Here is a 112,086-nt window from a genome sequence, read left to right as displayed (position 1 = left end):
CGGTCCTCCAGCTCCGCGAAGTACGCCCGCCGCAGCCGCAGGTTCCGGCCCAGCACCCACACCCCGACCACCAGCGCCGCGTCCGTGAACAGCACGACCGGCGACACGTCCACCGGCAGCATCAGCAGCGACACCACGAAGTACACGAACCCCACCGCGCCGCCCAGCGCGCTGTGCGCCAGCCCCCGGTGCGCCGCGACGCTGTACACCGCGATCAGGAACGCCACCACGTCCGGCACCGACGGCGGGTAGTCCTGCACCGCCATCGCCAGCTCGCCCGCCACGATGAACAGCAGCACCGACAGCGGATACCGCTGCCGGAACGTCAACGCCAGCGCCACCACGGACACCAGCACGGCGTTCACCAGATCCGGCGACTGGAAGTTCTCGTATCCCTCCCCGTGCGGGAGGTCCTCCATGAACAGCTGAGGCAGCCCCACCAGCAGCAGCCCGACCGCCAGCAGCAGGTCGGCCGCCAGCGGGCGCGACTTCAGCCAGGCACGGCAGGTACGAAGACCACGGATGCGGGGTGACACGACTCTCACCCTAGGAGGTCATGCCAGGTCGTGACCCCTCCTGTACGCGGATCTGTCGTCCTCCCCAAGGAGGATCCGGAGCACCGTCCACGTTCGCTGAATCGGCTGCGATCCCGGCCCTGGCACCTTCTGAAGGACCGCCCCTGACGGTGCCCGTGCGGCGCGACCTCGCGTGACGGCCTGGACCCGCGCCGGCCGGCAACACACCCTTCGAGGCGAATCAGGCACGGAGCCCGGGTGCCGCGCAGGGCGGGCGCCGTTCCGGCACGTCCCATTGAGGACCGTGCACGTTCCCGGTTGCGGCCATGTCCGATTCCGGGGCCAGGCCATTCGGCGTCATGCCCGGTCGCGGCCTGCCAGGACCCCGCCCCGCCGCCGCGGACGGCGATCAGAGGTCCGCGCGCTCCCGCGTCACCGACTCCAGATCCGCCGGCGACGGACGCCGCACCGGCACCACCGGCAACGGCGGGGGAGTACCCCCGAACTGCGGGCACCGCTCCTTGTGATCACACCAGTCGCACAACCGGCTCACCCGCGGCCGCCACTCCCCGGTGTCCATCGCCCGCCGGATCGCCTCCCACAACGCCTCCACCTTCCGCTGCGTCGCCCGCAGATCCGCCTCATCCGGCTCGTACCGCAGCACCTCACCGTTCCCCAGGTACATCAGCTGCAACAAACGCGGCACACGCCCCTGCAAACGCCACAACACCAGCGCGTAGAACTTCATCTGGAACAACGCCCGCGCCTCGAAATCCGCCCGCGGCGCCGTCCCCGTCTTGTAATCCACGATCCGCACGTCACCACCCGGCGCCACATCCACCCGGTCGATGTAACCCCGCAGCTTCAACCCCGAATCCAGGACCGTCTCCACGAACAGCTCCCGCTCCGCCGGCTCCAGCCGCCGCGGATCCTCCAACGTGAAATACCGCTCCACCATCCGCCGCGCCTGCGCCAGCCACTCCGCCCGCTCCGCCTCACCGCCCTCACCCTCGAACAACCCCGCCAGCTCCGGCTCCGCCTCCAGCAGCCGCTCCCACTGCGGCCCCAGCAGCTCCAGCGCCGCCGCCACCGTCCGCCCGCCCGTCGGAAGATCGAACAACCGCTCCAGCACCGCGTGCACCAGCGTCCCCCGCGCCGCCGCCGCGCTCGGCCGCTCCGGAAGCCTGTCGATCACCCGGAACCGGTACAGCAGCGGGCACGTCATGAAATCCCCCGCCCGCGACGGCGACAGCGACCCGACGACCTCGACGACCCCCTCCCCGGTGGCCTCCCCGACGGACGGGACACTCGCCTCACTACCGGCCTCCGTGGTCGTCATGGCCAGCAGCGTAGGCGACGGCCCCGACGAAATCCCGCAACCACGGCGCACCGCCCGCCGGCCCGCGCCTACGGGGCCGTAGCATCGGTGACGTGACACACAGCGCGCCACCCGCCGAGGGCAAGACGCCCGCCGGAGACCCCGGCCCCGACGACGACCGGCCCGGCCGCCCCGGCCTGCTCATGGGACGCCCCTTCGGCGTCCCCGTCTTCGTCTCGCCCAGCTGGTTCCTGGTCGCCGTCCTCGTCACCGTCATGTTCGAAGGCCAGGCCAACGACGTCATCGCACGTCCCGCCAGCTACGCCGTCGCGTTCGCCTACGCCCTCCTGCTGTACGGCTCGGTCTTCGTCCACGAGCTCAGCCACGCCGTCACCGCCCGCGTCCTCGGCCTCCCCGTGCGCTCCGTCACCCTCCACATCCTCGGCGGCGAGACCTCCATCGGACGCGAGGCCCCCACCCCCGGCCGCGAGTTCCTCATCGCCTTCGCCGGGCCCCTCGTCAACCTCGTCCTGGCCGGACTCGGCCTGTTCGCCCACGCCGTCCTCACCCTCCCCGACGTCGCCCTCCTCCTCCTGGAGGCCCTCACCTTCGCCAACCTCCTCGTCGGCGTGTTCAACCTCCTGCCCGGCCTGCCCCTCGACGGCGGCCGCCTCGTCCGCGCCGCCGTCTGGAAGGCCACCGGCCGCAGCCGCAGCGGCGCCATCTTCGCCGGCTGGGTCGGACGCGGCGTCGCCCTCGCCTGCCTCCTCGCCGGCGCGTTCCTCGCCACCTACGAGACCGGCGACGGCGGCGGCTTCGGCTGGCTCGCCCTCCTGTGGTCCGCGCTCGTCGCGTCCTTCATCTGGGTCGGCGCCACCCAGGCCATCCGCGCCGAACGCGTCCGCGACCGCATCCCCCTGCTGTCGGCCCGCCGCCTCGCCCGCCGCGCCACCCTCGTCACCGCCGACGTCCCCCTCGCCGAGGCCATCCGCCGCGCCCACGAGGAGCACTCCGGCGCCCTCGTCATCGTCGACCACGACGGCATGCCCCGCGGCCTCGTCAGCGAGAAGGCCGTCACCGCCACCCCGCCCCACCGGCGCCCCTGGGTCACCGCGGGCGACCTGTCCCGCGGCATCGAGGACGCCCTCACCCTCCCCGCCGACATCACCGGCGACGACCTCGTCACCGCGCTGCGCCACGCCCCCGCCTCCGAGTACCTCCTCGTCGAACCCGACGGCCGCGTCTACGGCGTCCTCGCCGTCGCCGACGTCGACCGCGCCTTCACCGGGATCTGACCGCCCCGGACGCCCTCCCCGGGCATCGGCGGGCGCTCCTCGGACGCCCCTCGGACGCCCCTCTGCCCGCTGCTCGGACGCCGCCCGAAGGTCCCCGTCCCCGCCCCCGTCCGCGCCGGTCCGGGCCGCTCCCACCCGGCGCTAGCCTTGACGACCATGAGTGAACCCCAGCCGAAGCCCCAGGCCACCGGCCGCATCCCCCACGGCCCGTTCCGCCCCGGCGACCAGGTTCAGCTCACCGACCCCAAAGGCCGCATCAACACCATCACCCTCCAAACCGGCAAGCTCTACCACTCCCACAAGGGCTCCGTCCCCCACGACGACATCATCGGCAGCCCCGAAGGCACCGTCTTCCGCACCACCGGCGGCATCGACTACCTCGCCTTCCGGCCCCTCCTCGCCGACTTCGCCGTCCGCATGCCCCGCGGCGCCGCCGTCGTCTACCCCAAGGACGCCGCCCAGATCATCGCCATGGCCGACATCTTCCCCGGCGCCCGCGTCGTCGAGGCCGGCGCCGGATCCGGCGCCCTCTCCTGCTTCCTCCTGCGCGCCGTCGGCGAACACGGCCGCCTCTCCTCCTACGAACGCCGCCCCGACTTCGCCGACATCGCCCGCGCCAACGTCGAGAAGTTCTTCGGCGGCCCCCACCCCGCCTGGCACCTCACCGTCGGCGCCCTCGAAGACGCCCTCACCGAGACCGAGGCCGACCGCGTCGTCCTCGACATGCTCGCCCCCTGGGAGACCCTCGACGCCGTCGCCAAGGCGCTCATCCCCGGCGGCCTCGTCTGCGCCTACATCGCCACCACCACCCAGATGTCCCGCGTCGTGGAGGACCTGCGCGCGCACGGCGCGTTCGCCGAGCCCTACGCCTTCGAGACCATGCTGCGCTCCTGGCACGTCGACGGCCTCGCCGTCCGCCCCGACCACCGCATGGTCGGCCACACCGGCTTCCTCGTCACCGCCCGCCGCCTCGCCGACGGCGTCACCCCGCCCCAGCGCCGCCGCCGCCCCGCCAAGGGCGCCCACCCCGAACCCGCCCGCGCCGAACCCGCGCAGTCCGAACCAGCCCGCGCGGAACCCGCTCGCACGGAACCAGCCCGCACGGCCGCCACGCCGGACGTTCCCACCGAGTCGTAGATCACATTCCGGAACCGATCGCACCGGAAACCACCACGATCCGTGACATGACGCATTCGCCGTGTCACGACCGCCGTGTCCCGCGTGCCCGGCTCCTCACCCCGCGAAACCGACAAACCGCCCAGCGGCGCCGGGCCGGACCAGCGAAATCCCCACCCCGCCGATCCCACCCCCGCGCCACAACCGCCCAGGCAGCCGCCACCCCCACCCCACCCCCCGCACCCGCCGAACGACACGACTACCGAAAGGGCAGGTTACGGAAGCCCTCCAGATAGGTAGGGTCTCAGTAGGTCGTCGGCTCTCTTCGTGAGGAGGTGACGGGGCGTGGCCGCTCGTGACGATGCTGGGGCGCGCAGGGCGCAGCACGACAAGGAGGTCAGAGACCTCCAAACGCAGGTGTCCTTCCTGGAGGAGGAGATCTCCGTGCTGCGCCGCAAGCTCGCGGAATCCCCGCGCCAAGTACGTGTTCTTGAAGAACGCCTCCATGAGGCACAGGCCAACCTGGCCGCCGTAACCGGACAGAACGAGCGACTCGTAGCGACCCTCAAAGAGGCTCGCGAACAGATCGTGGCGCTCAAGGAGGAGGTCGACAGGCTCGCCCAACCACCCTCCGGATTCGGAGTCTTCCTCGAAGCCCGCGACGATGGAACGGTCGACATCTTCACCGGCGGGCGCAAACTCCGCGTCAACGTCAGCCCCGCCGTCGAAGTCGACGACCTCCAGCGCGGCCAAGAGGTCATGCTCAACGAGGCCCTCAACATCGTCGAAGCACTCGCCTTCGAAGAGCAGGGCGAAGTCGTCATGCTCAAGGAGCTCTTCGACGACGGAGAACGCGCCCTCGTCATCGCACACGCCGACGAGGAACGCGTCATCAAACTCGCCGAGCCGCTACGCGGAGTCCCCCTGCGCGCAGGCGACTCCCTCATGCTCGAATCCCGCTCCGGATACGCCTACGAGAAGATCCACAAGGCGGAGGTCGAGGAACTCGTCCTCGAAGAGGTCCCCGACATCTCCTACAACGAGATCGGCGGCCTCGGCTCACAGATCGAAATGATCCGCGACGCCGTCGAGCTTCCCTACCTGCACGCCGACCTCTTCCGTGAGCACCAGCTCCGGCCCCCCAAGGGCGTCCTCCTGTACGGGCCGCCCGGCTGCGGAAAGACGCTCATCGCCAAGGCCGTCGCCAACTCCCTCGCCAAACAGGTCGCGGAGAAGACCGGCCAGGAAGGCAAGAGCTTCTTCCTCAACATCAAGGGCCCGGAACTGCTCAACAAGTACGTCGGCGAAACCGAACGGCACATCCGGCTCGTCTTCCAACGGGCCCGCGAGAAGGCCTCCGCCGGAACCCCCGTCATCGTGTTCTTCGACGAGATGGACTCCATCTTCCGCACCCGCGGATCCGGAGTCTCCTCCGACGTCGAGAACACCATCGTCCCGCAGCTGCTCAGCGAGATCGACGGGGTCGAGGGCCTGGAGAACGTCATCGTCATCGGCGCCTCCAACCGCGAGGACATGATCGACCCCGCGATCCTGCGCCCGGGCCGCCTCGACGTCAAGATCAAAATCGAGCGCCCCGACGCCGAGGCCGCCAAGGACATCTTCTCCAAGTACATCCTCAGCGGCCTCCCGCTCCACCCCGACGACGTCAAGGAACACGGCGGCTCCGAGGACGTCACCGTCGACGCCATGATCCAGCGCGTCGTCGAACGCATGTACACCGAGACCGACGAGAACCGGTTCCTGGAGGTCACCTACGCCAACGGAGACAAAGAGGTCCTCTACTTCAAGGACTTCAACTCCGGCGCCATGATCCAGAACATCGTCGACCGCGCCAAGAAGATGGCCATCAAGCAGTTCCTCGACACCGGCCAGAAGGGCCTGCGCGTCAGCCACCTCCTCGCCGCCTGCGTCGACGAGTTCAGCGAGAACGAAGACCTCCCCAACACCACCAACCCCGACGACTGGGCCCGCATCTCCGGCAAGAAGGGCGAACGGATCGTCTACATCCGCACCCTCGTCTCCGGAACCAAGGGCGCCGAAGCCGGCCGGTCCATCGACACCGTCGCCAACACCGGCCAATACCTCTGACCCACCACACCGAAACGACACGCGCGGCGGTCCCCCCACCAGGGAGGCCGCCGCGCGATCATTCACCGGAGAGACCCATCACCCAGCCCCGCCGCCACCCACGCCCCCGCCACGCCCCGACACACCCGGAAAACTCACCACGCCGCACACCGCCCACCCCACCCCCCACACCCGTCCACGCCCAGACCAAGAACCATTCCGGCGCCGCACCGCGAACCCCCGCGCGCGCCCCTCAAGACCGGCCCCATGGCTCCACCCCCGCCGCCCCGATAGGCTCGACGATATGAGCGTTCGGCGGGTGATGGGCATCGAGACCGAGTACGGCATCTCCGTACCCGGCCAACCAGGGGCCAACGCGATGGTGACCTCCTCCCAGGTCGTCAACGCCTACCTCGCGGCATCGGCGGCACGCGCCCGCAGGGCCCGATGGGACTTCGAAGAGGAGAACCCCCTCCGCGACGCCCGCGGCTTCGACCTCGCCAGAGAGGTCGCCGACCCCAGCCAGCTCACCGACGAGGACCTCGGCCTCGCCAACGTCATCCTCACCAACGGCGCCCGCCTCTACGTCGACCACGCCCACCCCGAGTACTCCGCACCCGAGTGCACCAACCCCCTCGACGCCGTCACCTGGGACAAAGCAGGCGAACGCGTCATGGCCGACGCCGCCGCACGCGCCGCCCTCGTCCCCGGCACCCACCCCATCCAGCTCTACAAGAACAACACCGACAACAAAGGCGCCTCCTACGGCTGCCATGAGAACTACCTCATGAAGCGCGAGACGCCCTTCGCCGACATCGTCCGCCACCTCACCCCCTTCTTCGTCTCCCGCCAGGTCGTCTGCGGCGCCGGCCGCGTCGGCATCGGCGTCGACGGCCGCGGCGACGGCTTCCAGATCAGCCAGCGCGCCGACTTCTTCGAGGTCGAGGTCGGCCTGGAGACCACCCTCAAACGCCCCATCATCAACACCCGCGACGAGCCCCACGCCGACCCCGAGAAGTACCGGCGCCTGCACGTGATCATCGGCGACGCCAACATGGCCGAGCTGTCCACCTACCTCAAGCTCGGCACCACGGCCCTCGTCCTCGCCATGATCGAGGACGGCTTCCTCACCGTCGACCTCTCCGTCGACATGCCCGTCGCCGCACTCCGCGCCGTCTCCCACGACCCGTCGTGCAAGCACCTGCTCACCCTCCGCGACGGCCGCAAGATGACCGCCGTCCAGCTCCAGATGGAGTACCTGGAGCAGTCCCGCAAATACGTCGAGGACCGATTCGGCTCCGACGTCGACGACATGACGAAGGACGTCCTCGACCGCTGGGAATCCGTCCTGCACCGGCTCGGCGACGACCCGATGCAGCTCTCCCGCGAACTCGACTGGGTCGCCAAACTCGAACTGCTGGAGGGTTACCGCAGCCGCGACGGCCTCGACTGGTCCCACCCGCGCCTCCAGCTCGTCGACCTCCAGTACACCGACATCCGCCCCGACAAGGGCCTCTACAACCGCCTCGTCGCCCGGAACCGCATCGAGCGCGTCGTCACCGAGGCCCAGGTCGAGTCCGCCATCGAGGACCCGCCCGAGGACACCCGCGCCTACTTCCGCGGCCGCTGCCTGCGCCAATACGCGGAATCCGTCGCCGCCGCGTCCTGGGACTCCGTCATCTTCGACGTCCCCGGCCGCGAGTCCCTCCAGCGCGTCCCCACCCTGGAGCCCCTGCGCGGCACCAGACAGCACGTGGGCGCCCTCCTGGACCGCTGCCGCACCGCGGCCGACCTTGTGGCCACCCTGACCGGCCAGAGCTGACACAGCCCCTCACAGGCGCTCACAGCCACCGCAAGCCACCCCGGCGCTCGGGCCGCCGCAGGTGGACGCCCCCGCTGGATAGCGCCACTATCGAAGTCGAACGTACGTGCTGACCTGCACCTTTGTCGGACGTCTCGGTTTTGTGACCGCTATGCCCGTTTCAGTGACCGGCCGGGGGGCGATAACCGGAGCAGGCCCCCCGACGCCGTCGTGGCGGCGCGACGGACCGGCAGATCCGTTCGCCGCAGAAGATCGGAGATAGGGTTGGGGGTACCGGCAGAGCGGAGGTACGGAATGGCCACGAAGGACACCGGCGGTCAGAAGCAGACCACCCGGCGCACGGAAGAGGTCGAGGAGACCGAGGCCACGACGACCGAGGACGTCCAAGAGCGCCAGGACAAGCTCACCGACGACGTCGACGCAATTCTCGATGAAATTGACGAAGTCCTCGAAGAAAATGCAGAGGAATTCATCCGTAGTTACGTCCAAAAAGGCGGACAGTGACACATAAAATTGGACATGTCGGATAGTGCCGATGGAGGTCGGTTCTCCACCAGGTAATCCGACGTCGATTCCCTAAAAGCGCTGCCAGGGCATGGGCGGGACGGTAACGTCCTGCCCATGTCTGATAAGCGGTGTCGAGATTGCGGCCAAGTGAAGAGCGCCGCAGAATTCTCGAAAAGAAAAGCGTCCGCTGACGGCCTGGCGCTCTACTGCAAGGAGTGCTTCGCCCTGCGCAACGCGGCGACCTATAGAAAGCGGCAAGCCCGACTGGGTAAGAAAACGCGCACTTTCCGGCGGCACTCGGCCGTCCCTGAGGGAATGAAGTACTGTGCGCAGTGCCAGGAAACCAAGCCGGTCGGCGAGTTCGGTAAGAACCGTGCCGCTGCATCGGGCCTCACTACCTACTGTCGGCCATGTCATAACAAGGTCATGGCCGAAACGAAGCAACGCCTCTACGGAAGCGACCGCAACTACCTCCTGAAGCTTCGCTACGGCCTCACGGAGGAGCAGGTGGATCAGATGATCGTCCGGCAGGGCGGCGTCTGTGTCATCTGTCTGCGCGCGGAGGCGAAGCAGGTTGACCACAGCCATCTCACGGGCGTCGTCAGGGGAATCCTCTGCTTCCGGTGCAACGGAGCGCTCGGCCAGTTCCACGACGACCCGCGCTGCCTGGGTGACGCCGCGGACTACGTGGAACTTCGTGGGCCGCACGCGAGGAGGATGAGGCTCGAACTCGATGCCGCCGTGATGGGCGGCCCTGAGCGCAAGCGGCGCGATCCTCGATGGTCCGGAAGGTCCGATTCGGTGGGCACGGCACGGCATTACCACCTGCGTCAGAAGTACGGGATCAACGACGAGGACGCGCGGTGGCTGCTCGGTATCCAGGGTGGGCTGTGCGCGGTGTGCTGGGACGTTCCGGCGGAGCATGTCGACCACGATCACATTTCCGGAGCCGTGCGGGGCATGGCGTGCGGGGGCTGCAATACGGGAATGGGACAGCTGGACGATGATCCCGTCTCGCTGCGCCGCGCGGCGGACTACGTCCTGGGGCGGCTGGTGACGGAGGTCCCGGCGGCCGGCGGGGGCACTCGGCTGTCGTTCACCCTGCCTGACGTCGATCCGGGGACGGTGCCGGTGGACGGCTGGGCGGAGTATCGGGAGGCGGACGGACGGCATCGGTCCAGCGTGTGGCGGGTGGATGACGACCATGAGGGTCCGACGTGGCTCACTCGGGGGCTGAGGGACCTCACCGAGTCGTACAGGACGATGGTCGAGGAGTACGCGGGCGCAGGATGAGGGCTCCCAGTGAGGGCTCCGGTGAAGGGCCGCCGGATGCGGTTCGGGTGGGTTCGCCGTGGGCGGACTGGACTGGGGATCACGCGGCATGCGGTGGGCGACGGTGAACAGTAGGGTCGTAGTCGTCCCGCACCGGCGGGGTTGTGGAGGAGCCGGTGCCATGACGGAGGGAAGGGAGTCGCGTGGCGTCCCACGATTCGCACACCGGACGTCTGCCGGGGCTGTTCGCCAGCCCTGGGTCGTCGTCGTTCACGGAGTTCCTGGGGGCGTACTCTCCGGAGCTGCTGCCCGGAAGGCGGACCCTTCCGGCGGGCCCGGTGGGGGATGAGATCCCGCATGGCACGACGATCGTCGCGGTGGGGTTCCCCGGCGGGGTGGTGATGGCGGGGGACCGGCGGGCGACGGCGGGGAACGTGATCGCCCAGCGTGACATCGAGAAGGTGTTCCGAGCGGACGAGTTCTCGGCGATCGCGATCGCGGGGACGGCGGGCATCGGGATCGAGATGGTGCGGCTGTTCCAGGTGGAGCTGGAGCACTACGAGAAGCGTGAGGGCAGGACGCTGTCGGTGGAGGGGAAGGCGAACCGGCTGGCGACGATGGTGCGGCAGAACCTGGGCATGGCGATGCAGGGGCTGGCGGTGGTGCCGTTGTTCGCGGGGTACGACGAGGAGCGCGACGGGGGGCGGATCTTCTCCTACGATCCGGCGGGCGGCCGGTACGAGGAGCGGGACTTCTACTCGATCGGTTCGGGTTCGGTGTTCGCGCGGGGCGCGTTGAAGAAGCTGTACCGGGCGGACCTGTCGGTGGACGACGCGGCGCTGGTGTGCGTGCAGGCGTTGTACGACGCGGCGGACGACGATTCGGCGACGGGGGGCCCGGATCTGACGCGGGGGATCTTCCCCGTGGTGGCGGTGGTGACGTCGGACGGGTATCGCCGGCTCGGTGAGGACGAGGTGGGCGCGGTGGCGCGTTCGGTGGTCGAGGGACGTTACGACTCGCCGGGCGGGCCGTCCGCCCCGCTGCGATAGAAGGGATCCAGTTCGGTGTCCATGCCGTTCTATGTGTCGCCTGAACAGCAGATGAAGGACAAGGCGGACTATGCGCGGAAGGGTATTTCGCGTGGCCGCAGTGTCGTGGTGCTGCAGTACGACGATGGCATCTTGTTCGTGGCGGACAATCCGTCGCGGGCGCTGCACAAGATCAGTGAGATCTACGACCGGATCGCGTTCGCGGCGGTGGGGAAGTACAACGAGTTCGAGAACCTGCGGCTGGGCGGGGTGCGGTACGCGGACATCAACGGGTACCAGTACGACCGTCGTGATGTGACGGCGCGGGGGCTGGCGAACGTGTACGCGCAGTCGCTGGGGACGATCTTCACGGAGACGAACAAGCCGTACGAGGTGGAGCTGGTCGTCGCGGAGGTGGGCGATGACGCGGAGACGGACCAGATCTACCGGTTGACGTTCGACGGGTCGGTGGCCGATGAGCACGGCTACGTGGCGATGGGCGGTCAGGCGGACGCGGTGGCGCAGGCGCTGAAGGACGGGTACCGGGAGGGTTCGTCGTTGGCGGACGCGTTGCGGACGGCGGTCCGGGCGCTGGAGGCGCAGGATTCGGAGCGGCGCCTGGAGGCGACGTCGCTTGAGGTGGCGGTGCTGGACCGCAATCGTGAGCACCGGTTGTTCAAGCGGTTGACGGCGCGGCGGATCGAGGATCTCCTCGGTGAGGACGGTGGCGCGTCCGGGTCCGCGGAGGCCGGGTCGGCGTCGTCGGAGGATGCGGACGAGGACTGACGGGATCTTCGTCTCCGGAGTCCGGGCAGGGGCGGTCTAAGCCTGTAAGTCCCGCCCGGAGCCCGAGCCGGGGGCGGCCCGGGGCCGGGCCGCGCGGGGCCGTCCGGAGCCCGAGCCGGTCCGATCCGGATGGAGATCCAGTCCGGTATCGGCCTGGGTCCGGGGCCGTCGTCGGGCGGCCGGGGGTGGTTGTGGCCCGTCGTGGCGGGGTGGCTGGGGCCGCCCGGCTGCGGCGGGTCCTGTCGTCTGGGGCGTTGTGGAAACGGTGTGCTTCAGAGACTGCCAAGACCGGGCCGGGCCGCATAGGGTCTTGGTGTGGACAGGCGCATTTTCGGGCTTGAGAACGAGTACGGCGTCACCTGTACCTTCCGCGGTCAGCGGCGGCTGTCACCTGATGAGGTGGCGCGCTATCTGTTCCGGCGGGTGGTGTCGTGGGGCCGTAGCAGCAACGTGTTCCTGCGCAATGGCGCGCGGCTCTACCTGGATGTGGGCAGTCACCCGGAGTATGCGACGCCGGAGTGCGACAGTGTCGTGGATCTGGTGACGCATGACAAGGCGGGGGAGCGGATCCTGGAGGGGTTGCTGGTCGATGCCGAGCGGCGGCTCCGGGAGGAGGGCATCGCGGGTGACATCTATCTGTTCAAGAACAACACGGATTCGGCGGGGAACTCGTACGGCTGTCATGAGAACTATCTGGTGGGGCGGCACGGGGAGTTCGGGAGGCTCGCGGACGTCCTGATCCCGTATCTGGTGACGCGTCAGATCATCTGTGGTGCGGGGAAGGTGCTGCAGACGCCGCGGGGTGCGGTGTACTGCGTGTCGCAGCGGGCGGAGCACATTTGGGAGGGCGTGTCGTCGGCGACGACGCGGTCTCGTCCGATCATCAATACGCGTGATGAGCCGCATGCGGACGCGGAGCGGTTCAGAAGGCTGCATGTGATCGTCGGTGACTCGAACATGAGCGAGACGACGATGCTGCTGAAGGTCGGCGCGACCGACCTGGTGCTGCGGATGATCGAGGCGGGCGTGGTGATGCGCGACCTTACGCTGGAGAACCCGATCCGGGCGATCCGGGAGGTCAGTCATGACATGACGGGCCGGCGGAAGGTGCGGCTGGCGAACGGGCGCGAGGCGAGTTCGCTGGAGATCCAGAGGGAGTATTTCGGGAAGGCGCGGGACTTCGTGGACGCGCGGGGCGGGGACGCGACGGCGAAGCGTGTGCTGGAGTTGTGGGAGCGGACGTTGCGGGCGGTGGAGACGGGGGATCTGGATCTGGTGTCCCGTGAGATCGACTGGGTGACGAAGTACAAGCTGATCGAGCGGTACCGGCGCAAGTACGATCTGCCGCTGTCGTCGCCGCGTGTGGCGCAGCTGGATCTGGCGTATCACGATGTGCATCGTGATCGCGGTCTGTACTATCTGCTGGAGAAGCGGGGGTCGGTGGAGCGGGTGTCGCGGGATCTGGACATCTTCGAGGCGAAGTCGGTGCCGCCGCAGACGACGCGGGCGCGGCTGCGGGGTGAGTTCATCCGGAAGGCGCAGGAGAAGCGGCGTGATTTCACGGTGGACTGGGTGCATCTGAAGCTGAACGACCAGGCGCAGCGCACTGTCTTGTGCAAGGACCCGTTCCGGTCGGTCGACGAGCGGGTCGACAAGCTGATCGCGGGGATGTAGCGGCCGCTGTGGTCGCGGGCGCTGGAGCGCCCTGGCGGTGGGGTGTGCCCGGTGTGCCGGTGTGGTGCGTCTGTGGCTATCGGCTGGTCACGCGGGGGTAGGGTGAGCGCGCAGCAGCGCCCGTCACCCCCTGTGAAGGACCGTCCGTATGCGCAGTCGTTCCGCCGTCGTGTCCGTGGCCGTCCTGCTGGCCGTGCCGTCCGTGTTCGCGGCGGGGTGTTCGGACGGCGGTGGTGTGCGGGTGACGGTGAGGGGCGATTTCGGGCGGCTTCCGGAGGTGTCGTTCCCGAAGGGGGCGCCGGGTGGTTCGCTGGCGGTGAAGACGCTGTCGGACGGCCGGGGTGCGGGGGCGCGCAAGGGTGATCTGGTGGTGGCCGATTATGTCGGTTACCGGTGGAGCCGGAGCGGGCGGAAGCTGCTGGCGAGCAGTTTCGCGGCGGGGCGGCCGGAGGCGTTTCCGACGTGGGGTGTGGTGCCGGGGCTGCGGCGGGCGTTCGAGGGTGCGCGGGTGGGGTCGCGGGTGGTGGCGTCGATTCCGCCGAAGGACGGGTTCGGGGAGCAGGGGAACGCCGCGCGGCAGATCGGCGGTGATGACACGCTGGTGTACGTCCTGGACGTGCGGGGGGTGTATTCGGCGTCGGCGGGGCCGCATGGGAGGGCGGAGCCGCCGCTGGGTGATCCGGGGTTGCCGAGGGTGTCGGGGGGCGGGGCGCCGAGTGTGACGGTTCCGCGGGCGGCGCCGCCGAAGGGGTTGGTGGTGCGGACGCTGGTGCTGGGGGACGGCCCGGTGGTGCGGAAGGGCCAGTTGCTGGCGGTGCAGTATGCGGGGTTCTTCTGGAGGGACGGTCGGACGTTCGGTTCGTCGTGGGCGGCGGGGCATCCGAACGGGGTGACGGTGGGTACCGGCCAGGTGATGAAGGGCTGGGATCAGGGGCTGGTGGGGCAGCGGGTGGGGAGCCGGATGCTGCTGGTGGTGCCGCCGTCGCTGGGGTATGGGGCGAAGGGGCTGGCGCAGGCGGGGATCAAGGGGTCGGACACGCTGGTGTTCGTCGTGGACGTTCTCGGCGCGCACTGAGCCGCCTGCCCCGACCGGCGAGGGCTGAACCAGGTCGGTTCTATGTCGTGGCCTGGTTGTTCTTAGAATGGCGGCGTGGACGACATCGACGCGGTGGCGTCGCTGCGGGATCCGGTGCGGCGGCGGTTGTACGAGTTCGTGGCGGCGCAGGGCCGTGAGGTGGGCCGGAACGAGGCGGCGGAGGCGGCGGGCGTCCAGCGGTCTTTGGCGGCGTTCCACCTGGACAGGCTGGTGGAGGTCGGGCTGCTGGAGGTGGGCAGCAGGCGGCTGACGGGGCGGTCGGGGCCGGGTGCGGGGCGTCCGGCGAAGGTGTACCGGCGGTCGGCGGCGGAGCGCGGCGTGTCGGTGCCGCCGCGGGACTACCGGACGGCGGCGGCGCTGATGGCGGAGGCCGCGGAGGCGGCCGGCCTGGACCGGGAGGTGCAGGACGCGGCGCGGCGGCGGGGCAGGGCGCTGCGCGGGCCCGGTGGGTCGTGTGGTGATCTGGGCGGGTTGGCGGAGGTGCTGGCCGCGCGCGGATACGACCCCGTCCTGGAGGAGGCCGTCGGTGAGGCCGACGGCGTGGTCGGCGGCCGGGGCGACGGCGAGGGCGACGGCGAGGGCCACGGCGAGGGCCACGGCGGAACCGGGGCGAGGGAGCGGCGTGCGGTGCTGCGCATGCGCAATTGCCCGTTCCATGTGGTCGCGGAGTTGTTCCCGCCGTTGGTGTGCGGGATGAACCTGGCGTTGCTGGAGGGCCTGGTGGAGGGGTCGGACGGTGTGCGGGTGCGGATGGATCCGCGTCCGGGGTGGTGCTGCGTCGTGGCGGAGACTTCTAAAACTAAAGATCGTTGACATAGAGCCGCCGGGCGTGGTGGGGTGGGCGCATGACCGATGACGCCCCCGCGCCCCCGCATCTGGCCCAGTTGAACGTCGGGACGCTCCGCTTCCCGCTCGGCGATCCGAGGATGGCGGACTTCGTCGCGCTGCTCGATCCGGTGAACGCCCTGGCCGACGCCACGCCCGGCTTCGTGTGGCGCCTGGTGGAGGAGGGCGCGGACGACGCGACCGGCCTGCGCCCCGCCGGCGCCGACGTGATCGTGAACCTCTCGGTGTGGGAGTCGGCGGAGGCGCTGTGGGACTTCGTGTACCGCAGCGCGCACCTGGACACGATGCGGCGCCGCCGCGAGTGGTTCCGGCGGCACGTGGACGCGCATGCCGTCCTGTGGTGGATCCCGGCGGGCCATGTGCCCACCGTGGAGGAGGCCCTGGAACGGCTCGCCCTGCTCCGCGGCGGCGGCCCGTCGCCGCGCGCCTTCACCTTCAATTCCCCTTACACGGCAGACGAGGCGGCGGAGGCGGCGGCGATCGGGCGCGGAGGGGTCGGAGGGGTCGGAGGGGTTGGCCGACCGGGTCTGGAAGGTGTCGGCCGAACCGGGCTTGAAGAGGTCAGCTGAGCAGCGCGGCGGTGTGGCGTCCGGCGGCGGCGGCGGTGAGGAAGTACGGGAGGTCCTCGTCAAGGCGGCGGCCCATGGTGGACAGGCGGACGCCCCAGTCCTTCTCAGCGGTGCGGAGGATGTCGTGCAGTCCGTCCACGGGGACGGGGACGAGGGTGTGGCGGTCGCCGAGGGGCGCGGCGTCGGCGGCGACGCGGGCGCCGAAGGGGCCGCCGAGCTCGGGGACGGGGATGTCTGCGGGGGCGAGGGCGACGCGCCCGTAGGCGGTGAGGGAGTGGTGGGAGACCCCGATGTGGCGTTCGCGGGCGTCGCCCTCGCTGACGCGCAGTGATCCGACCGGGCGGCCGCCGAGGACCGACGCGGCGTTCACGGCCTCCCCGGCGGACACGCCGGAGAACCCCCAGCGGGTGCCGGTGCCGAGGTTGCCGGGGCCCTGCGCGACGATGACGGCGTCGGCGCCGAGGACGAGGCGGGCGGCGAGGAGGCCGGTGTGGACGGTGACGGCCTCCAGGTCGCCGCCGAACGCCTGCCCGGTGGTGACGGTGGCGGCGAGGGCGCCCGCCTCGGTGAGCCGGGCGATGGACATGGAGAACCAGGACGGCAGCGCCCCGCCGTCGGGCATGACGTACACGGCGCGGGTGCCGGGGCGGGCGGCGAGGAGGCCGGCGAGGATCGGCGGGAGCGCCGAGTGCAGGTCGGCGACGATGACGGGCGCGCCGCCGAGGGAGTCGGCGTCGCGGAGGGTGTCGTGGTGGGGGGAGCCCTGCTCGTCGGCGCCGAGGACGGTGGCCTGCAGGGGGGTGTAGCGGGCCTTGACCAGGTGCCCGGGGCCGGCCGGGTCGGGCGGCAGCCGGTCGGGGACGGCGACGACCATCGCGTACCCGCCGGTGCCGAGGCCCATCGCGAGGGCGGTGGTGTTGAGCAGGACGGTGTCGCCGGGTTCGGGCCGTCCGACGAGGGCGGGGTAGGCGAGCGCGCGCCGCTGCCCGTCCCCGGGGATGTCGACGTCCAGTTCGATCGCGCCCGGCCATTCGCGGCGGACGCCCTGCACGGTCCCTCTGCGCCATCGGATCACACCGGAAAAATAGCGTCCTTGCCCGCGCGGTGAGGGGCGGCGGACGTTTCCGCTGCGGGAGAAGCCCGCCATGTCATCCAACTCCGGCAGGAGCCGGGCGTGGGTCCGGTAGCGTGTCCGGCGGGGAAGGGGGTCCGATGTCACGGCGCAAGACCGAGCGTCTGTTGAACCTGGTGGTCTGCCTGCTCGCCACGCGGCGCTACCTGACGGCCGAGCAGATCCGCCGGGCGGTGCCGGGCTATCCCGACTCCGACGAGGCGTTCAAGCGGATGTTCGAGCGCGACAAGGAGGAGCTGCGCGAGCTCGGCGTCCCGCTGGAGGTCGGCAGCGACCAGCAGGGCGGCGGCGGTGAGGAGATCGGGTACCGGATCCCGCCGCAGGCCTACGAGCTTCCCGACATCCACCTGACCCCGGACGAGGCGGCGGTGCTCGGCCTCGCGGCGCGGGTGTGGCAGCGCGCGAGCATGGCGGAGGCGGCGTCGGGCGCGCTGCTGAAGCTGCGTGCGGCCGGGGTGGAGACGGACGTGACGACCGCGGTGGGGATCGAGCCGCGGGTGAACACCGGCGACCCGGCGTTCCCGGCGCTGTGGGAGGCGGTCCGCGACGGCCGTCCCGTGGCGTTCGACTACCAGGGGATCGGGCGGACGTCGGTGGCGCGGCGGCATCTGGAGCCATGGGGCGTGGTCAGCCGGCGGGGCCGCTGGTACGTGGTCGGGTTCGACCGGGACCGTGAGGAGCAGCGGGTGTTCCGGCTGAGCCGCATCGTGGGGGACGTCGCCGGTGACGGCCCGTCCGGGTCGGTGACGGTGCCCGGCGGCGTGGACGTGCGGCGCATCGCGTTCGACTGGGGGGACCCGGTGAGCGAGCCGAGGCCGGCGACGGTGCGGCTGCGCGCGGGCGCGGCGCAGGGCCCGCGGCGGTGGGCGCGCGACGTGCGGCCCGCCCCGGCCCCCGGTGGCGCGGGCGACGACGGCGACTGGGACGAGGCGACGCTGACCTTCCGGGACGTGGAGCGGTTCGCGCCGTATCTGGCGCGGTTCGCCGCGGACGTCGTGGTCCTGGACCCGCCGGATCTGCGGGAGGCCGTGATCCAGCAGCTGAAGTCGGTCCTCGCGGTCGCGTCCCCGGACGTGGCGTCCCAGGACGTGGCGTCCCCGGATCTCAAGGCCGGTGACTCACGGGACGCGAGGGAACTGCGGGACGCGAGGGACGTGCGGGAGGGGACGGTGAACGGGCGATGAGCGCCGGGACGGCACCCGGCGGGCCCGCGGCGGCCCCCCGGCAGGGCGGCAGGCCCGCCTCGACGACCTCCACCGACCGCCTCGCGCGGCTGCTGGCGCTCGTCCCGTACGTGGTGAACCGCGATTCGGTGGCGCTCGGTGAGGCCGCGGCGGCGTTCGGGGTGACCGAGAAGCAGCTGATCGACGATCTGAACCTGCTGTGGTGCGTGGAACTGCGGGCGCCCGACCCGTACTGCCCCATCGACCTGTCCTACGAGGGCGGCGAGATCACCGTCACCGAGGCCGAGTCGATCGCGCGGCCGCTGCGGCTGAAGGTCGACGAGGCCAGCGCGCTGCTGGTGGCGCTGCGGATGCTCGCGGGCATCCCCGACCTGCACGACCGGGACGCGCTCAGCCGGGTGATCGCCAAGCTGGAGACCGCCGCGGGCGCCGCCGCCGCGGTCAGCAGCCAGGTCGCCGTCGAGGTCGGCGCCCCGGGCGGCGCCGCGGGCCCGGACGGGGCGGGCACCGCGCTCGGCCGGCTCCGCGACGCCATCGCCGCGGGCCGCCGCGTGCACCTGATGTACTACGTGCCGGCGCGGGACGAGAACACCGAGCGCGACGTCGACCCGATGCGGTTGCTGGTGGTGGAGGGCAGCACCTACCTGGAGGGCTGGTGCCGGCGCGCGGAGGCCGTCCGGCTGTTCCGGCTGGACCGGATCGCGGGCCTGACCGTGCTGGACGTGGCCGCGGAGGTCCCCGAGGACGCCGAGCCGATCGACGTGGACGCCGGGCTGTTCCGCCCGTCGCCGCAGGACGTGCGGGTCACGCTGGAGCTGACGCCGCGGGGGCGGTGGGTCGCCGACTACTACCCGTGCGAGAGCGTGGAGGAGCTGGGGGAGGGGCGGCTGCGGGTGGTGCTGCGGACCCCCGACACCCGGTGGGTGCGGGGCCTGGCGCTGCGCCTCGGCGACCAGGGCCGGGTGACGGCGCCGGAGTCGCTCGCCTTGGGAATCCGTGACGAGGCGGCCCGGGCCCTGGCACGGTACGGCATGGCGTGAGTTGACCTGGTCGGCTAACGTGGCGGACGTGTCGTGGGTTCCGGTGGCGGTGTCGCTGGGGTTCGCGGGCCTGACCGTCCTGGCCTGCTGCTCCTTCAAGGTGTTCCTGGGCGTCCGGCGCTTCGGGCGTGAACTGGAACGCACCAAGCGGCGGCTCGGCCCCAAACACGCGGCGCTGCGCGATGAACTCCATGATCTCCCGGAACCTCGGGCGGCGCGATCGCCCGGGGACGGCGTACCATCTGTCTAGCATGACACCCGGCTGAAGAGGATTTGCAACGATGCTTCCCAACCTTGGCGGCGGCGAGTGGATGATCATTCTCGTCGTCGTGCTGCTGCTGTTCGGATCGGCGAAGTTGCCGCAGCTCGCCCGGTCCCTGGGCAAGTCCGCGAGGATCTTGAAGGCCGAGACCAAGGGCCTGCACGACGACGATGACGCCGACGGCGGCAAGAAGTCCGAGTCCGCCGAGGCCCGTGACAAGGCCGCGCGGCTCCGCGAGGAGGCGGCGCGGCTGGACCGCGAGGCCGCCGCGGGCGACGGCGCGGTGCAGCGTCCCCGGGGGGCGCTGGCGTCCGGCGAGCCGATCCAGGGCATCCCGGTCTCCGACCCGGGCCAGGTCCGCAAGGGCGGCTGACGCCCCGGACACGCGCATGACCGCGTCCCCGCCCCCGCACGTGACCGTGTCCCCGGCCGTGTGCGCGTCCGCGCACGCGGGCGCCCGGCCGTGCCCGACCCCGCCGCCGGAACCGAGCCCCGAATGCCCACAATGAAGCTGACCAGGCAGAACGCCGCCCCCGACGGCCGCATGCCCCTCATGGACCATCTCCGTGAGCTGCGCAACCGGCTGATCAAGGCGATCCTCGGCCTGGTCGCGGGCGCGATCATCGGCTGGATCTTCTTCGGCCCGATCTGGGACTTCATCAAGCAGCCCTACACGCGGATCCCCCCCGAGCACTGCCTCGGCGGCAAGTGCGACCTCGTCGTGCACGGGATCTTCGACGGGTTCTTCGTCCACCTGAAGGTCGCGCTGATCGTCGGCGCGCTGATCTCCTCGCCGATCTGGCTGTACCAGATCTGGGCGTTCGTCGCGCCCGGGCTGTACAAGCGGGAGCGCCGCTGGACGTACATCTTCCTGTGCGCCGCGGTGCCGCTGTTCCTGCTCGGCGGCGCGCTGGCGTACCTGACGATGGACAAGGGCCTGAAGATCTTCATCGGGCTCGCGCCGGGTGACACGACCGTCCTGGTCGGCGTCCAGGACTACCTCGGCTACGCCCAGGCGATGCTGTTCATCTTCGGGCTGACGTTCGAGCTGCCGCTGTTCGTGGTGATGCTGAACCTCGTCGGCGTCCTCACCCACGAGCGGATCCGCAAGTCCCGGCGGATGCTGATCTTCGGTGTGTTCGTGTTCGCGGCCGTGGCCACTCCCAGCCAGGACCCGTTCACGATGCTGGCGCTGGCCCTGCCCACGATCGTGCTGTTCGAGTTCGCCGAGGTGATCGCGTTCTTCCACGACCGGCGGAACAGGCGCGCCCCCCTCATGGACGACGACGGGCTGTCCGACGACGAGGCGTCGCCGCTGGACCTGGAGGCCATCGACGCCGAGCTGGAGAAGGGCGACCGCGCCCGCTGACGTGCCGCCGCCCCGGTGAAACGGGGCCCGAAGTGGGAATCGGGCCGGTCGAAACCGTAGGCTCGTTGTCATGACCACCCCCGACACCACGTCGGCCGAGCAGACCCCGGCGCAGCGGTACGCCGCGTACCGCAAGCGCACGGCGGGGAACGGCCCGGCCCTGCTGGACTTCCGCACCCTGTACGACTTCGGCCTGGACCCGTTCCAGATCGAGGCGTGCCAGGCCCTGGAGGACGGCAGCGGCGTCCTGGTCGCGGCGCCCACCGGGTCCGGGAAGACCGTGGTGGGGGAGTTCGCCGTCCACCTGGCCCTCACCGGCGGCAGCAAGTGCTTCTACACCACGCCGATCAAGGCGCTGTCGAACCAGAAGTACGCCGATCTCGTCCGCCGGTACGGGCCGGGGAAGGTCGGGCTGCTCACCGGCGACAACAGCGTCAACGGCGAGGCGCCCATCGTGGTCATGACCACCGAGGTGCTGCGGAACATGCTGTACGCCGGTTCCCCGACGCTCGCGGGCCTGGCGTTCGTGGTCATGGACGAGGTGCACTACCTCGCCGACCGGTTCCGCGGCGCCGTCTGGGAAGAAGTGATCATCCACGTGCCGGACTCGGTGCGGATCGTGGCGCTGTCGGCGACGGTGTCCAACGCCGAGGAGTTCGGCGAGTGGCTGCACGCCGTCCGCGGCGACACCGCCGTGATCGTCGACGAGCACCGGCCCGTCCCGCTGTTCCAGCACATGCTCGTCGGCACCCGCCTGTACGACCTGTTCGTCGACACCGGCAAGGGCGGTGACCGGCAGGCCCGCCTGAACCCGCAGCTGACCCGCATGGCCGTCGAGGAGGTCCGCCGCGCCAAGGTCAACCAGGGCCGCCGCACCGGCCGCCGCCGCGCGCCGCGCCCGCAGCGGTTCCGGCCGCCGCCGCGGCCCGACGTGATCGAGCGCCTCGAACGCGCCGGGCTGCTCCCGGCGATCACGTTCATCTTCAGCCGCGCCGGGTGCGACGCGGCGGTGCTGCAGTGCCTGCACGCCGGGATCCGGCTCACCTCCAAGGAGGAGGCGGAGGAGATCCGCGCGCACGCCGGCCTGCGGACCGCCGACATCCCGCCCGAGGACCTGCGGATCCTCGGCTACGACGACTTCCTCGGCGCGCTGGAGCGGGGGGTCGCCGCGCACCACGCGGGGATGCTGCCGACGTTCAAGGAGATCGTGGAGGAGCTGTTCACCCGCGGGCTGATCAAGGCGGTGTTCGCGACGGAGACGCTCGCGCTCGGCATCAACATGCCCGCCCGCACCGTGGTGATCGAGAAGCTCGACAAGTGGAACGGCGAGGCGCACGTCGACCTCACCCCCGGCGAGTACACCCAGCTGACGGGGCGGGCGGGGCGCCGGGGCATCGACGTGGAGGGCCACGCCGTCGTGGTGTGGGGGCCGAACGTCGAGCCCGCGTCCGTCGCCGGGCTCGCCGGCACCCGCACCTACCCGCTCAACTCCAGCTTCCGGCCGTCCTACAACATGGCCGTGAACCTCGTCGGCGCCGTCGGCATCGAACGCGCCCGCACGCTCCTGGAGGAGTCGTTCGCGCAGTTCCAGGCCGACCGCGCCGTGGTGGGCCTGGCCCGGCAGGTGCACAAGAACGAGGAGGCCCTCGCCGGGTACGCCAAGGCCGCCGAATGCCACCTCGGCGACTTCATGGAGTACGCGGCGCTGCGGCGGCGGCTGTCGGACCGCGAGTCGCAGATGTCGCGTGAGCGGTCCACGGCGCGGCGCGCCGAGGCCGCCCGGTCCCTGGAGCATCTGCGGCCCGGCGACGTCATCCACGTGCCGTCGGGGCGCCGCTCCGGCCTCGCCGTCGTCCTGGACCCCGGTGTGGGGCGCCGCTCCGACGGGCCCGCGCCGCTCGTGCTGACGGTCAACCGGTCGGTGCAGCGGCTGTCCATCCAGGACTTCCCCCGCGCCGTCGAGCCCGTCGAGCGGATCCGGATCCCCAAGTCGTTCAGCCCCCGCAACCCGCAGGACCGCCGCGACCTGGCCTCCACGCTGCGCGCCAAGGTCCCCGACGACGCCCGGGAGCGGCGCCGCGGCCGCGGCGACGCGCCCGCCGCCGACGACGCCGAGATCGCGCGGCTGCGCACCGAGCTGCGCCGCCACCCCGTGCACGGCTGCGACAAGCGCGAGGACCACGCCCGGTGGGCCGAGCGCTACCACCGCCTGGACCGCGAGACCGAGCAGCTGCGCCGCCGCGTCGAGGGCCGCTCGCAGGTCATCGCCCGCACCTTCGACCGGGTGTGCGCCGTCCTGCAGCAGCTCGGCTACCTCGAAGGGGACTCCGTCACCGACGAGGGCCGCCGCCTCGGCCGCATCTACAACGAGCTGGACCTGCTGACCGCCGAGAGCCTCCGCGAGGGGCTGTGGGAGCGGCTCGGGCACGCCGAGCTCGCCGCGTGCGTGTCCGCGCTGGTGTACGAGTCGCGGCAGCCCGACGACGCGGCCCCGGCCCGCACGCCGCCCGGCCCGGCGCAGGACGCCCTGGCCGCCATGGTCCGGCTGTGGGGGGAGCTCGACGGCGTCGAACGCGACAACCGGGTCTCGTTCCTGCGTGAGCCCGACCTGGGGTTCGCGTGGACCGCCTACCGGTGGGCCAAGGGCGACGATCTCGACGAGGTGCTGCTGGAGGGCGACCTGACCGCCGGGGACTTCGTCCGGGCCGTCAAGCAGCTCCTGGATTTGCTCGGCCAGGTCGCCGACGCGTCCCCGCAGAACAGCCACATCCGCAAGACCGCCCGCCGCGCGATGGACGCGATGCGCCGCGGCGTCGTCGCCTACTCCTCCGTCACCTGACGGCCCCTCGGCCGCCGGGCCCCCGTGCGGCACCGATTCGTCACCCGGAACCGGCCAATGCCGTGAAAACCACACACAAAACCCCAGCTGGTGGCACAATCGGGACGCCCGACAGCCCTTGAGGGCCGTGGGAACCCCGAGTCGCGCCCGCGTGCCCCCGTGTCGCACGGCCACCGCCCCCGGGGCCGCCCACGCGACACGCGAGAAAGGTCCGGACCGTGGCTATCCGCGACAAGTTGCGCGCCAACGCGGCCCACGTGCTGCAGCCCGGCGAGAACATCCAGGCGGTGTTCTGTGCCCAGACGACCAGCCAGTACTTCGCCCTGATCTCCTACTGGATCATCATCTTCAGCAACGCCTACCGCGTCGTGGTCGTCACCGACCGCCGCATCCTGGTCTGCCGGTCCGGCCGGCTGCGGATGACCCCGGTGAACGAGGTGCTCCGCGAGCTTCCCCGCAACACCCGCATCGGCCCGCCCAGCGGCCTGTGGTGGCGCAGCGACCACCTCGGTGAGCGCCTCTACGTCAACAAGCGGTTCCACAAGGACATCAACGCCGCCGACGGCGTCGCCGCGGCCTGACCCCGCGACCGCCGGGCCGGGGGACACCGCGGCCCGGCGGTGCGCGTAGCCTCCTGCTGTCCGGCCGGCGCGAAGGAGGCGGGTTTGAGGGGTCCGGAGAAGGGGCCGGGACGGCCCGGCCGCGCGGCACGCCGCGCGGTGACGGCGGTGTTCCTGCTCAACGGCGCGGTGTTCGCCGCGTGGGTGCCGCGCATCCCCGAGGTCAAGTCCGCGCTCGGGCTCGGTGACGCCGCGCTCGGCGCCGCCCTCGCCGGCCCCGCCCTCGGGTCGATCGGGGCGATGGCCGTCACCGGCGCGCTCGTCGCCCGGTACGGCAGCCGCCCGGTCACCCGCGCCGCGCTCACCGCCTTCTGCGTCCCGCCCGTGCTGATCGGCCTCGCCGGGTCCTGGGCCGCGCTGTTCGCCGTGCTGACCGCCTGGGGCGCCGCCGTGGGCTGCCTGGACGTCGCGATGAACAGCGCCGGGATGGCCGTCCAGGAACGCTACGGGCGGCCGATCATGTCGGGCCTGCACGCCAGCTTCAGCGGCGGTGCGCTCCTCGGCGCCGCCGGAGGGGCGGCGGCCGCGCACCTCGGCGTGCCCGTCGCGTGGCACCTGGGCGTGACCGCCGCCGCGGCGCTGGCGGCGGGGCTCGCCGCGACGCGGGCGCTGCTGCCCGCGGGCGCCGACGCCCAGGCCGGCGGCCCCGCGTTCGCCCGCCCCACCCGGCCGCTGCTGCTGCTCAGCGCGCTGGCGTTCGCGGCGCTGCTGTCGGAGGGCGCCGCCGGGGACTGGAGCGCCGTCTACCTGCGGGACGTCCTGGACGCCGGGCCCGGCGCGGCGGGCGCGGGGTACATGGCGTTCGCGGTGACGATGACGGCGGGCCGCCTCGCCGGCGACCGCCTGGTCACCCGGTTCGGGCCGGTCCGCGTCGTCCGGGTCCTCGCCGCCGTCGCCGCCGCCGGGTTCGGCGCGGGGCTGCTCGCCGGGCACCCGGTGCCCGCGCTCGCCGGGCTCGCCGCGCTCGGCCTCGGGCTGGCGTGCGTGGTGCCCGTCGTGTTCACCGCGGCGGCGCACGCGGGCGGCGCCCCGGGCCCCGCCATCGCCGCCGTGTCCACCTGCGGCTACCTCGGCTTCATCGCCGGGCCGCCGCTGATCGGCGCGGCCGCCGAGGCCGCCGGGCTCGCCGCCGCGCTCGGGATCGTCGCGGCCCTGGCCGCGCTGGTGGCCGCCGCGGCGGGCGCCGTCGGCCCCGCCGCCGCCGTCACCGCGCCGCCGCGCCCACCGCGTCCGCGACCTGGCGGGGATGGGACACCAGCGACAGATGCCGCGCACCGGGGATGATCACCGGCGGGGGTGCGCCGATCCGCCGCGCCGTCTCGTAGGGGGAGGAGGCGGGGAACACGTCGTCCCCGGCGCCGAACACCACGGCCTTGCGCAGCGGCAGCCGCGCCAGGCCCGCCACCCGCGGGGCGGGCAGCCCCACCACGCCCCGCATCGCCCACAGCGCCCCCTCGGCGCCTTCGACCTGCAGCGGGCGCCGCCACCGGTCCACGCCCTCCCGGTCCAGCCGCGGGCACGACGGCCCGCACTGCGCGCCGTAGATCGCGCGGATCAGCCGGTCGGACCGGACGGCCAGGCGCAGCAGCGTCGTCCGGTACGGGTCGCGCAGCACCACCCGCAGCGCGTCCGCGCCCTCCCCGGCGCCGGTGTCGAGCGCGTCGCCGTCCAGGAACACCACCCCGCTTATCCGGGACGGCGCCCGCAGCGCCGCCTCCGCCGCGACGCCCGCGCCGCTCGAATGCCCGGCGACCAGCGCCCCGTCCAGCCGCAGCGCGCCCAGGAAGCCCAGCAGTTGCGCCGCCTGGTGCCCGGCGTCGTAGGGGCCGCGCCGCTCGCTGTAGCCCCACCCGGTCAGGTCCAGCGCGAACACCCGGTGCCGGGCCGCCAGCAGCGCCGCCACCCCCTCCCAGGTGTCGGCCGACTCCGCCGCCCCGTGTACCAGCACCACCGGCGGCCCCTGTGCGCCCCAGTGCCGGTACCGGGTGCGGATCCCGCCGGCCTCGACGAACTCCATCCCGGCGGGCTCCCGCGCCCGCCCGGACGTCGCCGCGTTGTAGCCGAGCGAGAAGCACGTGCCCGCCAGCAGCAGCGCCAGGAGGCCCGCGGCGAGCCGCCGCGCCCACCTGCGGAGCCCGGGCCGGATCGTCACGGGGCCTCCCTCCGTCCCGCAGAAGCATCCCCGGTGCCCGCCCCGCCCGGCATCGGGCGCCCGGACGAACCGCGCCTGCTCCGCCGGGCGTAGCCCGGCCGCCCCGCGTACGCCCGGAGGATTCCCCTACCCTGGTCGGAGGCGGATCGGCTCCCAGGAGGATCCGCAGCGGGCGATCTTCACGTTAGTGTGATCCCGGTCACCGGACCCGTCATCGACCCCCAGGACGCAGACATGATCGAGGCGGAGAACCTCACCAAACGCTACGGCGACCGGCTCGCCGTGGATGATCTTTCTTTCACCGTGGTGCCCGGCCGGGTGACCGGGTTCCTCGGCCCCAACGGCGCCGGCAAGTCCACCACCATGCGGCTGCTGCTCGGCCTGGACCGCCCCCACCGCGGCGACGCGCGGATCCACGGGCGGCACTACCGCGACCTGCACGAGCCCCTCCGGGTCGTCGGCGCGCTGCTGGAGGCGCGGGCCGTCCACACCGGCCGCAGCGCCTACAACCACCTGCTGTGCCTCGCCCAGACCCAGGGCGTCGGCCGCAGGCGGCTCGACGAGGTGATCGACCTGGTCGGGCTCACCGGCGTCGCCCGCAAACGCGCCGGGGGCTTCTCCCTCGGCATGGGCCAGCGCCTCGGCATCGCCGCCGCGCTGCTCGGCGACCCGTCGGTGCTGATCCTGGACGAGCCCGTCAACGGCCTGGACCCCGAGGGCATCGTCTGGATCCGGACGCTCATGCAGCGCCTCGCCGCCGAGGGCCGCACCGTGTTCGTCTCCAGCCACCTGATGAACGAGATGGCCGTCACCGCCGAGCACCTCATCGTCATCGGCCGCGGCAAGCTGATCGCCGACTGCTCCACCGAGGAGTTCATCGAGCGCAGCACCGAGAAGATGGTCATGGTGCGCACCCCCGACACCGCCAGGCTCACCGAGGTCCTCACCGCCGAGGGCGCCAAGGTCCAGCCCGGCGGCGACCCCGGCGCGCCCCTCACCGTCACCCACATGGAGGCGCCGCGCGTCGGTGAGCTCGCCGCCGCCGAGGGCCTGGTGCTGCACGAGCTGACGCCCCGGCGCGGATCGCTGGAGGCCGCGTTCATGGAGCTCACCCGCGAGAGCGTCGAGTACGGCGCCGACCCCGGCGCACCACCCGGTGCCCCGCCCGGGGCCGCTCCCGGAGCCGTCCCCGCGCAGGAAGGGAAGACCCGATGACCGCCGCCACCGCCGGGCCCGCCACGCCCCCGGCTCCGCCCGCGCCCGCCGCGTCGCGCGGCAAGGGCTTCGGCCGGCTCATGCTCGCCGAATGGACGAAGATCCGCTCGGTGCGGTCCACGTTCTGGTCGCTGATCCTGCTGGTCGTCCTCGACCTCGGGTTCACCGCCCTGTTCGTCGGCCTCACCGTCGGGCAGTGGGACAAGACCGACGAGGCCGACCGCGCCACCATCCTCGCCGACCCCACCAGCATGATCCTCGGGAGCGGGTTCTTCCTCAGCCAGCTGACCGTGTGCGTGCTCGGCGTCCTGGTGATCGCCTCCGAGTACTCCACCGGCATGATCCGCGCGAGCCTCCTCGCCGTGCCCGGGCGGCTGCCGATGCTGTGGGCGAAGTCCGCGGTGTTCGCGCTGGTCGTGCTGGTCCTCGGCGTGGCGGTGTCGTTCGCGTCGTTCTTCATCGGCGCCGCGTTCCTCGGCGACAAGGTGTCGGTGTCGCTCGGCGACCCCGGTGTGCTGCGCGCCGTCATCGGCGGCGGCCTGTACCTGGCGATGCTCGGGCTGTTCGCCCTGGCCGTCGGCGCGATCGTCCGGCACCCCGCCGGCGGCATCACCGGCGTGATCGGGTTCGTGCTGGTCCTCGCGCCGCTCGCCCAGCTGCTGCCCGGCAGCATCGGCGACCACGTCCACGCCTACCTGCCGTCGGAGGCCGGGCACCTCATCGCCCAGGCCCACCAGGGCAAGGACGACCTGCTCACCCCCTGGCAGGGCTACGGGGTCTTCGCCCTGTGGACGGCGCTGCTCCTCGCCGCCGCCGCCGTCCTGCTGAAGCGCCGCGACGCCTGACCCGCCGGAAGCGGCCCGCGCCCGGGCGCCGTCAGACGGGGCGGGCCGCGACCCAGGCGCCGGCGTCGTCCAGGAAACGGTCGAAACGCAGGCCCGCGGCCTCCAGGACCGGCGGCAGCGCGTCGTCGCCGAGCCGCCGCGAGACGAACGAGTGCGTCCAGCGCCGCCCGCCCATCCGGTACTCGATCGTCGCCGCGACGACGCCGGGCCCCCGCGGCTCCACCTCCGTCAGCCGGAAGTCGATGCCGTCGTGCGACCACGCGCGCGGCGCGCCCTCGTCCCACCCGGCGGTCTCACGCTGGAAGATCACCAGCCCGCCCGGTGCGGCGTGCCGGCGGCAGGTGGCCAGCAGCGCCTCCCGGTCGCCGTAGTTGACCAGGTACGACATCATCAGCACGCACCCGAACCGGTCCGGCAGGTCCAGGTCCTCGATCGCCGAGCAGACCGTCCTCGCGCCCTCGATGTGCGCGAGCATCCCCGGCGAGCCGTCCACCGCCGTCACCGGGTGGCCGAGGGCCAGCAGCGGCGCGGTGACCCGGCCCGCGCCCGCGCCCAGCTCCAGGATCGCCGTCCCCGGCGGCACCGCCCCGTGCACCAGCGCGGCGCTGCGCTCGTCGAACGGCATCGCGGCGTAGAACTCCACCGCCGAGCCGTCCGCCGCGATCTCACCCGGACCCGTCCCGCCCGTCCCCGTCCCCGTCACCGGCACCGCCTCCGCTCGCCCCGCCCGACCGCGTAGTCGATCACCCGCATCGTCGGACGCGCCGCCGCCGCCCGTCAAGGCCCGCCTGCGACGCCCCCGGGCCGCCCGCGCGGCGTGCGCGGCTCAGGACCGGCTGAACAGCTCCTGCGCCTTGGTGCGCAGCCCCTTGCGGACGACGCCGCCCGCGTCGGGATCACCCTTCATGATCGCCGCCGCGGCGTCCTTGATCTGGTCGAACTCGGCGTGCGGCGGGATCGGCGGGATGTCGGGATCGCAGTGCACGTCCAGCACCACCGGGCGGTCGGCGGCCAGCGCCCGGTCCCAGGCCGGGCCGACGTCCTCGGGCCGGTCCACCACGATGCCCTCCAGCCCGATGGACCGCGCGAACGCCGCGTAGTCCATGTCCGGCAGGGTCTGCGACTCCTCGAACTTCGGCGACCCGCCCATCGCGCGCAGCTCCCACGTGACCTGGTTGAGGTCGTTGTTGTGCAGCACCGCCACGATCAGGCGCGGGTCGCTCCACCGGTCCCGGTACCGCGCGGCCGTCAGCAGCTCCGCGAGCCCGTTCATCTGCATCGCGCCGTCCCCCACCAGCGCGATCGCCGGACGGGACGGATGCGCGAACTTCGCGCCGATCGCGTAGGGGACGCCCGGCCCCATCGTCGCGAGGGTGCCCGACAGCGACCCGCGCATCCGGCCGCGGAACCGCAGGTCCCGGGCGTACCAGTTGGCGGCCGAGCCGGAGTCGGCGGTGACGATGGCGTCGTCGGGCAGCCGCGACGACAGCTCCCAGAACAGCAGCATCGGATTGACCGGGTCCGCCGGGACGCGCGCCTGCCGCTCGACGGTCTCCCACCACCTGCGCACCCCGGCCTCGACCGTCTCGCGCCACGACCGGTCCTCCCGGCGGCGCAGGCGGGGGATGAGCGAGCGCAGCGTGGCCGCGGCGTCGCCGACGAGGTTGACCTCCGTCGGGTACCGCATGCCGATCATCTTGGCGTCCACGTCGATCTGGACGCCGCGCGCCGACCCGTACTCCGGCAGGAACTGCGAGTACGGGAAACCCGACCCGACGATCAGCAGCGTGTCGCAGTCGCGCATCAGCTCATAGGACGGGCGGGAGCCGAGCAGCCCGATCGCGCCGGTCACGTAGGGCAGGTCGTCGGGCAGGACGTCCTTGCCCAGCAGCGCCTTCGCGACCCCCGCCCCCGTGATCTCGGCGACCTCAGCGACCTCCGCCGCCGCGCCGCGGGCGCCCTGGCCCACCAGGATCGCGGTCCGCGAACCGGCGTTGAGGACCTCGGCGGCGCGGGCGACCTCGTCCTCGGGCGCCCGCGCCACCGGCCGCGTGTGGCCGGGCGCCGACGACGGGACGTGCTTGAACGCGTGCGCGGGCGGCGAGTACTCCGCCTCCTGCAGGTCGGCGGGCACGATCACCGCCGTCGGCGCGCTCTCGGCCAGCGCGATCCGCATCGCCCGGTCGATCAGGTTCGGGAACTGCTCGGGCACCGTCGCCATCTGCACGTAGGCGCCCGCGACGTCCTTGAACAGGGCCGGGAGGTCGATCTCCTGCTGGTAGTGGCCGCCGAGCGCGGTCCGCGCCACCTGCCCCACGATCGCGACGACCGGGACGTGGTCGAGCTTGGCGTCGTACAGGCCGTTGAGCAGGTGGACCGCGCCCGGGCCGCTGGTGGCCATGCAGACGCCGGCGCCGCCGCCGAACTTGGCGTACCCCACGGCCTCGAACGCCGACATCTCCTCGTGCCTGGACTGGACGAACCGGGGACGGTCGCCGGCCGTGCCGAACGCGGCGATCAGCCCGTTGATGCCGTCCCCCGGATAGCCGAACACATGCTCGACCCCCCAGTCGCGGAGCCGTTCAAGGATGTGGTCGGCGACGCTGATCGACATGGGGCCCTTCCCTCGACGACGGTCACCGGGCGGCCCCGCCCGGCAGGGGGTTCACCTGACCGCTTCCCGGCCTGCGGGATCGAAACCACGCCCCGGCCCGCCGCACCGGCCGTCCCAGCACCGCCCCAGCCCTGCCTCGGCCCGCCCGGGCCGGTCCAGGACGCCCGGAGCCCCTCCCCGGGCCCTCTAGAACCCCTGCCCGTGACCGCCGTCCATGTGACCGCCGTCCTCGTGCGGGCCGCCGTGCCCGGCCGGGCGCGGCATGACCAGGGCCCACGACTTGACCGAGCCGTGCCCCTCCCACGGCAGATGATCGCCGATGTGCGCGAAGGAGCCGCTGCTGTCGCCGTTGTGCAGCGTCACCTCCGTCACGGGGCCGTCGGGCATCCGCGCGCAGAAGGTGTACATCCACAGGGGACGGCCGGGCAGCGCGTAACCGCCGAAAAGCTCCTCCACCAGGACCATCGTCGGCGGGCGCTCCGCCGCCGCGGCCCGCAGGCCCGGCGCCAGGCCCCCGAAGTCCCGGAACGCCAGCGGCCCGTAGTACACGTCCGCCGCCCGGTCGCCGCTGGTGATCGGCACGGCGGCGGCGTAGCGGCCGAGGTCCGAGCCCGGCAGCAGCGGCGCCGCGAACACCGGGAAGACGTTGTGCGCCCACCCCTCCAGGGCCTCGGCCACCGGGTGCCGCCCGCCGGCGCCGATCCCCACCGCCTGGTCCCAGGCGAACATCCCGTCCCAGCTCGGATGCCCCACCCCGATCGGCACCCGGACGCTGCGGCCGTCCATGTACGTCTCGGGCTCGGCCACGGCCACGCGCACCCCCGTGCCGGTGACGTCCACCACGGCCCCGTCCCGGGTCACGGGCAGGCCGTGCCCCTCGCCCAGCATCCGGGCCACGTGGTCCGCGACCTCCTGCGCGCCGATCTCCATGCCGATGCCCATGCCGATCCCCTCGTCGCCCGCGAAGTGATCACCGTAGCGGGGACGGCGGCGGGCGATCAGCCCGTTCCGCGGGAACGGCAGGGCCGAGCTCCGCCAGCAGCCCGGTGAGCGCCCGGCCGAGCGGCGCGTCCAGGGTGACGAGCGCGTGCGCGTCACCGCGGGTGGCGCCCCGGTTGACGATCGCGACCGGGATGCCGAGGCCCGCCGCGTGCCGCACGAAACGGTAGCCCGACAGCACCGTCAGCGACGACCCGAGGACCAGCAGCGTCCCGGCCCCGCCGGTCAGCCCGTAGCACTCCCGCACCCGCGCGGGAGGGACGTTCTCGCCGAAGAACACCACGTCGGGCTTCAGCAGCCCGCCGCACCGGTCGCAGTCCACCGTCCGGAACGCCTCCGCCGCCGCGTCGTCCAGGACGGCGTCGCCGTCGGGGTTGACGGTCTCGGCCCGCCCCTCCCAGCCGGGGTTGGCGTCGCGCAGCCGCCGGTGCAGGAGCCCGCGCGGGGTCCGGTCGCCGCAGGCCAGGCACACCACCCGGTCCAGGCCGCCGTGCAGCTCCACCACGTCCCGTGCCCCGGCCGCCTGGTGCAGGCCGTCGACGTTCTGGGTGATGACCCCGCCGACCAGCCCGCGGCGCTGCAGCTCCGCGACCGCGCGGTGCCCGGCGTTCGGGCGGGCGCCGGCGATGTGCCGCCACCCCAGGTGGCTGCGCGCCCAGTACCGGCGCCGCGCCGCCGGGCTGCCGGTGAACCGCTGGAAGGTCATCGGCTCCGCGCGCCGCCGCCGCCCGGTCTCGCCGCGGTAGTCCGGGATCCCCGACTCGGTGGACAGCCCGGCGCCGCTCAGCACGATCACGTCACCGTCCGCCACGAGGTCGGCCAGCACCCGCAGACCCGGCTCCGCCGCGGCCTCCGCCCGCCCGGCCGCTCCCGCCGGCCCGTCCGCCACCTGCGTCATCCCTCCATGGTGCCCGACGCGGGCCGGTGCCCGCCCCGCAGGGCCGTCCCCTGCCCGGACGTACCGGACGCGGGTTTGCGGTCGTCCGAAACGCGGGCGCGGTTTGGCGGGGGCCGTGGGGGAGATCCGGTAGGCACCCCCAGCGGGGCGCCCGGCGCCCCCGACCGACCGGAGGCCCGACATGCTCGCGATCGTCGCCGCGATCGTCTTCGTTCTCGCCCTGCTCTTCGACCTCGCCGACGTCACCTCGGACGCCCTGGACTACCAGACGCTGATCACCCTCGGGCTGCTGCTGCTCGCGCTGCACCTCGCCGGCGTCGGCGCGGGCACCGACTGGCGCGCCCGCCGCTCGGCGCGCCGCCGCCGTTAAAAAATCTACAAGGTAAAGGGCGGTGGCGGCGGGGCCCCGGCCCCGCCGCCGTCGGTCCTGCGTCAGTCCTGCCCCTGGGCGTAGGCGCGCAGGCCCGGGAGGTCCACGACGCTGATCCTGCGCCAGCCGGTGCTGACCAGGCCCCTGCGCCGCAGGCTGTTCAGCGCGCGGGCGACGGTCTCGCGCGAGGCGTCCATCCAGCTGCCGAGCTCCTCCTGCGACAGCGGCGGCGCGATGTCGATCCGGCCGTCCGCGGCGGGCGGGCAGTGCCGGGCCGACAGCTCGGCGAGCTCGGTCAGCAGCAGCGCCAGCCGCCGCGCCCCCCGCGCCGACACGTGCGCCTGCAACCGGCGGCCCGCGTCGTCCAGCCGCCGCACGAACGTGCCGCTGACCAGACGCCACACCGCGGGGTGGGCGTCCAGGAACCCGGTGAACCGCGCCGCGGGCACCACCAGCGCCCGCAGCGGGCTGAGCGCCGTCACGGTCGCCGACCGCCCCCGCCTGCCGAGCACCGCGCTCTCGCACACCAGGTCGCCCGGCCCGCGCACGGCCAGCACCACCTCGTGCCCGTCCTCGGTGGACGAGGTCACCTTCGCCCAGCCGCTCTCGACGATGATGATGTGGTCGGACTCCTCGCCCTGGTAGCACAGCGGCATCCGCGGCTGGTAGTGGCGCGGCCGCGCCACCTGCCGCAGCGCCGCGCGCTGGGGGCCGTCGAGGTCGTCCCAGAAGCCCTCGCCGCGCTGCAGCGTCGCGGCCGGGTCGGTCCTTTCGCTCACGAGGGTCCGCTTTCTGGGCCGGGGCCCGCCGGTCGGTGCGCGGACGTGCCGCCGGGTGAACCGGTACCCGCGGCAGGTGGGGGGAGTGGGGCGGTGAGGCCCAGTGCCGCGGATACCGGTCCGCTCATGCGGCCGCCGCGGCGCCGGTGCTCGTCATGGCCTCTCCCGCGGCGGTGTCCGTGCCGGGTGCATGTCCCCAAGCAAAGCCCCTCATCGAAGACCAGGCTGCACTCGGGGGCCCGCGCCGTCTGCGTCATCTGACACAGTGCGCCAGGTCGGGGTCGTGTCCGCGGGATCCCGGCGCCGCGGCCCGCGGGCGGTGCGGCCCGCGGGCGGCGCGGCGGGCGGTCAGCGGGCGAGGGCGTTGAGGAGGCGGTTCACCGGGCCGTCCAGGTTCCAGCGCTCCGCCAGCTCCACGAGCGCCTCCGGGTCGCGCGGCGCGGCGGGCAGCCGGTCGTCCAGCGCCGCCAGCTCGGGGGCGTCGATGTCGGTGACGACCCGCACCACCGTCTCCGCCGCCGCCAGGTACTCGCGGGCGGCCTCCATCCGGCGCCGCGCGCCCGCGGGGAACCCCTCGTCGGTGCCCGCGTCGAGCGCCGCGAGGATGCCCTCGACGGACCCGAACCGGGACACCAGCGCCGCCGCGGTCTTGTCGCCGACCCCCGGCACGCCGGGCAGGCCGTCGCTGGGGTCGCCGCGCAGCGTCGCGTAGTCGCCGTAGCCGCGGCCGGGGATGCCGTACTTGGCCGCGACCTCCTTCTCGCCCATCACCTGCAGGTTCCTGATGCCGCGCGCGGTGTACAGGACGGCGACCGGGCCGCCGTCGTCGACCAGCTGGAACAGGTCGCGGTCGCCGGTGACGATGTCGACCGGCCCGTCGGCCGCGCCGCGCACCGCGAGGGTCCCGATGACGTCGTCGGCCTCGTACCCGGCGACGCCCGCCCTGGCCAGCCCGAACGCGTCGAGCACCGCGTCGATGACGGGCAGCTGCGCCTCCAGCGCGTCCGGGGTCTGGTCGCCGCCGTCGGCGGCGACCCGGTGCGCCTTGTACGACGGCAGCGCCGCCACCCGGAACTCCGGCCGCCAGTCGGCGTCCATGCAGCACACGAGCCGGCCGGGGGACCGGTCCTGGACGAGCCGCGCGATCATGTCGACGAGGCCGCGCACCGCGTTCACCGGCGTCCCGTCCGGCGCGGTCACCGACTCGGGCACCCCGAAGAAGGCGCGGAAGTACAACGACGGCGTGTCCAGCAGCATCAGCCCGCTCATGCGCCCCATCGTCGCACGCCCCTGCGACGCCCCTAGGCCACCTGGACGGCGAGGACGCAGGTGTCGTCGTCGGGGTTGGCGGCGCCGAGGGAGCGCAGGACGTGGTCGATGACCGCGTCCGGGGGCGCGGCGGCGCGCTCCTCGACGGCCGCGCGCAGCAGCCCGAACCCCTCGGCCAGGTCCCGGTCGCGGCGCTCGATGAGCCCGTCGGTGTAGAACACCAGCAGGTCGCCGTGCTCCAGGCGGGTGATGGCGAGGTCCAGGCAGGGCTTCTCCAGGGCGCCCAGCAGCACCCCCTCGGGCGGCTCCAGCAGCTCGGCGCGCCCGCCGCGCATCAGCAGCGGCGGCGGATGCCCGGCCTGCGCCCACGTCAGGACGCGGGGCCCGGGCTCGTAGCGGGCGGCGATGACGCTGGCGGTGGGGGCCGAGCGCCGGTCCGGGGACGGCCGCTCCAGCAGCAGCCGGTTCAGCCATCCCAGCAGCCGGTCGGGGGCGGCGCCGGTGCAGGTCAGGCCGCTGAGGGCGTTGCGCAGCCGCGCCATCTGCGCCGCGGCGGGCAGGCCGTGGCCCGACACGTCCCCGATGGCCAGGAACACCTCCCCGCCCGGCAGCGCCGCCGCCTCGTACCAGTCGCCGCCGACGCGGGACTCGCTGCGCGCCGGCAGGTACCGGACCGCGGCGCGCAGGCCGGGCAGCGCGCGGGGGCCGCGCGGCAGCGGCAGGATCGCGCGCTGCAGCTCCACGGCGATGTGCCGCTCCTCGGCGATGCGGCGGCGCTGCCGCATCAGCTGGCGGCGGGTCGCGGCGAGCGTCTCGTCGCAGCGGCGGCGCTGGGAGACGTCCTGGAAGACGACGTGCAGGGCCGCAGGCTCCCCGAGCGGATCGAGCGCCGGCTCGGCCGTGACCCGCACGTGCCGGACCTCCGCCCCGGCGCGCAGCCGCAGCTCCGCCCCCGCGGGCTCGCGGCGCACCAGCAGGGTGCGCAGCAGATGCTCGGCCCGCGGCAGGTCCGCGGGGACGACGTGGTCGGCGAGCCGGTCCAGCGGCAGCGGCCCCGCGGCGCGGTCCCGCCCGAAGATCTCATAGACCTGCTCGGACCAGCGGGCGTCGCCGGTGGCCAGGTCGAAGCGCCCCCAGCCGATGCCGCCGAGCCGCTGCGCCTGCGCGAGCTGCGCCGCGAGGTCGGCGTCGTCGTCGTGGAAACACCAGCCGACCAGCACCCCGCCGCCCACCCGGCACGCCCGCACGCTGGGCCCGCCTTCCCCGTGGCCGCGCCGCAGCGGGACGCCGGTCTCCAGCACCCGGGCGTACTCCTCGAACAGCCCCGGCAGCGCGGTCGCGTCCGCGTTGACCGCCTCCACCCGGAACTCCACCACCCGCCCGGACGCGTCGCGCACCGGCGTCATGAACGCGCCGGGCCCCTGCATCACGTCCAGCACCGCCTGCGGCCAGGGCCCCGCCCCCTCACCCGCCGCGCCGTCCATCACCGCGCCGTCCATCACCGCGCCCACGCCGCCGCCCGCGTCCCGTCCGGCGGCGTCGGCGTCGGGCGGTGAGGCGTCCCAGCCCGGGACCTCGTGCCCGCGGTAGGGGGCGTCCGTGCTCCGCGCGAGGCGGGGACGGCGCGGCGGGCCCGGGTCGGTGCCGTGCTCGGCGGCACGCGGCGCGGGCACCGCAGGGGCGGCCGCTGCGGCCGGGTCGGTGCCCAGCAGCAGCGCCGCGGCCGTGGCGGGCTCCACGCCGGTGTCGGCGGCCAGCTCCAGCAGGTGGTCATAGGCGGTGTCGGGCCCGCAGCCCAGCCGCTCGGCCAGCAGGCCCTTGGCCTGCTCGACCGCCGTGCGGGCGCGCCTGCCGCGCCGCTCGGCCTCCAGCTCGCGGCGCAGGCGCTCGACGGTCGTGGCCAGGGCGGCGCTCGCGTCGCTGTCCATCCCGGGCCGCGGGTCAGGCGCCGCGCGGAGCGGCGGCGGGCGGGCCGGGTCGGCGGCCCGCCGGGCTTCTTGGGATCCTGGTGCCGTATCCGAGGCGGACGGTCCTGTGTCGGAGCACGCACAGAATGTAACAGAACCAGGTCACAGGGAGGAGGAAGCGGCGATTCGCGGCGCGGCACGCGCCGCGCGCGGGACGCCGCGACCCGAATGGAGACGGATGTGACAACGGAGTTGTATCCGCGCGAGCGCGTCGGGCTGGTGCGGGAGGCGACGGCGAGGGCCGGCCTCGGCGCGGTGCTCCTCACGCCGGGCCCCGACCTGCGCTACGTCACCGGCTACGACGCGCTGCCGCTGGAGCGGCTGACCTGCCTGGTGGTCCCCGCGGCGGCCGAGCCGTTCCTGGTGGTCCCGCGGCTGGAACTGCCCGCCGCGCAGGAGTCGCCGGCGGGCTCGCTCGGCGTGGAGCTCGTGCCGTGGGACGAGACCGACGACCCCTACGCGCTGGTCGCGGCCCGGCTGCCGCGGGGGATCGCGGAGGTCGGGGTGGCCGACCGCATGTGGGCGGTGATGGCGCTGCGGTTCCGCGCCGCGCTGCCGGGCGCCGGGCAGGTCGCCGCGGGCGGCGTGCTGCGGGCGCTGCGGATGCGCAAGAGCGCCGCCGAGGTGGAGGCGCTGCGGGAGGCGGGCGCGGCGATCGACCGCGTCCACCGGCGGGTGCCGGGCCTGCTCGCGGCGGGACGCACCGAACGGGAGGTCGCACGCGACATCGCCGACGCGATCATCGCCGAGGGGCACGCCCGCGTCGACTTCGTCATCGTCGGGTCGGGGCCGAACGGCGCCAACCCGCACGCCGAGCCGACCGACCGGGTCATCGCGCCGGGCGAGCCCGTCGTCGTCGACATCGGCGGGACGATGCCGAGCGGCTACTGCTCGGACTCCACCCGCAACTACTGCGTCGGCGAGCCCCCCGCCGCCTACCGGGAGTACTTCGGCGTGCTGGAGGAGGCGCAGCGCGCGGCCTGCGAGGCCGTCCGCCCGGGCGTGACGCCCGAGGCGGTGGACGCGGTGGCCCGCGACATCATCGCCGCCGCCGGGTACGGCCCGCAGTTCTTCCACCGCACCGGCCACGGCATCGGGCTGGAGTCGCACGAGGAGCCCTACATCGTCGCCGGCAACCGGGAGCCGCTGGAGCCCGGCATGGCGTTCTCGGTCGAGCCGGGCATCTACCCCGGCCCGCACGGCGCCCGCATCGAGGACATCGTCGTGTGCACCGAGGACGGGCACGACCCGATGAACGTCACCGGGCACGGCCTGGTCGTCACCGGCTGACCGGCGGGGGCCGGGGGCGGACGCCCGCCCCCGCCTCCGCGCGGCCTCTGCGTGCGCGGCCTACTTGCGCAGGCCGTCGGTGACGGTGTCGGCGGGGGCCGCGGCGGCGCCCGCGCCGGGGTGGCCGATGGCCAGGCCGCTGGCGGGGTCGAAGAAGTGCAGCCGCTTGGTGTCCACGGCCAGGTCCACCCGCTGCCCGGGGCGCACGTGCGAGCGGGAGTTGACCCGCGCCGTCCACAGCGCCTTGTTGTCGATCAGCGGGATCGCCTCGCTCTCGCCCTCGGCGGCGTCCTCGGCGAGGTCGGCGGTGTCCTTGTGCTCGACCGGCGGGGCGTCGATGGCGAAGATGACGTTGATCTCGCTGCCCAGCTCCTCGGTGACGCTGCTGCGGGCGGCCAGCGGCGCCCAGTCCGCGTCGGCGTGCGCGGCGTCCTCGAAGTCGGACGGGCGGATCCCGAGGATCACCTTGCGGCCCAGGTAGTCCTGCAGCGCGGGCTTCCCGGTGAGGGTCGCGTCCGGCACCGGCAGCGTGTACCCGGCGAACGCGACGTGCGCGCCGCCGTCGCCGCGGACCAGGTCGGCGGAGACGAAGTTCATCGCGGGGGAGCCGATGAAGCCCGCCACGAACAGGTTCACGGGGTTGTCGAACAGCCGCTGCGGCGTGTCGACCTGCTGGAGCCTGCCCTCGCGCAGCACGCACACCCGCGAGCCGAGCGTCATGGCCTCGACCTGGTCGTGGGTGACGTAGACGGTGGTGACGCCCAGCCGCTCGTGGAGCTGGCTGAGCGAGGCGCGCATGGACACCCGCAGCTTGGCGTCGAGGTTGGACAGCGGCTCGTCCATCAGGAACGCCTGCGGCTCGCGGACGATCGCCCGGCCCATCGCCACGCGCTGGCGCTGCCCGCCCGACAGCGCGGCGGGCTTGCGGCCGAGGAACTGCTCCAGGCCCAGCATCTTGGCCGCCTCCAGCACCTTCTGCCGGATCTCCGCCTTGGGTGTGCCGCGCAGCTTCAGCCCGAACGCCAGGTTCTGCTCGACGGTCATGTGCGGGTACAGCGCGTAGTTCTGGAACACCATCGCGATGTCGCGGTCCTTGGGCGCCAGGTCGTTGACGACCTGCTCGCCGATGGAGATCTTGCCGCCGCTGATCTCCTCCAGGCCCGCGATCATCCGCAGCGCGGTCGACTTGCCGCACCCCGACGGGCCCACCAGCACCATGAACTCGCCGTCGCGGATCTCCAGGTCCAGCCCGTCGACGGCCTTGACGCCCCCGCCGTACACCTTGTCCACGCGGTCCAGCACGATCTTGGCCATCAGCTCCCCTTCCGATGGAAACGTTTCCCATCGACCCTGTCCAGCAGGGCTTTCACGTCGGTGTGAGGAGTAAACAACATGGAATCGTTTCCAGGGGAGGGGCGGGCGTGAGAAGATGATCGCCGGATCCGCGGACCGCGAGGAGGCACGGTGGCGACACGGGCGCGATCGGCAACGATCAAGGACGTGGCCGCCGCCGCGGGCGTCGGCATCGCCACGGTCTCGCGGGCGTTCTCCGGGGCGGGCTCGGTGAGCGCCTCGACCCGCGAGCGGGTGCTGGCCGCCGCCCGCGAGCTGGACTACCGGCCGAGCGCCCTCGGCCGCGGCCTCAAGCTGCGCCGCAGCGGCGGCATCGGGCTGATCGTCCCGGACGTCACCGACCCGTTCTGCGCCGAGCTGGTCGCCGGCGTCCTCGCCTGCGCCCGCACGCTCGGCGAGCACGTCATCGTGGACGCCGCCCACGGCGATCCCGCCCGCGAGGCCGAGATCGTCGACCGGCTCGTCGAGCAGCGCGTGGACGGCGTCATCGCGATGCCCGCCGGCCGGGACGCCGACTGGCGCGCCGCGGCCCGCGTGTGCTCCAGCGTCGTGTTCGCCGACCGCGTCCTGCCCGGGCTGCCGGAGATCCCCGCCGTCCTCGCCGACGACGCCGGCGGCGTCCGCTCCCTGGTGGAGTACCTCGTCGGGCTCGGCCACCGCCGCATCGGCTTCCTCGGCGCCGCACCGCCCGCCCCATCGGCCACCGCAACGGCCGCCGCATCGGCCGCCGCCCCGCCCGGCGGGCCTCCCGGGCCGCCTCCGGGGGTGCGGGAGCGGGCGTTCCGCGACACCCTCGCCCAGCTGCGCGTCCCCGTGGAGGAGGACCTGATCGTCGCGGCCCGCCCGGCGGGCGACGCCGCCTACGCCGCCGCGGCCGGGCTGCTGCAGCGCCGCGCGGACGTCACCGCCGTGCTCGCCGCCGGGCACCTGCTCGGCGAGGCCGCCGTGCTGGTCGCCCGCGGCCTGGACCTGCGCGTGCCCGCCGACGTGTCCATCGCCATGGTCGACGACGTCGCCTGGGCCGAGCTGTGCGACCCGCCGCTGACGGCCGTGGCCCGCCCCGCCCGCGACATCGGCTACCGCGCCTGCGAACTGCTGCTGCGCGACCGGGCCCGGCGCGGCCCGGCCCGGCCCGTGCTGCTGCCGACCGAGCTGGTCGTGCGGGGCAGCTGCGGGCCGCTGCGCACCGCCCGCGCCCCCGGCCGTGGGACGGCCCGGCACGCCTGAAACCCCCTGGACCCGCGTCCGGGCGGCCGCATACCGAGACGATCACCCGCCGGTTCCCGGCCGGCGCGCCGCGGGGGCCCGACCACTGCGCCGGGCGCGCTAGATTTCCTGGGTGGAGGAGATCGATCGTCAGATCCTGGCGCTGCTGGCCGACGATGGGCGCATGAGTTTCACCGACCTGGCCAAGGAGACCGGCCTGTCGGTGTCGGCCGTGCACCAGCGCGTCCGGCGGCTGCAGAAGCGCGGGGTCATCAAGGGGTTCACCGCCCAGCTCGACAACGAGCAGGTCGGCCTGCCGCTCACCGCCTTCGTGTCGATCAAGCCGATCGACCCCGCCGCGCCCGACGACGCGCCCGACCGGCTCGCGCACATCGCCGCCATCGAGGCGTGCCATTCCGTCGCGGGCGACGAGAGCTACATCCTCAAGGTCCGCGTCGCCTCGCCGAACGAGCTGGAGGACCTGCTCCAGCGCATCCGCGCGGCCGCCAACGTCGCCACCCGCACCACGGTCGTCCTCAGCACCCCCTGGGAAGGCCGCCGTCCTTCTTTCTGACAATCCCGGCCCAAGCGGACTCGCCTGGCGGCGGTGTTCACTGCAATCCCGGCCCAGAGTCCTCGCCTGGTGGCTCGGACCCTGACCGTGCTTGTGCGAGCGCGTCATCGCTTCGCGATCAGCCCGCGTGAGGCTCGCCTCCGGCTTTGCCTCCCGCGGGCTGCTATCGCGCTCGCGTGACGGTCGAGGCCGGAGGGCTGGACGGCTAGGGCATCTCTCGTGGATCACGACCCGGACTTCGCGGGCAGGGACGCCCATGGCGAGCCGGTGCGGGACTTCCGCGTGACGGCGTCGATCATCTGCCGGTGCTCACGCCGCCGCCTGCGCCCAAGGTGATGTGGGGATTTGCGGGAACCGCCACTGTCTGCCTTGCCGCCCTTCACGTGGTCGTCGCAGGAGGAGCCGGGTGTGGCCTGCCTGCGGTCAGCGTTTGCCACCCTCGTGCGTCTTAGTGTACAAAAGTACATGTACAAATGTTCTCTAAGGGGGAGGCGGGTATGAGTGCGCACACGGCGGCGGATCCCGGGCCGAGGAAGCGGGACCCCGAGGCGACGCGGCGGGTGATCCTGGAGGCGGCGGCGGAGCTCGTCGTCGAGCAGGGGGCGGCGGCGCTGACGCACCGGATGGTCGCGGCGCGGGCGGGGGTGGCCCTGGGGTCGACCACCCGCTACTTCGAGTCGATCGACGACCTGCGTGAGACGGCGCTGCGGATGCTCGGGGACGAGGTCGACGCCTACCTCGCCCAGATGGAGCGGGACCTGGCGTCCTGCGACGACCTGGCGGAGTGCCTGGCCGCGTCGATGCACGGCTTCCTGACCGACTCCCGGCAGGTGCACTCCGCCATGGCGCTCGTCACCGCGGCGGCCTCCGACGCGAGCCTGCGCTCGCTCGCGGTGCGCTGGACCGACCGCCTGACCGATCTTCTCGCCGTCCATGTCGGCAGGGAGCGGGCCGTTGCGGCCGAGGTCTATCTCGACGGGGCGACGATGCACGCCGCCCTGCACGACACCCCGCTCGGACGGGAGAGCGTCACCCGGGCCCTCCGCGCGATCTTCGCGATGCCCGGGACGGGAGGCCCGGAGTCATGACCGTGCTCACCACCCCGCCCGGTCCCGTCCCCACGCTGTCACGCGGCAGGCGCTGGGCCGCGCTCGCGGTGCTCACCGCGAGCCTGCTCGTCATCACGATGGACATGACGATCCTGAACATCGCGCTGCCCGACATGGCCGCCGAGCTGCATCCCACCGCCGCCCAGCAGCTGTGGATCGTGGACGTCTACTCCCTCGTCCTGGCCGGGCTGCTCGTCTCCGTCGCCGCGATCGCCGACCGCTGGGGACGCAAGCGGATGCTCGTGCTCGGCTACGCCGTCTTCGCGGCCGCCTCCCTGCTGGTCCTGGCCGCCGGCTCGGCCGAGGGCGTGATCGTGGTCAGGGCGCTCCTCGGCATCGGCGGCGCGATGGTCATGCCCACGACCCTCTCCCTGATCCGCGTCATCTTCACCGAGCCCAAGGAACGGGCGACCGCCCTCAGCATCTGGGCGGCGGTCTCCGGGCTCGGCGCGGTCGTCGGCCCGCTGGTCGGCGGATTCCTGCTGGACCACTTCTCCTGGCACGCCGCGTTCCTCGTCAACGTGCCGCTCATGGTCATCGGGGTCATCGCGGCCCTGCTGCTCCTGGCCGAGTCCCGCGCGGCGAAACCCGGCCGGTGGGACGCGCCTGCCGCGCTGCTCTCCCTGGTCGGCACGGTCGCCCTCGTGTGGGCGATCAAGCAGTTCGGTGAGGAGTCCAGCTTCGCCGTGCCGTCGGCCTGGCTCGCCCTCGGGATCGCGGCGGTGACCCTGACCTGGTTCGCGGTGCGCTGCCTGCGCAGCGACCACCCGCTGCTCGACCTGCGGCTCTTCGCGGGACGGCGGTTCTCCGCCGGGATCATCGCCGCGCTCGGCGCGACGTTCTCCATGGTCGCGGCCCTGCTGCTGGTCGCCCAGTGGCTCCAGCTCGTCGAGGGCGTCAGCCCGATCGAATCGGGGGTGCGGCTGATGCCGATCGCGCTCGCCGGTTCCGCCGTCTCCCTCGCCGCCCCGCCGCTCAGCCGCCTCATCGGCTCCCGCGCCGTCCTGGCCGGGGGACTCGCGCTCGCCGGGATCGGCATGCTCTACATCCGGCTCGTGGGCGGTGGCCTGGACCTGACGCACATGACCGTCGCGCTCTGCCTCGTCGGGGCGGGCCTGGGCGCCCTCGCCATCGGCTCGGCCATGATCATGGGCGGCGCCCCGGCGGAGAAGGCGGGCAACGCCGGCGCGCTGGAGGAGACCGCCTACGAGTTCGGCGGCACCCTCGGCGTCACGATCCTCGGCAGCATCGCGGCGCTCGGCTTCCGGGCGCGGTTCACCGGAGGCGCGGAGTTCGACGCCCTGCACCACGCGGACCCGGGCCTCGCCGGGCAGGCGGAGGAGTCCCTCGGCGCAGCCGTCACCATCGCCGGCAGACTGGGGATGCCCGACCTCGCCGCCCACGCGACCGACGCCTTCACCCACTCCCTCCAGACCGCCGGACTCATCGGCGGCGGCCTCATGCTCGCCGTGGCGCTCGTCGTGTCCCTCCTGACCCCGAAGGGCACCGAGGTCTCGGACGCCGCGCACTGACCCGGCGCGAGGACCGGCCCCGGACGCGAACCGCGCCCGGGGCCACTGCCGCGTCTCCCGCGCCTACGGCGCAGGCGGTCCCGGGTCCGGGGCGAAGGCGTCCAGGGCCTCGTGGGCGCGTCGCATCGACCCGGCGGGGTCGGCCCCGGGGGCGGTGATCTCCGGGTCGAAGTTCAGGTCGGCGAACAGCTCGGTGATCCCCTGTTCGGCGATCGCGTCGAAGTCGGCCCTGATCTGCTCGTGGGTGCCGGTGAGCGGCTTGCGGCCGGCGGCGGCGGGGCGGACGCGGACGGCCGCACGGCACACGAACCGCAGCGCGCCGGGGTCGCGGCCCGCCCGCTCCGCGGCGTCGCGGACGATCCCGACGGAGCGGCCGAGCGCGGCCGGGTCGGCGCGGCTCGCGCTGACCCAGCCCGCGGCCAGCCGCCCGGCGCGGCGCAGCGCGCCCTCCGACGCGCCGCCGAGCAGGATCGGCGGCCCGCCCGGCTGCAGCGGCCGCGGGTCCATGGTGACGGGCGGGACGTCGTAGAACTCGCCGTGGTACTCGGCGGCGTCGCCGGGCCCGCCGCCCCACAGTGCGCGCAGCACGCCGAGGAACTCCTCGGCGCGCGGCCCGCGCCGCCGCATCGGCGCGCCGACCGCGGCGAACTCCTCGGGCATCCAGCCGAGCCCGAGGCCGAGGTCGAGCCGCCCGCCGGTGACGTGGTCGAGGGTCGCGGCCTGCTTGGCCAGGATCGGCGGCGGGTAGAAGGGCAGGTTGAGCACGGCGACGCCGAGCCGCGCGCGGCGGGTGAAGCCGGCGAGGTAGGCCAGCGTCACCAGCGGGTCGGGGACGGCGCGGTAGGTGGTGTCGGACGAGCCCGCCGGGTTGAGCAGGCGCTGCAGCGTCCACAGCGAGTGGTAGCCGAGCTCCTCGGCCCGCCGCGCGATCTCCACCTGGCGGGCGGGCGTCGCCCACGCCCCGGTCACCGGCACGGCGAACCCGATCCGCACGGCGCGTTCCTCCTCGTCGTCGCCCTGGCCTCCACCTCGACCTTACAACGTCAAGGTCCGGGGCCGGTGGCGCCCGTGACCGTGAGGCGGCGGAAGCCGGCGCGCAGGGCCGCGTGCGCCTCGGGCGGGGCGCCCAGGTGGTCCAGGCCGAGGAGGGCGGCGCCGAGCAGCGGCGGGTCCTCGGGGACGAGCAGCCGGGCGCGGGGGGCGGCGTCGGCGTAGCGGGCGGCGACGGCGTCCATCAGCAGGGGCCGCCGGGCGCGCAGGACGCCGCCGCCGAGGACGACGTCGGCGGGGGAGTCCAGCAGGCCGAGGCGGCGCAGGGCGACCGAGCCGAGGATCGCGACCTCCTCGGCGAGGCGCTCGACGACGCCGCGGGCCACCTCGTCGCCCGCCTCCGCGGTGTCGATCATGAGGGGGGACAGGTCGGTGAGGCGGTCCAGGCCGAACTCGCCGCGGTGGATGGCCAGGCCGACGTCGATGGCGCGGGGGACGCCGAAGTACGCGGCCACCGCGGCGGTCAGGGCGGTGCGGGGGCCGCGGCCGTCCTCGCCGCGGATGCCGTGCCACAGCGCCGCGCGGCCCAGCTCGCCGCCGCCGCCCCAGTCGCCGGTGTGGGGGCCGAGGGAGGGGAACCGGGAGGTGCGGCCGTCGGGGGCGACGCCGGAGCAGTTGATCCCGGCGCCGCAGACGACGGCGACGCCCCAGCCCGAGGCCGCGGCGCTGCGCAGCAGCGCGAAGGTGTCGTTGCCGACGGTGACGCTCGGCGCCGGGCCGCGGGCGAGCAGCAGTTTCTCCAGCCGCTCCTCCTCTCCGGGCAGGTCCACGTTGGCCATGTAGGCGGCGAGGTGGGCGACCCCGCCGGGCGGGATCCCGGCGCGGCCGAGGGCGGTGCCGATGACCGCGCCGAGCGTGTCCACGGCGGCGTCGAGGCCGTCGGCCTGGGGGCGGAACCCGTCGCCGCGCGCGGTGGCGAGCAGGTCGCCGCCGGGCCCGGCCACCGCCGCGTCGGTCTTGCTGTTGCCGCCGTCCACCGCGACGAGCACCCCGTCCGGACGGGTCATCGCGCGGCCCACGGCAGGTGGGCGCGGTTGGCGGCGACCAGCTCGCGGGCGAGGCGGTCGGCGGTGTCGAGCTGCCCGACGAGCGGGTGGGCCAGCAGCGCCGCGGCGACGCGGCCGACGCCTCCGCGCAGCGCCGCGTCCAGCGCCAGCTCCTCGTAGGCCGACACGTGCGCGACCAGCCCGGCGAACAGCGGTTCCAGGGGCGGGACGGGCAGCGGCCGCGGCCCGTCCCGGGTGATCCGCGCGGGCACCTCGATGACCGCGCGGTCGTCGAGGAAGGGGAACGTGCCGTCGTTGCGGACGTTGACGACCTGCGCGTCGCCGCGGCCGGTGAGCAGGGACGCCGCGAGCTGCACGGCGGCCTCGGAGTAGTAGGCGCCGCCGCGCTCGTCCAGGCGGGCGGGCTTGGTGTCCAGGGCCGGGTCGGCGTACATGGCGAGCAGGTCGCGTTCGAGGGCGGCGACCGTCTCGGCGCGGGTCGGGGCGCCGCGCTGCTCCTCGACCACGCGGTCGTGCTCGTAGTAGTAGCGCAGGTAGTAGGACGGGACGGCGCCGAGGCGCCGCAGGAACGCCGCGGGCAGCCCGGACGCGCCGGACAGCTGCTCGGCGTGCCCGTCGAGCAGCGCGGGCAGGGCGTCCTTGCCGTCCACCTCCACCGAGCGGACCCAGGTGAGGTGGTTGAGGCCGGCGTGCCCGAGGCGCACCCGGTCCGGGGGGACCTCCAGCAGCGCGGCGGCGCGGCGCTGGACGCCGATCGCGACGTTGCACAGCCCGGCGGCGCGGTGCCCGGCGTCCAGCAGGGCGCGGGTGACGATGCCGACGGGGTTGGTGAAGTCGATGATCCAGGCGCCGGGCGCGCGGGCGGTGACGCGATCGGCGATGTCCAGGACGACCGGGACGGTGCGCAGCGCCTTGGCGAGCCCGCCCGCGCCGGTGGTCTCCTGCCCGACGCACCCGCACGACAGCGGCAGCGTCTCGTCGACGTGACGGGCGGCCTGGCCGCCGACGCGCAGTTGCAGCAGCACGACCGAGGCGCCCTCGACCGCGTCGTCGAGGTCGGCGGCGGTGCCGAGCACGGTGGTGCGGACGGTGCCGGGATGCCCGGCGCGGGCGAGCATCCGCGCCGCGAGCCCGCCGACGAGCTCCAGCCGCCCGGCGTCGGGGTCGGCGAGGACGAGCTCGGACACCGGCAGGTCGGCGCGCATCCGCGCGAGCCCGTCCACCAGCTCGGGGGTGTAGGTGGAGCCGCCTCCGACGACCGTCAGCTTCAACCCTTCACTCCCGTCAACGTCACTCCCTGGATGAACACGCGCTGGGCGAGGAAGAACACCACCAGCACCGGCAGGATGGTCAGCAGTGTCGCGGCCATGGTCAGGTTCCATTCCACGTGGTGCGCGGCGCGGAACGTCGCCACGCCGATGGCCAGGGTCCAGTTCTGGGGTTTGGCGTACACGAGCGGCCCGTAGTAGTCGTTCCAGCAGTAGAAGAACTGGAACAGCGCCACCGCGGCCAGCGCCGGCCTGGCCATCGGCAGGACGACCCGCAGCATCGTTCGCAGTTCCCCGCAGCCGTCCACGCGGGCGGCGTCGGCGTACTCGCGGGGGATGGTGACCAGGAACTGGCGGAGCAGGAAGATGGAGAACGCGTCGCCGAACAGCTGCGGGATGATCAGCGGCCAGAGGGTGCCGGTGAGGTGGAACCGGGACCACACGATGTAGAGCGGCACCATCGTCACCTGCGGCGGGAGCATCATCGCCGAGATCACCACGACGAGCGCGGCGTTGCGGCCGCGGAACCGGAAGCGGGCGAGCGCGTAGGCGACGGGGACGCTGGAGACCAGCATGAACGCCGTGGACAGCAGCGCGTACAGGGTGCTGTTGAGCGTCCAGCGGACCATGTCGCCGGAGAAGGCGCGGCGGAAGTTCTCGAAGTGCCACTCGCGCGGCCACAGCGTGGAGCTGAGGGCCTGCTCGTCGCTCATCACCGCGGTGAGGAACATGAACGCCAGCGGCGCCAGGAACATCACCGCGAGCGCGACGGCGACGGCGTGGGTGGCGACCCACAGCAGCATCCGCCGCGACCGCGGCGCGCCCGGCCGGGCCCGTCCCGCCCGCGCCCGCGCGGCGGCGGTCATGACGCCTCCTCACCGGCGAACGCCCGGAACTGCCGGAGCAGCACCAGCGTGAACGCCATCGCCAGCACGAACATCACCAGCGCGAGAACGCAGGCGTAGCCCATGTTGAACTGCCGGAACCCCTCGTCGTAGAGCCACTGGGGGAAGGTCAGCGTGGACCCGCCGGGGTAGCCGGGCGCGAAGTGGGTTCCGGCCAGGTCGGCGCGCCCGGAGGCGACCTTGGCCGCCACCATCGCCTGCGTGAAGTACTGCAGCGTCTGGATGACGCCGGTGACGGCCGCGAACGCTAGGACGGGCGACACGGTCGGCAGGGTGATGTGCCGGAACCGCGCCCACGGGCCGGCGCCGTCGATGGAGGCGGCCTCGTACAGCGACTTCGGGACGTTCAGCAGCGCCGCCAGCAGGATGATCATCACGTCGCCGACGGCCCACAGCCCGAGCAGCCCGAGGCCGGGCTTGGCCCAGGCGGCGTCGTTGAAGAAGTCCGGCAGCGTGAACCCGAGCCGGCGGGTGATCGTCGGGAACGGCCCGGTGCCGGGGTTGAGGACGAACACGAACGCCACGGTCGCCGACACCGGCGGGATGAGGTACGGCAGGTAGAACACCGACCGCAGCAGGTTGCCGCCGCGCCTGATCCTGGTGAGCAGCTGCGCGACGCCGAGGCCGAACAGCACCCGCAGCGGCACCACGATCGCGACCAGCCACAGCGTGTTGCGCATCGCGGTCGCGGCGTCGCCGTCGTTGAGCAGGAACCGGTAGTTGTCCAGGCCGACGTACTCCAGGGTGAACAGGTTGTAGCGGGTGAAGGAGAAGTAGACGGTGGCGGCGAGCGGGTAGGCGAAGAACAGCCCGAACCCGGCCAGCCAGGGGGACAGGAAGGCCAGCACCTGGAGCCGGCGGCGGCGCCGGGCCCGCGGCGCGGCCCACCGCCCGGTCCCGCCGGCCCGGCGGGAGGGGCCTCCCGGGCCGGCGCCGGAGGGGGCGGGCGCGACGGAGGTCACCGGTCAGCCCCCGGCCAGCTTGAGGGCGTCGTCGACCTTGCGGTCGAGGTCGCGCAGCGCGGCGTCGAGGTCCCTGACCTTGCCCGGCTCCCACTCGTCCTGGACGAACTGCTGGAACTTCACCATGTAGTCGTTGCCGTTGGGGGTCGGCGGGGAGGTGGAGGAGTTCGGGTTCTTGAACACGTCGAGGAACGTCCTGAACTGCGGGGGCAGCGTCAGGCCCGGCGAGGACAGCGCCGCGAGGGTGGAGGGGACGTTGCCGAGCGCGTTGGCGAAGGTGACGAGCGAGGCGGTGTCGGTGGTGAGGTACTTGATGAACTCCCACCCGGCCTGGGCGTGCTTGGATCCGCGGGGGATCCCGATGACCGTCCCGGTGACGTAGCCGCCGCCGTAGCGGGCCTCCTGCCCGTCGGGGACGGGGGCGGGCGCCGTGCCGTAGTCGACCTTGGGCGCCTCCTCCTGGAGGAACTTGGTGCGCCATTCCCCGTCGATGGCCATCGCGACCTTCCCCTTGTGGAAGGGGTTGGACGCCTCGAACTCCTGGCCGAGCGAGCGCAGGAACCGCTTGACGTTGTCGTAGCCGTACCAGTCGATCAGGCTCTTGTTCCACTGCAGGTAGGTCTTGAACGCGGGGTCTTTGGAGAACCCGGCCTTGCCGTCGGGGGTCAGCCACTTCACGCCGAACTGCGTGGTGACGTGCTGGGGCATGTGCTCGTAGTACTGGACGGACGGCATGAACCCGGCGACCTTGATCGTCCCGTCGGGGTCGCGGACGGTCAGCTTCTTGGCGAGGTCGGTGAGGCGGGCGATGGTCCGGGGCGGCTCCTCGCCCTTCATCAGGGCCTTGTTGTAGTAGAGGCCGTAGGCGTCGGCCAGCAGCGGCATCGCGCAGCGGCGTCCCTTGAACTGCGTGTACTCCTGGGCGACCTTGGGGAACTGGCCCAGGTCGAGGCCGGACCTGGAGATGTAGGGCACCAGGTCCTGCCAGGCGCCGCTCTGGCACCACTGCCCGACGCTGTCGGTGGTGAAGGAGGAGACCACGTCGGGCGGGTTCCCGCCGCGGATGGCGTTGGAGATCCGCTCGTCGGTCTGGTCCTTGACCAGCTTGACGGTGATGTTGGGGTGGGCCTTGTGGAAGGCGGCGGCGGCGCTCTCGAACGCCTTGACCTCGTGGTCGGCGCTCCAGCCGTGCCAGACCTCGATGGTCTGGGTCTCCCCGGCCTTGGGGCCGCTGTCGGACTGGTCGCCGCTGCCGCCGGCCGTGCAGGCCGCCGTGAGGCCGAGCGCCGCGGCGGCCAGGGCCGCCGCGAGCCGGCGGGGTGTGGTGGTGCGCACTCCGGTTCTCCTTCGGGGGAGGGGACGGCCGCTGCCGCCGTCCGAGGGGCGGGAACTAGGGGGCGGTGCTGGTGAAGACCTCCTCGCGGGTCTCCTGGAGTGCCTGCTGGAGCGCCCCGGCCAGGACGGGGTTGCCCTGGACGGAGCTGAGCCGCACCTTGGGGCGCGGGATCGTCAGGCTGTGCAGGTGCTGTTCGACGCGGGCGCGGAGCGGCTCCCCGCCGGCGTGCAGGACGTTCCCGGTGAGGACGACGAGCGCGGGGTCCAGGACCGCCACGACGGTGGCGAGGGTGGCGCCGAGGCGCGCCGCCAGCTCGGTGAGGGCGCGCTCGGCGCGGGCTCCGGCGCCGGAGGCGGCGCGGTCGGCGGTGCGGGTCGCGGGGCGCGCCGCCCCGACCTCGCGGGCGGCGCCGCCGAGGGCGGCCGCGGCGTCCCGCCCGCGGAACCCGTGCTCGCGCATCAGCCGCAGCACCGCCACCGCGCCGGTGAGGCTGTGCACGCCGCCGGTGTGGGTGCGGCGCACGTCCCGCATGAGCGGCGCGCCGACCGCGGGCATGTAGCCGATCTCCCCGGCGCCGCCGGTCGCGCCGCGGTGCAGCGCCCCGTTCAGCACCACGGCCATGCCGACGCCGTCGGCGACCCACAGCAGCACGAAGTCGCCCGCCCCGGCGGCGCGGCCGCCGGCCAGCTCGGCGAGCGCGGCGAGGTTGACGTCGTTCTCGATGGCGACGCGGACGCCGAGCCCGGCCGAGAGGGTGCCGGTCAGGTCCGGGATGTGCCAGCCGGGGATGTGGGCGGCGTACCCGAGGCGCCCGGTGCCGGGGTCGACCGCGCCCTGGATGCCGATGACGGCGCGGTCGAGGCCCGCGCGGGTCAGGCCCGCCGCGGCGGCGGCGCCGTCCAGCGCCTCGCCCATCCGCGCGACGACGTCGACGCGGGTGCGGCCGGGGGTGCGCAGGGTGTGCTCGCCGACGACGGCCCCGGCGAGGTCGGCGACGGTCGCGCGGATCCGCGCGGGGGTGACGTCGGCGCCGGCGACGTGCGCGGCACCCCCGTTCAGCCGGTACAGCCCGGCGGTCCGTCCGGGCAGGCCCTCGCGGATCCCGTCGCGGACGACGAGCCCGGCCTGCTCCAGCCGCGCCAGCAGCTGCGAGGCGGTGGGCTTGGACAGGCCGGTCAGCTCGGAGATCTGCGGGCGGGTGAGCGGCCCGCGGGCGAGCAGGGCCTCCAGCGCGGCACGGTCGTTGATGGAGCGCAGCAGGCTGGGGGTCCCCGGGACGGGCGAGGGCACGGCACTCCCTCCGAATTAGGAAAGTTTCCTAACTTGGAGGAGAACGTAAGGACTCTTAACGATCACGTCAAGACCCGGGACGGGACGGATCACCCGGGAGCGGCGCGGCGGCGCGGCGCTGTCAGGGGGCGGTGTCAGGGGGCGGTGACGATGAACGCGGCGTTGCCGAAGCCGACCTCGTCGCCGGGACGGACGCGGGCCGGGCCGGTCAGCCGCCAGCCGTTGACGCGGGTGCCGTTCATCGACCCCAGATCGGAGATCATCCAGCCCTCGCCGGACCGGTAGATCTCGGCGTGGAACCGCGAGACCGTCAGGTCGGTGAGGACGAACTGGCAGCCGGGGGCGCGGCCGACGACGATGCGGGTCAGCTCGCGCGGCGGCAGCGCGAAGCGGGGCAGCCGCGGCGCCCGCCAGGCCGCCTCGATCCGCGCGGTGACCTGCGACACCGAGGAGATGAGGCCGGTGAGGCGCCCGACGACGCGTCCGGCGGGCGGCAGGTCGTGCACGATGTCGGCGAGCTCGGCCCGGCTGCGTGCCCGCAGCACCTGGTCGACGCGCCGCTCGAACGTCTCGTGCGACATCCGTCCCTCGGCCACGCGGTCGCCCAGCGCGCGCAGGACCCGGTCGCGTTCCCGGTCGGACGCTCGCACCGGATATGAGGGCCGACCGTCCATGCTGTGAGTATCCAGTTCTCCCCGTCGGCTGTCCAGACGGCCCTTCCCCGCCAGGGCCCGGGGACGGGCGCTCGCCCGCGCCCGCACCCGCCCCGCACCCTCTTCGACGCCGCGCGGCTGGGAAAGGTTCGCGCCGTTCCCGTGGCCGCCGGGTGGCCGGCGCCTAGGCGCCCGGCCCGCCGAGGTCGACGACGTCGGCGACGACACCGCCGCCGGGGGTGAGGCGCGCGGGGGAGGGGCTGTCGTAGACGACCAGGACCCGGGTGCCCGCCGCGCCCGCCTCGTCCAGGACCGCGATGCCCTCGGCGTGGTCGTCGCCCTCGCCGTAGGGCAGGTCGCCGAGCACCTCCAGGTCGTCCGCGGGCACGATCTCGGCGGCGTCGGCCCGGGCCGCGCCGCGCCAGCGCACGACGCGGACCGGCCCGTCCAGGTCCATGCTCGGGCCGGTGAGGACGAGCAGGTCGTCGCCGTGCGGGCACAGGTCGCGGATGCCGAGGCCGCCGAGGTCCAGGAAGTGGGTGCGGTACAGGTCCTTGCCGTCGCCGACCGGGCGCAGCCGCAGCCGGCGCGGGTCGTCCGGGTGCGGCCCGGGGCGGATCTCGATCAGGACGGCCCAGCCGCGCAGCACCGGCCCGCGCAGCCCGATGTAGAGGCGGTCGCCGTGCGCGGCGATGCCCTCCACGTCGATGCCGTTGTCCTTGCTGGGGATCGTCAGGAACGGCGCCAGGTGCGGGTCGTCCTCCAGCAGGTCGGTGAGGGAGTCGCCGTGCCCGCCGAGCACGGCGGCGGTGCGGTCGCCGTCCTCGCGGACGACCTCGGGCAGCCCGTCGTCCCCGGTGACCAGGGGCAGCCGGGCGAGGATGAAGCGGTTGTCCTCGCGGACGACGGTGGCCAGCCGCTTGCGGGCCTTGGACGCCGACTGCCCGGGCTTGATCTTCTTGCGCTTGAGGCTGTGCGAGCCGACCGCCCACAGCCAGCCGTTGGCACGTGCCAGCCCCTCGATGTCGGCCTCCTCGCCGGGCCCGGCCGGCAGCGGCACCAGGTCGGCGAGGGCGATCGTGGCCTGGGCGCCGTAGCCGGTGACGCGCCCGCCGCCGTCCAGGTCGGCGGTGAGCCGCTCGATGGTGGCGGTCTCGTCGCCCGCCACCCACAGGCAGCGGCCGTCCTGGCGCACGGCGGACAGGTTGGTGTGCGTCTCGGCTTCCCGGCTCTCATGCCCGAAGCGCAGCTCGACCCGGCGGTTCACGATCATTGGGAGATGTTCCCACAGAACCCGGGCGTGCGAGCCGGGCGGGCCGGGCCGGGACCGGCCGTCACAGGTCCCACAGGACGTGCAGGTGGGGCGGTTTGCGGAACACCAGCCCGCGGGGCGCCGACGGGCGGGAGGGGTCGGGCCGCAGCCCCGGCAGCCGCTCCAGCAGCGCGGCCAGCGCCGTCCGGGCCTCCAGCCTGGCCAGGTGGGCGCCGAAGCAGAAGTGCGGGCCGTGCGCGAACGCCAGGTGCTCCCCGGCGCCGGGCCTGCGCAGGTCGAACCGGTCGGGGTCGGGGAACACCGCCGGGTCGCGGTTGGCGCCCGCCAGCGACACCCGCACGAGGTCGCCCGCCCGCACCGGCGCCCCGCCGAGGACGGTGTCGGCGGTGGCGTAGCGGTCGACGACCGCCGCCGGGGGCTCCAGCCGCAGCGACTCCTCGACGGCGGCGGGCAGCAGGCCGGGGTCGTCGCGGACGAGGCGGAGCCGCGCGGGGTCGCCGAGCAGGTGCCACGCCAGGTTGGCGATCATCCCCTCGGTGGTGTCGATTCCCCCGAACAGCAGGACGGCGGCGTTGGCGACGACCTCGGCGGTGTCCAGCCCGGCCGGGGGGCGCGCGGCGCCGGCGAGCAGTGACCCGGGCCCGCCCGAGCGGACGGCCCCGGCGACCGCGTCGCGGAGCAGCGCGTACGCCTCGCTGGAACGTTCCGGGGCGGTGCCGCCGGCGGTGATGGCCGACACGGCCTCCACGAACGCCCCGTACCAGGAGCGGACGGTGGCGGCGTCCACGCCGTCCAGGCCGAGCGCCTCGGCGACGACCGCGACGGCCAGCGGCCCGGCCAGGTCGCCGCGCAGCTCGGCCCGGCCCGCGGGGGCGAGGGCGCCGACGAGGCGGCCGGTCTCGCCGCGGACGAACGCGGTGAACCGCTCGCGCGTGCGGGCCGGGCGGAACGGGCGGGCGAAGGGGTCGCGGTGGCGGGTGTGGGCGGGGCCGTCCAGCGACAGCATGCTCGGCCCGACGACCTGGGCGGTGGAGAAGCGCGGGTCGTCCACGGTGAACGCGGCGGCGTCGCGCATGACGCGCAGGGCCAGGGCGTGGGAGGTCACCAGCCAGCCGCCGAGGACGGGCAGCCAGGAGACGGGCTCGCGGGCGCGCAGCCGGGCGAGCAGGGGGTGCGGGTCGTCCTTGAGCGCGGCCAGGGTCGCGGACGCGCCGAGGGGGAAGCGGGCCGCCAGGTCGCCGGGCCGGTCGTCGGGTGTCATCCGCCCGAGGATAGGCGGCCGGCCCGCCCGCGCCGCCATTCGTGATCTACAACGTAAAGGCACCGGGCGGTGCCGCCGGCCTCACGCGGCCCGGGACCGTTCCCGCCACCACGCGCGGCCCTTCTCCGGCAGCGTGTAGATCGGGTCGTGGTACTCGTAGCGCCTGGTCAGGGCGTCGGGGTCGGATGCCTCCAGCCCGGTGCGGTAGTTCTTGGTCCAGTAGGACACGCCGCGCTCGCGGTCGTAGCCGGCGAGCTGGTGCACCCACCGCTTGCCGACGTAGGGGACGTCGCACACGATGCGCGGGGTGGCGAAGCCGGGCAGGTAGCCCATGATCGCGTGCTGCAGGTCCTGGGCCTCCCAGACCGCGAGCCGCCAGTGCTCGCTGTTGGGGATCATGTCGCACATGTACAGGTAGTAGGGCATGATCCCGGCCTCGTCCAGCAGCGCGAAGGACAGGTCGAGCAGCGCGGCGGGGGAGTCGTTGACGCCGCGCAGCAGCACGCCCTGGTTGCGGACGTCGCGGATGCCGGTGTCGAGCATCGCGCGGGCGGCGCGGGCGACCAGCGGGGTCACCGACTGGGCGGCGTTGACGTGGGTGTGGATCGCGATCTGGGCGCCGCGCTCGCGGGCCTTGGCCGCCAGTCGCTCCATGCCCGCGCGGACCTCGTCCTGCAGCCAGTGCTGCGGCAGGCCCATCAGCGCCTTGGTGGCCAGCCGGACGTCGCGGACGCTCTCGACCTCCAGCAGGGAGCCGACGAAGGACTCCAGGCGCGGCCAGGGGAGGTTGGCGACGTCGCCGCCGGACACCACCACGTCCCGGACGCCGGGGGTGCGGCGCAGGTAGTCGAGCATGGCGCCGAGCCGGTCGGCGGGCTTGGCGGTGAAGCGGTGCTTGTCGACGTTGGGGGTGGAGTTGCCGACCAGGTCCATCCGGGTGCAGTGCCCGCAGTACTGCGGGCAGGTCGGCAGCAGCTCGGCCAGGACCTTGGTGGGGTAGCGGTGGGTGAGGCCCTCGACCGCCCACATCTCCGCCTCGTGCAGCGAGTCGCGCTCGGCGTGCGGGTGGGAGGGCCAGTCGGTGCGCCGGTCGCTGAGGACGGGCAGCATGTAGCGGCGCACCGGGTCGGCGTAGAACGCCTCGGTGGAGGAGGCGTCCATGGTGTTGAGCATCTGCGGGGGCAGGAGCATCGACATGGTGGCCCGCTCGCCCCGGTCGCGTTCCAGGTCGTCGTAGAACCGCTCGTCCAGCAGGCCGCCCATGACCTGGCGGAGCTGCCGGGTGTTCTTGACGCAGTGGGCGCGCTGCCACTGCGCGGACTCCCACTCGGCGCGGGTGATGTCCCGCCAGCCGGGCAGGCGCCGCCAGTCCGGCTCCTCCAGCGGCCGGCGGCGGTACACGTACGGCTGGCCGGCGGGGCCGTCCCCGCCGGCGGGGGACCGGACGGCGGCGTCCGGGTCCCGGTGCAGGGCAGTGGTCACGTCGACCGCCTCCTTCGCCACACATCGATCACATAAAACTCTTGTATGAAGCCGACGCTACGGGAAGACTTTCGATGAAACCAGTAGTGCCCGGAATATCTTCCGTGAACCGCCGGGGGTGGTTATGAGCGACGAAGGCGACGCGGCGGGCCTGCGCCGCGTCCTGGAACCCGCCGGGGTGCTGCCCCAGGCCGCGCTGCGGCTGGACACCGACCCGCGGATCCGCCCCGACGAGGTGCGCGTCCGCGTGGAGCGGCTGAACCTGGACGCGGCGTCCTACCGGCAGCTGCACACCGCGCACGGCGGCGACCCGGACGCGATCAGGGCCGAGGTGCTGCGGATCATCGGCGAGCGCGGCAAGATGCACAACCCGGTCACCGGGTCGGGCGGCATGCTCGTCGGGGTCGTCGAGGAGGCGGGGCCCGCCTCGCCGCTCGGGCTGCGGGAGGGCGACCGCGTCGCCACCCTGGTCTCCCTCACCCTCACCCCGCTGGCGGTGACCGACGGGCTGGCGCGCTGGGACGGGCTGTCCGAGCAGGTCCCCGCCGAGGGCCACGCGATCCTGTTCGCCCGCTCGATCGCCGCGGTCCTGCCCGGCGACCTGCCCGTGCCGCTCGCGCTGTCGGTGATGGACGTGTGCGGCGCGCCCGCCCTCACCCACCGCGTCGTCGCCTCCCACGCCCGCGCGGCGCCGCCGGTGGTGGCGGTGCTGGGCGCCGCGGGCAAGAGCGGATCGCTGTCGCTGGCCGCCGCCCGCCGCGCCGGCGCGTCCCGCGTGGTCGGCCTGGTCCCCACCGCCGCGGAGGAGGCGCGGCTGGCGGCCTCGGGCCTCGCCGACGCGGTCGTGCGCGCCGACGCCCGCGACCCCGTCGCGGTCGCCGCGGCGCTCGGCGCCCCCGCCGACGTCACGATCGTCTGCGTGGACGTGCCCGGCTGCGAGCACGGCGCGATCCTCGCGACCGCGCCCGGCGGCACCGTGGTGTTCTTCTCGATGGCCACCTCGTTCTCCGCGGCCGCGCTCGGCGCGGAGGGGCTCGCAGCGGACGTCACGATGCTCATCGGCAACGGGTACGTGCCCGGCCATGCCGCGATGGCGCTGGATCTGCTGAGGTCGGAACCCGCGGTTCGCGCGCTGTTCACCGCCCGCGCCGCCGCCGATTAGGCACAATGACCGGAAACGGCCCGGCGGGGCCGTCCGATCATCGAGGAGAGAGCCTGATGGCGAGCATCACCGAGGACCTGCGCGGGCGCGACCCGAAGGAACGCCAGGCGCAGATCGTGGACGTCCTGGTCGACGCGTTCTCGGACCTGATGGAGCGAAGCCCCGCCGAGTTCCGCCGCCGGTTCCGCAAGATGGCCTCCGACCCGTTCGCCTTCTACCGCGGCAGCGCCTGCCTGTTCTACGCCGACATCGTCGGCGACGAGGACCCGTGGGCCGACGAGCGCACGGCCCGCGTCTGGATCCAGGGCGACCTGCACGCGCAGAACTTCGGCACCTACATGAACGACGACGGCGTGTTCGTGTTCGACGTCAACGACTTCGACGAGGCCTACGTCGGCCACTTCACCTGGGACGTCAAGCGGCTGGTGGCCAGCCTGGCGCTGCTGGCGTGGCAGAAGGCGATCTCCGACGAGGACATCCGCCGCCTCATCGAGACCTACGTGCGCGCCTACGTCGACCAGGTCCGCCGGTTCGCCGCCCACGAGGGCGACCACCGGTTCGCGCTGACCCTCGACACCGCCGACGGCTACGTCCGCGACGTGCTCGTCGCAGCGATGTCGGGCACCCGGATCGGGCTGCTGGAGGGCATGACGGTGGTCGACGGGGCCGGGCGCCGGTTCCGCGACCGTCCCGGAGTCCGCCGCCTGGACGGCGCCGAGCGCGCCGAGGTCGAGGCCGCCTACCAGGAGTACCTGGGCACCATCCCGGCCGAGAAGCGCTTCGGCAGCCTCACCTACGAGGTCAAGGACATCGTCGGCGCGTCGGGGTTCGGGATCGGCTCGGCGGGCCTGTCGGCCTACAACATCCTGGTGGAGGGCAGCACCCAGGCGCTGGAGAACGACGTGGTGCTGTCGATGAAGCAGGGCAACGTCGCCGCCCCGAGCCGTGTCGTCGACGACGCCCGCATCCGCGAGTACTTCCGCCACCACGGCCACCGCACCGCGGTGTCGCGCCGCGCGCTGCAGGCCAACACCGACCCGTGGCTCGGGTACACCCAGATCGGCGGCGTCGGCTACGTCGTCCAGGAACTGTCCCCCTACGAGGAGGACCTGGACTGGGGCGGCCTGACCGAGCCCGAGGAGATGCTGTCGGTCCTGGACGACCTCGGCCGCGCCACCGCCAAGGTCCACTGCGTGTCCGACACCGACTCCGACCACACCCTGGTCGGCTTCCAGGTCGAGGACGCCATCGGATCGGTGATCGGCGCGGACGACTCGGCGTTCGTGGAGGCGATGGTGGCGTTCGGCACCCAGTACGCCGAGGTGGTGCGCGCCGACCACGCCCTGTTCGTCGACGCCTTCCGCAACCACCAGATCCCCGGCCTCTGACCTGATCGGTGGATGGGGGAGGGCCGCGTCCGTACCCTCCCCCACCGCCTTAGATGCCCCACCCGGAGGAAAGGTTCGCCTCCTCACCCAGGAGCCGCCGCGCCACGGTCGACATCATGAGGACTCACGATGCCTCGCGCGCGGCGGCCCCGGGCGATCCCTCCTCCCGGGGCCGCGGCGCAGCCGCCTTGCCCGGCTGGGCGGAGCCCGCCGGCTTCTCGCCGGGCATGCGCCCCGCCACGGCTCCGATGGAGACCAGCAGGATGAGGAGCGGCGAGACCAGCCCACCCCACGCCACGCTCTGGACGACCCACGTGGCGGTGTGGACCCAGTGCCGGGAAGGGGTCGACAGGAACACGCCGACACTGACCGATGCCACCGCCAGGTAAGCCAGCGTGCCCCCCGCGAGCACGCTGACGAACCGGCCCTGGGCCTTCTCCGACAGAGGACGCCTCCGGACGGCCACGCCGAGGGCGACGCCCGCGAGCACGAAGACCGCCGTGACGGAGACCATCGCCAGCTCCACGCCGCCGAAGCCGAAATCCTCCGTGATCAGGCGGACGTAGCCGGTCGAGGACACCACGAGCATCACGGCACTGAGCACCTGGGCGGCATGGATCAGATGACAGGCGAACGAGAGCGCTTCCTGCCCGAACCTGGTGAACGCGACGATGATCCACGACAGGCCGGCGCACATCGAGACGAGCGACAGCGCCAGGATGCCGCCGATGATCGCGTGAGAGGTGTGGGCCCGGGCGCACACCCGCTCACCCGAGATCGCGACGGTCACGAACGTCAGCGAGATGAATCCGAAGAACGCCGTCAGGAGCATCGTGAACCCGCGGGCGGCCTCCCGCTGCCGGGCCGGCCTGGTGCTCAGCAGGAACATCAGCCCGGCGAAGATGAACCCGGCGATGCCGCCGGTGACCGGCACCCAGTTGCCCGCCGCGATGATCGGATTCCAGCTGCTGTCCTCGCAGAGATCGACCCCGGGCGGCGGAGACGTGACAGGCGAGATCATGGCGCCCCCATCCGCGGCTGCGTTCCTGCCGTCCTACTACTATCCGCAACCGCCGGACGATGTTCCGTGATGGCCAGCGGTGGACACAACGAGGAGCGAGGCCGGGCGGTATGGGTGACCCTTCAGAGTTCTTCGGCGAGAACGCCTAGGGAGATGGGCGAACTAGGAATCGCCGAGATCTGGCCGGGGTGCGTAGGAAGGCGGGTCGGCGTCCCAAATGCTTCTCACGTTCACCTCGTCGTACCAAAGCTCTTGCAGATGGCCTGAGGGCCCTGGGTCCTCGGATATCCGTGCAGTCTCTCGTGGGGCATGTGTCGCCCGTGCCGCCGCTGCCTTCCCTTTTCTGGTACCGGTGCGCCGCGCTCGTGCTTTCCGGAGCCTTCGGACGGCTGCGCGTGTGCTTGCGGCGAGTGCTGGGAGGAGGAAGGTGAGGGCGGTACCGAGCTTGGCAAGGTTGCTGGTCCGGCCTGCGATGCAGGCGGCCCACTCTTCCGCGTATTCCTCGGCGGCTGCGGGATCGTGGGCGTAGGAGCGCCGCGCGGACCAGCCGACGATCCTCCGTGCGAGTACCGCCACGAACGCGCTGAGCTCGGTGACGGCCAGCCCGGCTGCGATCCCGCAGGTGATGGCGACCATCGTGGTGCTCATGTGCCCTCCCCGGCGGGGAAGATCGCACTGCCGGGTGCCCGCTCGGGCCGCCGCTGAAGTGCCTTGGGGCGACGTTCCCGCAGCACGTGCCTCGCCTGGGCGGCGCCAGTGGGGGAGAGGGAGTAGAAGCGGCGTCGCGGGCGGCCGTCGGGGTGGCCGGTCTCCCATTCGCGTTCGACCCAGCCTGCGTCGAGGAAGCGGTCGAGGGCGCGGTAGACGGTGGGCCCATGCCGCCGGGTCATCTTCATGATCTCCCAGCCGTGGAGCCGGACGTGCCGGGAGTGCGCGTTCAGGAGCACCTCAAGGATGTCGAGTTGCGCTCCGGTCACTCGTTGCATGGGTACTAATGTATCTATAAGGGCGAGGGCCGGGAACCATCGGCCCGGCGCGGCCCGCCGATGCACGTCACCGGTGGGCGGAGGATGCGGGCGATCGCGGCTTCGGCGCCGGAGACGGTGCCGCCCCGGCCGGTCGGGCCGGGGCGACATGTCGGTCATCGGGGTCAGCGGGCGAACACGAGGGCCGTTCCGGCGCTGATCACGACGGCGATGACCACCAGCACCAGGGGGGTGTCGAGCGGCTTGCGGCGCGGCGGCCGCCGTTTGCCGAGGCGCGGGTCGGTGCTTCGCATCGTCATCTCCGCCGGGCGGTGCGGCCGGGGCGTCGCCGAGGCGGGTGGCGCCTGCGGGGTGCGCGCCGGGGGCCGGGCGGCCGGTGACGCGGCCGGTGGGAGCGCGATGGCGACGGGTGGATTCGGCCGCGCCGCGGGCGGTGGTTGTGGTGCGGGGACCGAGGGTCTGGGGGGCGTCGGCTTGGGAGGCGTCGGCTGGGGTGGGGTCGGTTCCGGTGGAGTCGGTTCGGGCGGCTGTGGCGGCTGCGGTGGTTCAGGGGGTTGTGGCGGTTCAGGGGGTTGAGGGGGCTGGGGTGGTTGCGGTGGTCGCTTCCCGCGGCAGCCGGGGGAGCCGATGCTCACCCTGATGTGGACGATCACGTGCACGTCGATGCACAGGCTGATCCATATGCCCGGGATCCGCGGTCTCGCCGCCTGCTTCGGCTCTGCCTGCCTCGCTCGTGCTTGCTTCAGTAATGCCGGTTCCGAGGGCGCCCGCTTCGGAGATTTCTGCGTCAGCGGTATCTGTTTCAGCGGTGCCGGTTTCGACGGTGCCGGGTCGGAGTGAGTCGGCTCTGACCGTGGGTGGGGCTCTGGCCGCGGGGCGGGCTCTGGAAGTGGCGCCGGGTTCTGGGCTTCCCCGGGTGCGGGTGCCGGGTCGGGGGCGGCGGCGAGCGCGCATTGCGGGAGCGCCAGTGTGCCCGCGACGGCGGCGGGCAGGATCACCGCGGCGCGCAGGGCGGAGGGCCGGGAGGAGGGGGCGCGGCGCATGATCATCCGCCTCCGGAGATCCGCTGCAGGTCGCCCTGCAGGTCGTCGAAGGCTTCCGGGGACACGGCCAGGGCACCGCTGAACGGGTGGGAGATGTCGATGGTGAGGTAGACGGCGGTGGCGAGCAGCGCCGCCATCAGGCCCAGGGGGAGGAGCGCCGTGCCGCGCGGCCTGCTGCCCGCCATGAACGGCAGCAGGATGACGGTGGTCCCGGTGATCAGGGTGAGGATCAGCAGGCCCACGGGCGGGGTGGTGCGGGCGTCCATCTCCCGCTGGCGCCGGGCGGCGGAGATCTCGGCGATGTAGCCGAGGAGCGCGCCGCGGGCCTCCCGGGCCTGGTCGTTGCGGGGACGCAGGGCGACGGCGTCGCGGCGCAGCCGGTCCAGGCGGGTCCAGCCGTCGGGGCTGAGCCGGCCCTTGTCGCGCATGAGGCGCCATTCGGGGCCGCGGACGAGGTCGGAGTAGCCGCGCAGGGCGATGCGGGTCCGCATCGCGTCGGCGGCCGGGAGCTGCCCGGCGACCCAGTACGCCTCGGTGATGGACTGGGTCTCGGCGAAGGTGTTGCCGCGGGCGGCGTCGGCGGTGGTCCAGGGCACGACGATGGCGATGGCGAGGGCGATGAGGAACAGCGCCGACAGCATCCCGCCGGCGTGGGAGATGCTGGGGCCGTCGGGGGCGGAGTCGTCGAGGCCGTGCCGCAGCCGCCGGAAGAGGCCGCTGGCGATCAGCACCACGGTGATGGCGCAGGCCGACGCCAGGATATATACGATCATGACCCTCCCTGGATCGGGTCTCGGGAGGCCGCTTGCCGGCCGCCGTCACGTCAAGTGATTATAGATTCACTTTGCGTGTCTACTAGCGTGGCGTGAGCAGGTCATCACCTTTCGGTGAGGGAATTGGACGGCAGGGGGAGGGGGCTCTGGCGGGACGTCCCGGCCGGTCGTGTTTGGCGACCGGCGCGGCGGTGTAAGGGCGGGAGGTGGCCGATCACCGTGCCCTTGAGGTGAAGTGAGAGTTCTTGTGTATTCCGGGGCGAATGCCGGAAGATCTCTTGTAGGAGAGTCGCCGACAAGGACGATTGCCAGTGACCGGCCTGAGAGGGCGGCCGCATGAGGGGAGACGGCATGGCGCCGGAGGGCAAGCTCGATCTCGACCCGGAGGTGGTCCGCGCCGCGCGGCGGATGGCTGCCCGCGCCGCCGAGCCGATCATCGCGATGGCGCGCTCGCACACGACGGTGTCGGTCGAGCGGGCCCTGCTGCGGCTGGCGGGGCTGGCGGGCGCCGACGACGAGGGCCGTCCGTGGGCCAACCATCTGGCCGACGCCGTCGCCGGCCAGGTGGGGCTGGAGCACGGCCTGGCGCTGCCGGTGTGGGACGCACTGCTCAACGGCCCCTACGGCTCGCTCGCCGACCTCGCCCGGGACGCCGCGCTCGGGCGGGCGTCGTTCCGGCTCCCCGCCGGCGCCGCGGGCGCCGAGGCCCGTGAGGCGGCGCGCCGGGCGGCCAGGGACGGCATCGCCCGCGTCGACCGCCGCCGCGCCGAGCGCGACCGCCTGCTCGCCGAGCTGCCCCCCGGCGACGCCGCCGACCCGCCGCGTCCGCTGATCTATCTGATCGTGGCGACCGGTGACATCTACGAGGACATCCCGCAGGCGCAGGCCGCCGCGCGTGAGGGCGCCGACGTCGTCGCGGTGATCCGCTCGACCGGGCAGTCGCTGCTGGACTTCGTGCCCGAGGGCGCCACCCGCGAGGGCTACGCCGGGACGTATGCCACGCAGGAGAACTTCCGGCTGATGCGCGCGGCGCTGGACGAGGTGTCGCGCGAGCTCGGCCGCTACGTCCGGCTGACGAACTACGCCTCGGGGCTGTGCATGCCCGAGATCGCGGCCCTGGCGGGGCTGGAGCGGCTGGACATGATGCTCAACGACTGCATGTACGGGATCATCTTCCGTGACATCAACCCCCGCCGGACCTTCATCGACCAGCGGTTCTCCCGGCAGGTCCACGCCCGCGCCGGCATCGTGATCAACACCGGGGAGGACAACTACCTCACCACCGCCGACGCCGTCGACGCCGCGCACACGGTGATCGTCAGCCAGCTGCTCAACGAGCGGTTCGGGCACGAGGCGGGCCTGTCGGACGCCCAGCTCGGCCTCGGCCACGCCTTCGAGATCAGCCCCGCGGTCCCCGAGTCGTTCCGGCTGGAGCTGGCGCACGCGCAGCTGGTGCGGGAGCTGTTCCCGGACGCGCCGCTGAAGTACATGCCGCCGACCAAGCACATGACCGGCAACATCTTCGCCGGGTACCTGCTGGACGCCTTCTTCAACCTCGCCGGAGTGATGACCGGGCAGTCGATCATCCTGATCGGGATGATGACCGAGGGCATCCACACCCCGTGGCTGTCGGACCGCGACCTGGCGCTGGAGAACGTCCGCTACGTCCGCGACGCGTGCGGGGGCCTGGCCGAGGACTTCGTGCCCCGCCCGGACGGGATGATCACCCGGCGCGCCCGGCGGGTGCTGTCGGAGTCGGTGGAGCTGCTGGAGCGCGTCGCCGGGGACGGGCTGCTGACCGCCATCGCCGAGGGGACGTTCGGCGTGACCCGCCGCCCGCCCGACGGCGGCAAGGGCCTGGAGGGCGTGGTCCCGCACGCCGAGGGCTATTTCAATCCCGCGATCGAGATCCTCGACAGCGAGGATCCGCACGGAGCCCGTCCCGGGCAGGAGGTGCACGCATGACCGTCCAGACCCCTGGCACGCACACCCCGGCGGAGCCCGCGGATACCCGGCAGGTCATCCGCCCCTACGGGGACACGACCGGCGACGGGCTGGTGCAGATGTCGTTCACCCTGCCGGTCCCGGCCGGGCCCCGCGCCGACGCGGCCGCCTTGCAGCTGGCCGGGAAGATGGGCCTGGATCCGGCCAGCGTGGTGCACGCCAAGCCGATGGGCCCCCATTTCACCTTCTTCATCGTGTACGGGAGGGTGGGCCACCTCATCGACTACGCGTCCATCCCAGTCCCGGAGGAGCGCGCGTACCCGCTGCTGTCCGCGCAGGAGGTTAACCAGGCGATCCGCCGGACGCTGAACCGGCGGCTGGTCGTGGTCGGCGCCTGCATCGGCACCGACGCCCACACCGTCGGGATCGACGCGATCCTCAACGTCAAGGGCTTCGCGGGGGAGAAGGGCCTGGAGTACTACCGGGAGATCCAGGTGGTGAACATGGGCGCGCAGGTCACCGTCCCCGAGCTGGTGGAGCGCGCCAAGGCCGAGGACGCCGACGCGGTGCTGGTGTCGCAGGTCGTCACGCAGCGCAACGCGCACGTGCACAACACCAAGCAGATGGCCGCCGCGTTCCACGCCGAGTACCCGACGGCGGTGGCCGCGGGGATCGGGCGGCCGCTGCTGGTGGCGGGCGGCCCCCGGTTCGACACCGTCACCGAGGCGGACCTGGGCGTCGACCGGATCTTCGGCAGGGGCACCACGCCCGCCGAGGTCGCCAGCTACCTCGTCCACGCCCTGCTGCCCGGCGACGGCCCGCCCGGTGGTGCGGACGATCCGGCTGCCGATCCGGGCGGCGGTCCGGGCGGCGGCCAGGCCGGGCGGGGCGGCGCGGACGCCGAGGGGGAGGGGCGGTGAGCGGCGGCGCGCGCGAGGGCCTGACCGTCACGCACCGCCGCTACGTGCCCTACTCCCATGCGCACTACGCGGGCGACCTGGTCGACGGCGCGTACGTGCTGGGGCTGTTCGGGGACGTGGCGACGGAGGTGTGCATCCGCGCCGACGGTGACGAGGGGCTGTTCGCCTCCTATTCGGACGTCCAGTTCCGCGCCCCCGTCCGGGCGGGCGACGTGGTGGAGGCCACCGCGGTGGTCGCCCGGGTCGGCACCCGCAGCCGGGTGCTGGAGTTCGAGGCGCGGGTGGTGTGCCGGGGGCGCCCGGACCGGGGCGCGTCCGCGGCGGGGGTGCTCGACGACCCGATCGTCGCGGTCACCGCGACCGGAACGGTCGTGGTGCCCGGCCCCGGCGTCTGACCCGTCGCCGGAACGGGCCGGGGCCCTCCGCCCCGCCTCCCGGCGGGGGCCCGCCGCGACCGAAATGTCGGCGTACCCCGATCATGGCTCTGAACTGGGGAAACAGTGAGTCGCCGCAGAACATGCGGCGGTTGACAAGGACGGGGAAGCCGGTAGTTTTGCAGCAGTCCAGCACGGGACTCACCGATCGGCCGCCCGGGGCGCCACGGGGCACCGCGCCGCGACGGGACGGACGCGGATGGCGCACCGCCCGTCCGAGCCAGTGCGGTGACCCGCAAGCCGTGTCCGAGCGGAGTCGCCCGATCGCGCGGGGGCTTGGACCCGGGAAGGGCCCGGACATCCAGTAGAAAACGGAGTGACCGTTCCCACAGCCTGTGGGGCGGCTCCGGCCCGACGGATGTCGCGGGCCCTCTTCCGTGTCCCGGTCCCGGGAAGGGCCCCTGCCCGGCTCCGGCCCGGTCCCGAAACCGGACCGTTCCGGGGGTGTGGGGGGTCGTCCTCCACAAGAGACCGGCCCGGTCCCGGAACCGGTTCCCGGGCCGGTTCGACCGGTCCCGATCCGCGCGCGGGACCGTTCCGGGGGCCGCGTCGCCTTCCGTCCCGCCCGTTCGGCCCGCCCTGTTCTTCCCGGCCCGTTCCGGGGCCCTTCTGGGGGCTTCTCCTCGTTTCGGTTGGATGTCGCTCACTTCCGGATGGAGCGGATCCGGTCCGGGCGCGCGATGATGGTGCCGGCGGCCGGGTCGTGGTCGCCGTGGTGCCCGCGGGCCGGTAGCGTTCCCGCCAGCAGACCGAGCGAACGAGGTGTGGAGTTGGCCCAGGAGACCCTCCCGGAACGCCCGCCGGCCGCCGGCCCGGCCCGGGGCGAGGGCCCGGGACGGCTGGCGCGCCTGCGCCGCGGCGGCCGGGCCGGCTGGCCGCGGACGCTGCTGGCGGCCGCCGGGGGCCTGGTGATGTGGCCGGCGTTCCCGCCCGCCGACCTCACCCCGCTCGCGCCGCTGGGGGTCGCGCTGCTCACCCTGGCGATCCGCGGGCGGGCCGCCCGCACCGGGGCATGGCTCGCTTTCGTGGGCGGCGCCGCGTTCTTCCTGCCCGTCCTGGACGGCATCATCAAGATCGGGCCGGACGGCTGGGTGCTGCTGAGCCTGGTCCAGGCCGCCTACTTCCTGCCGCTCGGCGCCGGGATCGCGCTGGTGACGCGGCTGCCCGGCTGGCCGGTGTGGACCGCGGGACTGTGGGTCGGCGAGGAACTCCTGCGCGGCCGGGTCCCGTTCGGCGGGTTCCCGTGGGCGCGGCTGGCCTTCAGCCAGACCGCGACGCCGCTGACGCCCTACGCCTCGTGGGGCGGCGCGCCCCTGGTGTCGTTCCTGACCGCCCTGATCGGCGGGCTCCTGGCGTACGCCGTCGTGGCCGCGCTGCGCGCGCGCACGGCGGCACGCTCCGCCCCCGATGCGGAGACCGGCGGTGGTGGCGCGCCGGCGGGCAGGACGCGGCGGGCCGCGGCGGCGTCGGCGGTCCCGGCGTGCGCGGCCCTCGCCGTGGGCGCGGCGATCGTCGGCGGCGGGACGCTGATCCCCACGCCGACGTCGGGGCGCCCGGTCACGGTGGCGGTGGTCCAGGGGAACGTGCCGCGCCTCGGGCTGGATTTTCTGGGGCAGCGGAAGGCCGTGCTGAACAACCACGTCCAGCGCACCCACGAGCTGGCCGCGCGGGTCCGCGCGGGGAAGGCCGCCAGGCCCGAGCTGGTGGTGTGGCCCGAGAACGCCAGCGACCTGGACCCCTACACCGAGCCCGAGGCGTACGCCGCGATCGACGGCGCCGTCCGCGACATCGGGGTGCCGGTGCTGGTCGGCGCGCTCACCGATACCCCCGACGGGAAGAAGGTCGAGAACCGCGGGATCGTGTGGGACCCGCGGAGCGGCCCCGGCGACTACTACGTCAAGCGGCATCCGGTGCCGTTCGGTGAGTACCTGCCGTTCCGCGACGTCCTCACCAAGCTGATCACGCGCTTCGAGCGGATCCCCCGCGACTTCGCCCGGGGCACCCGGTCGGGGGTGATGCGGCTCGGGCCGGTCGACATCGGCGACGTGATCTGTTTCGAGGTGGCCTACGACAAGGAGGTCCGGGACGTCTCGCGCGGGAACGTCCTGGTCGTCCAGACCAACAACGCCACCTACGGCCGCACCAGCCTGCCCCCGCAGCAGATCGCTATGTCGCGGCTGCGGGCGGTGGAGCACGGCCGTGCCATGCTGGTCGCCGCGACGAGCGGCATCAGCGCGATCGTCGCGCCGGACGGCCGGATGGTCGGCCGGTCGCGCGAGTTCGTCCCCGACGTCCAGGTCGCCCGCGTGCCGGCGCGCACGTCGCGCACGCTGTCGGACCGGCTGGGGGAGGCGCCCGAATGGGTGCTCGCGGCGCTGGGCCTGGGGGCGGTCTGCGCGGCGGCGTGGTCAACGTCCAGAAAGAACGAGGGGAATTGACACCGATGGAGATCCCAGCCGACCTCGGCCGGGTGCTCGTGATCATCCCGACGTACAACGAGCGGGACAACATCGAGGACATCGTCGGGCGGGTGCGGGCGGCGGTGCCGCCGGTGGACGTGCTGGTCGTCGACGACGCCAGCCCCGACGGGACGGGCGAGGCCGCCGACGCGCTGGCCGCGGCGGACGCGCAGGTGAAGGTCCTGCACCGCACCGGCAAGGACGGCCTGGGCGCCGCCTACATCGCCGGGTTCGGGTGGGCGGCCGAGCACGGCTACGACGTGATGGTGGAGATGGACGCCGACGGCTCCCACCAGCCCGAGGAGCTGCCGCGGCTGCTGGCGGCGCTGGAGGACGCCGACCTGGTGATCGGCGCCCGCTGGGTGCCGGGTGGGAAGGTGCTGAACTGGCCCAAGCGGCGCGAGGCGCTGTCGCGGGGCGCCAACACCTACGCGCGGCTGATGCTGGGCTTCCACCTGCACGACGCCACCGGCGGCTTCCGGGCGTTCCGCGCCGCGACGCTGGAGAAGATCGGGCTGGAGGGGGTGGAGTCGCGCGGCTACTGCTTCCAGATCGACCTGGCGCTGCGGGCGCTGCACCGGGGCCTGCGGGTGGTGGAGGTCCCGATCACGTTCGTGGAGCGGGTGCACGGCACGAGCAAGATGAGCCGGGACGTCATGGCCGAGGCGGCGCTGCGGATCACCCAGTGGGGGGTGTCGGACCGGGTCGGCCGGATCCGCGGGCGGCGCCCGCCCGGCGGCGGCTCCCTGCGCTGACCGGCGCCGACCGGCGCTGCGGGAAACGTTCGGGGCCCGTCCGGCGTTGGACAGGGGGAGGACGTTCCGCAACCCGAAGATGGAGCCATGCTGCCGTTCGCACTGGTCCTGGCGTTCCTGCTGCTGCCGGTCGTGGAGATCTACGTGATCGTCCAGGTCGGGCAGGAGATCGGGGCGTGGCCCACGGCCGGGCTGCTGGCCGCCGAAACGCTGCTGGGCGCGTGGATCGTGCGCCGTGAGGGGCGCCGCGCCTGGCGGGCGCTGCAGGAGACGTTCGGCCGCGGGGTGATGCCCGACCGGGAGCTGGCGGACGCGGCGCTGGTGATGGCCGGCGGGGTGCTGCTTCTGACGCCCGGGTTCGTGACCGACGCGCTGGGCCTGCTGTTCGTGCTGCCGTTCACCCGGCCGCTGGTGCGGCGGGCCCTGGGCCGGTACGCGGCGCGGCGGGTCCGGCTGGCCGAGGCGCGCGCCGGGGCGTTCCCGCCCGGGCTCGGCGGGCTCGGCGGCCTGGGGGGCGGCCCTTTCGGCGTGCCCGGGTCGCCGGAGGCGGGGCGCGGCGGCGACGGGACCCCGCAGGGGCCGGTGGTGCGCGGTGAGGTGATCGACGACGACGCCGGGCCGTCCGGCGGCGCGGGGGGACGGGCCGGGGGCGGCGGCAGCAGCCCGTCCCGCGCCTGACGGACGTTCTCCCCGGGCGACGTCCCTCGCCAGTCGGGGGCCACGGGTGCTCAGGCGTCGCGGGCCGTGAACAGCGCACCCCCGATCGCCAGGGCCGCGGCGGCGTAGGCGGCGAGCAGGCCGAGGCCCGCCCACGGGCCGATCGGCAGCGTGTCCAGGGCCCGGGTCGACCGGGCGGCGAGGCCGGCCGACATCGGCGCGTACCTGTCCAGCCGGTCGCGCCAGGCGGGGTCGCCGACGAACGGGGTGACGGCCGGGACGATCCACAGCACCGTCAGCACGCCGGTGATCGCTCCGGCGGAGTCGCGCAGCGCGGCGGCGGCGCCCAGGGACAGCAGCGCGACCAGGACGAGGTAGAGGACCGTCCCGAGCGCGGCGCGGGCGGTGGGCCCGTCGGCGGGCGACAGCGGCGGGTAGCCGTGCGCGGCGGTGAACCCGCCGCGCGGCAGGAGCAGCCGGGCGGCGGCGAGCGAGGCCAGCACCGCGGCGGTCCCGGCGGCGGCGACGGCCGCGCCGACCACGGCGGCCTTGGCGAGCAGCACCGTGGCCCGGCGGGGCACCGCCGCCAGTGTCGCGGCGATCGTCCCGGTCGCGTACTCCCCGCCGACGGCCAGGGCCCCGAGGACGACCGCGGCGACCTGCCCGGCCTGGACGCCCGACAGCGCCAGCCTCGGGGTGTCCTCCGCGCACCCGGCGGGGGTGTCGCAGTGGGAGGTGTCGACGGAGCCGGTGACCGCCGCGCCCACCGCGACGGTCGCCGCGGTCAGGGCGAGCAGCAGCCACGCGGTGCTCGGCAGCGTCCGCAGCTTCGTCCACTCGGCGCGCAGCGCGGAGGCGGGCGCGCTCACGCGTCCCGCCGTTTCAGCAGCCACGCCGCCGCGGCCAGCGCGCACGCGGTGTAGGCGCACAGCACCCCGAAGCCGGCCCAGGGGCCGATGGCGGTGTCGTAGCGGTGCAGGGTCCGCTGGATCGCGAACCCGGCGGCGGGCGTGAGCCGCTCCACCCACCGCGCCGCCGGAACCGGCAGGCCGGTCGCGACGATCTGCGGGACGAGGAGCAGCAGCAGGACCACGGTGATCGCGGGCGCGCTGCGCCGCATGATCGTGGCCATCGCCAGGCTGAACACCGCGATGACGGCGAGCAGCGCGGCGGTGCCGGCCGCCGCGCGCAGCACCGGGCCGTCGGTGAGAGGCGGCGGCGCCATCCCGTGCGAGCGCAGCACCGGCGCGGCCAGCAGCAGCGACGCGGAGACGGCGGCGAGCCCGGCGGCGAACGCCGCGGACCCGGCGACCACCGCCTTGGCGGCCAGGACCCGGCCGCGGCGGGGACTGGCCGCGAAGGTGGTGCGGATCGTCCCGCGCCGGTACTCGGCGGTGACGAACAGCACGGCGAGCGCGACGACGGCGGTCTGCCCGATCAGCACGCCGGTGAGGGTGGTCTGGGTGATGTCGTCGGCGAACAGGTCGGGGCCGACGTCCCCGGACCCGGCCAGGGTGAACGCGCCGCCGTCCCGCCGGGACCCGTCCGGCCGCCCGCCCGCCGTCCCGCCGGGGCCGCCGCGGTCGTGCCACGGCCCCGCGGCGGCGCCGGAGGAGGGGGTGAGGGCGACACCGTCGAAGGTGGCGCGGGTGTCGGCGGGTTCCCCGGAGACGGTCTCGCCGCCGAAGCTCCGCCGGACCCGGACGGTGTCGGGGACGGCCACGAACAGGCCCGCGGCGGCCGTGGCGGGCAGCCCGGCGAGGCGGACCGCGCCGACGCGCCGCCAGGCCCGGCCGTCGGCGGACTCGTAGCCGGTCACGGTCGTCCCGGCGCGGGTCAGCCTGAGCCAGCGGGGGGCGGCGCCGCCGGACGCGGCGCCCGCGCCGCCGGGCCGGTAGCCGGTCTGCATCCGCACGCCGTGCCCGGGGGTCACCGCGATGGCCGCGTAGGGCGCGCCGCGCCGCACGTCCCCGCGGATCATGAGGCCGGCCTTGGCCCAGGCGTGGCCGCCGTCCTGGGAGGCGACGCGGGCGACCAGCGTCCCGTCGCCGGTCATCGTCCGGTAGGTCAGGTGCCCCTGGTCGGTGATGCCCGCGGCGGGCGGCCTCTCCCCGCCGCCGCTGCCGGAGGTCCGTGCCCCGGCCGCGATCAGCAGCGCGACCAGGACGGTCACCAGAACCGACGCCGCGAGGGTGAGCATCCAGCGCGGCACCGACCGCAGCTTGGTCCACTCGGCCCGCAGCAGCCGCCCGAACCCGTCGCGGGCCTGCGCCTGGACGGTGCTGCGGTAGGGCGCGGCGGTGGTCATGCCTCCTCCCCGCAGTCCCCGCCGTCCGCACCGTCCGCGCCGTCCCGGGCGGGGACGGTGCGGCCGGTGACGGCGCGGAACTCCACCGCGTCGCGGGTCAGCTCCATGTACGCCTCCTCCAGCGTCGCGCGGTGCTCGGAGACGCCGGTGAAGGGCACTCCGGCGCCGGTGAGCGCCGCGATGACCTGCTCGGAGGACAGCCCGGAGACGGTGACGGCCCCGCCGCCCCCCGCGGCGACCTCGGCGCCCGCGCGGGCCAGCACCGTCATCGCCTCCTGGCGGCCGGTGGTGCGCAGCTCGACCCGCCCGCCGGACGCGGCGGCCAGCAGTTCCCCGACGGCGACGTCGGCGATGACGCGGCCCCGGCCGATCACCACCAGGTGGTCGGCGCCGCCCTCCAGCTCGCTCATCAGGTGGCTGGACACCAGCACCGCGCGGCCCTCGGCGGCCAGCGAGCGCAGCAGCCCCCGGATCCAGACGATCCCCTCGGGGTCCAGGCCGTTGACGGGCTCGTCGAACATCAGGACGGGCGGGTCGCCCAGCAGCGCGGCGGCGATGCCGAGCCGCTGGCGCATGCCGAGGGAGAACCGGCCGGCGGCGCGCCCGGCGGCGCGGGTCAGCCCGGCCATCTCGATCACCTCGTCCACCCGGCGGGCGGGCAGCCCGTTGGCGTGGGCCAGCCACAGCAGGTGGTCGCGGGCGCGCCGGGCCGGGTGCACGGCCGCCGCGTCCAGCATCGCGCCGAGGGCGCACAGCGGGGTCCGCAGCGACCGGTAGGGCCGCCCGCCGACCAGCGCCGTCCCCGCGTCGGGCCGGTCCAGCCCGAGGATGATCCGCATGGTGGTGGACTTGCCGGCGCCGTTGGGGCCGACGAACCCGGTGACGCGGCCCGGGGCGGCGGTGAACGTCAGGCCGTCCACGGCGACGGCGGGCCCGTACCGCTTGCGCAGGCCCCGCACTTCGATGGTTGCCTCCATGCCACCGGAGGCTACGGACCGGCGCCCCGCCGGGTCATCACGCCGCGGTGGCGTCCCGCGCGGCGCGGGCCGGGGGAGGCGCGTCCCCCGCGGGAGGGACGCCGCGGCGGCGCCGCGCACGCCACAATGGCGTGCGTGGGGGACGGCGGCGGATGCGCGCGGCCCGGACCGGCGGTCCGGCCGGGGACACGGCACGACCCGGGGACACGGCACCGCACGCGATCGCGGGTGCGGTGGCGGGCGGAGCGGGGGCCGTGGCCCGGGTGGTGGCCGGTGGCGGGGGTGTGCCTGGCGGTGGCGGGGGTGGCCGAGGCGGTGCTGCGCACCGGCGGCGCGGGCGCGGTGCTGCCGCTGGCGATCCTGCTGGACCTGTGCGCCACGCTGCCGCTGGTCCTGGCCGGTGAGCACGCCGTGGCCGCCGCCGCCGCGGTCACCGCCGCGGTGGGCCCGGCGACGGCGCTGCACCGCGGGCCCGCGGTGGCCGGGCTGGCCGCGCTGGCGGTGGCATGGGCGGCGGTGGCCCGCCGCCGGATCGGGCGCCGCCGCGCCGAGGCCGCCGCCCTCGCCGCCTCCCGCCGCGCGTTCGAGGACACGCTGCTGGAGCACACCGCCCGCGGTGAGCGCGCCCGCATCGCCCGGGAGCTGCACGACGTCGTCGCCCACCACATCTCGATGATCTCCGTGCAGGCCGAGACGGCGAGGCTGGCCACGCCCGGGATGCCCGAGGAGGGCGCCAGGCGGCTGCTGGCGATCGGCGACACCGCGCGGACGGCGCTGACGGAGATGCGGCGGCTGCTGGGCGTCCTGCGCGAGGACGCCGGGGCCGCCGGCGCCGCGCCGACACGGCGTCCGCAGCCGGGCCTGCAGCAGCTGCTGGACCTGGTCGACGAGACCCGCGGCTCCGGCGCGGCGGGCACCCGGCTGATCGTGCGGGGGCGGGTCGCGGCGCTGGACCCCGGCGTGGAGCTGACCGCGTACCGGATCGTCCAGGAGGCGCTGACGAACGCGCGGCGGCACGCGCCCGGCGCCGCCGTCGACGTGGAGCTGGACTACACCGGGGAGACGCTGGTGGTCAGCGTCCGCGACAACGGGCCCGGCCCCCCGCAGGGCGCCGGGCCGGGCGCCTCGCCCGGCGGGGTGGGGCACGGGCTGCTGGGGATGCGCGAGCGCGCGGCGGCCGTGGGCGGTGACCTGCGGACGGGGCCGGGGCCGGTCGGCGGGTTCCTGGTGCGGGCGACGCTGCCGGCGGGGTCCGGCGGGGCGGGGGCGCCGTGACCGCGGTGGTGCGGGTCGTGGTGGCCGATGACCAGGAGGTGGTCCGCGCGGGGTTCGGCGCGCTGCTGGGGACCCAGCCGGACCTGGCGGTCGTGGGGACCGCCGCCGACGGCGCGGCGGCGGTGTCGGCGTGCCGCCGGCACGCCCCGGACGTGGTGCTGATGGACGTGCGGATGCCGTTGATGGACGGCATCGAGGCCACCCGCCGGATCGCCGCCGCCGAGGGCGCGCCGCGGGTGCTGATGCTGACCACGTTCGACCTGGACGAGCACGTCTACGACGCGCTGGTGGCGGGCGCGAGCGGGTTCCTGCTCAAGGACGTGACGGCCGAGCGGCTGTTCGACGCGGTGCGGGTGGTCGCGGCGGGGGAGGCGCTGCTGGCGCCGGCGGTGACGCGGCGGCTGATCGGGGAGTTCGCGCGGCTGCGGCCCCGCCCCCCGTCGGCGTCGCTGGAGGGGCTGACGCCCCGCGAGACCGACGTGCTGCGGCTGGTCGCCGAGGGCCTGACCAACGCCGAGATCGCCGCGCGGCTGGTGGTGGGGGAGAGCAGACCGTCAAGACCCACGTCAGCCGCGTCCTGCGCAAGCTGGGGCTGCGCGACCGGGTCCAGGCGGTGGTGACGGCGTACGAGACCGGGCTGGTGCTGCCCCGCCTGGGCCGCTGACACGGCCCCGCCCTGGCCCGTTGATCCTGGCCCTGTGGACGCGGGGTCCAAGGGGAAGGGCCCGCACCGCCCCTGCCGGCGGTGCGGGCCCGTCCTCGGATGCCCGGTCGGTGCGGGGTCAGCCGGTCAGGCGGACTTCCTGCGTCCCGCGCGCAGGATCTCCAGGCGCTCGGCGAGGACCTCTTCCAGGTCCTCGACGGTGCGCCGTTCCATGAGCATGTCCCAGTGGGTGCGCGGCGGCTTTCCCTTCTTGGCTTGGGGCAGCTCACCGTCCACCCGCAGGGCCGCGGCGCCGCAGCTGCGGCATTCCCAGGTCATCGGCACCTCGGCCTCGGCTGCGAGCGTCACGGTGAACCGGTGTCCCTTGGTGCAGGTGTAGTCCACCTCTTGCCGAGGGGCCAGATCGGTGTTGCGATCGTTCTCGTAGCTCGTCGCTCCGAGTCGGGTGCCGCGAAGTGCGCGCTCGGCCATCGTCACGTGCCTCCCAGACGGCTTGCGGTCTTGCCCTGACCAACGCTGATAACCCCGACAAGATTCCCTGTCCCGGCGGGATCCAACCCTGTCGTTTCCGGCCGCACCGGGCCGCCCGGGGGAGACCTTCCGGACGGGGCGCTATCCGCGGGTGGTGAGCACCTCGTCGATCAGGCCGTACTCCCTGGCCTCCTCGGCGGTGAAATAGCGGTCGCGGTCCAGGTCACGGCGGACGGCCGCGGCGTCCCTCCCGGTCGCCGCGGCCACGATCGCCTCCATCTGCCCGCGCAGCCGCAGCAGCTCGCGCGCCTGGATCTCCAGATCGCTGGACTGGCCGCGGGAGACCTCGATCGTCGGCTCGTGCAGCAGGATCCGGGAGCGGACGAGCGCGGCGCGCCTGCCGGGGGCGCCGGCCGCCAGCAGGATCGCCGCCGCCGAACCGGCCTGCCCGACGCAGGTGGTCTCGACCTCGGGGCGGATGAACTGCATGGTGTCGTGGATCGCCATCATCGCGGTCAGCGACCCGCCGGGCGAGTTGATGTACAGGGCGATGGGCCGGTCGGGGTCCATGCCCTCCAGGGCGATCAGCTGCGCGGTGACGTCGTTGGCGCTGGTGTCGTCGACGGGCGTGCCGAGGAAGACGATGCGGTCCTCGAACAGCTTGTTGTAGGGCGTCATCTCCTTGAGCCCGTACGACGTCCGCTCCACGAAGGAGGGGACGACGTAGCGGCCCTTGGCGCGCATCAGGAGCCCACCCGGTCGGTGGTGTCGATGACGTGGTCGACCATGCCGTACTCGCGGGCCTGCTCGGCGGTGAACCAGCGGTCGCGGTCGCCGTCGGCCTCGATCCGCTCCAGCGGCTGCCCGGTGTGGAACGCCGTCCGCTCGGCGAGGATCCGCTTGAGGTACCGCGACTGCTCGGCCTGGATCTTGATGTCGGAGGCGGTGCCGCCGATGCCGCCGTGCGGCTGGTGCATCATCACCCGGGCGTGCCGCAGCGCGTACCGCTTGCCGGCGGTGCCGGCGCACAGCAGCGTCTGCGCCATCGAGGCGGCCATGCCCATCGCGACCGTGGAGACGTCGTTGGGCACGAACTGCATCATGTCGTAGATCGCCATGCCCGCGTCGACGACGCCGCCGGGGGAGTTGACGTAGAGGGTGATGTCGCGGCGGGCGTCCTGCGCGGCGAGCAGCAGCAGCTGCGCGTTCACCCGGTTGGCGACCTGGTCGTCGATCTCCGAGCCGAGGAACACGATCCGCTGCGCGAGCAGCCGCTCGAACAGCTGCGCGTCGGCGATCGGGGGGGCGTCGGCGACCTTGGCCCAAGACCTGCCCGCGTAGGTCCGCGGCCGCGCCGGGTGCGGGAACTCCCCGGGTTCGTCGGACCAGGGCGTGCCGGGCCACGGCGTGCTTGGTCCCCGTCGGTCGAACATGGCGCCTCCTCGTTTTCGATCTGTACAGAGCGTACGCTTTGTACATGTGCGGAGAGTACAACCGCCGCGCGAGGGGCACCAGGGAAGTTCGCTATACGATGAACAGCGTGGAAAAGCCGGTGACCGAGGCACGCAAGGAGTTCGCCGACCTGGTGAACCGGGTGGCCTACACGGGGGAGCGGGTGGCGCTGACCCGCCGCGGCAAGATCATGGCCGCATTGGTGTCGGCGGAGGACCTGGAACTGCTGGAGAGCCTGCGCGCCGGGCGGCTGGACCTGACCCAGGCGGGCCAGGTGGCCCCGCCCGCCGACCGTCCCCAGCACAGCCCGCTGCGGATCGCGGCCGAGTACCGTCCCGGCGGCCCGCCGCGCCCGCCCGGCTTCGGCCGCTGACCGTCCCGCCCGTCCCGCCCGTCCTGTCCCGCCGTCCCGTCCGCTGAGCTGTGTCTTTGCTGCCTCAGGCTTCGGTGGCCGCTCGCTTCGGCTTTCTTCTTACTTTGTAAAGGCCCGCGGCTGGTGGGCTACCCGGACCTGGGCGGTGAAGGTCTCGATACCGTCCACGACAGCCGCGAAGCGTGTGGAGCGGAACAGGTCGAACACGTGCTGGGCGCCGGGCAGCTCGGCGTAGACGACCGGGGCGCGGGAGGTCTCCCGCAGCCGCCGGGCGAACCGGCGGGCGGCCTCGACGGGGACGCAGGTGTCGCGGTCACCGTGGGCGATGAGGAACGGCGGCGCGCCGGGGTGCAGGTGGTGCTCGGGTGAGGTGGCGGCTCCGTCGTCGTAGACCTCGCCGTAGTAGCCGTACAGGCAGATCGCGGCGGTGACGGTGGTGTCGGCGTCCTCGAAACCGGGCTGGCAGGACGGGTCGCCGGCGGTGAGCGCGGCCATCGCCGCCAGATGGGCTCCGGCGGAGCTGCCCGCGACGAACACCTGGGAGGGGTCGGCGCCGTACTCGGCGGCGTGGGCGCGCGCCCAGGCGATGGCCTTCTTGGCGTCGACGAGCGGGTCGGGGAACCGGGAGCCGGGCCGCAGCCGGTAGTCGGCGCTGACGCACAGCCACCCCCGGCCCGCCAGGCGGTTCAGCAGGGGGCGCGCCTCCCGGTTCCTGTGCCCGCCGGTGAAGCCGCCGCCGTGCAGGTAGACCAGGACGGGCCCGCCGGGCGGGCGGGAGCGGTGGTGGCGGACGTCGAGGAGGTTGCGGCGTCCGGCGTCCCGGTAGGGGATGCCTGCCACGTGGCGGACACCGCGTCCGCGCAGCGGCAGCGGCGCGATGAGCGCCGCCGCCCGGGCCCGGCGCCGCGGCGCGGCGGCGCGGCGGTCACGGGCGTGGCCGCGGGCGTGGCCGCGGGGCGTGGTCGCGGTCATGGGAGGGGGAGTGGACGCGGGGTCGAACGCGGCGGCCAGGGCGCGGCCGATCGCGGGCCGGGTGCGGGCGGCGCGGGCGGCGATGACGGTGAGCGCCGCGGCGGTCAGGGCCGCGAGGGCGACCGCGGCCCAGGCGGCGGGCGAGCCGATGTCGTCCTGCGCGAAGGCCACGGCCGTCCAGGCCGCGAGCCAGAGCAGGGCCGGGACGGGCAGCTCGTTGATCACCAGTCCCGAGCGGAAGGCGATCCGGCCGAGGACGCGCGGGCGGCGCGGCGGGGCCAGGGCGAGCAGGGCGCACCAGGCGGTGACGGCGACGGTGATCAGGTAGCCGATGGGCGCGGGTCCTCCGGTCGGGCGGTGACGGGCGGGGTGGTCATGCCTGTGAGCGTCGCGGGCCCGGCCGTGGCGCGCATCGGGCGCGGGTCGGCGGCGGGTCCGCCCGGGGACGGGGGCGGGTTCGACTTTGGTAGGTGCCGCCGCCGGGCGGGCCGCGGCTACCGTGTGCCCGTGGACGGTGCGATCGACGACGGCGGGACCTGCGCGGACGCGCAGGCGGAACCGCGGTGCCCGCGGGGCGCCGCGATGGCGGGCGTGATCGCCGCGGTGGGCGCGCTGGCCGCGCTGACGGTCTGGGGGCGGTTCGAGGCGCAGGGGGCGGGACCGCCGCTCGCGGCCGACGCGGCGGCGGGCGCGGCCGGGTGCGCGCTGCTGCCCGTCCTGCGCCGCCATCCGGTCGGCGCCGCGCTGGCGCTGGCGGTGCTGGCGGCGCTGTCACCGGCGGCGACGCCTCCGGCGACGCTGGGGGCGCTGTGGGTGGCCGGGCGGCGCCGGTTCCCGGTGGCCGCCGCGGTGGCCGCGGCCGGGGTCGCGGCGCACGCGGTGCAGGGGCTGTGGCGTCCCAACGGGGGGATCTCCTACGGCTGGTGGCTGGCGCTGATGGCCGTCGCCTACGGCGCGCTGGTCGGGTGGGGGGCGCTGCTGCGGGCGCGGCGGGCGCTGCTGGCGTCGCTGCGGGAGCGGGCGGCGCGGGCCGAGGCCGAGCAGGGCCGCCGGGTGGCCGAGGCGCGGGCGCTGGAGCGGGCGCGGATCGCGCGGGAGATGCACGACGTGCTGGCGCACCGCCTGTCGCTGCTGGCGACGTACGCGGGCGCGCTGGAGTACCGCCCGGACGCGCCGCCGGAGCGGCTGGCGCGGGCGGCCGGCGTGGTCCGGGACGGCGCGCACCAGGCGCTGGAGGAACTGCGCGAGGTGATCTTGCTGCTGCGCGCCGACGACGGCGACGAGGACGGGACCGGGGACGGCGGCGAGGTGGCGGGCGGGCGGCCGCAGCCGGTGCTGGCGGACCTGCCGCGGCTGGTGGAGGAGTCCCGGGACGCCGGGGGGCGGGTGCGGCTCAGCGACCGGGTGGTGGATCCGGGGGCGCTGCCCCCGGCGGCGGGGCGGACGGCGTACCGGGTGGTGCAGGAGGGGCTGACCAACGCCCGCAAGCACGCGGCGGGGCTGCCGGTGCGGGTGGCGCTGGAGGGCCGTCCCGGCGCCCGGCTGGTGATCGACATCAGCAACCCGCTGCCCGGCGGCGGGCCCGGTGCCCGGGGGCCGGCGGTGCCGGGGTCGGGGACGGGGCTGGTGGGGCTGACCGAGCGGGTGCGGCTGGCCGGGGGGAGCCTGGACCACGGCGCGGCCGCCGGGGAGTTCCGGCTGCGCGCCTGGCTACCATGGCCGGCGTGAGCCGCCCCCTGCGCGTCCTGGTCGTCGACGACGACGCGCTGGTGCGGGCGGGCCTGGTGATGATGCTGGACGGCGTCCACGGCCTCCGGGTGGTGGGCGAGGCCGCCGACGGCGCCGAGGTCGCGGCGGCCGCGGACGCGCTGGCCCCGGACGTGGTGCTGATGGACCTGCGGATGCCGCGGGTGGACGGGATCACCGCGACCGGCCGGCTGCGGCGCCGCGCGGACCCGCCGGAGGTGATCGTGCTGACGACCTTCGACGCCGACGAGGACATCCTGGGGGCGCTGCGGGCGGGCGCGAGCGGGTTCCTGCTGAAGGACACCCCTCCGGCGCGGATCGTGGAGGCGGTGCGCAAGGTCGCGGCGGGTGAGCCGATCCTGTCGCCGCGGGTGACGAGGCGGCTGATGGAGCGGTCGGCGGTGCAGGCGGGCTCGCTGGAGCGGGCGCGTGCGGCGCTGGCGGTGCTGAGCCCCCGCGAGGGCGAGGTGGTGGCCGCGGTGGCGCGCGGCGGGAGCAACGCCGAGATCGCCGCGGAGCTGTTCATGACGGTGGCGACGGTGAAGGCGCACGTGTCGAACGTCCTGGACAAGCTGGGCCTGGACAACCGCACGCAGATCGCTTTGCTCGCCCACGACGCCGGGCTGGCCTGACCGGGCGTCTTCCCGGGGACCCGATTCCGGGGCTGGGCCTGTGGCGGGACGTGTCCGCGGCGGGAGGCTACGCCTCGCGCCGCCCGTTCTCCCGCGCGCCGCCCTGGCCGCCTTCCGGGACGTCTGTGATGTCTGGGGCGGTGCCCGGGGCGTCGTGCCGGGTGGCGGTGCCGTGGCCGGGGGCGGGGCGGGGCCACTGGCCGCGGGAGGCCATGACGTGGCGGAGGGTGACCAGCTCGTCGGTCATGATGCCGTCGATGCCGAGGTCGAGCAGGCGCCGCATGGCGGCGGCGTCGTTGACGGTCCAGGCGTGGACCTTCAGGCCGAGCTCGTGGGCCTGGGCGATGAACGCCCCGGTGACGAACGGGACGGGCCCGAGGCCGTAGGGGACCTGGGCGCAGGCGACGCCGGTGGCGGCGAGGCGGACGAGCTTGGCGGCGGGGCCGCCGTAGGACTTGGCGCGCAGGGCCATCAGCCCGCGGGGGCCGAGGGAAGTGCACACGTCCCGGTCGGTGAACAGCGGGAGCCGGGCGCGCATCTGCGCCAGGCGGCGGGTGGAGAAGGAGGTGATGCACACCCGGTGCCAGGCGTTGGTGCGGTGCAGCGCCTCGGCGAGGGGCCCGATGACGGGGGCGTCCTTGAGGTCGATGTTGACGCGGGCGCCGGGGAAGGAGCCGAGGACGTCCTCCAGCCGGGGGATGGGCTCGGTGCCGCCGATGCGGGCCCGGGCGACCTCGGCGTAGGGGAGGCGGGCGATGACGCCGGTGCGGTCGGTGACGCGGTCCAGGGTGCGGTCGTGGAAGGCGACGACGACGCCGTCGGCGGTGGCGTGCGCGTCGGTCTCCAGGTAGCGGTAGCCGAGGTCGGTGGCGCGCTGGAAGGCGGCCATGGAGTTCTCGGGCCGGCCGCCGGCGCCGCCGCGGTGGGCGAAGGGGATGGGGCCGGGATGGTCGAGGAACTCGTACGAGCGGCGCACCCCCCCGATTATGGCGGACCCACCCCGCCACCCCTGCCTTACTACGTAAAGCACCGGGGCGGTGTTACCGTCGAGCCCCGACGATCACCAGGAGGACCCAGCGATGGCCACAGCCGACGACTACAGTGCGACGTTCGATCTCGTGGACGTCGACGGTGACGGCTACATCACCACGGCCGAGCTGAGGAACCTGATGGGGGCGCTGGGCGAGCCGATCAGCGGGACCCGCGCGGTGGAGGTGGTCGTGGCGGCCGACGCCGACCACGACGGGAAGGTCTCGCTGGAGGAGTTCGCGGCGCTGATGCGGCGCACGGCCGTCCGGTAGCCCCGGCTCGGACGGGCCCCGCGGCGGGCCGGTGGCCGCGCGTGCGGGGTGCCCGCCGCGCGGAGACCGGCGGCGGGCAGGGCGCGGGCGGGGGCCTGGGCGAGCACGGGTCCGGGTGCGGTCCGGGTGGTCAGGGTGCGGGCCGCCGCCGCAGTTTCAGGGCGTTGTCGGTGCGGGTGCCGGGCTGCCCGTCGGGCTTGTTCTGGACGCGCTCGTGCTCCTCGCTGAGCTGGAGCTCCCACTGCCCCTCGGGCAGGCCGAGGGAGGCGTGGACCTCGTCCGGGGTCGGGAAGTGGACGTCCTGGTCGTGGCCGTGGTCGTGCTCCCAGGACGGCCATCCGGCGTGCCCGACGATGAGGAGGGTCCCGCCGGGCGCGACCGCCGCGGCGGCGGCCCGCAGGACCTCCTCGCGGGGGAGGTGCCCGCCGGGTGAGTGCAGGAAGTGCGCGGAGACCAGGTCGAAGGTGCCGGCGGGGAACGACACGGCGAAGTCGTGGCGCTGGAAGTCGATGCGCCCGGCGACCCCGGCGTCGGCGGCGTGCCGGGCGGCGCGCTCAAGGGCGACGCGGGAGATGTCGGCGGCGGTGACGCGCCAGCCCCGCCGGGCGAGCCAGACCGCGTCGGCGCCCTCGCCGCAGCCGAGGTCCAGGGCGGTGCCGGGAGCCAGGCCGGTGGCCTCGCGCACCAGGACGGCGTTGGGGTCGCCGCTCCAGATCCTCTCGCTCTCGGCGTAGCGGGCGTCCCAGAACCCGGCGCCGGAATCGGTGCCGGCGTGCCCGGCGGTGTCATGCCCGGCGGTGTCATGCCCGGGGGTGCCGTGGTGCGCGGGCGTGTCGTGGTGCTCGGTCATGGTGCCTCCTCGCTGCCGTGACCGGAATCATCGGCGGCGCCGTCCCGCCGTGGCGAATCCTGTTGCCGTTCCCGCAAATCCCGGGGCGGAGGCCGCCGCGCCGCCGACGCGCTAGGTTGCTAGCATGCTAGCAACGGTGCTAGCGTCGGGGACGTGGGCGACGAGGACGTCAAGCAGTTCAACGTGTACCTGCCGATCAGTCTGATCAAGCAGGTCAAGCACCACTCCATCGAGTCGGGGCTGTCGCTGTCGGCGCTGGTCGCCGAGGCTCTGCGCGCCTACCTCGCGGGGGTCCAGGAGCAGCGCCGCCCGCCGGAGCGACCATCGGGACGAGACAAGGGGAGATGACATGCCGACCGAGGGAATCGAGGCCGTGTTCCTGGAGACCCACAACTGGGGGAAGGCGGCCGGGTTCTTCCAGGCGCTGGGGTTCGAGCTGGAGTTCTCGACCGGCCACGGCTCGGGGCAGCTCCGCAACGGGGACGGCCCGTATGTGTTCATCGCCGAGATCCCCGAGGACCGCGAGCCCCAGGTCCGGCTCGCGCTGAGGGTGCCCGACCCGGAGGCGTTCCACGCCGGTCCGCAGGTCGAGGTGGTGACGCCGTTCACCGACACCCACTACGGGACCCGGGAGATGACCGTCCGCGATCCCGACGGGCGGCTGTGGAGCCTGCAGGCCCCGGCGAAGCCTGACGGAACCGAGCAGGGCTGACAGGGCTGGGCGGGAAGGGCGGACGCGGTGGCGAGGGCCGCGGTGAGGGGGGCTGGGATGCGCAGGTGGCGCGGTGATCCCTGGGCGGTGCTGGTGACGCTCAGCCTGGGGTTCTTCCTGACCCTGCTGGACCTGACGGCCGTGAACGTCGCCCTCCCCAGCATGATCGGCGGGCTGGGCGCCTCGCTCGACGAGGCGCTGTGGGTGATCAACGTGTACGTGCTCGTCCTGGCGGCGCTGCTCATCACCGCCGGCAGGCTGGGCGACGTGCACGGGCCGCGCGCCCTGTTCGCCGGGGGCGTGGCGCTGTTCACCCTCGCGTCGGTGCTGTGCGCCCTGGCGCAGGGCCCGGCGCAGCTGATCGCGGCGCGTGCCGTGCAGGGGCTGGGCGCGGCGGCGCTGCTGCCGCAGACGATGACGCTCATAATCGCGGCGTTCCCGCCCGAGCGGCGGGGTGCGGCGCTCGGCGTGTGGGGCGGGGTCGCGGGCCTGGCGACGATCGCCGGGCCGACGCTCGGCGGGTTCCTGGTCGCCGCCGCCGGCTGGCGGTGGATCTTCGTGGTGAACGTCCCGGTCGGCGTGGCGGTGCTCGTGCTGGCCGCCGTGCTGGTGCCCGACGTGCGGCAGGGTGCGCGGCACCGGCTGGACGTGCCGGGTGTCGTGCTGGCCACGGCGGCGCTGCTGTGCCTGACGTTCGGGCTCACCGAGGGCCAGCGGTACGGCTGGAACGCGGGGATCTGGGCGCTGCTGGCGGGGTCGGTGGTGCTGCTGGCGGTGTTCCTGGTCCATCAGGCGTCGCGGCAGGACCGCGAGCCGCTGCTGCCGTTCGCGCTGTTCCGCGATCGCGGGTTCGCGGTGATGAGCGGGGTGGCGGCGGCGGTCCAGGTCGGGATGATCGGGTTGTTCCTGCCGGTGATGCTGTACCTGCAGTCGGTGCTGGCCTTCGGCGCGCTGGAGGCGGGCCTGGTGATGGCCCCGGCGATGGTGGTGTCGGCGCTGGTGTCGCCGGTCGCGGGCCGGATGGCCGACCGGTCCGGCGGCACGTCGGTCCTGGTGGGCGGGCTCGTGTCGTTCGGGACGGGGATGGCGTGGCTGGCGCTGGCCGCCGGAGTGGAAAGCACCTGGTACGGGCTCCAGGCGCCGCTGCTGGTGGCCGGGGCCGGGACCGGCTGCGTGTTCGGCCCGATGGTGAGCGTCGCGATGCGCGGCGTGGAGCCCGCGATGGCCGGGGCCGCCTCCGGGGTGCTGAACACGATCCGGCAGATCGGCACGATCGCCGGCAGCGCCGCGGTCGGCGCGGTGCTGCAGAACCGCCTGGCGGCCGCGGTCCGGGACGAGGCGTCCCGGCGGGCCGGGGCGCTTCCGGCGGACGTCCGCGGCGGGTTCGTCGCCGGGTTCGGCGATGTGCCGGGACGGGGCCTGGGGGCCGGTGCGGGGCGGGCCGGCGGGGCTCTGGATCCGCCGCCGGGCACGCCGCCGGGCGTGGCCGAGCAGATCCGGCAGGCGGCGGCGTCGGCCTATGAGCACGGGTTCGTCCACGCGATGCGGCCGGCGCTGGCCCTGCCCGTCGCGGTGATCGCGGCCGGTGCCGTCGCGTGCGCGCTGGTGAGGGGCGGGCCGGTGCGGCGGCGGCCGCCGTCCGGTGGTGCCCGTATCGTGCCTGATGCCGGGGCCGGTGGCAGGGGGCGGCGCGCCGGGCGTGCGGGCGCTCCCGAGGCGTGAGGCGGGGGAGGGGTCAGTCGGCCCATTCGCGGCGGCGGGCCTCGGCGAGGGCGATGGCGGTGGCGACGGCGACGTTGAGGGAGCCGACGCGCCCGACCTGGGGGATGTAGGCGACGGTGTCGGCGGCGGCGAGCAGGGCGGGGGAGCAGCCGTGGTCCTCGCCGCCGACGGCCAGGCAGATGTCGCCGGCCAGGGGCGCCTCGTGCAGGGGGACGGCGTCGGTGGTCAGCTCGATCGCGATGATCCGCAGGCCCGCCTTGCGGACGGCGGCGGCGGCCTCGGCGGCGGTGCCGGCGTGCTCCCAGGGCAGGAGCCGTTCGGTGCCGAGGGCGGTCTTGGCGACGTTGCGGTGGGTGGGGGGCGTGGCGTTCCCGGCGAGCCAGAGGTGCTCGACGCCGAACGCGGCGGCGCTGCGGATGATGGAGCCGGTGTTGAAGGGCTGGGTGACCGATTCGACGAGCAGCCCGAGGCGGCCGCCGGTGCGGCGGCGCCAGTCGCGGTTGAGGCGCTTGACGTCGGTGGGCCGCAGCTGCCGGCGTCCCTGCGCGGGGTCGGGGGTGCTCATCGGGGTGCTCCTTGCACGGGACTGCCGGGACCGCCGGGGTCCTCGGGATCGCCGGTGGCGGCGGGGGTGACGCGCAGGACGCGATAGGCGGACCGGGACGCGATCCGCTCGGCGGGCAGGCCCTGGGCGTTCAGCCAGCGTTGCAGGGAGTCCGAGCCGAGGTGCTTCTGGACGACGAGGTGGGCGGCGCCGCCGGGGGAGAGGCGGGGCAACCAGGCGAGCAGGAGGTCGTGCAGGACGGCCTTGCCGATGCGGATCGGGGGGTTGGACCAGATCGCCGCGAATCGCAGGCTGGGGTCGATCCCGTCCGCCACCGTGAACCTTACATTGTCAAGCCCGGCGGCAGTGGCATTACCCTCCGCCAGCTCCAATGCACGCCGGTTCACATCCACACCCCATACGCTCGCCTGCGGCGAGCGGCGGGCCATGGTGAGGGCGATGGGGCCGTATCCGCAGCCGAGGTCGAGGAGGTCCCCGCCGGGTGGGGGAGGGGGGACGGTCTCCAGCAGGACGCGGGTGCCGGGGTCGACGCGGTCGGGGGAGAACATGCCGCTGTCGGTCTGCAGGCGCAGGTGGAGGTCGGGCAGGACGAGATCGACGGTGCGGCGGCGTCCGGCGGCGGCGGGACGTTCGGCGAAGTAGTGTTCCCCCACGTCGGCCGACCGTATCAGCGTCCGGGTCGTACCCGCGCCGCATGCGGGCGGCCCAGGGGATCCCCGGGGGTCCCCGGGGCAGGGCGGGGGGTGTCAGGGCAGGCGGGAGAACCAGGCGAGGGACGCGCCTCCGGCGGCGAGCGCGAACAGCAGCGCCAGGCCGGTGTAGCGGGCGGCGACGTCGCGGTGCTCGGTCTTGAAGCCCAGGGAGCTGCCGATGTTGGCGTAGACCTCGTCGAGCTGGCCGGCGTCGGCGGCCTCGTACGCCTTGCCCTGGGTGCTGTCGGCGAGGGTCTTGAGGGTCTCCTTGTTCACCGAGACGCTGGTGGTCTCGCCCTCGATGTCGACGGTGCCGTAGGGGGTCCCGAACGCGATGGTGGACACCGGGACGTGCGCGGCGCGGCTGGCGTCGATGGCCTCCTGGACGGTGCGCCCGGTGGTGTTGTCGCCGTCGGACAGCAGCACGATGTGGGCGGGCGGGGGGTCCTGGCTGGCCTGGGCGTCGAAGCTGCGGACGCCCTGCAGGGAGGTGAAGACGGCCTCGCCGATCGCGGTGCGCTTGGCCAGGACGAGCTGGTCGAGGGAGGCGATGGCGGCGTCGCGGTCGGCGGTCGGCGCGGCGACGAGGTTGGCGCTGCCGGCGAAGGACACCACGCCGACGTTGAAGCGGGAGGGCAGCTCGCGGATGAAGGTCTTGGCGGCGCTCTTGGCGGCGTCGAAGCGGGAGGGGGCGACGTCGCGGGCCATCATCGACAGGGACACGTCGACGGCGACCATGATGGTGGCGCGGTCGCGGGGGACCTTCACCGACGTCGCGGGGCGCGCGAACCCGATCATCATCAGCACGATCATGATGAGGAACAGGGCGGCGGCGACGTGGCGGCGCCAGCCGGGGCGCCGGGGGGCGACCTGGGACAGCAGCGCGAGGTTGGTGAAGCGGACGGCGTACTTGCGGCGGCGCATCTGCAGCAGCAGGTAGGCGGCGGCCAGCAGCGGGGCCAGTGCCAGCAGCCAGAGGCGCTCGGGTGACAGGAAGGTCATGGTCGCGCTCCGGCGGTGGTGACGGGTCGTCCGGCGGCGCGGCGCTGGCGGAGGGCGAAGCGGGCGATGTCGGTGATCCAGTCGCGGTCGGTGCGCAGGACGAGGTGGTGGGCGCCGCTGCGGCGCAGCGCGGCGCGGGTGCGTTCGCGCTGGGCGGCGGCCGCGGCGGCGTAGCGTTCGCGGACGCGGCGGCTGAGGACGATCTCGTGGACGGCGCCGGTCTCGGGGTCGCTCATCTCGATGAGGCCGACGTCGGGGAGGTCGAGTTCGCGCGGGTCGATGATCTCGATGGCGAGGACCTGGTGGCGGGCGGACAGGCGGCGCAGGGGCCGTTCCCAGGGCGGCTGGACGTGCCCTGCCGCCGCGGGACCGCCGCCGGTGCCGGTGCCGCCGGGGTCGTCGAGGGGCGCGAGGAAGTCGGAGATGATCACGCGGAGGCCGCGGCGGGTCTGGCCGCGGTCCAGGGAGGTGATGGCGGCGGCGAGGTCGCCGTGGGGGGCGGTGCCGCGTGACAGGCCGGCGCGGGCGCCGGTCATGGTGGTCTCGCCGGGGGCGGCGCCGGTGGCGGGGGCGTCCAGGACGGCCTGCAGGAGGGCGTACATGGCGGCCTTGCCGGTGCGGGCGGGGCGGCGGCGCAGCCCGTCGCGGTGCAGCAGGTAGGCGCCGGCGCGGTCGCCGAGGCGGACGGTGAGGAACCCGACGGCGGCGAGGGCGGCGGCGGCGAGGTCGCGTTTGACGAGGGTGCCGGTGCCGAAGTCCATGCTGGGCGTGAGATCGACCAGGGACCACGCCTCGAGTTCGTGGTCGGCGATGAGGTCGCGGACGTGGGGGGTGGTGGTGCGGGCGGTGACGGCCCAGTCCATGTGGCGGACGTCGTCCTCGCCGGGCTGGTAGAGGCGGGCCTCGGCGCTTTCGGTGCCGGGGCCGGGGAGCAGGCCGAGGTGCTCGCCGTTGAGCAGGCCGTCGAGGCGGCGGGTGACCTGCAGTTCCAGGCGCCGCAGGGTGCGTTCGGGTGCGAGCTGGGCGACCCGGGCGCTCATGGGGTGGTCACCGCCGCGGCGCCGTGGTTCCAGACGACGCGGGGCGGGGGGACGGCGGTGAGGATCTGGGCGACGACGTCGCCGGGGTCGATGCCGTCGGCGAGGGCGTCGAAGGTCAGGACGAGGCGGTGGGCGATGACGTCGCGGGCGACGGCGCGGACGTCGTCGGGCAGGACGTAGTCGCGGCCCGACAGCAGGGCCAGGGCGCGGGCGGCGGAGACCAGGCCGAGGGTGGCGCGGGGGCTGGCGCCGATCTCGATGACGGTGCGCAGGTCGGGCAGGCGGTACTGGTCGGGTTCGCGGGTGGCCATGACGAGCCGGACGATGTAGTCGGCGATGAGCTCGTGGACGGAGACCTCCTCGGTGGCGCGCTGGAGGCCGGCGAGGCGGGCGGTGTCCAGGACGGGGGCGGCCTCGGGGGGGTCGACGCTCATCCGCTGGAGGATCTGCAGTTCCTCGTGGGCGGCGGGGTGGTGGACGTCGATCTTCATCAGGAACCGGTCGCGCTGGGCCTCGGGGAGGGGGTAGACGCCCTCGGATTCGATGGGGTTCTGGGTGGCCAGGACGATGAAGGGGCGGGGGAGGGGGTAGGTGTTGCCGCCCAGGGAGACCTGGCGTTCGGCCATGACCTCCAGGAGGGCGGACTGGACCTTGGCGGGGGCGCGGTTGATCTCGTCGGCGAGGATGAAGTTGACGAAGACGGGGCCGAGCTCGACGTCGAACTGCTCGGTGGAGGGGTGGTAGATGCGGGTGCCGACGATGTCGGAGGGGACGAGGTCGGGGGTGAACTGCAGGCGGGCGAAGGTGCCGCCGACGACGCGGGCGAGGGTGCCGACGGCGAGGGTCTTGGCGACGCCGGGGACGCCCTCGATGAGGCAGTGGCCGCGGGCGAGGAGCGCGACGACCATCCGCTCGACCATGTGCTCCTGGCCGACGATGACCTTCTTGACCTCGGTGACGGTGCTCTGGAGCTGGGCCGCGGCCTCGTCGACATCGTGGGCGGCGATGGTCATCTGGTGTCCCTCGGTGTCCTCGGGTGTGCGGGCGGGCGCCTTCTGACCCTACGCGATCACTTGTACCCGTTCGTGCCGGATACCTGCGTGTCGGAGGTGATCGGTTCGGGGGTGTGTCCAGGGGGTGGTACGGGGCCGGGCCGCGGTCCGGTTCCGGGCCGGTGCCCGGCCTGCGGCGAGCCCGGGCTGGGTCCGGGGTCCGGGGGCGGGGTCCGGGTCGTTCGCGTGTCGGGTCCGCGTTGTGCCCGCGTCGTCTCGGGGGCGGCCGTGGCGGGGGCGGGATTGTTAGTGTGGCGGCATGTCGAGGCCGTTGCCGCCGGGTGATCCCGCGCAGCTGGGACCGTTCCGCCTGTCGGCGCGGTTGTCGGAGACGCCGGCGGGGATCGTGTTCCTGGGGGTGGACGGGGAGGGGCGCCGCGCGAGCGTGGCGGTGCTGAACCGGGGCGCGGCGGGCGACGCGGCGGCGCGCGGCCGGTTCCGGGCGGCGATCAACGCGGCGGTCCCCGGTCCGGGCGGCCCGCCGGGACCCCCGGGGCCTCCTGGGCGCCCGGGGCCGGTGGGAGGCCGGGCGGCGGGGGGAGCGGCGCCGGTGGTGGCGGCGCAGCCGGACGGCCCGGCGCCGTGGGTGGCCACGGCGTACGAGGCGGAGCGGGCGGGCGCGGAGCGGTTCTTGGAGCCGGTGCTCTTGGAGGGGTCGTTCCGGGGGCGGTGGGGGCGGCGCGGGCCGGGGTTCCAGCCGTACTGGCTGGGGTCGGGTGAGCCGGCGCTGGATCGTCCGCAGGAGCGGCCGGCGGCGCAGCCGGGGCTGGCAGGGGAGCGGCCGCCGGAGCGGAACATGGTGGCGGCGGTGCTGTCGCTGGCGGCGGCGCTGCTGGTGCTGGCGTTGCTGATGGGGGTGTTGTTCGCGTGTCAGCCGGAGGTGAAGGAGCCGCCGCCGCTTCCGCCGGAGCCGACGCCGACGGCGCAGGTGCCGTCTCCGTCGCAGGGGCCGTCGTCGCCGCGGCCGTCGCCGTCTCCGCCGCCGGTGACCCCGTCTGACCCGGTGTCGCCGGGGCCGACGCCGCCGGGCGGCGGCGGGGACGACGGAGGCCCCGTCTGACCGGTGGGTCCGGACGTGGCAGGCGCTCTGTAGCGGCGTATCCCGCATTGGGGCCTTTTGGCTGGTTTCAAGGGTTTTCTCCGTTGCGTGGCGGGCCGGGCGTGGGCAGCATGAGGGGATGCCGGAGACTCTGATCGCCTTCACGGGCGCGGCGGTGCTGATCGCGGTCGCGCCGGGCCCGAGCACGGTCGTGATCATGCGTCAGTCGCTGCGGGCGGGACGCCGCGGCGGGCTGGCGACGGTGCTGGGCAACGAGGCCGGTGTGCTGGCGTGGGGGCTGGCGGCGGCCGCCGGCCTGTCGGCGCTGCTGGTGGCGTCGCGGCTGGCCTACGACGGGCTGCGGGTCCTCGGCGCGGGCGTGCTGGTGTGGTTCGGGGCGCGGGCGTTGTGGCAGGCCCGCCGGGGTGCGCCGGCCGCCGGCGTGGACCACGCCGCTGTGGACCACACCCCCGGCACCGTGGGGGACGGCGGGGGAGCGGTGACGGGGTGGCGGTGCTTCCGGCTCGGGCTGGCCACCAACGCCGCGAACCCCAAGGCCGGGGTGTTCGCGGTGTCGTTCCTGCCGCAGTTCGTCCCCGGAGGGTGGCCGGTGCCGGTGGCGCTGGCGGTCCTCTCGGTGCTGTGGGCGCTGATCGACCTGGCCTGGTACACGGCGGTGGTGTGGCTGGTGGGCGCGGCACGGCGGGCGCTGGGCCGCCCGGTGGTGCGGCGGCGCCTGGAGCAGGTGTCGGGCGTGGTGCTGGTGGGCCTGGGGGTGCGGCTGGCGGCCGAGACCCGCTGACGCATCCGCCCCCGCACCGGCGGGGGCGGGCGCCCCCGCGCCTGCCGCCCGGCCCGGCGAGGTCCGCCGCCGCGCCGCTCCGCCCGGCGAGGGGATTCCGGCCACGGACGCGCGGCATTATGCGACGGTTCAGAACACGGTGTCCGCGGGTCTGTCCCGGACGCGCCGAACACCGGCGGCCGGACGCGCGCCCGGCGCCCGCATCACCCCGCCGCCGGCGGACGCGGCGGCGCGGCCCCCGCCGGCCCAGCGGCGCCGCCGCCGGAATCCGCCCAGGTCACGGCCGCCTCCGCACCGCCGCCCGGGACGGGCGGAGACCAGGCGGACGGGTGTGACGCGGGCGCCACCATGACACCCAGGTGACGGGCGGGTGACGCCACGCCCCCCGGCCGACACGCGGCCGCGCCGCAGGCCCCTCTGAACACATGATCGCCCTACAGGGGCGGCGCGCCGTAGCCTTGGGCGATGACCGCACTGGATGACCTCGTCGACCGTTACATGGACGAGCTCGCCGCCCTGGACCCGTGCCAGGCGGCGATCATGGGGATCGCCGGGCAGGACTCCCGTCTGACCGACTACGGCCCCGACGGGCTCGCGGCCCGCGCCGATCTGGCCCGCGCCACCCTGGCCCGCCTGAACGCCGTCGCCCCCGCCGCTCCCCCCGCATCCGCTCCCGCCGCCACCGGCGGCACCCGCCCCGGCGCCCAGAACGGCGCCACCCCCACCCCCACCCCCACCCCCACCGCCGGTGCCGCTCCCAGCACCGTCCCCGGAACCGCCGCCGACGCCGACCGCATCGCCGCGGCCGTCCTCCGCGAACGGCTGGAGACCGACCTGGCCCTGCACGACGCCCACGTCCACGACACGGCCCTGAACACCCTGGAAGGACCACTGCAGCGGCTCCGCATCGCGATCGAGCTCCTGGACCGCGGCGACGACACCGACTGGGACGCCGTCCGCGGACGCCTGCGGGCCCTGCCCGGCGCGCTGCGGGACCTGCGCACCGGGCTGCTCCGCGCCTGCCAGAACGGGCGGATCGTCGCCCGCCGCCAGATCGCCCGCAACGTCCAGAGCTGCCTGGAGACCCCCGGCTGCCTGGCCGAGATCACCGCCCGGCACGGCGGCGGCCCCCTGCGCGGCGAACTCGACGACGCCGTCGCCGCCGCGTCACGCGCCCTGGCCGAGTTCGCCGAGTTCCTGTCGGGCGAGCTGGCCCCCCGCGCCCCCGAACGCGACGCGCTGGGCGCCGACCGGTACCGGCTCGGCGTCCGCGACCTGCTGGGCACCACCCTGGACCTGGAGGAGACCTACGCGTGGGGCTGGGAGGAACTGGCCCGGATCGAGACCGAGATGGACGAGGCGGGGGAGCGGATCCTGCCGGGCGAGCCGCTGCCGGCGGTCCGCGCCGCGCTGGACAACGACCCCGCCTACCGCATCCACGGCGCGGACGCGTTCCGGGCGTGGATCCAGGAACTGGCCGACCGGGCGATCGGCGACCTGGACGGCGTCCACTTCGACATCCCCGCGCCGCTGCGGCGGATCGAGTGCCGCATCCCGCCGGTGGAGTCGGGGATCTACTACCTGGCGCCGTCGGAGGACCTGTCGCGCCCCGGGCGGGTGTGGTGGACGGTCAAGGACCGCGACCAGGACATCGTCACCTGGACGGTGCCGGGCATCATGTTCCACGAGGGCGTCCCCGGCCACCACCTGCAACTCGGCGTGACCATCCTCAACACCGGCCTCAACCGGTTCCAGCGGCTGTCCAGCGAGCTGTACCCCGGGTACTGCGAGGGCTGGGGCCTGTACGCCGAACGGCTCATGGGCGAGCTGGGCTACTACCACGACCCGGCGCACCTGCTGGGCATGCTGGCGGGCGGCCAGCAGTTCCGCGCCGCCCGCGTGATCCTCGACATCGGGATGCACCTGGAACTGCCGATCCCCGCCGGGACGGGCTTCCACGAGGGCGAACGGTGGACCCCGCAGCTGGCCCTGGAGTTCCTGCGCGCCCACGCGGGCCCGCAGCCGGAGGCGGCGATCACCTTCGAGGTCGACCGGTACCTGGGGCTCCCCGCCCAGGCCATCGCCTACAAGGTGGGGGAGAAGGTGTGGCTGGAGGCGCGGGAGGCGGCACGCGCCCGCGCGGGCACGGCGTTCGACCTCAAGGAGTTCCACCGCCGCGCGCTCGACCTGGGGCCGATGGGCCTGGACCGGATGCGCGCCGAGCTGACCCGCGCCTGACCCGCGCGCCCCGCACCGGCGCCTGCCGCACCGGCTCGCCCCGCAACGGGCCGGTTCGCTGCGGGGGGACGACCCCCCGCACCCCACGGAACGCCCCGGTGCCGCGGCGCCCCCGGCCGTCCTGCGGCCCGGGGGCGCCGCGGAGCCCGGCGCGGATCCGCTCGGCGTCCCGGTCACGGACGTCACCGCGGCCCTCGCCCCCGCCGTCGCCATAGCCGCCGACCCCGCCGCCACCTGCGCCGTCCCGGGCGCCGTGGCCGCTCAGCCGGCCGCCCCCGTACAGCCGCGGCCGGGGATACGGGCGGCGGCGGTGCGCCCGCTCCAGCAGCCACACCACCGGCCCGCCCACCGCCGTGAGCAGCACGGCCGCCTCCACGGCGGACCCCAGCGAGGACGCCACGGCGGTCACCGCGCGCCGCCGTGGGGGAGCGGGGCGGGGTTGACCGCGGCACCCTTGGCGAACGTGTAGCCGCCCAGACGCCGCGACTCGCCCCCCGAGCAGCCGTGGATGTAGCGCCGCGCCGCGGGCCCGCCCGGCCCGCCCCTGTTCGTGCCGGTACGTGTTCCCATGCGTCCACCTTGACGCCACAATGGCCTGATGGACAGGTCCAATGACACCGCCGGCGACCGGGCCATAACGGGGTCCGGCGCGGACTTCCTGCAACTGGACGCCGCCGACGCCCCGCCGGGCGGCCTGTCGGACTGGCTCGCCGGGCGCCTGCGCGACGCGATCGGCGACGGCCGCCTCCCGGTCGGCGGGCGCCTGCCCGCCAGCCGCGTCCTGGCGGCCGACCTCGGCGTGTCACGCGGCGTGGTCACCGAGGCCTACCAGCGGCTCGTCGACGACGGCCACGTCGCCGGCCGCGGCCGCGGCGGCACCGTCGTCGTCGCCGCACCCTTCGTGCCGGCCCCGGCCCCCGTCCCGCCGCACCCTCCGCGCGCCGACCCCGCCGACACACCACCAGACTTCGCCCTCACCGCTGTCCCCGGCGGCTCGCTCGACGGCAGCCCCGCCACGCCGCCGGGCGTGTTCTCCGGCGCCCCCGGCAGCGGCGTGTTCGACGCCCTGCGCGCCGCGCCCGCCCGCGTCGACCTGTCACCCGGCGTCCCCGACCTGGCCGCCTTCCCCCGCGCCGCGTGGCTGCGCGCCGAAAGGTCCGTCCTGGCGGAACTGTCGGCACCCGCCCTCGGCTACGGCGACCCCCGCGGCACCCCCGCCCTGCGCGCCGCCGTCGCCGCGTGGCTGGCCCGCAACCGGGGCGTCCGCGCCGACCCCGCCGACATCATCATCGTCGCCGGGACCGCGCAGGGCCTCGGGCTCATGGTCCGCGTCCTGTCCGGCCAGGGCGTCCGGGACATCGCCGTCGAGGACCCCGGATCCCTCGGCACCCGCCAGCACCTGGCGCACTGGGGGATGGGCACGCCCCCCGTCCCCGTCGACGCCGGCGGCGTCCGCGTCGACCGGCTCCGCGCGTCCGGCGCACCCGCCGTGCTGCTCACCCCCGCCCACCAGTTCCCCACCGGGGTCGTCCTGGACGGCCCCCGCCGCCGGGACCTGATGCGCTGGAGCGCCGACGGCGGCCTCGTCATCGAGGACGACTACGACGCCGAACACCGCTACGACCGCCCGCCCGTCGCCGCCCTGCGGTCCATGCTCACCGAACGCCTCTTCTACGCGGGCAGCGTCTCCAAACTCCTCGCCCCGGCCCTGCGGATCGGGTGGATCCTCGCGCCGCCCGGCCACCGCGACGCGCTCGTGGACGCCAAACGCTTCGCCGACCTCGGCAACGCCGCCCTCCCGCAGCTGGTCCTGGCCCGCCTCATGGACTCCGGTGAGATGGAACGGCAAATGCGGGCCCTGCGCCGACGCCACCGCCGCCGCCGCGACGCGATGATCACCGCGATCCGGGCGCGGCTGCCCGGCGCGGTCGTCCACGGCGCCGCCGCCGGCCTGCACCTGACGGTGACCTTCCCCGGTTCCTTCCCCGACACCGCCCTGGCCGCCGCCGCGCTGGACCGCGGCGTGAAGACCCACCCGCTGTCCTGGCACGGGCAGCGCCGCCACAGCCCCGGCCTGGTCCTCGGCTACGCCGCCGCCACCCCCACGGCCATCGCCGAAGGGGTCGCGTGCATCGGTGACGCCTTCCGCCACCTGCCCTGACCAGCGGGGACGGGGGAGAGGGCGCCCCCGGCCCGCCCGCCCGGCCGTCCCCAGGGGCGCCGTCAGCCGCCGTCGCCGTCCGAGGGGCCGTCCGAGGGGCCGCGGCCGAACACCGCCAGCAGCCGCGCCTGGTCGTCGGCGCCGCCGGGCACCGCACGCTCGGGCCCGATCATCCCCGCCGCGCGCCCCTGCGGCGCGAAACGCCTCGCCGTCTCCAGGGCGGCGGCCGCCAGATCCGGGGGGAACACCACCGGACGGCCGGTGGCCTGCCCCAGGTCCCACGCGTGCACCAGCAACTCCAGGGGATAGCGGTCGAGCCATTCGCCCACCGTCGTCTCCACGCCCACCGCGAGCTCCACCCGGCGCTCCAGCGTCCCGGGTCCCAGCGCGGCCATCAGGTCCGCGCGCACCGACCGCCATGTGGCCACCGGATCCGCGCCGGCCACCTCCCGCACGTCGGGATCGGTGCCCGGGAACGGGCGCCCGGCGGCCACCTCCCGCACCGCCAGCAACCCCGCCATGACATGCCCCGCCACGTCGACGGCGCACCAGCCCTCACACGGAGAGGGGGACTCCCAGCGGCCCGCGGGCACCCCGGCCAGTACCGCCTCGAAGACCTCCAGCGCGCGGACGAATCGTCCAGGAACCACGACGGCCACCCCGCCCCGCACAGATCACCGGCAAACCGGACCTACCCCCGCACCCTAGCCGGGGCAGGGTACGCCGCAAGCCCTCTACTTAACATAATGTTCATTATCGACCAGCGATCGGGCCGTGGTGAAGAGGGGGCGGATCGGGTGTTTCCGGGCGCGGCGCCGCGGTTCCGGGTCCGCGTGGCGCGTCCGCGGGCGGAGCGGCCCGTGAACCGTCCGGGCGGTTCTCGTGCAGCGTCCGGTCCGGCGCGTCCGGTGACCGGAATGCCGCGCGGTGCCGCCGGCCGCTTTGAAGATCATCTTGAACGGCGGGCGTCCGGACCCGGCAAGCCGGACAAGATCGCCCGGTTGCCGGTCGCGCCACCCCGGTTCCGGTGAGCTGGGTGATCGTCAGGCGTCGGCGGGTGCGCGTCCCGGCCGGTCTCGGCGGCGAGGGCCGGGCTCGTCGTGCGGGACGGCCCGCGGCGCGGCCGCCGAGGCCCCTGCCGCGGCCCGGGATGAGGATTCTGATACCGAACAGAATTCAGCTTCTGTCTGCTTTACGTAGTTTGTTGCTGTTTGTCGGGTTGGGTGAGGACGGTGAAACGGCGGGCGTTGCGGACGGCGGCGCCGCCCGGGTCGTTGTTGAAGTAGACGTAGGCGTCCCCGCCCGGAGCGATCCGCTCCGCCCAGCTGCGCAGGGCGCGGTCCCCGTAGGAGGGCCTGGGGGACGCTGCCCCCTCGTGCAGGCGCACGTACAGCCAGTCCGCCGTCCGCCACAGCGGCGTGACCGGCCTGCCGAGCCGGTCGGCCCAGCACAGGGCCGCGCCGTGCCGTTCCAGGACGCCGCGGACCTCCGCCGTCCACCACGAGGGATGCCGGGGCTCCACCGCGACGCGGACGCCGCTGGGGAAGCAGCGCAGGCACGCCTGGAGCCGCGCGGGCTCGCACCGCAGCGTGGGCGGCAGCTGCAGCAGGACGGGGCCGAGCTTGCTGCCCAGTCCCCCGGCGGCGTCCATGAGCCGCGCGACGGGCTCCCCGGGGTCGCGCAGCCGCTTCATGTGGGTGAGGAACCGGCTGGCCTTGACGGCCATGACGAACCCCGGCGGGGTCGCTTCGCGCCACTGCTCGAAGGTGCCGCGCGCGGGCAGGCGGTAGAAGGCGTTGTTGTTCTCCACGGTGCCGAACACCTCGGCGTAGCGGTGCAGCCAGCGGCGCTGCGGCAGGCCGGGCGGGTAGAGCACGCCGCGCCAGTCGCCGTACTGCCATCCGGACGTCCCGACCGCCGTCACCGCTCCCCCGTCCTTCGTCCGCCTCCCCGGGGTGCCCCGCCCGCCCGGACAGAAACCGGTGCGGCATGTGCCGTCCCGGGGCGGCGGGGCGGTCAGCGGTGGGGTTCCAGGGCGCGCATGTACTCCACGAGGCGGACGCCGATCTCGAAGGGGACGTCGGCGGCGTCCAGGTCGGGGTCGGGCCAGGTCTCCGAGACGCGCCGCCAGGTGCCGCGGCCGAGGAAGGCGCCTCCGGCGGGGTCGTCGCCGAGGAGGGGCCGCCAGGCGGGTTCGGCGGCCAGGAGGCGCGCGAGGACGGCCTGGTTGTCGGGTTCGGCGGGGTGCTCGGCGTGGAAGCCGACCTCCAGGGCGCGGGTGCGGGCGCCGGGCGCGATGTCGGCGGGGATGATCTGCGCCTCGTAGTGCTCGCGCTGCGGCCCGGGGTCGCCGAACCAGGCTTTGACGCCGTTGTGGCGCACGTGCAGGTGCAGGCGGCCCAGGGCGGGCGGGGCCGCTCCCCTGACGACCTCGCCGACCTGGTCGAACAGATGCCGGTCGGTCACGATTCGGATCTTATGGGGTGGCGCCGGCGGGCGGCGTGCCGATTGTCGGTGCGGCGCGGTAGCGTCCGGCGGGTGCGTCCCAGTGATGTCCAGCGGCTGACGGTGGCCGAGACGGCCGACCGGTATGTGGAGATGGTCCGGGCGAAGACGTCGACGGGCGCGCTGGCGCCCGGCACGGCGGAGGTGTATGCGCGTGATGTGGTGACGTTCGCGGCGCTGGCGGGCCCGGAGCGGGTCCTGGACGACCTGTCGGGTGAGGACGTCGATGAGGTGCTGCTGCGGTTCGCGCGCAAGCCCGACGGGCGCCGTTCCCGGCGGGCCGCCGGAGGGGCGGCCGCTCCCCCGGCGCCGCCCGGGGCGCCTTCAGGTGCGGCTTCCGGGGGGCCTCCGGAGGCGGGGGCGGGCGGGGGTGCGCCGTCGCAGAGCGCGTCGTCGCAGGCGCGGTTCCGCCGTTCGGTGTCGGCGTTCTTCCAGTACGCGCTGGTCGCGGGGTGGGTGCAGCTGAACCCGATGCAGGCGGTGACGCTGCGGCCGCGGCACCGGGGCGGGCTGCGGGCCGAGCGGCGGGCGCTGACCGCCGAGCAGGCGGAGGGGCTGCTGGGGGCGGCGCGGGGGCTGGTGGACGCGGCGCCGGCGGCGGGCGGGCGGCCCGACCAGCGCACCGAGCTGCGCGACGGGCTGATCGTGCTGCTGCTGGCGGCGGTGGGCCCGCGGGTGTCGGAGCTGACGCGGGCGAACGCCGAGGACTTCTTCGTCAACGCCGGGACGCGGTACTGGCGGATCTTCGGCAAGGGCGGGCGGACGCGGGACGTGCCGCTGCCCCGCCCGGTGGCCGAGGTGCTGGACGCCTACCTGGGCGAGGGGCGGCGGCTGCTGGACCGGGGACGCGAGCCGAGGGCGCTGCTGCTGTCGTGGCGGGGGCGGCGGCTGGCGCGCGGTGATGTGCAGGCGGTGATCGACCGGGTGCTGGCGCGGGTGGAGCCGGGACGGCGGCGGGGGGTGACGCCGCACGGGCTGCGGCACACGACGGCGACGCACCTGCTGGCGGCGGCGACGGACATGGACGCGGTGCGGCGGGTGCTGGGGCACGCGGACCTGTCGACGCTGGGCCGCTACCGCGACGAGCTCCCCGGTGAGCTGGAGGCGGCGATGCGGGTGCATCCGCTGCTGGGGCCGGTGGAGGGCCGCCCGCGCCGCGGGTGAGCGCCGCCGGGCATGGGACCCGGCCGGTCGTGCAGGGCCCGGCCGGGGTGTCCGTGTCCGGCCGGGGTGTGAGGGGCGGCCTCCGGGGGTGGTCAGTCGCCGTCCGAGGGCCACAGGGCGCAGGCGAGGAGGATCGCGGCCCACACGCCCAGGGGGAACACCGGCCAGAAGAACCGCCACTCCCCTTCGCTCAGGGACGTGACACCCCAGATCACCGTCATGATCGCGGCGGCGCCCGCCCAGTGGGCCCACTCGTTCCACCACTCGCGCTCGTCGGCCTCGGCGCGCGCTGCGCGGCGGGCGGCGGCGGCGCGGTCGTGGGCGGCGCGGGAGGCAGGCAGGTCCGCGGTGAGGGCGTCGAGGTCGGCGCGGGTGACGGCGGCGAGGGCCCGTCCGAGGCGGCGGCCGTACTCGGCGGTGTCCAGGGCGCCCTCGGCGAGGGCTTCGCCGAGGGCCTGGACGGCGCCGTCGCGGTCGCCGTCGGACGCGCGGACCGCCCCCGCCGTGACGGGCGCCGCCGGGACGGCCGCCGGCAGGGCCGGGGGGCCGCCGGCCGGGGCGGGCTCCGGGGCGGCGGGCGTGGTGATGTCGGGATGCGGTTGCAAGACGGGCCTCCCCCGGGATGCGGGTCGCGTTGGTTCCAGGGTCGCGCGGGGTGAGGGCGGAAATCGTCCTGCGGGGTGAGGAACCGCCCGTACATCGTTCGCAGGACCCGTGCCGGCCCCCGGCGGTGCACTGCCGAAAGTAGGGGCCGGCCCTGGCCTTCCGCCCGATGCGCCCCGGGTGACCGTTTTCCTAGCGTCGGGGACATGGACGGTGTTGTGGACTTCCTGCACACGGCGGTGACCTCGCCCTGGTTCTACCTGGCGTTGTTCGCGGTGGCCGCGATCGACGGGTTCTTCCCGGTGGTGCCGAGCGAGAGCATGGTGATCACCGCGGGGGTCTACGCGGCGTCGGGGCGGCCCGAGCCGGTGCTGGTGGTGGTGCTGGCGGCGCTCGGCGCGTTCGCCGGGGACCACGTGGCGTACCTGATCGGGCGGGGCTCGGGCGGGAGGCTGACGCGGGGGCTGCGGCCGGGGACCAGGCGGCACGCCGCGTTCGGGTGGGCGCGGCGCACGATGGGCGAGCGCGGCGGGATGATCCTGGTCGTCGCGCGGTACGTGCCGGGCGGGCGGACCGCGGTGACCATGACGATGGGGGTGGTGGCGTACCCGCTGCGGTCGTTCTCGCCGTTCGCGGGGATCGCGGCGGTGACGTGGGCGGTGTACGGGACGGCGCTGGGCTACCTCGGCGGGGTCGCGTTCGAGGACGACCCGCTCAAGGGCGTCGCGGTGGGCCTGGGGCTGGCGCTGTCGGTGACGGCGGTGGTGGAGGCCGCCCGTTTCGTGGTGCACCGCCGCCGCGCCGCGGCGTCCCCGGGGGCCGCTCCCCCGCTCGGCACCACCCTCGACACCACCGAGGGCGCCCTGCCCGGCGCGGCGGAGGGCACCTCGGGCGGCACCTCGGACGAGCCGGGCGCGGTGAGCACGGGCGCCCGGTAGCAGACCCGGTTCGCGTGGCGGTGCCCCCTCGGTCCCGGACCGAGGGGGCACCGCCGTCTGAGGCCGGTGACGCCCTTGCCGCGGGAGGCGCGGGCCGTTTCCGGGGCGGCCCGGAAACAGCCGGGCGGTGGGCCGGATCCCCGGCGCGCGAACCCTGATACGTGACAGGATTTGCGTATTCGTGAACGCAGGGTGAACTTCGGCGGTCTGTCTGGGATCTCATCTCCTGGACAGGCCGCCTCGAGCGTGAGGGAGAGCATGCGAGCGCCGGACTTCAGCGCCGAGTTGTACCGGGACATCACCGGGTTCGCGCACGGCACGCCGCCGTGGGTGCATTCGCTGGCCGAGATCGGCACGGACGCGGGGCTGCTGCTGTTCGCCGTGCTGTTCGCGGCCGGGTGGTGGCGGGCGCGCGGAGGGGACGCGCGGGCGATGGGGCTGGCGCTGTCGGCGCCGGCGGCGATGGTCGCGGCGTATCTGGTGAGCGAGGTCTCCAAGAGCCGGATCCAGGAGGAGCGCCCGTGCCGGGCGGTGGCGGGCGCGATGAACATCGTGGCGTGCCCGTCGCCCGGCGACTGGTCGTTCCCCAGCAACCACGCCACGATCGCGGCGGGCTCGGCGGCGGCGATCGTGGTGGCGTGGCGGGCGCTGGCGCCGCTGGTGCTGCCGCTGGCGGCGCTGATGGCGTTCTCCAGGGTGTTCGTGGGCGTGCACTACCCGCATGACGTGGCGGCGGGGTTCGCGGTGGGGGCCGTGGTCGCTCCGGTCGTGGCGCTGGTGCTGGCCCGGGCGGCGACGCCGCTGGTGCAGACGCTGCGGGGCGTACCGGCGGGGGCGGTGCTGCTGGGAACACGCCTCCCGGTCCCACCGGCACCGGCACCGGTCCCGCCCGCGCCGGTGCGGGCCGTGCCGGTGCCCGCTGTGCCGGTACCGTCGGGCGCGGCGGCCCCCGGCACCGTCCCCGGGACGGCCGGCGGCGCGGGTTACGGACCCGGCGGGCGTGCCGCCGGTGCCGGGGATGCGGCGATCACGATGCCGGACGTCATGGGCGGCGTCGGCGGGCGGCGCCCGCTCCCCTAGCACCCGGCCCGCCCGCCCCCTGACGAAAGTGGGGGGCCGGCGGCGACGTTCGCGCACTGCGCGCCCCTCCCCCGCTCCCTAGCCTCGGATCCGTGACGCCACCACGGACGGAGGGCTTGATGATCACTTTGCGGGGCCTGACGAAACGGTACGGGGACACGACCGCGGTGCGGGACCTGACCGTGGACATCGCGCCGGGCCGGGTCACCGGGTTCCTGGGGCCCAACGGGGCCGGGAAGTCCACGACCATGCGGATGATCCTCGGCCTAGACCGCCCCTCCGCCGGGGAGGCGCTGGTCGGCGGGCTGCCCTACGCGCGGCTGCGGCACCCGCTGCGGGAGGTCGGGGCGCTGCTGGACGCCAAGGCCGTGCACCCGGGGCGGTCGGCGCGCCGGCACCTGCTGGCGATGGCCCGCAGCAACGGCATCGGCGGGCGCCGCGTGGAGGAGGTCCTCGCCGCCGTCGGGCTCCAGTCCGTCGCCGCGAGACGCGCCGGGTCGTTCTCGCTGGGCATGGGGCAGCGGCTGGGGATCGCCGGGGCGCTGCTGGGCGACCCGGCGGTGCTGATGTTCGACGAGCCGGTGAACGGCCTGGACCCCGACGGGGTGCTGTGGGTGCGGCGGCTGATGCGGTCGCTGGCCGCCGAGGGCCGCACCGTGTTCGTCTCCAGCCACCTGATGAGCGAGATGCAGCTGACCGCCGACCGGCTCGTGGTCATCGGGAAGGGGCGGCTGATCGCCGACGCGCCGGTCGCGGACGTCATCGCGGGCAGTTCCCGCAACGCGGTGCGGGTCCGCAGCCCGCGGTGCCGGGAGCTGGCCGCGGCGCTGGAGGCCGAGCACGCCGGGGTCGCGGCGGCGGGTGCGGACGCGCTGACGGTGACGGGGCTGCCGATGGAGCGGGTCGGGCTGATCGCCCACGCGGCCGGGGCGCCGCTGCTGGAGCTGAGCGCGGTGGCCGCGTCGCTGGAGGAGGCGTACATGGAGCTGACGGGCGCCAGCGTGGAGTACGCCGCGCCCGCCCCCCGCGCGGGGGGCGCCCCGGCGGCCGGGACGCAGGAGCGGCGGTGACCACCGGGACCACCGGGACCTCCGGAACCGGCGGGGAGTCTCAGCCGCCGCGGCCGCGCCGCGTCCCGCAGGAGAGGCCGGAGGGCGGGCCGGGCGGGGGCGGGATGCGGGGGGCCGTGGCCGCCGAATGGACGAAGATGTGGTCGGTGCGCTCCACCGGGTGGGTGCTGGCCGCCGCGGCCGCGGTGATGGCGCTGGTCAGCGCGATCGAGGCGTCCGCGACGGCCGCCGTGAACTCCCATCCCGGCGTGGGCGACCGTCCCGCGGGGGTGGTGCAGGCCAGCGGGATCGCGGCCGGGGCGGTGGACATGGTGCAGTTCGTGGTGCTGGCCCTGGCGATCCTGACGCTCACCGGCGAGTACGCCACCGGGAGCATCCGCACGACGCTGCAGTGCGTGCCGGTGCGGCGGCGGATGATGCTCGCCAAGGCGGCCGTGGTAGCGGCGGTGGTGTTCCCCGCCGGGATCGTGCTGAACCTGGCGGGGACGGCGGCCGCTTACCCGGCGCTGGGCAGGTGGGGGCGGCTGGGCGCGGGCGCGCTGGCGCGTGACGCGGCGGCGATGGGGGTGTACCTGGTGCTGGCGGGCCTGCTGATCCTGGGGGCCGCGGCGGCGCTGCGCAGCACCGCCGCGACCCTGACCTCGGCGGTGCTGTTCCTGCTGGTGCTGCCGGTGACGCTGGCCAACAGCCGGTCGCGGCTGCTGGCCGACGTGGGGGACGCCCTGCCCAGCAGCGCCGGCCGCTACCTGCTGGGCGGCGGCGGCCCCTACCCGGCGTGGGCGGCGCTGCTGGTCCTGGTGGCGTGGACGGCCGCGGGGCTGTGGGGCGGTGCCGCGGTCCTGCGCCGCCGCGACGCGTGACGGCCGCCTGACCGGCGCCTGCCTGGCGCGTCCGGGCGCTCAGGTGGCGCGGGGGGTCTCGTCGATGCCCTCGACGAGACCCGCCTCGTAGGCGATCACCGCGGCCTGGACGCGGTTGCGGACGTCCAGGCGGGTCAGGATGGCGCTCACGTACGCCTTGACGGTCCCCTCCACCACGTGCAGGCGCCCGGCGATCTCGGCGTTGGACAGCCCCGCTCCCAGCAGCGCCAGCACCTGCCGCTCACGGGGGGTCAGGCCGTCGGTCCGCTCCCGGGCGCGGGCGCCGCCGGCCATGCGGCCGCCGCTCAGCTCCGTGATCACCCGGTGGGCGACCTTCGGGGACAGGTACGCCGCGCCCTCGGCGACGGCGCGGACACCGGCGATGAGCTCGCGGGGGTCGCCGGACTTGAGCAGGAACCCGCTGGCGCCGCCCGACAGGGCCTGGGCGATGTACTCGTCCTCCCCGAACGTCGTCAGCATGATCACGCCGGTGGCGGGGGCGACGCGGCGCAGCTCGGCCGCGGCGGCCAGGCCGTCCAGCCGCGGCATGCGGATGTCCAGCAGCGTCACGTCCGGGCGGTGCCCGAGGGTCAGCTCGACCGCCTGGTGCCCGTCGGCGGCCTCGGCGACCACCTCGATGCCCGCGTCGGCCGACAGGATCGCCCGGACCCCCGCGCGGATCATCGCCTCGTCGTCGGCGAGCAGCACCCGGATCACTGGCCGTCCTTTCCGCCCGTCCCGGTGGGATAGGTGTTCTTGCTGGTCAGTGTGCCGCCGGTGAAGCACAGCCGGTAGATGCGGCTCAGGCCCAGCAGGCTGGCGTCGGGCCGGTAGTAGCGGCAGTCCGCGCCCGCCGGCTCGGGTTCGCGGAGCTTGATGTCGCCGACGCCCATCGCCTCCCGGGACGGCAGGACCCGCTCCACCCGCGCCTGCGGGTCCCCGACGCGCAGCGCGTCGTAGTCGCCGGGCGGCAGCACCGCGTCGAAGGTGGCGGAGACGAAGTAGGCGACCATCACCGCCACCAGCACCGTGATCAGCCCGGCCGGGACGGCGATCGCCACGATCAGCCCGCGGCGGACCTGGCGGCGTTCGCGTTCCAGGTACCGCGCCGACTCCGACGCCCACTCCCCTCCCGGCGGCACGCCACCGGCACCGGCGGGGACGCCGGCCGTGCCGTCTGCGGTGCCGTGTCCGGCGCGGGCGGCGGGGCCGGGGTGGGCGCCGGCCGCGGTGAGGGCGGGCGCGGCGCGCGGGGGCGCGTCGCCCGCCGCGCCGGGCTGCCCGGCGGGCGGCGGCGCCGCGGGAAGGTCGGCGACGATCTCGAAGCCGCCGCCGGTGACCGGGCCCGCGCGCAGCGTCCCGCCGGCGAGGCGGACGCGTTCGGCCAGGCCCGTCAGGCCGCTGCCCCCTCCGGAGGGCATCAGCGGCGGCGCCTCCGGCGGCTGGTTGGCCACCCGCACCCGGACCGTGTCCTGCCCGCCGCCGTCACCGCCGCCGTCACCGCCGCCGCGGGGGCCCACGGTGACGGTGACGGCGGCGCCCGGGGCGTGCTTGGCGGCGTTGGTGATGCCCTCCTGCACGACCCGGTGCGCGGCCAGCCCCACCAGCCCCGGCAGATCCGGCATCCGCGGGGCCGCGGCGCCCGCGCCGGTGAGCTGCAGGCGGACCGGGACCCCCGAGGCGTGGGCGCGCTCCACCAGGTCCGCGATGCCCTCCCCGGCCGGGCGCGTGCGGGGCCCGCCCCGCCCGCCGCCCGCCGCGCCGGCGTCACCGGCGGTGTCCACCCGGAGCACCCCGATGATCTCCCGCAGGTGCTCGGTCGCCTCGGCCGCGCCCGCGCGCAGTTCCGCCGCCGCGCGCCGGTGCCGCTCGTCCAGCCCGGACGCCACCTGCAGCGCCCCCGCCCGCACCGCGATCAGCGCCAGCTCGTGGCCGAGGGAGTCGTGCATGTCCTGGGCGATCCGCGCGCGCTCGCGCAGCCGCTCCCGGTCGGCGATGATCAGCTGCTCGCGCTCGAGCCGGTCCGCGCGCTCCCACCCGGCCCGCAGCAGCTCCTGGTACTGCCGCCAGTAGCGGCCCACCAGCCACGGCAGGACGCCCAGCAGCACCAGCCAGATCGTCAGCGGGAACCACGTCGTCACGTCGACGCCGCGCGCCAGGTTCAGCAGCGACCCGCCGGCGAACACCCCGGTGAACACCCACAGCACCGGACGCGCCCGCGGCGACCGCCGTCCGGTCAGGTAGGACAGCACGGGCACCGCGAACCCGTAGTTGCCGTTCAGCAGCACCAGCGCCAGGACCGCCACCAGCGCCGCCAGCGGCCACGCCCGCGACACCGCGATCGCCGCGGACAGCAGCACCAGCCCGGCGACCTGCGCCCACCACGCCCCGTCCGCCACGGGCGGGGTGAACAGGCCCGCCGCGACCGGGAACGCCAGCACAGCGAGCAGCACGATGTCCTTGACCAGCGCCGAGCGTGCCGGGCGCCGCAGCCGTTCCCGCAGTGCGCCCGTGCGGGCGTCCCGGGCGAACGTCAGCGCCGCCGCGCGGGCCGCGGGACCGGCCGTCCGCAGGCCCGCGCGCACGGCCGCGGCCCGCCCGGCCCGCCGCGGCCGGGTCCGCGGGGAGGGGGTCGCCGAATGGTTCACCCGCCCCACGCTACAAGCCGGTGATCTGCGCTGATACTGCCGAAAGTCAACAACCCCGGCACCGGCCCCGATCCGCGGCGCCCACCCCCGGGCGGGCCGGAACGGTGCAAAGCAGGACGGGAACGGCCGCGGGCGACGCTACGCTGGTCAACGGTGCGGCGCCGCCCGGCGCGCGGCACGCCGGCCGCCGGCCGGGGGCGCGGACACCGACCCGGACGCGGGCCCCGGGGGGGCCGAAGGAGGAGATCACGTGATCCGGGTGGTGCTGGCCGACGACCAGACACTGGTGCGGGCGGGGTTCCGGTCGATCCTGGAGGGCGAGGACGACATCGAGATCATCGCAGAGGCCGGGGACGGTGAGCAGGCCGCGCGGCTGGCCGCCGGCCTGCGCCCCGACGTCGTGCTGATGGACATCCGCATGCCCGTCCTGGACGGCCTGGAGGCCACCCGCCGCATCACGGCCGACCCGCGGCTGGAGGCCGTCCGCGTCGTCATCCTCACCACCTTCGACCTCGACGACTACGTGTACGGGGCGATCAAGGCCGGGGCCAGCGGGTTCCTGGTCAAGGACACCGAGCCGACCGAGCTGATCCACGGCGTGCGGGTCGTGGCGCGCGGCGACGCGCTGCTGGCCCCGGCCGTCACCCGCCGCCTCATCGCCGAGTTCGCCTCCCGGATCACCGCCCCGCCGCCCGCCGCCGAGCTGTCGGCGCTCACCGACCGCGAGCGCGAGGTCCTGGAACTGGTCGCCGCCGGGCTGTCCAACGAGGAGATCGCCGGGCGGCTCGTCCTCAGCCCCGCCACCGCCAAGACCCACGTCAGCCGTATCCTGGCCAAGGTGGGCGCGCGGGACCGGGCCCAGCTCGTCGTCCTGGCCTACGAGACCGGCATGATCCGCCCCGGCTGGCTCGGCTGACCCGCCACACCCACCCGCCCGCGCAGGGCACGAGACGGGGCGGGGGCGGGACGGGGGTGCAACCGGGCCGGTCACCGCGGTGTTGAACGGATGTGACGGTCACGGACAAGGCACTCCCCCACACGCCCGCACCCGGCCCCTGCGCCGGGCCCCCGGCAGGCGGCGCCCCCGGCGGCGGCCCAGGCGGCGGCCCCGGTGAGACCGCGGGCGACATCACGCGGGACGGGCCGGGCGAGATGCCGCCGGACACGGCGCCGGACACGACAGCGGACATGCCGGGAGACGGCGCGGCCGGAGTGGCCGGCGAGGTCACCGCGGCGCTGGCCCGCGACCTGGACGCCGGGTTCGCCGCCCTCTACCACGCCTACCGCGGCGCGGTGTTCTCCACCGCCCTGCGCCTCAGCGGCCGGTGGGCCGAGGCCGAGGACCTGGCCGCCGAGGCGTTCCTGCGCGCCTACCGGGCGCTGTGCGGGTACCCGCCCGAGCGGATCGCCGCGCTGCGCCCCCGCGCGTGGCTGCTGACGATCCTGACGAACCTGTGGCGCAACGGGCTGCGCTCGGCGGCGCGGCGGCCGCGGCCCGCGCCGCTGGAGGACGCCCCCGACCCGCCCGACCCCGCCGAGCCCGTCGAGGACGCCGCCGCCCGCCACGAGACCGGCCGCGAGCTCGCCGGGCTCCTGGACGCCCTGCCGCCCGCGCAGCGCGCCGCCGTCGTCCTGCGGCACGTCACCGACCTGCCCGTCGCCGAGATCGCCGCCGTCCTGGACCTGCCGGAGGGCACCGTCAAATCCCACATCTCCCGGGGCCTGGCCCGGCTCCGCACGCTCCACCCCACGCTCCACGACACGCAAGGGGGCACCCCATGAACCGCACCGACCCCACCCCCCCGGCACCCGGCCGCCCCACCGGCCCGCCGCCCGGCCCGCGCGCCGACCGGCCGGTCGACCCACCGGACGATCCGCTGGCCGATCCGCTGGCCGAGGGGCTGGCCGGGCTGGCCGCCGACGCGCCCGCCGGGCTGCTGGACCGCATCGCCGCGCGCCGCGTCCACGTCCCCGGGCCCCTGGAGGACCTCCAGGTCGCCTTCACCGACCACGGCATCGCCTACCTGCGCGCCGGCATGGACGAACCCGCCTTCACCGCCGCGTTCCGCGCCCGGTTCGGCCGCCCGCTGCTGCCCGCCGACCGGCCGCCCGCCGGGCTCGTCCCCGCCCTGCGCACCGGCCGCCCGGCCGGGCTGCGCCTGGACCTGCGCGGCCTGTCGGAGTTCGAGGCCGCCGTGCTGCGCGCCGCCGCCGCCATCCCCCGCGGGCAGACCCGCCCCTACGCCTGGGTCGCCCGGCAGGCCGGGCGGCCCAGGGCGGTCCGCGCCGTCGGGTCCGCGCTCGGCCGCAACCCCGTCCCGCTGCTGATCCCCTGCCACCGCGTCACCCGGTCCGACGGCGCCGTCGGCGGCTACGTGTTCGGCGCCGCCGCCAAGGAACGGCTCCTGCGCGCCGAGGACGTCGACCTCGACGAGGTCGCCGGGCTCGCCGCCCGCGGCGTCCACCTGGTCGGCAGCGGCACCACCGGCGTCGTCTGCTACCCCACCTGCGCCGACGCCCGCCGCATCAGCCCCGCCCACCGGCGCGGGTTCCGCGACCTGGCCGCCGCGCGCGCCGCCGGGTACCGGCCCTGCCGGCACTGCCGCCCCGGCCCGCCCGACCCCGCCTGACCCGGAACCGCCGGGCTTCGCAGGGACCGCCGGGCTTCGCAGAGACCCGCCGGACCGTCCCCGAGGCGCCCGGCGCGGGCCCGGATCGCCGTCCCGCGCGCCGTCCCCCGCACCGTCCGCGCCGGTCAGCCGGTCACCGGCGCATAGAACGACGCCGAGCGGGAATGGGGCGGGCCCGCCCACCAGATCGGCGGGCGGAGGAGAAGGGGGAGCCCACCATGCGGGTCGTCGTCATCGGCGCCACCGGCAACATCGGCACCAGCACCCTGCGCGCGCTCGCCGCCGACCCGCGCGTCACCGAGATCACCGGGCTGGCCCGGCGCAAGCCCCGCCGCGCAGCCCCCAAGACCACCTGGGTGCAGGCCGATGTCACCGACACCGACCTGGTCCCGCTGATGCGCGGCGCCGACGCCGTGGTGCACCTGGCCTGGCTGTTCCAGCCCACCCACCGCCCCGCCGTCACCTGGGACGCCAACGCCGTCGGCAGCGCCCGCGTGTTCGCCGCCGCCGCCGAGGCCGACGTCCCCGCCCTGGTGTACTCCTCCTCGGTCGGCGCCTACTCCCCCGGCCCCAAGGACCGCGCCGTCGACGAGTCCTGGCCCACCCACGGCTGGCCCGGCGCCGCCTACAGCCGCGAGAAGGCCTACGTCGAACGGCTCCTGGACGCCCACGAGGCCCGCCACCCCGGCCGCCGCGTCGTGCGGATCCGCCCCGCGTTCATCTTCGAGCGCCAGACCGCCGCCCAGCAGCGGCGCCTGTTCGCCGGGCCGCTGCTGCCCGGCGGCCTGGCCCGCCCCGGGCTGATCCCCATCGTCCCCGACGTGCCCGGCCTGCGCCTGCAGGCCCTGCACTCCGAGGACGCCGGCCGCGCCTTCGCGCTCGCCGCGCTCGGCGACGCCCGCGGCGCGTTCAACATCGCCGCCGACCCCGTCCTGGACGCCGCCGAGCTCGCCGGGCTCCTGGACGCCCGGACCGTCCGCCTGCCCGCCCGCGGCCTCCGCGCCGCCCTCGCCGCCGCCTGGGCCCTGCACCTGGTCCCCGCCTCCCCCGGCCTGTTCGAGCTGGCCCTGCGGGTGCCCCTCATGGACGCCTCCCGCGCCCGCGACGAACTCGGCTGGACGCCCCGGCACACCTCCCGCGAGGCGATCCGGGAGTTCCTGGACGGCCTGCGCACCGGAGCCGGCCGCGACACCCCGCCGCTGTCCCCCGACACCAGCGGCCGCGCCCGCTCCCGCGAGTTCACCACCGGCATCGGCCGCGAACCCTGACCACACCGACCCGTCCACCACCCGAGCCCGGCACGACCGCAGCAGACCCGCACCGCCACGCACGACCGCCACGCGCAACCACGCACCAGGAGGCCGCCCATGCCGACGATCACACCCGCGCACCTGCACGCCCTGCTGGCCTCCGCCGACCGCGACGCCACACTCGTCATCGTCGCCGGGGAGGCCGCCGTCGTCCCCGGCAGCGGGCACGGCGGATCCGGTGACCCCGAGGACATGCTGGTCATCACCACCCGCGACGCCGTCATCGCCGAACTGGACACCGGCGCCAACGAGGAGCAGATCGAAACCCTCGCCCAGCGCCTCGACGTCGCCCTCGACAGCCTCGGCGGCTGACCCGGACCGTCCCCGGCGCCCGTCCGCAGGCATTCACCGCCGGCGGCCACCGCCGGCGGCCACCGCCGGCGTCCGGGCGGGCCGGTCAGGGGCCCCGCCGGGCGTCCGTCCACCGCTGAGTGGCCCCGCCGCGCCGCCGCAGGGCTAGGACGGGCGGCCTTCCTGGGCGCCCTCCGCGGCCGTGCCGTCGGCGGGCCGCGCCCGCCGACGGTGACTGGTATCGCAGAACGGGTAGGAGCGGCTGCGCCGGCACGCGCACAGGGCCACCATGAAACGGTCCGACACCGCCGTGCTCCCGTCCTCCAGGACGATCTCCACCGGCCCCTCCACCAGGACCGGCC

General features: G+C 74.7%; 108 protein-coding genes and 1 pseudogene (2 of these 109 running past the window's edge). 59 read left to right on the top strand and 50 right to left on the bottom strand.

The annotated features are described in order from the left end of the window. Together AGRA3207_RS02510 and AGRA3207_RS02505 are read right to left on the bottom strand one after the other, a co-directional pair. Positions 1–536, bottom strand: partial view of a sensor histidine kinase gene (locus AGRA3207_RS02510; RefSeq protein ID WP_231332927.1) — the 5' portion only. 688 nt of this gene lie to the left of the window's left edge; the window shows 536 of its 1,224 coding nt (coding positions 1–536); its start codon is at positions 534–536; its stop codon lies off the left edge, out of view. 388 nt (positions 537–924) lie between these two features. Further along, positions 925–1,740 carry a RecB family exonuclease gene (locus tag AGRA3207_RS02505; RefSeq protein ID WP_231336208.1) on the bottom strand — a complete coding sequence of 272 codons (816 nt, stop codon included), beginning with the start codon at positions 1,738–1,740 and terminating at the stop codon, positions 925–927. A 206-nt stretch (positions 1,741–1,946) separates the two neighbouring features. Here AGRA3207_RS02505 and AGRA3207_RS02500 point away from each other — a divergent pair, with 206 nt between their 5' ends. The 12 genes from AGRA3207_RS02500 (at position 1,947) to AGRA3207_RS02445 (ending at position 15,932) form a co-directional block, all read left to right on the top strand. After that, positions 1,947–3,128: a site-2 protease family protein gene (locus AGRA3207_RS02500; protein WP_231332926.1), complete on the top strand. Its 1,182-nt coding sequence runs from the start codon at positions 1,947–1,949 to the stop codon at positions 3,126–3,128. Between the two features lie 156 nt (positions 3,129–3,284). After that, a complete protein-coding gene (locus AGRA3207_RS02495; RefSeq protein WP_231332925.1) occupies positions 3,285–4,265 on the top strand; it encodes a tRNA (adenine-N1)-methyltransferase in 981 nt (326 codons plus the stop codon). A 324-nt stretch (positions 4,266–4,589) separates the two neighbouring features. Continuing rightward, positions 4,590–6,353 (top strand): proteasome ATPase, encoded by a 1,764-nt coding sequence (arc, locus tag AGRA3207_RS02490; RefSeq protein ID WP_231332924.1) that lies wholly within the window; start codon positions 4,590–4,592, stop codon positions 6,351–6,353. Between the two features lie 283 nt (positions 6,354–6,636). Continuing rightward, complete coding sequence (gene dop, locus AGRA3207_RS02485; protein WP_231332923.1) at positions 6,637–8,154, top strand: depupylase/deamidase Dop; 1,518 nt, start codon at positions 6,637–6,639, stop codon at positions 8,152–8,154. A 294-nt stretch (positions 8,155–8,448) separates the two neighbouring features. Next, on the top strand, positions 8,449–8,658 hold the full coding sequence (locus AGRA3207_RS02480; RefSeq protein ID WP_231332922.1) for a ubiquitin-like protein Pup: 210 nt from the start codon (positions 8,449–8,451) through the stop codon (positions 8,656–8,658). A gap of 150 nt (positions 8,659–8,808) precedes the next feature. Then, the gene (locus tag AGRA3207_RS02475; protein ID WP_231332921.1) at positions 8,809–9,954 is read left to right on the top strand and encodes an endonuclease VII domain-containing protein; all 1,146 of its coding nucleotides are present in this window, start codon (positions 8,809–8,811) and stop codon (positions 9,952–9,954) included. A gap of 182 nt (positions 9,955–10,136) precedes the next feature. Continuing rightward, a complete protein-coding gene (gene prcB / locus AGRA3207_RS02470; protein ID WP_231332920.1) occupies positions 10,137–10,982 on the top strand; it encodes a proteasome subunit beta in 846 nt (281 codons plus the stop codon). A 21-nt stretch (positions 10,983–11,003) separates the two neighbouring features. Beyond that, a complete protein-coding gene (gene prcA, locus AGRA3207_RS02465; protein WP_231336207.1) occupies positions 11,004–11,747 on the top strand; it encodes a proteasome subunit alpha in 744 nt (247 codons plus the stop codon). A 315-nt stretch (positions 11,748–12,062) separates the two neighbouring features. Next, a complete protein-coding gene (pafA, locus tag AGRA3207_RS02460) occupies positions 12,063–13,421 on the top strand; it encodes a Pup--protein ligase (RefSeq protein ID WP_231332919.1) in 1,359 nt (452 codons plus the stop codon). A 148-nt stretch (positions 13,422–13,569) separates the two neighbouring features. Then, on the top strand, positions 13,570–14,496 hold the full coding sequence (locus AGRA3207_RS02455; protein WP_231332918.1) for an FKBP-type peptidyl-prolyl cis-trans isomerase: 927 nt from the start codon (positions 13,570–13,572) through the stop codon (positions 14,494–14,496). Between the two features lie 75 nt (positions 14,497–14,571). Further along, positions 14,572–15,330: a helix-turn-helix transcriptional regulator gene (locus AGRA3207_RS02450; protein ID WP_231332917.1), complete on the top strand. Its 759-nt coding sequence runs from the start codon at positions 14,572–14,574 to the stop codon at positions 15,328–15,330. 32 nt (positions 15,331–15,362) lie between these two features. Continuing rightward, positions 15,363–15,932 carry a DUF3291 domain-containing protein gene (locus AGRA3207_RS02445; protein ID WP_231332916.1) on the top strand — a complete coding sequence of 190 codons (570 nt, stop codon included), beginning with the start codon at positions 15,363–15,365 and terminating at the stop codon, positions 15,930–15,932. On the opposite strand, the gene AGRA3207_RS02440 is transcribed toward AGRA3207_RS02445, so the two are convergent. Continuing rightward, the gene (locus tag AGRA3207_RS02440; protein WP_231332915.1) at positions 15,925–17,007 is read right to left on the bottom strand and encodes a DUF3866 family protein; all 1,083 of its coding nucleotides are present in this window, start codon (positions 17,005–17,007) and stop codon (positions 15,925–15,927) included. The genes AGRA3207_RS02445 and AGRA3207_RS02440 overlap by 8 nt on opposite strands. Positions 17,008–17,144: 137 nt before the next feature. Between AGRA3207_RS02440 and AGRA3207_RS02435 the strand changes: the two genes are divergently transcribed. The 8 genes from AGRA3207_RS02435 to AGRA3207_RS02400 all read left to right on the top strand — a co-directional run bounded on the left by AGRA3207_RS02435 (position 17,145) and on the right by AGRA3207_RS02400 (position 25,662). Then, complete coding sequence (locus AGRA3207_RS02435) at positions 17,145–18,248, top strand: helix-turn-helix transcriptional regulator (protein ID WP_231332914.1); 1,104 nt, start codon at positions 17,145–17,147, stop codon at positions 18,246–18,248. Next, positions 18,245–19,288, top strand: a complete 1,044-nt coding sequence (locus AGRA3207_RS02430; RefSeq protein ID WP_231332913.1) for a helix-turn-helix transcriptional regulator — start codon at positions 18,245–18,247, stop codon at positions 19,286–19,288. The genes AGRA3207_RS02435 and AGRA3207_RS02430 overlap by 4 nt, the downstream gene beginning before the upstream one ends. 28 nt (positions 19,289–19,316) lie before the next feature. Then, a complete protein-coding gene (locus AGRA3207_RS02425; protein ID WP_231332912.1) occupies positions 19,317–19,538 on the top strand; it encodes a hypothetical protein in 222 nt (73 codons plus the stop codon). A gap of 31 nt (positions 19,539–19,569) precedes the next feature. Next, on the top strand, positions 19,570–19,923 hold the full coding sequence (tatA, locus tag AGRA3207_RS02420; RefSeq protein WP_231332911.1) for a Sec-independent protein translocase subunit TatA: 354 nt from the start codon (positions 19,570–19,572) through the stop codon (positions 19,921–19,923). Positions 19,924–20,055: 132 nt separating this feature from the next. Then, entirely contained in the window at positions 20,056–20,919 is an 864-nt protein-coding gene (tatC, locus tag AGRA3207_RS02415) for a twin-arginine translocase subunit TatC (RefSeq protein ID WP_231332910.1), read from the top strand. Between the two features lie 70 nt (positions 20,920–20,989). Continuing rightward, a complete protein-coding gene (locus tag AGRA3207_RS02410) occupies positions 20,990–23,758 on the top strand; it encodes a DEAD/DEAH box helicase (protein WP_231332909.1) in 2,769 nt (922 codons plus the stop codon). Between the two features lie 218 nt (positions 23,759–23,976). Next, a complete protein-coding gene (locus AGRA3207_RS02405; protein ID WP_231332908.1) occupies positions 23,977–24,339 on the top strand; it encodes a hypothetical protein in 363 nt (120 codons plus the stop codon). A gap of 84 nt (positions 24,340–24,423) precedes the next feature. Next, entirely contained in the window at positions 24,424–25,662 is a 1,239-nt protein-coding gene (locus AGRA3207_RS02400; protein ID WP_231332907.1) for an MFS transporter, read from the top strand. On the opposite strand, the gene AGRA3207_RS02395 is transcribed toward AGRA3207_RS02400, so the two are convergent. Next, complete coding sequence (locus AGRA3207_RS02395) at positions 25,583–26,530, bottom strand: alpha/beta fold hydrolase (RefSeq protein ID WP_231332906.1); 948 nt, start codon at positions 26,528–26,530, stop codon at positions 25,583–25,585. The two genes, AGRA3207_RS02400 and AGRA3207_RS02395, sit on opposite strands and share 80 nt — an antisense overlap. A 234-nt stretch (positions 26,531–26,764) precedes the next feature. On the opposite strand from AGRA3207_RS02395, the gene AGRA3207_RS02390 reads away from it, so the two are divergent. Continuing rightward, a complete protein-coding gene (locus AGRA3207_RS02390; protein ID WP_231332905.1) occupies positions 26,765–27,745 on the top strand; it encodes an ABC transporter ATP-binding protein in 981 nt (326 codons plus the stop codon). Next, on the top strand, positions 27,742–28,590 hold the full coding sequence (locus AGRA3207_RS02385; RefSeq protein ID WP_231332904.1) for an ABC transporter permease: 849 nt from the start codon (positions 27,742–27,744) through the stop codon (positions 28,588–28,590). The genes AGRA3207_RS02390 and AGRA3207_RS02385 overlap by 4 nt, the downstream gene beginning before the upstream one ends. Before the next feature lie 31 nt (positions 28,591–28,621). Here AGRA3207_RS02385 and AGRA3207_RS02380 read toward each other — a convergent pair whose 3' ends face one another. From AGRA3207_RS02380 to AGRA3207_RS02365, 4 genes are all read right to left on the bottom strand, one after another. Continuing rightward, a complete protein-coding gene (locus AGRA3207_RS02380; RefSeq protein WP_231332903.1) occupies positions 28,622–29,293 on the bottom strand; it encodes a class I SAM-dependent methyltransferase in 672 nt (223 codons plus the stop codon). Between the two features lie 123 nt (positions 29,294–29,416). Further along, positions 29,417–31,204 (bottom strand): thiamine pyrophosphate-requiring protein, encoded by a 1,788-nt coding sequence (locus tag AGRA3207_RS02375; protein WP_231332902.1) that lies wholly within the window; start codon positions 31,202–31,204, stop codon positions 29,417–29,419. Positions 31,205–31,390: 186 nt separating this feature from the next. Beyond that, a complete protein-coding gene (locus AGRA3207_RS02370) occupies positions 31,391–32,146 on the bottom strand; it encodes a hypothetical protein (RefSeq protein WP_231332901.1) in 756 nt (251 codons plus the stop codon). 28 nt (positions 32,147–32,174) lie between these two features. After that, positions 32,175–33,101: an NAD-dependent protein deacetylase gene (locus tag AGRA3207_RS02365; protein WP_231332900.1), complete on the bottom strand. Its 927-nt coding sequence runs from the start codon at positions 33,099–33,101 to the stop codon at positions 32,175–32,177. 181 nt (positions 33,102–33,282) lie between these two features. Here AGRA3207_RS02365 and AGRA3207_RS02360 point away from each other — a divergent pair, with 181 nt between their 5' ends. After that, complete coding sequence (locus tag AGRA3207_RS02360; RefSeq protein WP_231332899.1) at positions 33,283–33,471, top strand: hypothetical protein; 189 nt, start codon at positions 33,283–33,285, stop codon at positions 33,469–33,471. Positions 33,472–33,533: 62 nt separating this feature from the next. Here AGRA3207_RS02360 and AGRA3207_RS02355 read toward each other — a convergent pair whose 3' ends face one another. From AGRA3207_RS02355 to AGRA3207_RS02345, 3 genes are all read right to left on the bottom strand, one after another. Further along, positions 33,534–34,250, bottom strand: a complete 717-nt coding sequence (locus AGRA3207_RS02355) for a Crp/Fnr family transcriptional regulator (RefSeq protein WP_231332898.1) — start codon at positions 34,248–34,250, stop codon at positions 33,534–33,536. 348 nt (positions 34,251–34,598) lie between these two features. Continuing rightward, entirely contained in the window at positions 34,599–35,519 is a 921-nt protein-coding gene (locus tag AGRA3207_RS02350; protein WP_231332897.1) for a 5'-3' exonuclease, read from the bottom strand. A 32-nt stretch (positions 35,520–35,551) separates the two neighbouring features. After that, positions 35,552–37,447 (bottom strand): SpoIIE family protein phosphatase, encoded by a 1,896-nt coding sequence (locus tag AGRA3207_RS02345; RefSeq protein WP_231332896.1) that lies wholly within the window; start codon positions 37,445–37,447, stop codon positions 35,552–35,554. A 219-nt stretch (positions 37,448–37,666) separates the two neighbouring features. Here AGRA3207_RS02345 and AGRA3207_RS02340 point away from each other — a divergent pair, with 219 nt between their 5' ends. Continuing rightward, a complete protein-coding gene (locus AGRA3207_RS02340) occupies positions 37,667–38,776 on the top strand; it encodes a M24 family metallopeptidase (RefSeq protein ID WP_231332895.1) in 1,110 nt (369 codons plus the stop codon). Between the two features lie 60 nt (positions 38,777–38,836). Here AGRA3207_RS02340 and AGRA3207_RS02335 read toward each other — a convergent pair whose 3' ends face one another. Further along, positions 38,837–40,090, bottom strand: coding sequence for an ABC transporter ATP-binding protein (locus AGRA3207_RS02335; protein ID WP_231332894.1), 1,254 nt, complete (start codon positions 40,088–40,090; stop codon positions 38,837–38,839). A 150-nt stretch (positions 40,091–40,240) separates the two neighbouring features. Here AGRA3207_RS02335 and AGRA3207_RS02330 point away from each other — a divergent pair, with 150 nt between their 5' ends. The 4 genes from AGRA3207_RS02330 (at position 40,241) to AGRA3207_RS02315 (ending at position 44,550) form a co-directional block, all read left to right on the top strand. After that, a complete protein-coding gene (locus tag AGRA3207_RS02330; RefSeq protein WP_231332893.1) occupies positions 40,241–41,356 on the top strand; it encodes a LacI family DNA-binding transcriptional regulator in 1,116 nt (371 codons plus the stop codon). A gap of 112 nt (positions 41,357–41,468) precedes the next feature. Further along, positions 41,469–41,909, top strand: coding sequence for an Lrp/AsnC family transcriptional regulator (locus AGRA3207_RS02325; RefSeq protein ID WP_231332892.1), 441 nt, complete (start codon positions 41,469–41,471; stop codon positions 41,907–41,909). 497 nt (positions 41,910–42,406) lie between these two features. Next, positions 42,407–42,997 carry a TetR/AcrR family transcriptional regulator gene (locus AGRA3207_RS02320; RefSeq protein ID WP_231332891.1) on the top strand — a complete coding sequence of 197 codons (591 nt, stop codon included), beginning with the start codon at positions 42,407–42,409 and terminating at the stop codon, positions 42,995–42,997. Further along, positions 42,994–44,550: an MFS transporter gene (locus AGRA3207_RS02315; protein WP_231332890.1), complete on the top strand. Its 1,557-nt coding sequence runs from the start codon at positions 42,994–42,996 to the stop codon at positions 44,548–44,550. Before AGRA3207_RS02320 ends, AGRA3207_RS02315 begins: the two co-directional genes overlap by 4 nt. Positions 44,551–44,613: 63 nt before the next feature. Here AGRA3207_RS02315 and AGRA3207_RS02310 read toward each other — a convergent pair whose 3' ends face one another. From AGRA3207_RS02310 to AGRA3207_RS02260, 11 genes are all read right to left on the bottom strand, one after another. Then, positions 44,614–45,543, bottom strand: coding sequence for a TIGR03619 family F420-dependent LLM class oxidoreductase (locus AGRA3207_RS02310; RefSeq protein WP_231332889.1), 930 nt, complete (start codon positions 45,541–45,543; stop codon positions 44,614–44,616). Positions 45,544–45,593: 50 nt separating this feature from the next. Next, positions 45,594–46,607: an N-acetylglucosamine kinase gene (locus AGRA3207_RS02305; protein ID WP_231332888.1), complete on the bottom strand. Its 1,014-nt coding sequence runs from the start codon at positions 46,605–46,607 to the stop codon at positions 45,594–45,596. Continuing rightward, positions 46,604–47,878 (bottom strand): 6-phospho-beta-glucosidase, encoded by a 1,275-nt coding sequence (locus AGRA3207_RS02300; protein WP_231332887.1) that lies wholly within the window; start codon positions 47,876–47,878, stop codon positions 46,604–46,606. Before AGRA3207_RS02300 ends, AGRA3207_RS02305 begins: the two co-directional genes overlap by 4 nt. Beyond that, positions 47,875–48,741, bottom strand: a complete 867-nt coding sequence (locus AGRA3207_RS02295; RefSeq protein ID WP_231332886.1) for a carbohydrate ABC transporter permease — start codon at positions 48,739–48,741, stop codon at positions 47,875–47,877. Before AGRA3207_RS02295 ends, AGRA3207_RS02300 begins: the two co-directional genes overlap by 4 nt. Beyond that, positions 48,738–49,742 (bottom strand): carbohydrate ABC transporter permease, encoded by a 1,005-nt coding sequence (locus AGRA3207_RS02290; RefSeq protein ID WP_231332885.1) that lies wholly within the window; start codon positions 49,740–49,742, stop codon positions 48,738–48,740. Before AGRA3207_RS02290 ends, AGRA3207_RS02295 begins: the two co-directional genes overlap by 4 nt. Positions 49,743–49,745: 3 nt before the next feature. After that, on the bottom strand, positions 49,746–51,077 hold the full coding sequence (locus AGRA3207_RS02285) for an ABC transporter substrate-binding protein (protein WP_231332884.1): 1,332 nt from the start codon (positions 51,075–51,077) through the stop codon (positions 49,746–49,748). 55 nt (positions 51,078–51,132) lie between these two features. Beyond that, positions 51,133–52,368: an ROK family transcriptional regulator gene (locus AGRA3207_RS02280; RefSeq protein WP_231332883.1), complete on the bottom strand. Its 1,236-nt coding sequence runs from the start codon at positions 52,366–52,368 to the stop codon at positions 51,133–51,135. Between the two features lie 134 nt (positions 52,369–52,502). Continuing rightward, entirely contained in the window at positions 52,503–53,042 is a 540-nt protein-coding gene (locus tag AGRA3207_RS02275) for a DUF1707 and FHA domain-containing protein (protein WP_231332882.1), read from the bottom strand. Positions 53,043–53,205: 163 nt separating this feature from the next. After that, the gene (locus AGRA3207_RS02270) at positions 53,206–54,294 is read right to left on the bottom strand and encodes a DUF3616 domain-containing protein (RefSeq protein ID WP_231332881.1); all 1,089 of its coding nucleotides are present in this window, start codon (positions 54,292–54,294) and stop codon (positions 53,206–53,208) included. Between the two features lie 61 nt (positions 54,295–54,355). After that, positions 54,356–55,555: a cytochrome P450 gene (locus AGRA3207_RS02265; RefSeq protein ID WP_231332880.1), complete on the bottom strand. Its 1,200-nt coding sequence runs from the start codon at positions 55,553–55,555 to the stop codon at positions 54,356–54,358. 81 nt (positions 55,556–55,636) lie between these two features. Beyond that, positions 55,637–57,037, bottom strand: a complete 1,401-nt coding sequence (locus AGRA3207_RS02260; protein ID WP_231332879.1) for a KamA family radical SAM protein — start codon at positions 57,035–57,037, stop codon at positions 55,637–55,639. Between the two features lie 124 nt (positions 57,038–57,161). On the opposite strand from AGRA3207_RS02260, the gene kdd reads away from it, so the two are divergent. Both kdd and AGRA3207_RS02250 read left to right on the top strand, forming a co-directional pair. Further along, positions 57,162–58,199, top strand: coding sequence for an L-erythro-3,5-diaminohexanoate dehydrogenase (gene kdd, locus AGRA3207_RS02255; RefSeq protein ID WP_231332878.1), 1,038 nt, complete (start codon positions 57,162–57,164; stop codon positions 58,197–58,199). Positions 58,200–58,255: 56 nt separating this feature from the next. Then, complete coding sequence (locus AGRA3207_RS02250; RefSeq protein ID WP_231332877.1) at positions 58,256–59,587, top strand: DUF2252 domain-containing protein; 1,332 nt, start codon at positions 58,256–58,258, stop codon at positions 59,585–59,587. 124 nt (positions 59,588–59,711) lie between these two features. Here the strand turns inward: AGRA3207_RS02250 and AGRA3207_RS02245 are convergent, their stop codons facing one another. From AGRA3207_RS02245 to AGRA3207_RS02230, 5 genes are all read right to left on the bottom strand, one after another. Continuing rightward, on the bottom strand, positions 59,712–60,608 hold the full coding sequence (locus tag AGRA3207_RS02245; RefSeq protein WP_231332876.1) for a hypothetical protein: 897 nt from the start codon (positions 60,606–60,608) through the stop codon (positions 59,712–59,714). Positions 60,609–60,770: 162 nt separating this feature from the next. Then, positions 60,771–61,256 (bottom strand): hypothetical protein, encoded by a 486-nt coding sequence (locus tag AGRA3207_RS02240; RefSeq protein WP_231332875.1) that lies wholly within the window; start codon positions 61,254–61,256, stop codon positions 60,771–60,773. After that, complete coding sequence (locus tag AGRA3207_RS02235; RefSeq protein WP_231332874.1) at positions 61,253–61,594, bottom strand: PadR family transcriptional regulator; 342 nt, start codon at positions 61,592–61,594, stop codon at positions 61,253–61,255. Before AGRA3207_RS02235 ends, AGRA3207_RS02240 begins: the two co-directional genes overlap by 4 nt. Before the next feature lie 164 nt (positions 61,595–61,758). Continuing rightward, positions 61,759–61,887, bottom strand: coding sequence for a hypothetical protein (locus AGRA3207_RS39720; protein ID WP_273699995.1), 129 nt, complete (start codon positions 61,885–61,887; stop codon positions 61,759–61,761). Between the two features lie 752 nt (positions 61,888–62,639). After that, entirely contained in the window at positions 62,640–63,410 is a 771-nt protein-coding gene (locus tag AGRA3207_RS02230) for a bestrophin-like domain (RefSeq protein ID WP_231332873.1), read from the bottom strand. 336 nt (positions 63,411–63,746) lie between these two features. On the opposite strand from AGRA3207_RS02230, the gene kamD reads away from it, so the two are divergent. The 6 genes from kamD to AGRA3207_RS02200 all read left to right on the top strand — a co-directional run bounded on the left by kamD (position 63,747) and on the right by AGRA3207_RS02200 (position 70,600). Continuing rightward, complete coding sequence (gene kamD / locus AGRA3207_RS02225; RefSeq protein WP_231332872.1) at positions 63,747–65,375, top strand: lysine 5,6-aminomutase subunit alpha; 1,629 nt, start codon at positions 63,747–63,749, stop codon at positions 65,373–65,375. Continuing rightward, on the top strand, positions 65,372–66,274 hold the full coding sequence (gene kamE / locus AGRA3207_RS02220; protein WP_231332871.1) for a lysine 5,6-aminomutase subunit beta: 903 nt from the start codon (positions 65,372–65,374) through the stop codon (positions 66,272–66,274). The genes kamD and kamE overlap by 4 nt, the downstream gene beginning before the upstream one ends. Further along, positions 66,271–66,669, top strand: coding sequence for a 3-aminobutyryl-CoA ammonia lyase (kal, locus tag AGRA3207_RS02215; RefSeq protein ID WP_231332870.1), 399 nt, complete (start codon positions 66,271–66,273; stop codon positions 66,667–66,669). Before kamE ends, kal begins: the two co-directional genes overlap by 4 nt. A gap of 809 nt (positions 66,670–67,478) precedes the next feature. Then, positions 67,479–69,146 (top strand): apolipoprotein N-acyltransferase, encoded by a 1,668-nt coding sequence (gene lnt / locus AGRA3207_RS02210; protein WP_231332869.1) that lies wholly within the window; start codon positions 67,479–67,481, stop codon positions 69,144–69,146. A gap of 5 nt (positions 69,147–69,151) precedes the next feature. Continuing rightward, positions 69,152–69,922 carry a polyprenol monophosphomannose synthase gene (locus AGRA3207_RS02205; protein WP_231332868.1) on the top strand — a complete coding sequence of 257 codons (771 nt, stop codon included), beginning with the start codon at positions 69,152–69,154 and terminating at the stop codon, positions 69,920–69,922. 87 nt (positions 69,923–70,009) lie between these two features. Then, on the top strand, positions 70,010–70,600 hold the full coding sequence (locus tag AGRA3207_RS02200; protein ID WP_231332867.1) for an FxsA family protein: 591 nt from the start codon (positions 70,010–70,012) through the stop codon (positions 70,598–70,600). Between the two features lie 50 nt (positions 70,601–70,650). On the opposite strand, the gene AGRA3207_RS02195 is transcribed toward AGRA3207_RS02200, so the two are convergent. The 3 genes from AGRA3207_RS02195 to AGRA3207_RS02185 are packed head-to-tail and all read right to left on the bottom strand — an operon-like array spanning position 70,651 to position 73,864. After that, complete coding sequence (locus AGRA3207_RS02195) at positions 70,651–71,448, bottom strand: ABC transporter permease subunit (protein ID WP_231332866.1); 798 nt, start codon at positions 71,446–71,448, stop codon at positions 70,651–70,653. Next, positions 71,445–72,887: a DUF1349 domain-containing protein gene (locus tag AGRA3207_RS02190; RefSeq protein WP_231332865.1), complete on the bottom strand. Its 1,443-nt coding sequence runs from the start codon at positions 72,885–72,887 to the stop codon at positions 71,445–71,447. Before AGRA3207_RS02190 ends, AGRA3207_RS02195 begins: the two co-directional genes overlap by 4 nt. Continuing rightward, positions 72,884–73,864, bottom strand: a complete 981-nt coding sequence (locus AGRA3207_RS02185) for an ABC transporter ATP-binding protein (protein ID WP_231332864.1) — start codon at positions 73,862–73,864, stop codon at positions 72,884–72,886. Before AGRA3207_RS02185 ends, AGRA3207_RS02190 begins: the two co-directional genes overlap by 4 nt. Positions 73,865–74,137: 273 nt before the next feature. On the opposite strand from AGRA3207_RS02185, the gene AGRA3207_RS39715 reads away from it, so the two are divergent. Both AGRA3207_RS39715 and AGRA3207_RS02175 read left to right on the top strand, forming a co-directional pair. Next, positions 74,138–75,139, top strand: a complete 1,002-nt coding sequence (locus AGRA3207_RS39715; RefSeq protein ID WP_273699994.1) for a sensor histidine kinase — start codon at positions 74,138–74,140, stop codon at positions 75,137–75,139. Between the two features lie 5 nt (positions 75,140–75,144). Next, positions 75,145–75,803: pseudogene (locus AGRA3207_RS02175) on the top strand (response regulator). A gap of 126 nt (positions 75,804–75,929) precedes the next feature. Here the strand turns inward: AGRA3207_RS02175 and AGRA3207_RS02170 are convergent. From AGRA3207_RS02170 to AGRA3207_RS02160, 3 genes are all read right to left on the bottom strand, one after another. Next, entirely contained in the window at positions 75,930–76,274 is a 345-nt protein-coding gene (locus AGRA3207_RS02170) for an RNA polymerase-binding protein RbpA (RefSeq protein WP_231336205.1), read from the bottom strand. Positions 76,275–76,415: 141 nt separating this feature from the next. Next, a complete protein-coding gene (locus tag AGRA3207_RS02165) occupies positions 76,416–77,018 on the bottom strand; it encodes an ATP-dependent Clp protease proteolytic subunit (RefSeq protein ID WP_231332863.1) in 603 nt (200 codons plus the stop codon). Further along, the gene (locus AGRA3207_RS02160) at positions 77,018–77,707 is read right to left on the bottom strand and encodes a ClpP family protease (protein WP_231332862.1); all 690 of its coding nucleotides are present in this window, start codon (positions 77,705–77,707) and stop codon (positions 77,018–77,020) included. The genes AGRA3207_RS02165 and AGRA3207_RS02160 overlap by 1 nt, the downstream gene beginning before the upstream one ends. Positions 77,708–77,814: 107 nt before the next feature. On the opposite strand from AGRA3207_RS02160, the gene AGRA3207_RS02155 reads away from it, so the two are divergent. Beyond that, positions 77,815–78,099 (top strand): type II toxin-antitoxin system Phd/YefM family antitoxin, encoded by a 285-nt coding sequence (locus AGRA3207_RS02155; protein ID WP_231332861.1) that lies wholly within the window; start codon positions 77,815–77,817, stop codon positions 78,097–78,099. A gap of 99 nt (positions 78,100–78,198) precedes the next feature. On the opposite strand, the gene AGRA3207_RS02150 is transcribed toward AGRA3207_RS02155, so the two are convergent. Continuing rightward, entirely contained in the window at positions 78,199–79,296 is a 1,098-nt protein-coding gene (locus AGRA3207_RS02150; protein WP_231332860.1) for an alpha/beta hydrolase, read from the bottom strand. A gap of 282 nt (positions 79,297–79,578) precedes the next feature. Here AGRA3207_RS02150 and AGRA3207_RS02145 point away from each other — a divergent pair, with 282 nt between their 5' ends. Further along, positions 79,579–80,799: a sensor histidine kinase gene (locus tag AGRA3207_RS02145; protein ID WP_231332859.1), complete on the top strand. Its 1,221-nt coding sequence runs from the start codon at positions 79,579–79,581 to the stop codon at positions 80,797–80,799. Continuing rightward, complete coding sequence (locus AGRA3207_RS02140) at positions 80,787–81,449, top strand: response regulator (RefSeq protein ID WP_231332858.1); 663 nt, start codon at positions 80,787–80,789, stop codon at positions 81,447–81,449. The genes AGRA3207_RS02145 and AGRA3207_RS02140 overlap by 13 nt, the downstream gene beginning before the upstream one ends. Before the next feature lie 67 nt (positions 81,450–81,516). Here AGRA3207_RS02140 and AGRA3207_RS02135 read toward each other — a convergent pair whose 3' ends face one another. Next, positions 81,517–82,425, bottom strand: a complete 909-nt coding sequence (locus AGRA3207_RS02135) for a glycerophosphodiester phosphodiesterase family protein (protein WP_231332857.1) — start codon at positions 82,423–82,425, stop codon at positions 81,517–81,519. A 103-nt stretch (positions 82,426–82,528) separates the two neighbouring features. Here AGRA3207_RS02135 and AGRA3207_RS02130 point away from each other — a divergent pair, with 103 nt between their 5' ends. Further along, positions 82,529–82,750 carry an EF-hand domain-containing protein gene (locus AGRA3207_RS02130; protein WP_231332856.1) on the top strand — a complete coding sequence of 74 codons (222 nt, stop codon included), beginning with the start codon at positions 82,529–82,531 and terminating at the stop codon, positions 82,748–82,750. A 130-nt stretch (positions 82,751–82,880) separates the two neighbouring features. Here the strand turns inward: AGRA3207_RS02130 and AGRA3207_RS02125 are convergent, their stop codons facing one another. Then, positions 82,881–83,600, bottom strand: coding sequence for a class I SAM-dependent methyltransferase (locus tag AGRA3207_RS02125; RefSeq protein ID WP_231332855.1), 720 nt, complete (start codon positions 83,598–83,600; stop codon positions 82,881–82,883). Positions 83,601–83,753: 153 nt separating this feature from the next. Here AGRA3207_RS02125 and AGRA3207_RS02120 point away from each other — a divergent pair, with 153 nt between their 5' ends. From AGRA3207_RS02120 to AGRA3207_RS02110, 3 genes are read left to right on the top strand one after another with little or no spacing between them, the layout of a single operon-like run. After that, the gene (locus tag AGRA3207_RS02120) at positions 83,754–83,948 is read left to right on the top strand and encodes a ribbon-helix-helix domain-containing protein (protein WP_231332854.1); all 195 of its coding nucleotides are present in this window, start codon (positions 83,754–83,756) and stop codon (positions 83,946–83,948) included. A gap of 1 nt (position 83,949) precedes the next feature. Further along, complete coding sequence (locus tag AGRA3207_RS02115; RefSeq protein ID WP_231332853.1) at positions 83,950–84,312, top strand: VOC family protein; 363 nt, start codon at positions 83,950–83,952, stop codon at positions 84,310–84,312. 57 nt (positions 84,313–84,369) lie between these two features. Then, positions 84,370–86,034 (top strand): DHA2 family efflux MFS transporter permease subunit, encoded by a 1,665-nt coding sequence (locus AGRA3207_RS02110; protein WP_273699993.1) that lies wholly within the window; start codon positions 84,370–84,372, stop codon positions 86,032–86,034. Between the two features lie 13 nt (positions 86,035–86,047). Here AGRA3207_RS02110 and AGRA3207_RS02100 read toward each other — a convergent pair whose 3' ends face one another. The 5 genes from AGRA3207_RS02100 to AGRA3207_RS02080 all read right to left on the bottom strand — a co-directional run bounded on the left by AGRA3207_RS02100 (position 86,048) and on the right by AGRA3207_RS02080 (position 90,346). Continuing rightward, entirely contained in the window at positions 86,048–86,599 is a 552-nt protein-coding gene (locus AGRA3207_RS02100) for a TrmH family RNA methyltransferase (RefSeq protein ID WP_231332852.1), read from the bottom strand. Then, positions 86,596–87,252: a class I SAM-dependent methyltransferase gene (locus AGRA3207_RS02095; protein ID WP_231332851.1), complete on the bottom strand. Its 657-nt coding sequence runs from the start codon at positions 87,250–87,252 to the stop codon at positions 86,596–86,598. The genes AGRA3207_RS02100 and AGRA3207_RS02095 overlap by 4 nt, the downstream gene beginning before the upstream one ends. A 93-nt stretch (positions 87,253–87,345) precedes the next feature. After that, positions 87,346–88,293, bottom strand: a complete 948-nt coding sequence (locus tag AGRA3207_RS02090) for a VWA domain-containing protein (protein WP_231332850.1) — start codon at positions 88,291–88,293, stop codon at positions 87,346–87,348. Then, complete coding sequence (locus tag AGRA3207_RS02085) at positions 88,290–89,333, bottom strand: DUF58 domain-containing protein (RefSeq protein WP_231332849.1); 1,044 nt, start codon at positions 89,331–89,333, stop codon at positions 88,290–88,292. Before AGRA3207_RS02085 ends, AGRA3207_RS02090 begins: the two co-directional genes overlap by 4 nt. Then, complete coding sequence (locus AGRA3207_RS02080) at positions 89,330–90,346, bottom strand: AAA family ATPase (RefSeq protein WP_231332848.1); 1,017 nt, start codon at positions 90,344–90,346, stop codon at positions 89,330–89,332. The genes AGRA3207_RS02085 and AGRA3207_RS02080 overlap by 4 nt, the downstream gene beginning before the upstream one ends. A 298-nt stretch (positions 90,347–90,644) precedes the next feature. On the opposite strand from AGRA3207_RS02080, the gene AGRA3207_RS02075 reads away from it, so the two are divergent. The 3 genes from AGRA3207_RS02075 (at position 90,645) to AGRA3207_RS02065 (ending at position 94,464) form a co-directional block, all read left to right on the top strand. Then, complete coding sequence (locus tag AGRA3207_RS02075; protein WP_231332847.1) at positions 90,645–91,445, top strand: hypothetical protein; 801 nt, start codon at positions 90,645–90,647, stop codon at positions 91,443–91,445. Positions 91,446–91,563: 118 nt separating this feature from the next. Further along, the gene (locus AGRA3207_RS02070) at positions 91,564–92,226 is read left to right on the top strand and encodes a LysE family translocator (RefSeq protein WP_231332846.1); all 663 of its coding nucleotides are present in this window, start codon (positions 91,564–91,566) and stop codon (positions 92,224–92,226) included. 465 nt (positions 92,227–92,691) lie between these two features. Continuing rightward, positions 92,692–94,464 carry a DUF885 domain-containing protein gene (locus tag AGRA3207_RS02065; protein WP_231332845.1) on the top strand — a complete coding sequence of 591 codons (1,773 nt, stop codon included), beginning with the start codon at positions 92,692–92,694 and terminating at the stop codon, positions 94,462–94,464. A gap of 405 nt (positions 94,465–94,869) precedes the next feature. Here AGRA3207_RS02065 and AGRA3207_RS02060 read toward each other — a convergent pair whose 3' ends face one another. Further along, a complete protein-coding gene (locus tag AGRA3207_RS02060) occupies positions 94,870–95,034 on the bottom strand; it encodes a hypothetical protein (protein WP_231332844.1) in 165 nt (54 codons plus the stop codon). 28 nt (positions 95,035–95,062) lie between these two features. On the opposite strand from AGRA3207_RS02060, the gene pdxR reads away from it, so the two are divergent. Further along, complete coding sequence (gene pdxR / locus AGRA3207_RS02055; protein ID WP_231332843.1) at positions 95,063–96,625, top strand: MocR-like pyridoxine biosynthesis transcription factor PdxR; 1,563 nt, start codon at positions 95,063–95,065, stop codon at positions 96,623–96,625. 62 nt (positions 96,626–96,687) lie between these two features. Here the strand turns inward: pdxR and AGRA3207_RS02050 are convergent, their stop codons facing one another. The 3 genes from AGRA3207_RS02050 to AGRA3207_RS02040 form a co-directional block, all read right to left on the bottom strand. After that, on the bottom strand, positions 96,688–97,275 hold the full coding sequence (locus tag AGRA3207_RS02050) for a TIGR03086 family metal-binding protein (RefSeq protein ID WP_231332842.1): 588 nt from the start codon (positions 97,273–97,275) through the stop codon (positions 96,688–96,690). Between the two features lie 542 nt (positions 97,276–97,817). Beyond that, positions 97,818–98,549 carry a DUF72 domain-containing protein gene (locus AGRA3207_RS02045; protein ID WP_231332841.1) on the bottom strand — a complete coding sequence of 244 codons (732 nt, stop codon included), beginning with the start codon at positions 98,547–98,549 and terminating at the stop codon, positions 97,818–97,820. Positions 98,550–98,641: 92 nt separating this feature from the next. Beyond that, positions 98,642–99,091, bottom strand: coding sequence for a hypothetical protein (locus AGRA3207_RS02040; protein WP_231332840.1), 450 nt, complete (start codon positions 99,089–99,091; stop codon positions 98,642–98,644). A gap of 72 nt (positions 99,092–99,163) precedes the next feature. Between AGRA3207_RS02040 and AGRA3207_RS02035 the strand changes: the two genes are divergently transcribed. Next, positions 99,164–100,294 carry a tyrosine-type recombinase/integrase gene (locus tag AGRA3207_RS02035; RefSeq protein ID WP_231332839.1) on the top strand — a complete coding sequence of 377 codons (1,131 nt, stop codon included), beginning with the start codon at positions 99,164–99,166 and terminating at the stop codon, positions 100,292–100,294. A 92-nt stretch (positions 100,295–100,386) separates the two neighbouring features. Here the strand turns inward: AGRA3207_RS02035 and AGRA3207_RS02030 are convergent, their stop codons facing one another. Next, entirely contained in the window at positions 100,387–100,899 is a 513-nt protein-coding gene (locus tag AGRA3207_RS02030) for a DUF1707 SHOCT-like domain-containing protein (protein WP_231332838.1), read from the bottom strand. Positions 100,900–101,103: 204 nt separating this feature from the next. On the opposite strand from AGRA3207_RS02030, the gene AGRA3207_RS02025 reads away from it, so the two are divergent. The 4 genes from AGRA3207_RS02025 (at position 101,104) to AGRA3207_RS02010 (ending at position 104,845) form a co-directional block, all read left to right on the top strand. Continuing rightward, the gene (locus AGRA3207_RS02025; RefSeq protein ID WP_231332837.1) at positions 101,104–101,835 is read left to right on the top strand and encodes a DedA family protein; all 732 of its coding nucleotides are present in this window, start codon (positions 101,104–101,106) and stop codon (positions 101,833–101,835) included. Between the two features lie 258 nt (positions 101,836–102,093). Further along, complete coding sequence (locus AGRA3207_RS39710; RefSeq protein WP_273699992.1) at positions 102,094–102,915, top strand: phosphatase PAP2 family protein; 822 nt, start codon at positions 102,094–102,096, stop codon at positions 102,913–102,915. Between the two features lie 119 nt (positions 102,916–103,034). Then, positions 103,035–103,985: an ABC transporter ATP-binding protein gene (locus AGRA3207_RS02015; RefSeq protein ID WP_231332836.1), complete on the top strand. Its 951-nt coding sequence runs from the start codon at positions 103,035–103,037 to the stop codon at positions 103,983–103,985. Beyond that, the gene (locus AGRA3207_RS02010; RefSeq protein WP_231332835.1) at positions 103,982–104,845 is read left to right on the top strand and encodes a hypothetical protein; all 864 of its coding nucleotides are present in this window, start codon (positions 103,982–103,984) and stop codon (positions 104,843–104,845) included. The genes AGRA3207_RS02015 and AGRA3207_RS02010 overlap by 4 nt, the downstream gene beginning before the upstream one ends. A gap of 39 nt (positions 104,846–104,884) precedes the next feature. Here the strand turns inward: AGRA3207_RS02010 and AGRA3207_RS02005 are convergent, their stop codons facing one another. Together AGRA3207_RS02005 and AGRA3207_RS02000 are read right to left on the bottom strand one after the other, a co-directional pair. Continuing rightward, a complete protein-coding gene (locus tag AGRA3207_RS02005) occupies positions 104,885–105,562 on the bottom strand; it encodes a response regulator (protein WP_231332834.1) in 678 nt (225 codons plus the stop codon). Beyond that, positions 105,559–107,493, bottom strand: a complete 1,935-nt coding sequence (locus AGRA3207_RS02000; protein ID WP_231332833.1) for a sensor histidine kinase — start codon at positions 107,491–107,493, stop codon at positions 105,559–105,561. Before AGRA3207_RS02000 ends, AGRA3207_RS02005 begins: the two co-directional genes overlap by 4 nt. 250 nt (positions 107,494–107,743) lie before the next feature. Between AGRA3207_RS02000 and AGRA3207_RS01995 the strand changes: the two genes are divergently transcribed. The 5 genes from AGRA3207_RS01995 (at position 107,744) to AGRA3207_RS01975 (ending at position 111,745) form a co-directional block, all read left to right on the top strand. Next, positions 107,744–108,409, top strand: a complete 666-nt coding sequence (locus AGRA3207_RS01995; RefSeq protein ID WP_231332832.1) for a response regulator — start codon at positions 107,744–107,746, stop codon at positions 108,407–108,409. A gap of 92 nt (positions 108,410–108,501) precedes the next feature. Next, positions 108,502–109,275, top strand: a complete 774-nt coding sequence (locus AGRA3207_RS01990) for an RNA polymerase sigma factor (protein ID WP_231332831.1) — start codon at positions 108,502–108,504, stop codon at positions 109,273–109,275. Continuing rightward, positions 109,272–110,123, top strand: coding sequence for a methylated-DNA--[protein]-cysteine S-methyltransferase (locus AGRA3207_RS01985; RefSeq protein WP_231332830.1), 852 nt, complete (start codon positions 109,272–109,274; stop codon positions 110,121–110,123). Before AGRA3207_RS01990 ends, AGRA3207_RS01985 begins: the two co-directional genes overlap by 4 nt. Positions 110,124–110,341: 218 nt before the next feature. Further along, entirely contained in the window at positions 110,342–111,391 is a 1,050-nt protein-coding gene (locus AGRA3207_RS01980) for an NAD-dependent epimerase/dehydratase family protein (protein WP_231332829.1), read from the top strand. Between the two features lie 99 nt (positions 111,392–111,490). Continuing rightward, entirely contained in the window at positions 111,491–111,745 is a 255-nt protein-coding gene (locus AGRA3207_RS01975; RefSeq protein WP_231332828.1) for a hypothetical protein, read from the top strand. A 144-nt stretch (positions 111,746–111,889) separates the two neighbouring features. On the opposite strand, the gene AGRA3207_RS40175 is transcribed toward AGRA3207_RS01975, so the two are convergent. Further along, positions 111,890–112,086, bottom strand: partial view of a CDGSH iron-sulfur domain-containing protein gene (locus AGRA3207_RS40175; RefSeq protein WP_420830857.1) — the 3' portion only. 193 nt of this gene lie beyond the right edge of the window; the window shows 197 of its 390 coding nt (coding positions 194–390); its start codon lies beyond the right edge, outside the window — the gene reads right to left on this strand; the stop codon is at positions 111,890–111,892.

This window comes from Actinomadura graeca, assembly GCF_019175365.1.
GTDB classification, from domain to species: Bacteria; Actinomycetota; Actinomycetes; order Streptosporangiales; family Streptosporangiaceae; genus Spirillospora; species Spirillospora graeca.
This window is presented reverse-complemented; position numbering and strand designations above follow the sequence as displayed.

Bases quoted from the DNA above. Each gene is read 5' to 3' on its own strand.
- AGRA3207_RS02505 (WP_231336208.1), bottom strand. From the start codon at position 1,740: ATGACGTGCCCGCTGCTGTACCGGTTCCGGGTGATCGACAGGCTTCCG.
- AGRA3207_RS02495 (WP_231332925.1), top strand. From the start codon at position 3,285: ATGAGTGAACCCCAGCCGAAGCCCCAGGCCACCGGCCGCATCCCCCAC.
- dop (WP_231332923.1), top strand. From the start codon at position 6,637: ATGAGCGTTCGGCGGGTGATGGGCATCGAGACCGAGTACGGCATCTCC.
- AGRA3207_RS02480 (WP_231332922.1), top strand. From the start codon at position 8,449: ATGGCCACGAAGGACACCGGCGGTCAGAAGCAGACCACCCGGCGCACG.
- prcA (WP_231336207.1), top strand. From the start codon at position 11,004: ATGCCGTTCTATGTGTCGCCTGAACAGCAGATGAAGGACAAGGCGGAC.
- AGRA3207_RS02455 (WP_231332918.1), top strand. From the start codon at position 13,570: ATGCGCAGTCGTTCCGCCGTCGTGTCCGTGGCCGTCCTGCTGGCCGTG.
- AGRA3207_RS02445 (WP_231332916.1), top strand. From the start codon at position 15,363: ATGACCGATGACGCCCCCGCGCCCCCGCATCTGGCCCAGTTGAACGTC.
- AGRA3207_RS02435 (WP_231332914.1), top strand. From the start codon at position 17,145: ATGTCACGGCGCAAGACCGAGCGTCTGTTGAACCTGGTGGTCTGCCTG.
- AGRA3207_RS02430 (WP_231332913.1), top strand. From the start codon at position 18,245: ATGAGCGCCGGGACGGCACCCGGCGGGCCCGCGGCGGCCCCCCGGCAG.
- tatA (WP_231332911.1), top strand. From the start codon at position 19,570: ATGCTTCCCAACCTTGGCGGCGGCGAGTGGATGATCATTCTCGTCGTC.
- tatC (WP_231332910.1), top strand. From the start codon at position 20,056: ATGAAGCTGACCAGGCAGAACGCCGCCCCCGACGGCCGCATGCCCCTC.
- AGRA3207_RS02410 (WP_231332909.1), top strand. From the start codon at position 20,990: ATGACCACCCCCGACACCACGTCGGCCGAGCAGACCCCGGCGCAGCGG.
- AGRA3207_RS02390 (WP_231332905.1), top strand. From the start codon at position 26,765: ATGATCGAGGCGGAGAACCTCACCAAACGCTACGGCGACCGGCTCGCC.
- AGRA3207_RS02385 (WP_231332904.1), top strand. From the start codon at position 27,742: ATGACCGCCGCCACCGCCGGGCCCGCCACGCCCCCGGCTCCGCCCGCG.
- AGRA3207_RS02375 (WP_231332902.1), bottom strand. From the start codon at position 31,204: ATGTCGATCAGCGTCGCCGACCACATCCTTGAACGGCTCCGCGACTGG.
- AGRA3207_RS02370 (WP_231332901.1), bottom strand. From the start codon at position 32,146: ATGGGCATCGGCATGGAGATCGGCGCGCAGGAGGTCGCGGACCACGTG.
- AGRA3207_RS02365 (WP_231332900.1), bottom strand. From the start codon at position 33,101: ATGACGCAGGTGGCGGACGGGCCGGCGGGAGCGGCCGGGCGGGCGGAG.
- AGRA3207_RS02360 (WP_231332899.1), top strand. From the start codon at position 33,283: ATGCTCGCGATCGTCGCCGCGATCGTCTTCGTTCTCGCCCTGCTCTTC.
- AGRA3207_RS02350 (WP_231332897.1), bottom strand. From the start codon at position 35,519: ATGAGCGGGCTGATGCTGCTGGACACGCCGTCGTTGTACTTCCGCGCC.
- AGRA3207_RS02345 (WP_231332896.1), bottom strand. From the start codon at position 37,447: ATGGACAGCGACGCGAGCGCCGCCCTGGCCACGACCGTCGAGCGCCTG.
- AGRA3207_RS02335 (WP_231332894.1), bottom strand. From the start codon at position 40,090: ATGGCCAAGATCGTGCTGGACCGCGTGGACAAGGTGTACGGCGGGGGC.
- AGRA3207_RS02320 (WP_231332891.1), top strand. From the start codon at position 42,407: ATGAGTGCGCACACGGCGGCGGATCCCGGGCCGAGGAAGCGGGACCCC.
- AGRA3207_RS02315 (WP_231332890.1), top strand. From the start codon at position 42,994: ATGACCGTGCTCACCACCCCGCCCGGTCCCGTCCCCACGCTGTCACGC.
- AGRA3207_RS02305 (WP_231332888.1), bottom strand. From the start codon at position 46,607: ATGACCCGTCCGGACGGGGTGCTCGTCGCGGTGGACGGCGGCAACAGC.
- AGRA3207_RS02295 (WP_231332886.1), bottom strand. From the start codon at position 48,741: ATGACCGCCGCCGCGCGGGCGCGGGCGGGACGGGCCCGGCCGGGCGCG.
- AGRA3207_RS02275 (WP_231332882.1), bottom strand. From the start codon at position 53,042: ATGGACGGTCGGCCCTCATATCCGGTGCGAGCGTCCGACCGGGAACGC.
- AGRA3207_RS02270 (WP_231332881.1), bottom strand. From the start codon at position 54,294: ATGATCGTGAACCGCCGGGTCGAGCTGCGCTTCGGGCATGAGAGCCGG.
- AGRA3207_RS02265 (WP_231332880.1), bottom strand. From the start codon at position 55,555: ATGACACCCGACGACCGGCCCGGCGACCTGGCGGCCCGCTTCCCCCTC.
- kdd (WP_231332878.1), top strand. From the start codon at position 57,162: ATGAGCGACGAAGGCGACGCGGCGGGCCTGCGCCGCGTCCTGGAACCC.
- AGRA3207_RS02250 (WP_231332877.1), top strand. From the start codon at position 58,256: ATGGCGAGCATCACCGAGGACCTGCGCGGGCGCGACCCGAAGGAACGC.
- AGRA3207_RS02245 (WP_231332876.1), bottom strand. From the start codon at position 60,608: ATGATCTCGCCTGTCACGTCTCCGCCGCCCGGGGTCGATCTCTGCGAG.
- AGRA3207_RS02240 (WP_231332875.1), bottom strand. From the start codon at position 61,256: ATGAGCACCACGATGGTCGCCATCACCTGCGGGATCGCAGCCGGGCTG.
- AGRA3207_RS02235 (WP_231332874.1), bottom strand. From the start codon at position 61,594: ATGCAACGAGTGACCGGAGCGCAACTCGACATCCTTGAGGTGCTCCTG.
- AGRA3207_RS39720 (WP_273699995.1), bottom strand. From the start codon at position 61,887: ATGCGAAGCACCGACCCGCGCCTCGGCAAACGGCGGCCGCCGCGCCGC.
- AGRA3207_RS02230 (WP_231332873.1), bottom strand. From the start codon at position 63,410: ATGATCGTATATATCCTGGCGTCGGCCTGCGCCATCACCGTGGTGCTG.
- kamD (WP_231332872.1), top strand. From the start codon at position 63,747: ATGAGGGGAGACGGCATGGCGCCGGAGGGCAAGCTCGATCTCGACCCG.
- kamE (WP_231332871.1), top strand. From the start codon at position 65,372: ATGACCGTCCAGACCCCTGGCACGCACACCCCGGCGGAGCCCGCGGAT.
- AGRA3207_RS02205 (WP_231332868.1), top strand. From the start codon at position 69,152: ATGGAGATCCCAGCCGACCTCGGCCGGGTGCTCGTGATCATCCCGACG.
- AGRA3207_RS02200 (WP_231332867.1), top strand. From the start codon at position 70,010: ATGCTGCCGTTCGCACTGGTCCTGGCGTTCCTGCTGCTGCCGGTCGTG.
- AGRA3207_RS02190 (WP_231332865.1), bottom strand. From the start codon at position 72,887: ATGACCACCGCCGCGCCCTACCGCAGCACCGTCCAGGCGCAGGCCCGC.
- AGRA3207_RS02185 (WP_231332864.1), bottom strand. From the start codon at position 73,864: ATGGAGGCAACCATCGAAGTGCGGGGCCTGCGCAAGCGGTACGGGCCC.
- AGRA3207_RS02170 (WP_231336205.1), bottom strand. From the start codon at position 76,274: ATGGCCGAGCGCGCACTTCGCGGCACCCGACTCGGAGCGACGAGCTAC.
- AGRA3207_RS02165 (WP_231332863.1), bottom strand. From the start codon at position 77,018: ATGCGCGCCAAGGGCCGCTACGTCGTCCCCTCCTTCGTGGAGCGGACG.
- AGRA3207_RS02160 (WP_231332862.1), bottom strand. From the start codon at position 77,707: ATGTTCGACCGACGGGGACCAAGCACGCCGTGGCCCGGCACGCCCTGG.
- AGRA3207_RS02140 (WP_231332858.1), top strand. From the start codon at position 80,787: ATGGCCGGCGTGAGCCGCCCCCTGCGCGTCCTGGTCGTCGACGACGAC.
- AGRA3207_RS02130 (WP_231332856.1), top strand. From the start codon at position 82,529: ATGGCCACAGCCGACGACTACAGTGCGACGTTCGATCTCGTGGACGTC.
- AGRA3207_RS02125 (WP_231332855.1), bottom strand. From the start codon at position 83,600: ATGACCGAGCACCACGACACGCCCGCGCACCACGGCACCCCCGGGCAT.
- AGRA3207_RS02115 (WP_231332853.1), top strand. From the start codon at position 83,950: ATGCCGACCGAGGGAATCGAGGCCGTGTTCCTGGAGACCCACAACTGG.
- AGRA3207_RS02110 (WP_273699993.1), top strand. From the start codon at position 84,370: ATGCGCAGGTGGCGCGGTGATCCCTGGGCGGTGCTGGTGACGCTCAGC.
- AGRA3207_RS02100 (WP_231332852.1), bottom strand. From the start codon at position 86,599: ATGAGCACCCCCGACCCCGCGCAGGGACGCCGGCAGCTGCGGCCCACC.
- AGRA3207_RS02090 (WP_231332850.1), bottom strand. From the start codon at position 88,293: ATGACCTTCCTGTCACCCGAGCGCCTCTGGCTGCTGGCACTGGCCCCG.
- AGRA3207_RS02085 (WP_231332849.1), bottom strand. From the start codon at position 89,333: ATGAGCGCCCGGGTCGCCCAGCTCGCACCCGAACGCACCCTGCGGCGC.
- AGRA3207_RS02080 (WP_231332848.1), bottom strand. From the start codon at position 90,346: ATGACCATCGCCGCCCACGATGTCGACGAGGCCGCGGCCCAGCTCCAG.
- AGRA3207_RS02075 (WP_231332847.1), top strand. From the start codon at position 90,645: ATGTCGAGGCCGTTGCCGCCGGGTGATCCCGCGCAGCTGGGACCGTTC.
- AGRA3207_RS02070 (WP_231332846.1), top strand. From the start codon at position 91,564: ATGCCGGAGACTCTGATCGCCTTCACGGGCGCGGCGGTGCTGATCGCG.
- AGRA3207_RS02065 (WP_231332845.1), top strand. From the start codon at position 92,692: ATGACCGCACTGGATGACCTCGTCGACCGTTACATGGACGAGCTCGCC.
- AGRA3207_RS02060 (WP_231332844.1), bottom strand. From the start codon at position 95,034: ATGGGAACACGTACCGGCACGAACAGGGGCGGGCCGGGCGGGCCCGCG.
- pdxR (WP_231332843.1), top strand. From the start codon at position 95,063: ATGGACAGGTCCAATGACACCGCCGGCGACCGGGCCATAACGGGGTCC.
- AGRA3207_RS02025 (WP_231332837.1), top strand. From the start codon at position 101,104: ATGGACGGTGTTGTGGACTTCCTGCACACGGCGGTGACCTCGCCCTGG.
- AGRA3207_RS39710 (WP_273699992.1), top strand. From the start codon at position 102,094: ATGCGAGCGCCGGACTTCAGCGCCGAGTTGTACCGGGACATCACCGGG.
- AGRA3207_RS02015 (WP_231332836.1), top strand. From the start codon at position 103,035: ATGATCACTTTGCGGGGCCTGACGAAACGGTACGGGGACACGACCGCG.
- AGRA3207_RS01985 (WP_231332830.1), top strand. From the start codon at position 109,272: ATGAACCGCACCGACCCCACCCCCCCGGCACCCGGCCGCCCCACCGGC.
- AGRA3207_RS01980 (WP_231332829.1), top strand. From the start codon at position 110,342: ATGCGGGTCGTCGTCATCGGCGCCACCGGCAACATCGGCACCAGCACC.
- AGRA3207_RS01975 (WP_231332828.1), top strand. From the start codon at position 111,491: ATGCCGACGATCACACCCGCGCACCTGCACGCCCTGCTGGCCTCCGCC.